Source organism: Neorhizobium tomejilense (genome assembly GCF_964254135.1).
Classification (GTDB): Bacteria; Pseudomonadota; Alphaproteobacteria; order Rhizobiales; family Rhizobiaceae; genus Neorhizobium; species Neorhizobium tomejilense.
Genome location: NZ_CAXUSO020000001.1, coordinates 110,126 through 224,185, shown reverse-complemented (window position 1 = coordinate 224,185; position 114,060 = coordinate 110,126). Strand labels below are relative to the sequence as shown.

The window sequence follows — 114,060 nt, the reverse complement described above, 5'->3', positions numbered from 1 at the left end:
GAAAACGAGAAACGGACCGGGCGGCAAGATCCTAGTCCGGACGCCCAATGGCACGCTGACTGCCGATCGGGTGCTGATCGCCACCAATGCCTATATCGGCGATCTCGAACCGGTTACATCAGCGCATATCATGCCGATCGGCTCCTTCATCGCCGCCACCGCGCCGCTCGACGATTTCCCCGGTATCCTCCCCGGTGGCGAGGCCGTTGCTGATTCGCGGTTCGTGGTGCGGTATTTCCGCAAGAGCCGGGACAACCGGCTGCTGTTCGGCGGCCGCGAGGTCTATACCTCAAGCAATCCCACGGACACGGCCAACGCCATCCGCAAGCAGATCGTCGACACCTATCCGGCGCTGAAAGACGTCGAAATCACCCATGCCTGGGGCGGAAATGTCGGGATCACCATGCCGCGCCAGCCTTTCGTGCGCGAAGTCATGCTGGGCGTCACGTCGATCGGCGGTTATTCCGGCCATGGCGTGATGCTGTCAAACTATTGTGGCAAACTTTATGCTGATATGGTCGGCGGCAAGGCAACGGATCTCGACCACCTTGCCGCACTCAAAATTCCTGCCTTCCCCGGCGGGCGTCACATGCGGACTCCGCTGCTTTTCCTTGCCCTCACGTGGTTTGCGCTGCGCGACAGGCTCTGACAAGCAGCCCGTAACACACTTCGGAAGCCAATTCGGGCTAGCGTTTTTAAATCGATTAGAATAAGTATGCACCCAACCATGCAGGACGAAAGAACAGCGATGAGCAGCCAGATCATCCCAGTTGAACCCTTTGATTGTATCGTGTTCGGCGGTACCGGCGACCTTGCGGAACGCAAGCTCCTTCCGGCCCTCTACCACCGGCAGATCGAGGGTCAGTTCACCGAGCCAACCCGCATCATCGGCGCCTCGCGCAGTACGCTTTCACATGAGGATTACCGCAAGTTCGCCCAGGATGCCCTGAAAGAGCATCTGAAGCAGGGCGAATACGACGAGGCGGAAGTCCAGAAGTTCCTCCAGCGGATCTATTACATTTCGGTCGACGCAAAGGCCGAGGGCGGCTGGGCCGAACTCAAGAAGTTGCTCGACGACGGCAAGGAGCGCATCCGCGTCTTCTATCTCGCCGTGGCGCCCGGCATTTTTGGCCCGATTTCCGAAAAGATCCGTGACCACAAGCTGATCACCCGGTCGACCCGCATCGTCGTTGAAAAGCCGATCGGCCGCGACCTCGCGTCGGCACTGCAGCTCAACGACATGATCGGCAAGGCCTTCCACGAAGACCAGATCTTCCGCATCGACCACTATCTCGGCAAGGAGACGGTGCAGAACCTGATGGCGCTGCGTTTCGCCAATGCGCTTTACGAGCCGCTGTGGAACGCCGATCATATCGACCACGTGCAGATCACGGTCGCCGAAGCCGTCGGCCTCGAAGGCCGCGCCGGTTATTACGATACGGCGGGTGCGCTCCGCGACATGGTGCAGAACCACATTCTGCAGCTCCTCTGCCTTGTCGCCATGGAAGTGCCCTCCTCCATGAATTCGGAATCGGTGCGCGACGAGAAGCTCAAGGTGCTGCGCGCCCTGAAGCCGATCACCGAAGCCAATGTCGAGCAGATGACGGTGCGCGGCCAGTACCGCGCCGGCGCATCCGCAGGCGGTCCGGTAAAAGGTTATCTCGACGAGCTCGAAGGCGGCGTTTCCAACACCGAGACCTTCGTCGCCATCAAGGCCGAGATCGGCAACTGGCGCTGGGCCGGCGTTCCCTTCTACATCCGCACCGGCAAGCGGCTTGCAGCCCGCATGTCCGAGATCGTCATCACCTTCAAGCCGATCCCGCACAACATCTTCGACGCGGCTGCCGGTCGCATTTCGGCCAACCAGCTGATCATCCGCCTGCAGCCGGACGAAGGCGTCAAGCAGTCGCTGATGATTAAGGACCCGGGCCCGGGCGGCATGCGGCTGCGCAACGTCTCGCTCGACATGAGCTTTGCGGAAGCCTTCTCGGTGCGCAATCCGGATGCCTACGAGCGCCTGCTCACCGACACGATCCGCTCCAACCAGACGCTGTTCATGCGCCGCGACGAAGTGGAAGCCGCATGGCGCTGGGTGGATCCGATCCTCAAAGGCTGGGAAGCGGCCGGCCAGCAGGTGCAGGGTTACACCGCCGGCACCTGGGGTCCGAGCCAGGCGATCGCCCTCATCGAGCGCGACGGCCGGACATGGCATGAGGGCTAAGGGTCATGACTGCGAACATGCTTGAATTTGCGGATGCCGCCGCCCTCGCCGCCAGCCTGGCGGACGAGGTCGCGGCACATCTTGAAACAGCGATCCGCGACCGGGGCACCGCCTCGATCGCGGTCTCGGGCGGCTCTACTCCGAAGAAGTTCTTCGAGGCGCTGGCGACCCGCGATATCGACTGGAGCAAGGTCACCGTGACGCTGGTCGACGAACGGTTCGTGCCGGCGGACAGCCCGCGTTCCAACCACCTTCTGGTGTCGGCACATCTGCTGAAAGACAAGGCGGCTGCCGCCAAGTTCATACCTCTCTACTACGAAGCGCCGTCGATCGATGAAGCGGCCGTGATCGCAACCGAAAAGACGTCCGGCATCGGCAATCCGTTCGACGTGGCGATCCTCGGTATGGGCGGCGACGGCCATACGGCTTCGTTCTTCCCGCATGGGAATAATCTTGCCCGAGCACTCGATCTTTCCGGCCCCCGCGGCGTTCTGACCATGCAGGCGGAAGGTGCCGGCGAAGAGCGGCTGACCTTCTCGTTCGCCAGCCTTTCGGATGCGCGTTTCCTGGTGCTGCACATCGAAGGCGAGGGCAAGAAGGACGTGCTCGAAGCGGCAAAGGCCGGCTCCGACGAAACGGACATGCCGATCCGCGCCGTGCTCAATCGAGCCGCTTCGCCGCTGCAGATTTTCTGGGCGCCCTAAAGCGCCGACTTTTCAACGCGAGCAATCCCGGTGGCTTAGGGCCCTCCCGAAGGTCCTGTCCCTCCCAAGCCGGGGTTGAGCACAAGAGGACAAGACCATGGCCGCTCATTCCAGCATCGAGGCAATCACCGCCCGTATCGTCGAACGCTCGAAACCCCACCGTGAAGCCTATCTCGACCGCGTGCGGCGGGCGGCCACGCGCGGCCCGCACAGGTCGACGCTTTCCTGCGGCAATCTCGCCCATGGCTTTGCGGTCTGTTCCCCCGCCGAGAAGGACGCGCTTGCAGGAGACGTCGTCCCGAACCTCGGCATCATCACCGCCTATAACGACATGCTCTCGGCGCATCAGCCCTATGAGACGTTCCCGCCGATCATTCGCGAGGCGGCACGGGAAGCCGGCGGCATAGCGCAGGTCGCCGGCGGCGTGCCGGCCATGTGCGACGGCGTCACCCAAGGCCAGCCTGGCATGGAGCTGTCGCTCTTCTCGCGCGATGCGATCGCCATGGCGGCCGGCATCGGGTTGTCGCACAACATGTTCGACGCGGCCGTCTTCCTCGGCATCTGCGACAAGATCGTGCCGGGCCTCGTCATCGCAGCGCTCAGCTTCGGCCACCTGCCCTCTGTCTTTATTCCCGCCGGCCCGATGACCACGGGACTTCCGAACGACGAGAAGTCGCGCATCCGCCAGCTCTATGCGGAGGGCAAGGTGGGCCGCGCCGAACTGCTAGAGGCGGAATCCAAGTCCTATCACGGCCCCGGCACCTGTACCTTCTACGGCACCGCAAACTCCAACCAGATGCTGATGGAGATCATGGGCTTCCACATGCCCGGCGCCTCCTTCGTCAATCCGGGCACGCCGCTGCGCGAAGCGCTGACCCGCGAGGCCGCCAAGCGGGCGCTGGCGATCACGGCTCTGGGCAACGAGTTCACGCCGGCCGGCGAGATGATCGACGAGCGCTCCGTGGTCAACGGCGTCGTCGGCCTGCATGCGACCGGCGGATCGACCAACCACACCCTCCACCTCGTCGCCATGGCGCGTGCGGCCGGCATCCTGCTCACCTGGCAGGATATTTCCGAGCTTTCCGACGTCGTGCCGCTGCTTGCCCGCGTCTATCCGAACGGGCTTGCCGACGTGAACCATTTCCATGCCGCCGGCGGGATGGGGTTCCTGATCAAGCAGCTCCTGAAGACCGGTATGGTGCATGACGACGTGCGCACCGTCTTCGGCCATGGATTGGAAGCGTATACGGTCGAGGCGAAGCTCGATGCCAACGGCGCCGTTGTTCGCGAGTCGACCCCGAATGAAAGCGGCGACCTCAAGGTGCTGGCGCCGATCGAGACCCCCTTCCAATCGAATGGCGGCCTCAAGATGCTCAAGGGCAATCTCGGCAAGGCGGTTATCAAGATTTCCGCCGTCAAGCCGGAACGCCACATCGTCGAAGCGCCGGCGATCGTCTTCCACGATCAGCAGGGTCTGCAGGAAGCATTCAAGCGTGGCGAACTCAACAGGGATTTCATCGCCGTGGTGCGCTTCCAGGGACCGAAGGCGAACGGCATGCCGGAACTGCACCGCCTCACTCCGCCGCTCGGCGTGCTCCAGGATCGCGGTTTCAAGGTGGCGCTGGTGACCGATGGCCGCATGTCCGGCGCCTCCGGCAAGGTACCGGCAGCGATCCACATCACCCCGGAGGCCAGCGACGGCGGGCCTATCGCCAAGATCAAGGACGGCGACATGATCCGCCTCGACGCTGTCGCCGGAACGCTGGAAGTGCTGGTGGACGCCGCGGAATTTGGGGCTCGCACACCCGTCGTCGTCGATCTTTCCGACAACGAGTTCGGCATGGGCCGCGAACTCTTCGCCCCCTTCCGCCGCCATGTCGGCACCGCGGACATGGGCGCCAGCGTGTTTGGGTAAACAGGCTGATTGCCGGCAGAAACGAAAACGGCGGCCGTGGAGCCGCCGTTTCCTTTTTCAGGTCATGAACCGGGTTACCAGGAGCGGATATCCAGCGTCCGGTCGCGATGGTTCGGATGGGTCGAGAATATGAAGATGCGGTCCAGTTCCTTCTGCTTGAGCAGCGAGAGGAAACGCACCTCGATCGTGTTGTTGGCGTTGGTGCGCATCAGCAGGCAACCGACCTTGGAAATGCGCGCGTCGGGAATATCGAGATAGAACTGCTTCGGCAGATTATACTGGGTCAGGATGCCGAGGACGGCGCCGCTCATCGAGATACGGATGACGTCACAGCGGCGCTGCGCCATGTTCATCACGCCGTTTTCCGTATATTCGATACGCGCCGCATTCATCGTGTCTTCCATCTTGAACCGGGCTTCCCGGTCATACATGAAAGACTCTTCCTTGTTCAAAAAGTGATTTTTGTTACTTGGAGTCGCACTCACGACATCCCTCCATTGCTTAATGGAAGGAAGCCTAGCCGGCGAAATTTAACAGAGTGTTTTGAAGTCCCAAATCAGAACAACTCCAATTGCATATCGCAAAATCACAGTAAACGGATAGTTACTCCTAGATGCGGTAGGCCTTACCTTCTGCGTCGAAAAGGTGCAGTTTCTTGAGGTCTGCTGAAAAGCGCATTTTCTCGCCCTTCTTCACCTGCAGAATGCCGGGGATCTTGGCGATGATCGGCTCTTGATCAGCCAAGCCTTCGATATAAAGCAGCGTCACCTCGCCAAGCGCCTCGATGATTCCGATCTGGCCTTCGAAGAGATAGTCCTCGCCTGAGGCGATCGACAAATCTTCCGGCCGCACCCCGAAACTGGCAGGCTTGCCCTTTTCCGAAGCCGCTGTCGGCACCGGCAGGTGCACCGATTTTCCGCCCTTCAGCGCAACCGTGGTCATCTCGCCGGTCTCCGTCACCGTAGCCGGGATGATGTTCATCGCCGGCGAGCCGATGAAGCGGGCGACAAAGAGGTTCTGGGGCCGCTCGTAGAGTTCGAGCGGGGCGCCGACCTGTTCGATACGGCCGGCCGATAGCACGACGATACGGTCGGCGAGCGTCATCGCCTCCACCTGGTCGTGGGTCACGTAGACCATCGTCGTGTCCGGCATCGAATCCTTCAGCTTGGCGATCTCGATGCGGGTGGCGACGCGCAGCGCCGCGTCGAGATTGGAAAGCGGTTCGTCGAACAGGAAGACCTTTGGATCGCGGCAGATGGCGCGGCCGATGGCGACACGCTGGCGCTGGCCGCCGGACAGCGCCTTCGGCAGACGGTCGAGATAGGGAGTGAGCTGGAGGATATCGGCCGCCGCACGCACCCGGCGGTCGATCTCGTCACGGCTTTCCTTGGCGATCCGCATGCCGAAGGCCATGTTGTCATAGACCGTCATATGCGGATAAAGCGCGTAGGACTGGAAAACCATGGCGATGCCGCGCCTCGATGGCGGCACGTCATTGACAAGCTGACCGTCGATGAACATCTCGCCGCCGGTGATGCTTTCCAGCCCGGAGATCATCCGCAGCAGCGTGGACTTGCCGCAGCCGGACGGCCCGACAAACACGACGAACTCGCCCTGGCTGATCTCCAGGTCGATGCCGTGCAGCACCTTCACCTGGCCGTAGGCCTTGCGGATATCCTTCAGAACGACACCAGCCATGTTTTCCTCCCCTTTGTTCTCGTTACGCGTGATGGGCGAAAAACGCGCCCCAAGCCGGTAGTTCGACACGCCTGCCTTCAAGCCCGCTTTCGAAGCCGTGGCCGGTCAGCACTTCCCAATCGCCGGCCGGCAGCTCGGTTGCCGCTTCCGCCGCGCTCATGTTGAACAGGCAGAGCAGCGTCTCGTTGCCGTATTGGCGCTTGTAGCCGAGCACCGTGACGTCCTCGGCCAGGAATTCGATATCGCCCTTGGCAAAGGCCGGGTGCTGCTTGCGGAAGGCGAGGAACCGTCGGTACTGTTCCAGAACCGATGCGGGATCGCCGTATTGAGCGCCGACGGCCCGAAGCTGATGTTCGACCGGGATCGGCAGCCAGGTTTTCTCAGCCGTGGAGAAGCCGGCCTGCAATGCCTGGCTGTCCCAGACCATCGGGGTGCGGCAACCGTCGCGGCCCTTGAATTCCGGCCAGAACTGGATGCCGTAGGGATCCTGCAGGTCGGCATAGGCAATATCGGCCTCGGTCAATCCGAGTTCCTCGCCCTGATAGATGCAGACCGAGCCGCGCTGGGACATCAGGATGGCGGATGCCATCTTGGCGTAACTGTCGCGGTCGAGAACGTCGTGGCCCCAGCGGCTCACATGGCGGACCACGTCATGGTTCGAGAAGGCCCAGCAGGCCCAGCCGTCCGGTGCGGCGACCGAGAATGCTTTCTGCACCTCGGAGACACGCGCCGGCGTCAGCGGATCGGGCGCCAGGAATTCGAACGCGTAGCACATCTGCATCTTGTCATCGCCGGACGTGTATTCCCCGACGATTTCCAGACCACGCTGGCTGTCGCCCACTTCGCCGACGGCGGCGATCGCCGGGAACTCGTCGAGCACGGCGCGGAAGCGCCTGAGGAATTCCAAGTTCTCCGGCCGGTTCTTGTCGTAGAGATGCTCCTGGAAGTTATAGGGGTTTACCGCAGGCGCGGTGGAAGCGTTCCGGCGCAACGGATCGAGTGCCGGGTTGTCGCGCAGTTCCTTGTCGTGGAAATAGAAGTTGATCGTGTCGAGGCGGAAACCGTCGACGCCGCGCTTCAGCCAGAAGCGGGTCATGTCGAGCAGCGCATCCTGGACTTCCGCGTTGTGCAGATTGAGATCCGGCTGCGACGTCAGGAAGTTGTGCATGTAATATTGCATGCGCGTCGGATCCCAATGCCAGGCCGATCCGCCGAAGATCGACAGCCAGTTGTTGGGCGGCGTGCCGTCCGGCTTGGCGTCGGACCAGACATACCAATCCGCCTTGGGATTGAAGCGGCTCGACCGGCTTTCGATGAACCAGGCGTGCTGGTCGGAACTGTGCGACATGACGAGGTCGATCATCACCTTGATGCCGAGCCGGTGCGCCTCGGCGATCAGACCGTCGAAATCCGACAGCGAGCCGAACATCGGATCGACATCCGTGTAGTTCGAGACGTCGTAGCCGAAATCCCGCATCGGCGACGGGAAGAAGGGCGAGATCCAGATCGCGTCCGCGCCGAGCGCTGCCACATGTGGCAGACGGGCGGTGATGCCCTTCAGATCACCGATGCCGTCACCGTTCGAGTCCTGATAGGAGCGCGGATAAATCTGATAAATAACGGCCCCACGCCACCAGTCCTTGTCCGGTGCTGCGGGGACTTCTGCTGAAACGCTCATTCAATATCCTGTTGTCGTTCGATGTTGATCAGCCGCCCTTGACGGAGCCGGCAAGCAGTCCGCGGACGAGATATCTCTGAAGGGCGAAAAAGACGATAATCGGCACGACGATCGTTATGAAGGCCGAAGCCGTCAGGATTTCCCACTTTCCACCCATTGAGCCCAGAAGTGCGTTCAGAGCGCCGGTGAGGACCAGCTGATCCTTGCCTGTGCCGAGGAAGACCATGGCGACGAGGAGGTCGTTCCACGTCCACAGGAACTGGAAGATCGAGAAGGATGCGAGCGCCGGAAATGACAGCGGCAGGATGATCTTGACGAAGATCTCGAAATCGCTGGCACCGTCGACGCGGGCGGATTCGATGATTTCCCGGGGCAGACCGGAGATGTAGTTGCGCAAAAGATAGATCGCGAGCGGCATGCCGAAGGCGGAGTGCGCAAGCCAGATGCCCGCATAACTGCGAGACGGCACGCCGAAGAAATTGCCGATCTCGTTATACATCTTCAGAAGCGGAATGAGCGACATCTGCAAAGGCACGACGATCAGCCCGACCACCAGGGCGATGATGAGGGCGCGCCCGGGAAATTCCATCCAGGACAGAGCGTAGGCCGCAAAGGCGGCGATCAGGATCGGAATGATCGTTGCGGGAACCGCGACCGTCAGCGAGTTGACGAAGGACTGCCCGATCCCTTGAGAGGTCAGCACCGTGCGGTAATTTTCGGTGGTGAAGGATGGCGGAGTGGCGACAGAGAGGTAAACGCGCTTGCCGCGGCCCTCGAAAGGCGCGTTCTTGGAATAGGTATAACTGCCGTCCTCGTTGACGGTCAGCGTCTCGCCATTGCCGATATCGGCGGGCTGCCCCGCTGTAAATTCCGTCGGAGCGGCAACGCGGGTACCGAAGGCGCGCACGGTGCCGCCCTTCCCTCCCTCGAAGACGGAGCCCGAAATGACATAGTTCGTACCATTCTGCTTGGCTGTCGAAGGCTCACCGAGCCGGGCGGCGCTCGTCTCGGCGGCGCCCGTAAAGGCGGTCCACCAGCCCGACGCGGTGATCTGGCCCGCTTCTCGAAAGGAGGTGACGAGGATGCCGAGCGTCGGGATGAGCCAGATGATGCAGATGACAAGGACGGAGACGTGGACGATAAGGCGCGGAAGGCCGATACGGCGGAGGCTTGCGGTTGCACTCATCTCAATGGCCTCCCATTTCCTTGTTCGCCTGGCGGATGTTCCAGATCATGATCGGCGTGACGGCGGCCATGATGATCAGCGCGATGACCGCGCTTCGGCCACTGTCTCCCCCGCCGCGGAACATCCAGTCGAACATCAGGTTTGCGAGAACCATGGTGTTCCACTGGCCGTTGGTCATGGTCAGCACGATATCGAAGACCTTCAGCACGAGAATGGTGATCGTCGTCCAGACGACGGCGATGGTGCCCCAGATCTGCGGCACCATGATCTTCCAGAAGATCTGCCAGCCGCTGGCGCCGTCGATCACCGCCGCCTCGATCGTCTCCTCGGGGATGCCGCGCAGGGCCGCCGACAGGATGACCATGGCAAAGCCCGTCTGGATCCAGATCAGGATCGCCATCAGGAAAAAATTGTTCCAGAACGGCAGCGAGATCCATACCTGCGGAGAGCCGCCAATGGCCTGCACGATGGCGTTGAGGAGGCCGATCTGCGTTTCGCTGCCGCCGCGATACTCGTAGATGAACTTCCAGATCACCGAAGCGCCGACGAAGGAGATCGCCATCGGCATGAAGATCAGGCTTTTGGCGAGGTTGCCCCACCAGATGCGGTCGGTCAGCACCGCGATGACGAGGCCGAAGAAGGTACACGCTGCCGGCACTACGGCGAGCCAGAGTATGTTGTTGAAGATCGACTGGCGGAACTGCGCGTCCTGGATAGCCCAGCGATAATTCGCAAGACCGACGAAATTGCCGCCCGACCGATCGTAGAAGGAAAGGAAGAAGGTCGCGACGACCGGATAGACGAGATAGACGACCAGCAGGAGCAGCGCCGGGCCGAGAAACAGCCAGGGACGCACCATGGCGCGGCGGTTGAGATTGACGGAGGCGGTGCGGACATTCTCGACCGGCACGGGAAAGACGATTTGAAGGATCTTGTCGGAGAGCCAGTAATATAAGGCACAGACGAAAACGCCGGCGATCACGACGCCGACGGCTGAAACGATCTGCGATATCATGGCTCTCCCCTTTTCACGGTTTTATGCGTAGCTTTTATTGGACCGCGCCGGCGTCCGGCGCGGTCGTATTCAAGAGCCCACTGGGGGAGGCTTATTTCAAACCGTCCCACGCCTTCTGGATATCGGTCCCCACGGTCTTGGCGTCCTTGCCGCCGACATAGTCGATCATGCCGGTCCAGAACGCGCCGGCGCCGATCTTGCCGGGCATCAGGTCGGAGGCATCGAAGCGGAATGTCGTGGCAGTGGTCAGAAGCTCGCCCTGCTTCTTCAGCACCTCATTGGCATAGGCATTCGAATTGGCGCCCTTGAACGGCGTCAGGAACGACGACTGCGCCATCCAGACCTCGTGGGCGATCGGCGTCTTCAGGAATTCGATGAACGCCTTGGCGGCGGGCGAATCCTTGGTGATGGCAAACATCGTGCCGGCGCCGAGAACCGGTGTTCCGAGGTCCGGCTTCGAAGCATAGGTGGGCAGGTAGAAGAAGTCGGCATCGGTGCCGAGCTTGGTCTCCGGAGGGAAGAAGGACGGAACGAAGGATGCCTGATGATGAAGGTAGCATTTCGGCGGAATGCCGAAGAGGCCCTTCGGGCTGTCGCGGAAGTCGGTGGAGGAAACGGCAGCGACGCCGCCGCTCACATATTTGGGGTTCTTGGCGAACTTGCCGAATTCATCGATCGCGCCAACAACAGCCGGATCATTGAACTTGACTTCATTGCTCACCCACTTGTCGTAGACATCCGGCTTCTGGGTGCGCAGCATCATGTCCTCGACCCAGTCCGTCGCCGGCCAGCCCGTCGCGCCACCGGAGCCGAGACCGATGCACCATGGAACACCGCCGTCCTCGACGATCTGGTCGCTGAGCTTGATCAGGTCCTCCATGGTCTTCGGAACCTCGTAACCCGCTTCCTCGAAGTTTTCGGGCACATACCAGACCATGGATTTGAAATCGGCCTTGAAGGGGAAGCCGAAATAGGCCTCCTTGCCGTCCTTGCCCTTGTAGGTGCCGTAACGGATCCAGTCCCCGCCCGAACCATAGTTGGTCTTGACCCAGTCGGAGTTCTCCTGGCCGAGCGAGGTCAGGAAGCCTTTGGCTGCGAGATCGGCCAGCAGGCCGGGCTGCGGAATGATGGCGATGTTCGGCGGAGAACCGGCCTGGGTGTCGATGACGATCTGCTGTTCGTAATTTTCCGAAGAGGAATAGCGGCCATTGATGCCGGTCGCGGCATTGAAATACGCGAGAACGCTGTTGAACAGCACCTCGTCCTCGCCGCGCCAGGGGCCAAAGAGCGTCAGGTTCTGCCCTTTGAGATTGGCGTGGGCAGCCTTGAAATCCTCATAGCTCTTCCAGTTAAATTTCGAATCCTGGCCGGGCGCGAATTTCAGCTCCTGGGCGACCGTGCCACCGGCAAGAAGCGCTGCCAGCGCCGTACCGATCCAAAATGATGCCTTCATTGAAATATCCTCCCGCTGTCCCGGCTTTTTCTACCCTGCCGGGAGTTCCAAAACATGGGGAGAGATTTAACGCTCTCGCGGAGGAGTCAACCCCCGCGCAGCCGGTGTGGAACAAATGAAAAAATCTGTCCCCGCAGGATCAGAATCTGGGTGCGGTTTTGCCGGCCGTGCGATAGGCCGCGATGACGGTGTTGGCCATCAGCATGGCAATGGTCATCGGGCCGACGCCGCCGGGGACCGGCGTGATGGCGCCAGCAACTTCAGCGGCTTCCGCATAGGCCACGTCACCGACCAGCCGGGTTTTGCCCTCGCCCTTGTCGGGCGCCGCTACACGGTTGATGCCGACATCGATGACGGTTGCCCCGGGCTTCACCCAGTCGGCCTTGACCATCTGCGGGCGGCCGACGGCGGCAACCAGGATATCGGCATTGCGGCATACGGACCCGAGGTCCTTCGTCTTTGAATGCGCCATGGTAACGGTCGCATTGGCGGCCAGGAGCAGCAGACCCATCGGCTTGCCGAACAGGTTGGAGCGGCCGATGACGACAGCGTTGAGACCCGAAAGGTCACGGCCATGTATACGGTTGACCAGCAACATCGCCCCGGCAGGGGTGCAGGAAATCAAGCCGCTTTCAAGGTCGCCGGTCGCAATCTTGCCGGCATTGACGACGTGCAGACCGTCAACGTCCTTCTTTGGCGAGATCGACAGGATGACCGGCTCGGCGTTCAGGTGCTTCGGCAACGGGAGCTGGACGAGAATGCCATGGATGGACGGGTCGGCATTGAGCTCGGCCACCAGCTTCTCAAGCGTTTCCTGAGTGGTGTCGTCGGGCAGACTGTGCTGGATCGATTTGAAGCCGCACTGCTTGGCCATCTTGCTCTTGGAATTGACATAGGCATGGCTGGCCGGATCGTCGCCGACGATGACGACTGCAAGGCCTGGCTTCACGCCGGTTTCCCTCTCGAGCGAACCCGAAGCCTCGGTCACCGCGGTGATTACCGATGCTGCCGCCTCTTTACCATCGATCACCACAGCCATGCGCACCTCCCGCTTGAAACCGCCGCCAATGTATACATTGAGCATGTTCTGAATTTGCCCACCAACGCCTATGCTGGTCGCAGACGGCAAATGCAAGCGGATTCGATGTCGCAGGCTTCTTATCCTCGGGAGGCGTTCCGGCGGTCGGAATAGACCTGAACCCGTTCGCGCAACTCCGCCATGTTCCGGCGAAGCTCGCGAAGTTCCTCCGCCTTTCGGACCTCCTCGGGCGAGGGAACCGGACGACGAGGTGCACCATAGGACGGTCCATCGGCAAGACGGCCCGCCATGACGGCCGCGACCAGGGAAGGAAGCTCCGCCTCCGGGGCCGGACGGCGATTGACCATCAGCATTTCGCGGATGTGATCGGCAAGCGGACTGTCATTGGCGGGCGCCGGATGGCGCGGGCGCCAGGACGGCTGCGGCTCATAGGTCGGCCGATCGTAAGTCGGATCATACTCGTCGTGGAGGAAATCCCGCTCGTCCAGATGCTCCGCCAGCAGGTCCCGGTCGACAATCAGCGCGGGCTCATCGGCCGGATCCGTTTCATCGGCGGAGGTCGCGGGACGCGGTGTTCCGCGCCTCAGAAAAACCAGGGCAACACCGAGGGAGAACCCGATCAGGGCACCGATGCCCGAAACTTCAGCGGATGAGGGACCCAGGACGGCCGCGGATGCCGCCACGGCCGGAACGACGACCGACACCTTGCCCGTGGATGCCTTGGCTTCGGAGCCGTGCAGCGCTTCGAGATAATTTCGCCGTGCCTCGTCCACGGCAGCTTCGAGAGCCGCAAGCCTTGCGGCGGAATCGGCTATTTCCTTGTCGTCGGGTTTCTTCGCCTGCTTCGCCTTGAGCTCAGCCAGATGTTTGGCTGCGGCAGTCTCCTGCTGACGAAGCGAGGTCCCGAGCTGCTTCAGCGCGTCCTGGATGTCGTCTTTGACATCCGCCAGCGCCGCCTGAGCCGCAGCAAGCCGTGGGTGACGCGGGCCGAGATCGCTCGAAAGCTGGTCGACGGCAAGCTTTGCCTCGACATGCCTCTGCCGCTGATAGTCGAGGCCAGTATATTCGAGACTGTCCGGCAGGGGCTTGTTCAGTACGTCCGAAAGCTTCATGGCGGACGCCTGTGCCGCCTTCTGCCTCAGCTCACCAAGCTGCGCCGTCGCCTCGTTTATTTCCGCGCTGAGCTGCTGTCCGTCGCCCTCGGTCCGGCGCAGCTCGGCAAGCTTCTGCGCGTCGGTCTCGGCGATGAAGCCGGAAAGAGCGGCCTGCCCATGCTCGAGTGTCTGGCGCAGCTTCTCCACCACCGGACCCGACGACCTTGTGCCGGAGAATGCGATCTCGTCGTGGAATGTGTCGCCGAGCATGTTGGCGATGCGGGCCGCCTCTTCCGGCTCACTCGCAGTGACTGAGATCGCAAATTGGCCGGCGCGGCGGTCGTAGCTCGTTACGATCGCCTGGGAAAGTCGCTCGCGCAGCCGGTTCTCGGCCTCGGACACGGTCATCGCCTCACCGGAGACGATATCCGACACGATCCTGACAACGCTCGGACGGTCGACCGAAAACTCGCTGTCGCGGCCGAGATTCAGGGCACGGATGACATTGTCGAGGCTGGTCCTGGAGCGCAGCGCGGCAGCAGCCGTGTTGATCGCGCCTTCGCTCGCCGCCTCGACCTTCAGCCGGGTCTCGGCGCTGAACTGATGCGGAACCGTCTCGACAAACAGCAGCGGCAAAAGAGCGCCGATCACCGTGAGGGCGCCAACCTTGAGGGCCGCGGATCGCAATCCGGCGAACACGGAACCGGTGCCGGCGAGCATTGCTGCCGGGTCAGGGTTTCGGTCGTCTTCGATTTTCACCGACTGATACATGGGAAGACCGCGCTAATCTGAGGCCGCCGGCATCCCGCGGGCAGCCCTCTGATTAAGGCAGTCTAAAATTTCATGGCAAAGAAAGGGTTAACTTGTCAGGCGAAAGACGGCTGCCGGGACGGGGCTGTCGCCTGGGGCACTGCGGGCGCCGATTTGCCTTCGATGAAGGTGGACAGCCCAGTCCCGGTCATCACCACCAATCCGGTGCGGACCGAAGCCAGCCGGCGCTCGATCCGCCGCTCCTGGCCAAGACCCGCTGCATCGACGAGGACAAGGTCGAAACGCTGCGGCATATCCTGGTCGAGGGTTACGACCGCCACGTCATGCCAGGGGGCATGGCGGGCGAAATGCTCGCGGAGGGCTTCGACCCGCGCGGTATCCTCGCCGGCTATGCCGATGCGATGCCCCTTTTCCAGGAAGCTCAACAGGGCCGGGACGAACATGCTGGCCGAAAAACGCACCGGTGTCGGTCTTTCATGCCACGCTTTGGCGAGAATGGCGAAGGCGCGGCCGCCACCCGGCAGAAGCGTCCTGCGGCCCAACTGACTGCGGTAGGCGGGATCAATCATCTGACGGAAAGCCGTCCGCTCGTCCAGGAAGCCGAGTGTCGTGCGGTTGCCGCGCAGCGCGATCAGGCTTTCCATGAGGCCGAGCGTTGCGTTCCATCCGAGATCGCAGACACGCAGGCCGAACAGGGTCCGGGGTGAAGCGGATGCCAGGAAGTCTCCGGATGCGTTCATCGATGCGCTCCCCATGGGGCAAGACCAATTCGTCCCCAAGGTCTAGCAGCGCGCTCTGAAATCGCCTTTAAATCGATTGGTAAAATGCGAACGATGCCCGTATTTCCGAGGCTCTCGCAACAAAAAGGCCGACCCTCAAGGCCGGCCTATATATTCGTTGTGTTATCGCCGTAGCGGTCGTCAGTGGCCGGCCGTGGGCGAAGCTTTCGGATCTTCGATCTTCACGCCCTCGACAATCTTCTTGCCCGGGTTCGGGTTCTTGTTGCCGCGCGAGGCGTTGTTGCGAATGTCTTCCTTGGAGAGGTAGTCGAGCTGTTCGACCAGAACCTCCGCCACCAGGCCCTCGCCGAGCTTCTTGTTGAAGTTGTCCTTGATGCTGGTGCGGAATTTTTCGAGGTTGAACGCGCCGGGCTTGCTGAGATCGACCATCTGGTTGCCGATCAGCAGCGTGAAAAGCTGGTCCGTCGTCAGTTCGGTAATCGGCAGCTTGGTATTCTTGATCTTTTCCTTGTCCATCATGAAGGAGACACGGCTCAAGAAATAACCGGTGATAGCACCGTCCGCGATCATCGGAATGGTGATCGATTCCCCGCGCACCAGTTGAAGAAGCTCCTTCCGCCTGGCCTCTTCGTCGACCGGCGCAGGTGCTGCGGACATCTGCACGGAGAAATACACCGCCCCAAGCGTGACGATGCAGACCCACAGACCAGTGAGAAGGAGCTTGACCATCAGGCCTGGCCGTAGGTGAACTGTTCTTGGGTGTAGGTGCCGTCGTCGTCCGCATCGCGGGCAGCGTTCTTCAAGAGATCGGCGACAGCGCGAACAGCGTGAAGATGCGCCTCGACCCGGCGGGCATTGAGCGCCAGCTTGCTCTTCAAACCATGCATCTGATCGATATGTCCGGTGGCAAGCTGCTTCGGATCGGTGCCGCGGAACAGCATGGTCAATTCGTAGAGGCAGCGGCTTTTGTGCGCGTTCGACACTTTCAGGTCGAATTCCGGATCTCGGCCGATGCGCTGATTTTCGTTGTCGATTATCATCTCCAACCGGCCAAGCACGGTCTTGATGCGATAATCATTCGAAATGACTTCCATATTTTCTGCCCCAGTCTGATGCATATCAGGCCTCACTCTTCTTATCGACGCCGAGAACCTGCCGCTCGAAATCGGTGATCATGCTCATTGCGCGGCTGCGATCAGTCTCATTGGTGGTCGGATTGACCGAGGCCTGACGCTCCGCACGGGCGAGCGCCTGCGAATACATCTGCTCGGCGATGCCGACACCGCCCTTTTTCGACATTTCGTCGGCGATCTTCTCGGCCATCATGCCCTTCCAGAACTCACCGGCGGAGCCCTTGCCGTAAACTTCCTCGGTCTCCTTCGGGAGCATGGAATTCACGAATGTCGAAAGAACCGATGCTTCGAACTTGCGGTATTCCTCCGGCATTTCGGCGACCTTCTTCGGTGCTTCCGGATTGCCGAGACCCGCCGTCGTGCCGGGCGTGTCGATGAATTTCATGGCTGCACCAAAACCCTTGCCAACTTCGGCAAGGCTGGTCGCGGCAAAGGCCGCCTTGTTCGCCTTCAGCTTGGCCTGCGCTTCCTGAACGGCAGTCGGGTCCGCAGCGCGGACGACGTCCATGACCAGATCGCTCGGAGGTGAAATCGCCACGTCAGCTCCTTTCATGACTGCCGCGAGCCGCATCCTAAAGGTGCAAGAGCGCAGCAACAGTTTGAAATGGCACATGATCCCGCCCGACTTCAATCGAACCGGTAATCAGTGCAATGACGAGACTATGAAGGTCGAAGCTTGCTGGAGGCTGGCCAGTCTATTTGACTTGCTCGAGGGCGAGCGTGATATCGATCAGCTCGTAGATCGCATCGTCGGCCACTTCGCGGTCTTCGTGATCACGGGCGTCCTTCATGTGTTCTTCCAGGCGGTCGGCCTTGGTCCTCTCCTTGAGCACCTTCATTTCCTGGATCTGCTGAACGCCGGCAAGCTGGCGCTCCTTCGTGGTCAGGCGGCCGAAGCGTTCCGAATAATGCTGAGAGAACTGCCGGTGTACCGGGTTCATCGAGCCGATCGCATCGATGACGTCTTCCATCGACTGATTGACCTCGGCGCGGTATCGGGTCGTCGCAGCAAGCTCGTGTTCAGCCATCGTTTCGAGATGCCGCTGGACCGCCACCAAGCGCTTGAGTTTGTCCGACCGCTTGACTGGACCTGCCATTGCGATCTCCTAGAAGGACCTGAAGATCGGCGCGAAACCATCCGCGTACTGGCGGATAAAGGCGGCGATCGACAGATAGAGAAGGAAAAGCCCTCCCATCAGCAGGAAGGGCGTCGAGATGAAGAAGATCGGGATCTGCGGCGCCATCTTGTTGATGAGGCCGATCGCCACGTTGAACATCAGGCCGAAGATCAGGAACGGGCTTGCCAGCCGCAACATGATGATGGTCGACGCGCGCAACGTATCCGTCAGCGTGATCAGTATCTTCTGCGGATCGATCAGCGCGCCGACCGGCGTCGCCGCATAGGAATCGACCAGCGCGCGGAACACGATGTGGTGGAAATCCATCAAGAACAGGAGCAGCAGGCCGCTCAGCGTCAGCAGAATGGTCAGCTGGTTTTCCTGCGAATCTTCGAAAATGTCATGGCCGCCCGGCGCCGTGAAGCCGATCGACATGGTAAGGATGGTGCCGGCAAATTGCATGCCGAGCGTATAGAGCCGGGCTATCAATCCATAAACCGCGCCGATCAGGGCCTCGGTGAAGATCAGGCCAAGATAGGTGGCCGTCGGCTCGGAGGCTCTTGGATAAATCTGATCCCAAAGAACCGGCAGCACGGCCATGGACAGGGCGACCGCCACGAACAATCGCACCTGAACCGGCACGCGGCCGCTTCCCAGTCCCGGGAGAACCATCACGCACGTACCCATGCGGCAAAACGCAAGGAAAAGTGCGAGAATGGTCCCCTGCGGGTCTGTAATCATGCGAGAATCGTCCTTTGCGGACAGTCTATCACGAAATGGCGCCCAGTATCTTGATTTCGAGGCCCTTGGCGAGTTCCACATGGGACAGAACCGGCAGGGTCGCGAACAGCCGCTCGATGATCATGCGGACGTAGGAACGCGTTTCCGGCGAGGTGACGAGCACGAAAGGCAGGCCCCGATCCATGAATTCGCGGATGACCTTCGTCGCCTGCTCGCTGAATTCTTCGAGCGTGCGCGGGTCGATGTCGAACTCGACCACTTCGCCCTTGCCGTCGCGCTTGAGCGCCTGATGGAACAGCATGTCCCATTTGTTGCCGAGGCGGAGTACGCGCAGCACGCCGTTGTCGGCGAGGTCGCCGCAGAGCTGCTGCGACATGCGAACGCGCACGTGCTCGACGATCTGCTCCGTCTTGCGCACATGCGGGGCGAGCTCGGCCACCGCTTCCAGGATGAGATGCAGGTTGCGGATCGAAACGCGCTCGGCGAGCAGGAGCTTCAACACCGCCTGAAGGCCGGAATAGGACATGTGCGACGAGCAGATCTCGTCGGCGAGCTTCTTGTATTCGGGATCGAGACGCTCGATCAGGATCTTCACGTCCTTGTAGGAGAGAAGCTGCGGCAGGTTGTTGCGGATGACTTCCGACAAGTGGGTCAGCACCACCGAGACGTTGTCGATCGGGTGGAAGCCTTCGCGCTTCAAGTCTTCGGCGAAGGTTTCGAGGATCGACACCGCCGGCATGCCGAAGGCGGGTTCGCGGATCTCGTCGCCCGGGATGCTCGGCTTGCGGCCGGATCCGGTGACCACGAGAACGTCGCCGACCCGTAGGGCGTTCGACGCGATCGTCGTGCCATGGATACGGATCTGATAGGACTTTTCCTGGATCGAGATGTCGTCGGTGACCTTGATTTCCGGCACCACGAAACCGTACTGCGTCGCGAACTTCTTGCGCATCTTGCCGACGCGGAAGGCGAGTTCCTGGTGGGCGCCAAGCAGCCGGGTGGAGACCTGCTTGCCGAGAGCGAGTTCGATTTCGGACGTCTTGAGAACCGACTTGACCGAATCCTTCTCCATTTCCTTGGTCTGGACGACCTTCTGTTCCTCGTCTTCGCGACGAGCCTTGTTCTCCGCCTCAATACGGCGCGGAACAAGCCAGGCGCCGAAGCCCATCAGGCCGCCGAGTGCCATGAAGGGCAGGAAGGGCAGGCCGGGGATGATCGCCAGAAGCGCCATTAGGCCGGCAGACATCGAAAGGGCGCGCGGATAGCCGCTCAGCTGATCGACGACGGCCTTGTCGGTGGAGCCGGCCGTGCCGCCGCGGGTGACCAGAAGGCCGGCGGCGAGCGAAACGATGAGAGCCGGGATCTGCGTGACGATACCGTCACCGACCGACAGCTTGACGAACACGTCGGCGGCTTCGCCGATCTGCATGTCGTGGCGGAAATAGCCGATGATGATGCCGCCGAAGATGTTGATGGCGGTGATGATGAGGCCGGCGATCGCATCGCCGCGAACGAATTTCGACGCACCGTCCATCGCCCCGAAGAAGGAGCTTTCCTCCTCCAGCTCGGAGCGGCGGCGCTGCGCTTCCTTCTCGTCGATGATGCCGGCCGAGAGGTCCGCGTCGATCGACATCTGCTTGCCGGGAATGGCGTCGAGGGTGAAGCGGGCGCCGACTTCCGCGATACGGGTGGCGCCCTTGGTGATGACGATGAAGTTCACGGTGACGAGGATCATGAAGACGATCACGCCGATCACGAAGTCGCCGGACATCACGAGGCCGGAGAAGCCCTGGATCACGTTGCCGGCCGCGCCATGGCCCTCATGGCCATGCGACAGGATCACGCGCGTCGTCGCGATGTTGAGCGACAATCGCACCATGGTGGCGATGAGCAGGATGGTCGGGAAGGACGAGAAGTCCAGCGGCCGCTGGATCCACAGCGCCACCATCAGGATCAGGACCGAGAAGGCAATCGAGAAGGCCAGGCCAAGGTCGATCAGGAATGCCGGGATCGGCAGGAAGAGGATGCAGAGGATGGCGACGATGCCGCCCGCAAATCCGAGATCGCGACCGTTCGGGGCTACTTTCGGAATGGATAGTGAAGGTGGTTGCGCCATGACTTTCCCGTCTCTTCATGAGATGGCGGCAGGAAGTACTCCTACCAGTTCATGTCCTGCCTAAAGGGCGAAGCTTGCGCGAAGGTGGGTAGATGAAAAAGGATAGGCGGGCGGCAACCGGGTCAGAACCCCGATTGCACCCGCGAAAATACCAGATTGGCGAAAAGATTGATCTGGCCGCCGATAAACGGCGCGGTAATGCCGATCGTGATCATGATGGCGACGATTTTCGGCACGAAAGTCAGCGTCATCTCCTGGATCTGCGTCAGAGCCTGGAGAAACGCGATCAGGACGCCCACGACCATCGCCACAAGGACCGCGGGACCGGAGGCGATCAAGATCGTCCAGATCGCCGCCTGCATGATATCAAGGGCATCGGCTTCATTCATTGCGCCGGCTCCGTCTGCTTAATGTTTCGGCATCATGCCGCGTCGTCTGGTCTCAGGTCGCCGGAGGCGTCGTTGGCGGCTGATTCGAAAGAATGATGCCGGGCTGTATGAGGACCTTATCACCCTTCTCGGTGATCGCCACCAGACCGTCGGAGTAGATTTCCACCTGTTTGATGATACCAGTCGTTTTGTCGTCGGCGCTGGTGACGTACTTGCCGATCATATCGGCTGCCTGCGAGAACGAATTCGCCTGGATGAGCGACTGCAGGTTCGAGTTCATCTTCACGGACTGCTCGACCTGCGAGAAGGTGGCGAGCTGGGCAATCTGCTCGCTCGCGTCCATCGGATCGGTCGGATCCTGATACTTCATCTGAGCGATGAGGAGCTGCAGGAAGTTGTCGTAGTTCAGGCCTGCCGCCGACTGGTCGGACGAGGGTGTCTTGTTATTGCCGGAGGCATAAGGGTTGTTGTTGTTGATCGGGTCTACCGCCACGGTGCTATCTCCTTGCGAATCCGCTCGACGGTTGCCGGCGCGAGTTCCCGATTGTTGAGGATACGGTCTTCGATGGGGTAGAGCGCGCGGATTGCCTTCAGAGCGTCGAAGGCCCGGCCAGATGCAACCATGCCGTCGATGCGCTTGAGTTCCGCCAGCATCTCATCGTCGGTAAAGCAGGTCAGCAGCATTGCTACCGACTTGCGGAACAATGTCGTCGACTGTTCCTTGCCGTCCGGGTTGATGAGCATCATCTGGGCGATAAAGTAGAGCTGCCGAAGCGGCGTCGTCGCATCTTCCGGCTGAAGAACATGGTTCTCCAGAAGGAACGTGACGTCATTGAGAAATTCCAGCGCGACCTTGCGATCAACGCGCAGAACCGCGCCGTTGATAAATATCCGCTCGCCGGATTTCAAAGAGATGCGAAGCGTACTTTTCATTTAAGTCCATCCCTGATGATGGTGGTCACATCGATAATGCCCTGGAAATTCGTCGATTCGCGGTTTCTGATCTTTTCGCATTCCTTCAGTATCCAGATTGCGATCGAGATCAGATCCGCACGAAGTTCATTGGCCAACTCGTTATCCGGATGCTTCAGATCCTCGACAAAACGGATCCAGACACGCCGGGTGTAGAACAAAGCCTCAACCGTGGTGCGCGTATAGTTCTTCTCATCGCGAGCCGCGATCAGAAGATCGATAGAACGATCCAGGGCCTGCCGCTCGCGATCCTTGGCGTTGGCAACGCCGTCCTCCATGATCTCGGCATATGAAAATTGGTACATTCATGTATCCTTCGTCACGAGCCTTCCTTTATTCATCAAAGGAAGTTGGCCAGGCTCAGCTGCTGTATCTTTGCCGTTACTGTATATGCAGTTTCGAGGAGCGTCTTCATCGTGTTGAGACGGGTTGCCGCCTCTTCCGGGTTGACGTTCTCCATGCTTCCAAGGCTGGTCGTCAGAATGTCTTTCTGCGCCTGCAACCTTTCCTCAGCCTTGGAGACACGTTCGGTATAGATCCCGATCGACGTGCGCTGCTGGTTGATGCTGCCCTCGCTGTTCATCGCCTTGTTGATGACGCTCGTGGTGCGATCGGTAACGGCCGCGCGGGCACCCTGGTCCATCCCGGCCTGCAGGTATTCCATCGAGATGATCGATGCGAAAGCGAAGTTGCGCATGCCCTGGCTGTTGGCATTGGTCGAGCTTTCGACCACTTCCGTCGGGCTGATGCGGCTCTTCATGTTCTCGTCGCTGGCATTCGAGAAGTAGGTCTTCCAGAAGTCCTGGCCAGCGACCGCCGCCGGATGCGGCGGGTTCGCCAGCGGCGAGGAACCGTTGAACTTGCTTTCCAGTCTATCCAGGAAGCCGTTCATCTGGGCCTGCGTCATCTGCTCCTTGCTCGGAATGGCATTGTCCGAAAGGTACTGAGTGAGTTCGGCGGCGACCGCAGCCTTGGCCGGCGATGCCGGCGCGAAATAATCCTCCATCGGCTTCACGTCTGAATTGATGCCGGAGAAGATATACTCGCCCTGGACGGCGGTGTTGGCGAAATTCGTGAATGCGTCCAGCGCGTCGGACATGGCCAGGCGCGCGGTCGAGAGGCTCGTTTCGTCGGCCGAGCCTCGGAGCGCCAGAATCGCGCCCTGAATCTTCAAGCCCTGCTCGTTCATGCTCTTGAGCGAAAGCTCAGCGGTTTCGAGACGCTGTGTCGCGAGCGCGGCCGTGGTCAGAAGCGAGTCGGTGCGGGTGATGTCGCGGGAAAGATCGAGAGCCCGCGAGGTGTTGGCGCCAAGCGCGACGCCAAGATCGGCGTGCTTCTGGCTCACGGCCTCCTGGTTCGCCTTCACCATCTCGCGCTGAACGTTCGAGATGGAGTTTCGCATCGTGGTCTGGATCGACAATGTGGAAATGAAAGAGGTCTTCATGATCAGCTCGCAATATCCAAAAGGGCCTTCATCATATCATCGACCGTCGACATGAGTTTGGCGCCGGCCTTGTAGGACTGCTCGATATCGAGAAGCAGGGACAGTTCCTCGTCGAGGCTGACGCCCGTGTTGCTGGAAAACGCCTCAAGACTGCGCGACAGCATGGCCGTCTTCGTCTCGTCTGCGGCGGTCGCTGTGCTGCGAAGCTGCTCGAGCCAGCCCATGGAATCGGCGGCAAAGGAGAGGACGTCCGGCGCATCGGCGATTTCCGTGTCCGTATCGAAAGCCATCGGGCCGGTCAGGTTCTGGTTGTACTTGTCGAGGAGGTCCGCATAGCTGCTGCCGCTCGTGTTGACGATGTAGGGCACGCCGTTGATGCCGCCGTCGCGCACCTTGTCAGGCGTGCCTGCCGGAGGAACGACCACCGGATTGACGAAGATCTTGGAGGCGAGGCCCGGAACGATCGTCCCGGCGGGGGGAATGGCCGTCTGCTGTACGCCTGCGGCATCCTTGTATGTAAAGAGGCCGGTCATCGGGAGCAGTGCGCCGGTCGGTCCGGTTTCCGCAAACGAGGTGATCAGACCGCGGGCGATTTCGTCGAGCTGGCTCTGGAAGGTCGGTGCGATCTTGTCGCGGATCTGCATATGCGCCTGGAGCGAGCCCTTGGCGGTGGTGTTGCCCGAATCCCCGGCCTTGAGCGCCACGCCGTCGATATAGACGCCGTTGCCGCTCGTCGATGCGTCGAAGGCTGCAGTCTGCTGGAATGTTACCTTGCGCGGTACCGCCTCGAACAGCGTCGTGCCGTCCGTGGTGTAGAGCACCATGTCGTTGCCGCCGCGGGTATAGGACGTGACCCCGACGATTTCTGAGATCTTCTTGACGAGGCCGTCGCGCTCATCGAGAGAGTCGTTCGGATCCGCGCCGCTGGAGACCGCGTTCTTGACCTGGTTGTTGACGGTCTCGAACTTCGCAAGCAGCGCATTCAGATCGGTGACGTTCTGCTTGATCTGATCGTCCGCATCCTTGCGGATCTGCTGAAGCTTGTCGGAGGCGATATTCAGGCCGGCCGCAACGTCCCGGGCGCTTGAGATGAAGGCGATGCCGATGCCGGTATCGTTCGCCTTTCCGGCGAAGGCATCGAGGCTGTTGCGGAAGGCGGCAATCAGCTTGGCGGGGGAGAGCTCGTTGTCGTTCCCCCCCATCAGGTTCTTGATTTCCTGCAGGCCGTCCAGCACCGTCCGCTGGCCGCTGGCGATCGACGAACTTGCGATCGTCTGGCGCAGCAGCGGCTCGCTGAAGGATCGTGTAATGTCGCCGATAATGGCCCCGTTGCCGCCGGTCACGACCATTGCGGATCGGCGGGTGTAATCGGGGTTCTGTGCATTAGCGATGTTCTTCGCCGATACAGCCGACTGCGTGCCGGAGTTGGTGAAGATCGACTGTGCCGTAGACAATGCTGATGCGAGCGACATTTTTTACTAACCTCTTGAGACTTATTCTCTCGATCGTCGGTCCGATTATCTCTTCAGATTGATCAGGACGTCCATCAGGTCGGAACCGGTCTGGAAGACCTTGGAGTTCGCGGTGTAGACACGCTGCGATTCGATCATTTCCGTCAGTTCGCTGGCGATATCGACGTTGGAGCTTTCAAGCGCGCCAGAGTAGATCTGGCCGAAGGCGCCAGCCTGCGGGAAGCCGATGGTGACGACGCCCGAGTCGTTGGTTGGCAGGTAGACGTTGCCGTTCTGCGGAAGCAGATTATCGATGCTCGGGACCGTTGCGAGGGCAACCTGGTAGATCGGACGACGACCGCCATCCTGATAGACTGCCGTGACCAGGCCGTCGCCACCGATTTCGACGTCGGTGATCGGGCTCGGCGCATTGCCGTCGATGATGCCCTTGCCCGGGGTAAAGGCGGTCGCGAACTGCGTCATATCCGAGAGGTCGATGGTAATGGTCTGCGCGGGTGTCGCGCCATCGGTGGGGTCGGTGACGGTAAGTTGCTTGTCCGAGCCCGTTATCGGAGGGCCTGCACTGTAGGGGCCGGCTGCCAGCTTATTGGTGTTGGGATCAAACCTCAGCGTTACTGTCGAGGTGATGGCGCTGGCCGGGGTGGCAAGAGCCCCGATGTAGGGGAAGCCGCCATTGGTGGCCTGATCCTGACGATAGACAGTGACTTCCCATTCGTTGGCGGCAGTCTTGGTGTAATAGAAGTCGTAAAGAACTTTCGCGCCGGCATGATCGTAAGCCGTCAGCGAGCTCTTGTTGGTGATGACGCTGCCGGCAACGTTGTCGCTTGGCTTGCTGCCAGCGGGAACGATAGCCGCTCCCTTGTCCAGGTTGGCCGGAAAGCTGCCCGCGGTCGACGGCGAGGACACCATGCCGAAGTCGTTGATGTTGATTTCTTCGAGACCGTTGAAGCCGTTGACGACCGCAGCCGGCGGGTTCGCGCCGTAGGGATAACCCATCAGGTTGAAACCGGCGGTGTTCTTGAGGAAGCCCGTTGCGTCTTTCACGAAGGCACCGGCGCGGGTCAGGTAAGGTGTACCGTTCGGATCGCTAACGATGAAGAAGCCTTCACCCTGGATGGCAAGGTCGGTCGACGACGTAGTGTACTGGATGCCGCCCTGGTCTGCGATGCTGTAGCGGACGTTGGTTTCGACACCGCCGGATGAATACGACCCTTGAGTCGAGGGCAGAACCAGCGTGGAGAACGCCGTGGAAGAACGCTTGTAACCGACGGTGCTCGAATTCGCGATGTTATCGCCGACGGTACCGAGACGGTTTGCCTGAGCGTTCATGCCCGAGACGGCCGTTTTCATCGTGCCGAAAATACTCATAGGAAAATCTCCTTTTTGTCTGATGGAGAGAGTAAGTGGCGGGCCTTGCGTGAAGCTGTCTGCTTACGGTTCCCGCCGAAAATTTGCGGCAAGGCCCTGTTAAGAAATCAGCTCCAGTCGATGCAATAACCAAGGAAACGCTTGGAATCGACCGGATCGAAGCCGAGCTTCTTGCGCAGCTTCTTGCGCAGCTTGCTGATATGGCTTTCGACGACGTTCTCTTCGACTTCCTCGTCGAAGATGCCGTAGATGGCGTTGAAGATCTGGGTCTTGGAAACGCGACGACCGCGATTGGAGACCAGGTATTCGAGGATGCGGCGCTCGCGGCGCGGCAACGCAAAGACGTCGCCGTCGATTTCCGGATCGCGACCGTCGGAGAATACCCGGATCGAACCGATATCGGTGAAATTCGAGATCGCCTTCAGCCGGCGACGGATCGCAGCGGCACGCGCCAGGATCTCGCGGGGATGGATGGGCTTGCGCACCACGTCGTCCACGCCGCTGTCGAAGAAGGCGAGGGTCGCCTCCAGGGATGGCTGATCGCTGACTGCGATCACCGGTGCCATGGACCGGTCCCGGATGGCCCGCGGCAGTTCGAGCGTACGCTCGCCCTGGCCGATCAGGAAGGCTTCAACCGCGGCAATATCCGAGTCAGCCGCCGTACTCACCCATTCGCCAAATTCTTTTGGATCGAACCCCTGGGAAGGAATTCCTTCACGTCCAAAAAGAGATGTGTAACCGTCTTTCACGAGCTCACGCTCATCAACCACTACGATCATTCGTCCGCCTCCGAATCACTTGTGGTGCTTCAATATGTCTATGGGTACGAATCGGCGGAATCCGAGACAAGCTGTGTGAAGTTAACCAAACAAATTAATAGTTGATTAATAACTGCACCGCGATTTGCACTAGATGTAGTGGGTGCACCAAATTCTGACACAAATTTCCGGTGGAAAAATTAACGCATCGTAAAAGAAGGCTTGCATGGCCATTTTTGCCATAAATGCAAGTCGCTGCAATTTTGCGATTCTTTATTTCAGCGATTCAACTAGTGATTGTCTAGCTGGCGCAGAACCGGGAAGCGTTGGAAGTCCACTCTCCGTAGCCTGTGGCGACGAGATTGCTGATCACCCGGCAGACATATTGCTTCTGGGCGGGATTGTTATTCGGTCCGGCATGGTATCGTGCCACGGCCATCGTCCAGGTCTCGTGTTTATCGTGCAGGTTCCGGAGGAACTTTGCGGCGTATTCCACATTGCGTTTCGGGTCGAACATCTCTTCCGGCGAGGAGAAATTTTCACCGTGGAAATGGTGATTGATCTGCATGCAGCCGATATCGATGAGCTTCCTGCCCTGCCGTTTGGCGTCGTAAAAGGTCGTCATCGCCGCCTGCTGCGAGGGAGGGAAATAAGCCTTTCCCTCGACATTCATGGCATAGGCGCTGAGGCTGCCCTTGCGGCCCGTCTCGGTGAGACCGACCGAATAAAGGATGCCTTCCGGTACGCCGTATCTCGCCGCAGCAGCCTGTATTTCCCGCTCGCAGACGCCGGAACTCAAAGGCGCACTGGCCTTCGGTGCGTTGTATGCGAGCGCTCTGACAGGCGTGCGCGGTGTCGCTGGAGCCCTGCTGGGAGGCGTGGCGGGCGCAGCAGTGCCCTGCTGCGCTCCCCAACCTCCGGAACTGAAGAGCGATCCGGCTTCGGCGTCAGAGGTAGAGCTGACCAGGACGAGCGCCACCAGGAGCGGTACCAGCCACATTGTCCGATGCCGCGTCATTTGCGTTCCTCGTTCCCTGATCTGCTCCCTGGCGCTCGCCATTCTGCTGCTGGCCGCGGCCGGCAGCCTGGCCCTGACGCCCGCCCTCGGCCATGGCTTGCTGGCCGCTCTGGCCGGGTTGCCCCTGCTGGTTGCCGGTACCGTCGGAATCCGCCGTCGGCGCGATGCTGATGGTCACCTGCTCGACTGCGAAGCCCTGGGCACGCAGCGCATCCAGGATGCCGCCGCTGTCTTCGCTGAGCTGGCGATAGGCCGCTCGGGTCTCGACGGTCAGATGAACATTGAGTTCTTCGCCGTGAAGCCGCAGCGTGGCCGTCACCGCACCGAGGTCGTGTGGGTTCAACTGCAGCTTCAGCGTATTCACCACCGTGCCGGTGCTGCTCTGGGCCGCTGCGTTCGAAAGCGCCGAACTCGGGCTCATGGCGCCTGCCCAATCGGCATCCCCCGACAGCATCGCCGTGAGATTGGCGCCGTTCGAATTCGGCGCGAGCCCGAGGAAGCGGCGTGCGTCGAGCACGGTGATGTTTTCGGCGGCGCCGCCCGACGGCGATCTGAATTCCGCCGTGCTGCGCTCGCCCCGGCCACCGACGGCCATATCGACATGCTGGTCGGTACGCGCGTTGCTGAAACGGAAGACACGCGTGCCAGGGGCACTCCGGTCCGCATCCACCGGCGTCGAAAGCGGGTCCGCTTCCGCGCCGCCGGCGCCTGCGTGCTTGGCATCCTTCAGGTCGAGGGCATCGACCTCGCGCCCTTCGTCATCCTCACCCTTGGTCCGCTTGTTCTGCTGCCCGGGTGCATTCTTCGATACCATCGCATTGATAGCGCCGGTCGCCTCACCGTTCGTCAAAAGCGACAGCATGTCTGTGATCTTGGCATCGTCTGCGACCAGCATGGAGACGTCGAGATCCTCGCCGCCCTCCGTCTCGGTCTCCGCGTCCTTCTCGGATCTGACGGCGCGCTTGCCCTGAACCTCGTCCGACTTCCGCGCGACGGCTTTCGCGGCCTCGAGGGCCTCGCGAAGCTTCCTTTCGGCGGGGGTCATCTGCTTTTCTTTGAACTCGTTCACCGACGCCTGCTTCACGGCGCCGGCGGAATCTTCCGTCTCCTCGACCGGGCGGCGGAGGGATTGCGGTTTGATGTCGATGATCGGCTTTGGCTTGCCCTGTTTCACGTCGCCAGCCATGCGTTCTTCCGCAGAAGACGCGCGGGCGTCCTCATCCGGCGCGTCGTCGGCATTAGCCGAAGCCGCATCGCGGTCAAAACCGGAAAGAGCGTCGGAGAAGCCGCCAGCTGAACCGTCGGCACCTTTGCGACCGGCAACGCCCTGCTTCGTGGCCGAAGCCGCGTCGGCTGCGCCAGTCTTACCACCACCAAGAATGTCAGTAATCATTTGGAAGCGTTCTCCTCCTTCAGCATTTCGTCGATAGCACTCAATTTCGAACGACCGCTATCGACGAATGTCTGGAAGGCCGGATCGAATTTGGCAGCGGTGCCGGCCATCGGACGTTCCGTGGCGGAGGCAGGCCCAGCGATCTCATTCCTGGGCAACGCGACTGGAGATTTCGCGTCTTCTGTATTGGTCACTTTGATAGCTTTATCTTGTGCGAGGCTGTCGACCGTAGGCCGGCTAACGACTTGCTCCGCCACCACTTTTGCGGCCTGCCGCAAAGCCCTGTCGCGCGGCGAAAGTGTTTCCTCGGGAACGTCGGTTATCGCCTGAATGGCCTGCCCGATGTCCTTCGTCGGGATATTGGCAAATCCGCCGTAAAGCTTCGCGAGCGCCTCGGGCGTCGGAGTTTTGGCAAGCGCTTCGGCCTTTGCGGAGGCGAGACGCGCGAGATCGTTCTTGCCGGCGATCGCAGCCGAACGCGCGATGCGCAGGAAAATCTCACGGCGCCGGTCGGCGTCCATGAATTCCAGCGCTCCGTCGATATCGTCCTCGGTGATCTCACCGAAATGGCCAACAGCCAACTGTACGAAGAAATCCGCAAACTGGCTGGCGTAGGGCGAATGGATGAAACGCCGCGCGTATTTCCGCGAATAGGAGAGCGCCGGCGCCACCATATTGGCATCGACGGTGATCGCCACCGATCGACGCAGCGCGGCTTCCTCGATGATCGTGCCAGGCGCCGTCAAGCGTGCCCAGTCATAAAAAACCAAGGCGCCCTTCGGATCCTTGGCGACCAAAACGTTTCCGCTGACGAGCGAAAGGTAGGGACCGATCTTCTCGTCCCGGTATTCCTTGGCCATTTCGCTGAGGCTTTTTTCGATCAAAGTTCCGCGGCCGCCGAGGTATTTTCTCAGCCCGTCGGCAACACGGTTATCGAAATTGCCGGCGACATCGCGCGAGGCGAGAAATTCGAGCGTTGCGGGATTGCCGCCGCTCATGGCGTAGATCAGCGCCGCGTCGACATTGCGCGGATCTTCGAAGATGGACGGGGGCGCCGTCCGCAGGCGCTGATCGATCGTCCCCAGCATGAAGCGCTGCATTTCCGCCGCCGAATGATCGCCGAGCACGACGGAATCCTGCACGAATTGCAGGGACCGAAGCATCGCATAGGGCGCAAGGTCCGTACGATCCTGAGCCGATGCCGCAGGCGCGAATGCGACCCCGAAAACGAGGCCGACCGCAACCAAGGACTTTATGCCCACAGCCATCACTATCCCTCGTCCGCCTCGAGCAGGATTTCGATACGCCGGTTTGCGGCTGCGAGAGGATCGTCCGCCACCTGGAGACGCCTGTCGGCAAAGCCGGAAACCTGCTTGATGCGATCTTCCGCCAGGCCGCCATGCACCAGCATGTAGTAGGCGCTGTGAGCACGGGACATGGAAAGGCGCCAGTTGTCGTTCTCGGTACCCTTGAACTGACGGCCGTCCGTATGTCCGCGCAGGACGATGCTGCCCTTTCGATCCTTGAGGATCTGGCCGATCTTCTCCATCGCCAGCACCATTTCGCGGCGCGGCACGGCCGAACCGATGTTGAACATCGGATCATCCGCCTGGTCGGAGATCGACACCAGCAGACCGCCTTCGGCAGGCGTCACGACGAGACCTTCCGCGAGCTTGCCGGCGATACCGGAAATCTGCTGCTGGATTTCCTTCTTCAGCTCTTCCGCAGCCTTCAGTTCGGCCTGCTCTTCCGCTTTCGCACCGTCTTCCGGCTTTTGTCCGTTGAGGTTGGCAGGCTTCGTCGCCTGCGCATCCGAGGCCGTCTGCGGTCTATCCATCTGCGTCGGGTCGGGACGCGGGATGGGGATGGGAATGGCAACAGCCATCTGGGTCTGCTGCAGTTGCGTGTTGGCTTCCGTGGATTGCGGCGCCTGCTGGTATTGCGGCGCCTGCCCCATCTGGGCGAGCGGATCGTCGCTCGCCGTGGTCCTCACAGCCTGCTCTGGCCCTTCGGCGCGCGACATTTGCATCTGCCTGGTCCAGAAGTCCGGATCGAAGGGGTCGCGGTAGGCCTGGCCGCCGTCGGCACCGGTCGCGGGGCCGGAATCGCTGGCACCGCCCTCGCCCTTGGCGCTGACATTCGCCTGCTGGCCCACTTGCTGAGCGATCTCGGCAAGAACGGAATAGGGGTTTTCGAAGAAATCCGCCTCGGAGTAATTGGGTTCGTCACCTGACGTCGAGGTCATGTCCTCGCCGGTCGCCGCCGCAGAGCCCTGAACGTTGCCCTCCGCCTTGACCTTCGACTTCTCGCCGTTTTCCTGGCCCTCGGCCGCATCAACCGGCTTTTCCAACCCCTTCGAGGCCGGGGTCTCGTCGGAAAGCTTGATCGGGTTGAAATAACTCGCCATCGAGGCTTTCGTCTCCTCGTTGGCGGCGTTGACCAGCCACATGACGAGGAAGAACGCCATCATCGCGGTCATGAAGTCGGCATAGGCGATCTTCCAGGCGCCGCCATGGACGCCGTCGTCGTGTGCGCCGCCATGTCGCTTGACGATGACGACCTCGTTCTTGCCGTGGTGATGGTTTTCGCCTTCGCTCATCCCAATACCTTCTTCAGACTCGCCAGCCATGCGGACATCCGGGTCACAAGGGCGCTCTCGCCGATGTCGACCGCAATATCCAGGTCAGGCGCTTCGATGTGGCGCAGGAGTGGGGTGGGCTCTCCAAGCGCAGTTTTCAGTTTTTCGAACAGATGCAGCGGGCCCCGGACGGTCAAGGTCCCAACGTCGCCCTCGAGTATTGCGCTGCGGATGATATCCGCCATGTCGGAAATCGCCTTGGCGACGAGCGCTTCGTCGAGAAGAGGCGACAGGATTCTTGCCGTCTGATCGCTGACCGCCTGGGCCGTCAATCCGGCAATGCCCTCAAGTCCGGTCGCGATCATCGCAGCCGCTTCGGTTTCATATTTTTCGCGCAGCGCCGCGATCTCTTCCGCATGCGCGGTCAGAAGCGCCTGCCGCTCGTCATCAAAACGCTGTTGAAGCTCCCCGGACGCCGCGTCATGGCCTTTCGCATAGGCTTCAGCGCGTTCGGCTTCGATATCGACAGGCTCCTCGACAACAGTGGGAAATGCCGGATCGTCTTCGAAGCCATCGCCGAAACCATCGGCCAGCAAGGGCAGTGGTGGGGCCTGCGGCTCGCTGAAATCCTTCAGGTAGCGGGCGAGCGAAGCAGTCATCGAGCGTCCCCCTGCCCTGCCGTCGCCTTTCGTTCGAGGCTCGTCATGAGCCTCCCGAAAGCGCAAATCGTCACCGCTGCAATCATCGTATCATCCCGACAAGGTTGCCATTCGTTTGTCCCGGCGACACAAGACACTTCGCCGGACTTTAGCGGAACGGTAGGAAGTTAAACTTGCGCGAGGATGAAGGGCGGCGGCCGAGTGACCGGCGCCGCGCAGTCTTAACCTTGCCGGAACAACTGCAGGATGTTTTCGGCGTTGGTGTTGGCGATCTGGAGCGACTGGATGCCGAGCTGCTGCTGAGTCTGCAACGCCTTCAATCGTGTCGATTCTTCGTTCATGTCCGCATCGACCAGTCGGCCGACACCCTTGTCGATCACGTCGGTCAGGGAAGCGACGAAGCTTTCCTGCAGATCGATGCGCTTCTGGATCGAGCCAAGGCTCGAAGCGGCGCTCGTCATCGCCAGAAGCTGTTTGTCGAGGAAACGCTCCATCATATCAAGCACTGCGTCGGTGTTCGGCGCTGAGCCCGGGACCATCGTGTTCATCTTTACGACGAGGTCGTTCAGCTTGTTGATGTCGACCGTGGTGACCGACATCCCAAGTTTTCGGTTATTGAGATTGTTCGCAGGGGCCACGACGAAATAATATTTTGTCGTGCCGTCGTCGTGAGCAGGGGTCGTTACCGCCGGTGCCGTAGCCGGATCGGTCGTCGTCACCTGAGCCCACTTGCCTTCCCCGACCTTCAGATAAAAATTGCCGCCGACTGCATAGATGCTCGTGTCGATTGTATTCGCATCCGCGCCCAACGCCATCAATTGGCTTTCGGCGAGAACCGAGACCGCGTAGGACGCGCTCGTTGAACCCATGGTGCCGTTGGAGGTGATCATGTCGACGGCGACTTCGCTCTCGGCGACGAACTTCACGGACGAGTCCAAGATGCCGAGGTTGCCGCCGTTGAGATCGAAAAGGACCGTTTTGGAATCAAGCGTATAATCGACGGTCTTGACCGCGACGTCACCGGAGGCGGTGCGGGTGAACGACGCAACCACCTGTTTGACGACCGGTCTTTCCTGAGCGTTGGTACCGCCGTCGCTGATATAGTCCTGGAGCCAGTTCTCGCCGGAGAAGGTCGCCGAGTCCGAGATGCTCTTCAGCTGTTCCTGAAGCTGGGCGATTTCTTCCTGGATCTTGCCGCGATTGGAGCCGACGCCGTAAGCCGCAACGATCTTGGATTTGATCTCGACAACGGTGTCGATCGCACTTTCCATCGCCGTGTAGGCGGTGTCTACCTTGGCGGCGCCGAGGCCGAGCGCGTCCTGGATGGTCGAGAGCGCATGATTGTCGGAACGCATCGTGGTTGCGATCGACCAGTAGGCGGCATTGTCCGCGGCTGTCTGGACACGCATGCCCGAGGAAACCCGCGCCTGAGTGATTTCCATGTTGCGATCGATCGAGCGCAACGTCTGCAGTGCAGCCATAGCGGCGGGATTGGTCAGGATGCTGGTCATCGGCCGTGCCTCGGTCAAATGGTCTGGAAATCCGGAGTACTTGACCGGAAACGACGAGAGGCATCATGCGTACCGCCACTCAGCATCACAGATGCGGGCGGTCTGTCGTTCTTAACAAATCGTTAAATCGACAGTTATCAAACCCGGTCGAGGATTGGCAAGAAGTTAATGAAGTCTTAACGGCCTATCCGACAACGGTGCAGGTTTCGCGCAAGCCACGCCCCAAAACGCGAAAAACCGCGCCTCTTTCGAGACGCGGTCTTCTTTCCAGAATATTTGCTATCACGTCAGCAGAGCAGGACGAAACCGCTCCTAGCCTAGAGCGCCGCTTACTGACGGAAGAGCGACAGAATATTCTCGGAACTGGTATTGGCGATCGAGAGCGACTGGATCGCAAGTTGCTGCTGGGTCTGCAGGGCCTTGAGCCTGGTCGACTCTTCGCTCATGTCCGCATCCACCAGTCGGCCGATGCCGCTGTCGATGGAGTCGGTCAGCTTGGAGACGAAAGCTTCCTGCATGTCGATGCGCTTGTTGATCGACCCGAGTTTTGCCGTTGCGCTGATGAGCTTTTCGAGCTGACCGTCGACGAACGAGTTGAGAGCGGCCATGAGATCGGCATCGTTGGCCTTGGTACCCATCCCGAGATAGCTGACACCGTTCGAGTTGCGATAGTCATCGAGCTTGGTGATGTCCAGTTCGGAGATGGAGATGTTGGAGGCGTACTTGATGCCTGCGGTTGCCGTTGCACCAGCCGAGAAATCGTATCCCTTGGTGGTGTAGACAGCGTCAATGTAGGCGCCGCCGACCTTGATGAGATAGGTGCCGCCGGTGCCGGACGTATAGATGCCGTTGGTGTCGCCCTTCATGTAGACGCCGCCGCCGACATCCTTCCAGAGCGCGTCCGTTGCGTAAAACGCGGCAGTGTTGATCTTGCCGAAGTAATCCTTGTCGTTGGTCGTGCCATCTTCAAAGTTGATCGCCCGGAAGCCGTTGAAGGAATTGCCGTCGAGCAGGCCGCCGTGACCGCCGCTCAAGTCGAACAGGACGTTCGTTTCGTTCAGAACGACATCCACCGATTTGACGGCGACGTTGCCGTCGGGATCACGGATGAACGAGCTCACAACCTGCTTGACGACCGGGCTGACCGCGTAGATCACGCCCGTGGTGGGGTTGGAGGCGCCGCCGACTTCGGCCTGCAGCCAGTTTTCACCGGAGAACGATGCAGAAGAAGTGATGCTCTTCAACTGGTCCTGCAGCTGCGAGATTTCTGCCTGGATCTTCGCCTTGTCGACGCCGGCTTCCGAGGCGGTAACGAGCTTGTTCTTGATTTCCTTTACGACGTCGACAACGCTTTCCATTGCGGAATAGGCGGTATCAACCTTGGCGGCGCCGAGACCGAGGGCGTCTTGAACCGCGGAGAGAGCGCCGTTGTCGGAACGCATGGTGGTCGCGATCGACCAGTAGGCGGCGTTGTCGGAAGCGGTGCCGACGCGCAGGCCGGTAGAAACCCGGTCCTGAGTGGTCTGCATCTGGCCGTCGATGTTACGGAGAGTCTGGAGAGCAGCCATAGCTGCGATATTGGTAAGAATGCTGGTCATTTTGGTTTGCCCCTTGAATGGCTAGATGGAAGGGACATTTCCGGGATTACACCGGTGAACGTTGGCTTGGCCTGATGCCTGTTAACCTTTTCTTCGTCTTGGTTAACCCATCGTTTCGATGAGCTCAGTTAAGGTGGAAATGGTTAACAAAGGTTAAATGGAATTTACGAAAGTTAACAAAAACTACCGGGACATAAAAAAAGCCGCGCCCCAAAAGGGCGCGGCTTCTTTGTGCCGAATGACGCGTCTTATTAGCGGAAGAGCGACAGGATGTTCTGCGAGTCGGAGTTGGCAATCGAGAGCGACTGGATCGCCAGCTGCTGCTGGGTCTGCAGTGCCTTGAGCCTGGTCGACTCTTCGTTCATGTCCGCATCCACCAGTCGGCCGACACCCTTGTCGATCGAGTCGGTGAGCTTGGAGACGAAGTCCGACTGCATCTCGAGCCGCTTCGCAACGGCGCCGAGCTTGGCCGCCCCGCTGTTCATCGCTTCCAGCTGACCGTCCACGAACGAGGTCAGTGCCGCCATGATATCTTCATCGGTGGCTTTGGTACCCAGACCGAGATAGCTGACACCGCTGGAGTCGCGATAGTCTTCGAGCTTGGTGATGTCGAGGTCGGAAACAGAGATGTCCGAAGCGTACTTGATGCCGCCCGTTGCAGTCGCACCAGCCGAGAAGTCGTAACCCTTGGTCGTGTAGACTGCGTCGATGTAGGCGCCGCCGACCTTGATCATGTAGGTGCCGTTGGAGCCCGAAGAATAGACGCCGTTGGTGTCGCCGCGCATGAAGACGCCGCCGCCGATGTCCTTCCAGACGGAGTTGGTCGCATAATACGACGACGTGTTGATCTTGCCGAAGTATTCCTTCTGGTTCGTCGTGCCGTCGTCGAACTTAATGGCGCGGAAACCGTTGAGGGCGTTGCTGTCGAGCAGACCGCCGTGGCCGCCGCTCAAGTCGAACAGGACGTTGGTTTCGTCGAGAACGACGTTGATGGACTTGACCGTGACATTGCCCTCGGCATCACGGATGAACGAACCGACGAGCTGCTTGGTGAGTTCGCTGGCGGCATAGATGATGCCGGTGGTCGCGCTCTGCGAGCCGCCGATTTCGGCCTGCAGCCAGTTTTCGCCGGAGAACGAAGCGGAGGAAGCGATGCTCTTCAGCTGGCTCTGCAGCTGGGTGATTTCTTCCTGGACCTTGGACTTGTCGACGCCCGGTTCGGAAGCGGCAACCAGCTTGTTCTTGATTTCGGTGACGACGTCGATCGCCGATTCCATGGCGGAATAGGCAGTGTCGACCTTGGCAGCGCCGAGGCCGAGAGCGTCCTGAACTGCGGAAAGAGCGCCGTTGTCGGAACGCATGGTGGTCGCGATCGACCAATAGGCAGCGTTGTCGGAAGCAGTGCCGACGCGCAGACCCGACGAAACGCGGCTCTGCGTGGATTCCATGTCGGTTGCGATACCGCGCAGCGTCTGCAGAGCAGACATAGCTGCAATGTTGGTAAGAATGCTTGTCATTTTAGGTGCCCCTTGAGTGGCTGATTACGAAAAGGGACATTCCGGATTTCACCGGGAACAGCGGTCAGCATCATGCTTGTTAACCATTTAATTTTCTTGGTTAACTCACTGTTTCGATGCTGTTAGGTAACCGCAATATGGTTAATGAATATTGAAGCCGATCGGGAAATTGAGAAAAGCGATTAGGAAATTAAAAAAAGCCGCGCCCGAATTCGGACGCGGCTCTTTTTTAAGTCCATGGCGTGGTCAGCCTCCGCGCCATTTTCCCTGTGTCGATTAACGGAACAGCGACAGGATGTTCTGCGAGTCGGAGTTGGCAATCGAGAGCGACTGGATCGCCAGCTGCTGCTGGGTCTGCAGGGCCTTGAGCCTGGTCGACTCTTCGTTCATGTCCGCATCCACCAGTCGGCCGACACCCTTGTCGAAGGAGTCCGTCAGCTTGGAGATGAAGTCCGTCTGCATGTCGAGGCGCTTCGATACGGCGCCGAGCTTGGAGGCAGCGCTGTTCATCGATTCCAGCTGACCGTCGACGAACGAGGTCAGTGCAGCCATGAGGTCTTCATCGCTGGCTCTGGTTCCGAGGCCGAGATAGCTGACACCGCTGGAGTCGCGATAGTCTTCGAGCTTGGTGATGTCGAGGTCGGAAACCGAGATGTCCGTCCCGTACTTGATGCCGGCCGTTGCAGTCGCACCAGCCGAGAAGTCGTAACCCTTGGTGGTGTAAACCGCGTCGATGTAAGCGCCGCCGATCTTGATCATGTAGGTACCGTTGGAGCCCGAAGAGTAGACGCCGTTGGTGTCGCCCTTCATGAACACGCCGCCGCCGATGTCCTTCCAGACAGCGTTGGTTGCATAATACGCCGACGTGTTGATCTTGCCGAAGTATTCCTTCTGGTTCGTCGTGCCGTCGTCGAACTTGATGGCGCGGAAACCGTTGAGGGCGTTGCTGTCGAGAAGACCGCCGTGGCCACCGCTCAAGTCGAACAGGACGTTCTGTTCGTCGAGGAGGACGTTGATGGTCTTGACCGCGACGTTGCCGTCGGCATCACGGATGAACGAACCGACGAGCTGCTTGGTGATTTCGCTGGAGGCGTAGATGATGCCGGTGGTCGCGCTCTGCGAGCCGCCGATTTCGGCCTGCAGCCAGTTTTCGCCGGAGAACGAAGCGGAGGAAGCGATGCTCTTCAGCTGGCTCTGCAGCTGGGTGATTTCTTCCTGGACCTTGGACTTGTCGACGCCCGGTTCGGAAGCGGCAACCAGCTTGTTCTTGATTTCGGTGACGACGTCGATCGCCGATTCCATGGCGGCATAGGCAGTGTCGACCTTGGCAGCGCCGAGGCCGAGAGCGTCCTGAACCGTCGAGAGCGAACCCTTGTCGGAACGCATGGTGGTCGCGATCGACCAATAGGCAGCGTTGTCGGAAGCAGAACCGACGCGCAGACCGGAAGAAACGCGGCTCTGCGTGGATTCCATGTCGTTGCTGATGCCGCGCAGCGTCTGCAGAGCAGACATGGCTGCAACGTTGGTGAGAATGCTAGTCATATTGATTGCCCCTTGAATGGCTAATTGTAGGAAGGGACATTCCGGACTTCACCGGGAACAGCGGTCAGCATCATGCTTGTTAACCATTTAATTTTCTTGGTTAACTCACCGTTTCGATGACCAAAGAATGAAGCAATATGATTAAGGAACATTGAAGTGATCCAGAGAATAAAAAGGGCCGCGTCCGAATTCGGACGCGGCCCTTTTTGAAGGTCGATGGCGCGGTCAACCGCCGCGCCATTTTCCCTGTGTCGATTAACGGAACAGCGACAGGATGTTCTGCGAGTCGGAGTTGGCAATCGAGAGCGACTGGATCGCCAGCTGCTGCTGGGTCTGCAGTGCCTTGAGCTTGGTCGACTCTTCGTTCATGTCGGCATCCACCAGTCGGCCGACGCCCTTGTCGATCGAGTCGGTGAGCTTGGAGACGAAGTCCGACTGCATGTCGATGCGCTTCGATACGGCACCGAGCTTGGCCGCAGCACTGCCCATCGCTTCCAGCTGGCCGTCGACGAACGAGGTCAATGCCTGCATGAGATCCTCATCGCTGGCTTTGGTACCCAGACCGAGGTAGCTGACACCGCTGGAGTCGCGATAGTCTTCGAGCTTGGTGATGTCGAGGTCGGAAACCGAGATGTCTGCTCCGTACTTGATGCCGGCAGTTGCAGTCGCGCCAGCCGAGAAGTCGTAGCCCTTGGTCGTGTAGACTGCGTCGATGTAAGCGCCGCCAACCTTGATCATGTAGGTACCGTTGGAGCCCGAAGAGTAGACGCCGTTGGTGTCGCCCTTCATGAACACGCCGCCGCCGATGTCCTTCCACTGGGCAGTGGTCGAGTAGATCGCCGACGTGTTGATCTTGCCGAAGTATTCCTTCTGGTTCGTCGTGCCGTCGTCGAACTCGATGGCGCGGAAACCGTTGAGGGCATTCTGGTCGAGAAGACCGCCGCGGCCGCCGCTCAAGTCGAACAGGACGTTCTGTTCGTCGAGGACGACGTTGATGGACTTGACCGCGACGTTGCCTTCGCTGTCACGAACGAACGAACCGATGAGCTGCTTGGTGATCTCGGTGCCGGCCTGAATGATGCCGGTGGTGGCGTTCTGAGTGCCGCCGATTTCGGCCTGGAGCCAGTTTTCACCGGAGAACGAAGCGGAGGAAGCGATGCTCTTCAGCTGGCTCTGCAGCTGGGTGATTTCTTCCTGGACCTTGGACTTGTCGACGCCCGGTTCGGAAGCGGCAACCAGCTTGTTCTTGATTTCGGTGACGACGTCGATCGCCGATTCCATGGCGGCATAGGCAGTGTCGACCTTGGCAGCGCCGAGGCCGAGAGCGTCCTGAACCGTCGAGAGCGAACCCTTGTCGGAACGCATGGTGGTCGCGATCGACCAATAGGCAGCGTTGTCGGAAGCAGAACCGACGCGCAGACCGGAAGAAACGCGGCTCTGCGTGGATTCCATGTCGTTGCTGATGCCGCGCAGCGTCTGGAGCGCGGCCATCGCCGACACGTTAGTGAGAATGCTAGCCATAGTTGATTGTCCCTTTGAACGAAATACATGGAGGGGGACATACCGGACTGTATATATTACCGGCACTTCGGTCCGGCATCATGCCAACTCGGTCTCTTCAATCTGAAGGAACACCAAACCCGTCGTGTGAGCCAAATCTCGCAGCAAATCCTTGCTAAGTTCTTTAAACAGCACGACGACCTGAAAACCGTTCGACCAGTATCATTAACAAACGGTGTACGAAGCGCCCTGACTCCGGGAGGTCGGCTTCATGCAAGCTTGGCTTGCCACGATGCGCGGTGAAGCCGATTTGCCGGGACGCCGGCACAACTTTACTGGAGCGGGAAGCCTTGAAACCCCTGAAGATACAACGGCAATACGTCGCAGCACAAAATCACTTCGACAAAAAAGAATATCACGATGTATTAGGCATCCTGAATAAGCTGCTTGATGTTCACAAGGATCCGAGGCACTACGCACTCCTGGGCGCAACTCTGTTGAAGCTCAAGATGAAGACCGAGGCCGCCCAGGCTTTCCAAATTGCCGGCGAGATGGAATCTCCGCATAAGCTCAAGTACACGCGCGAAGCCATGCGCCTTCATTTTTCCAATAACGACGATATCAACGTCCTGCGCCTCGGTGCGCGCATTCTCAAAGACGCGATTGCCGATCCGGACATGGCTGTCCTGATGTCCGGCGCTCTGATGCGCCAGGAACTGGAAGGCGCCGAAGCCTTCCGCAACACGCTTGCGAGAAGCGACGAACCAACACACCGCCAGCTCGCAGCCCGCTCGATCCGGCTCCAGGATCGGAGCGACGAAGAGAACAAGTGCATCCTCGAGATCTTCGAGAAAGATCCCGAGGATCGGATCGTGCGCAATTTCTATCTCTCAGCCATGAGAGACGCCCTCGATTACGATATCATCCGCAAATACGAGCCGATCCAATTCGAGGAAATCGCCAAAGGCGAATTCGAAGCGATCGCCGACGAGGTGTCGCTCTTCAATCTGCGCTGGTGCGACGATGAAAAAACGAACGCCATCGCGGGCTCCAGAATGGGCGAGAGAAAGCCCAAAAACGCCGCCTCGAAAAGGCACAACATGCCGCACCGCTGGGGCAGCAAGCTGCGCATAGGCTATCTTTCGGCCGACCTTTGGACGGAACACGCCGTCATGAAGGCGCTTCGCGGCATATTGGAATCGCACGACAAGAGCCGTTTCGACGTCACGCTCTTCTGCAACGCTCCTGCCGAACGGCTGCGCAACGACAACAACGCCATCCGCGAGGAATGGGGTAGAGTTGTCCGGATTCGGGGCATGACGGATGACGAGGCGGCCGAGGCAATCAAGGCCGAGAATATCGACATCCTGGTCGACCTGCAGGGGCATACCGCGGAAAACCGGGTATTCGTGATGAACCGCCAGACCGCACCGGTGCATGCGACCTGGCTCGGCTATCCGGGCACCGTGGTCAACGTCGACATCGACTACCTCATCGCGGACAAAACGGTGGTGCCGGAAAGCTCCTTCCAACACTACTACGAGAAGGTCTGCTGGATGCCCGAGACGTTCTTCCCGAACGAAGCGGTCCACCGCCCGATGCCGCAGCCGATCGATCGGGCGCTCTGCGACATGCCGCAGGACGCCTTCATCTTCTCGTGCTTCCACAGCCACTGGAAATTCACGCCCGCAACCATCGACCTCTGGGTCCGCGTCCTCAAGGAAACGCCGGAGAGCTATCTGTTCCTGATCTGCCGCGAACGGTTCGGTGCTCGAAAGAACCTGATCAAGGCCTTTGCGGAAGCTGGCATCCCGGAGAGCCGCCTGATGTTCGGCGATCGCGTCAACAACTATGCGGCCTATATCAACCGTATCGGCCTGACCGATCTCGGTCTCGACACCTATCCGTATAACGGCCATACCACGACCTCCGAAAAGCTCTGGGCCGGGCTGCCGATGCTGACCCACAAGGGTAAGAACTTCGCATCACGCGTCAGCGAAAGCCTGCTGAATGCACTCGGCCTGCCGGAAATGGTCGCCGATGATCGGGATGACTTCGTTCGCCGGGCGGTCCATTATTACAACAACCGCGAGGAGCTCGCCGAGGTGCGCAAGCGGCTTGAGGCAAACCGCTTTACGCATCCGCTTTTCGACGCCGAACGATATTGCCGGCATCTTGAAACCGCCTACACGATGATGGCCGAAAAGGCCAAGGCCAGGATCAAGCCCGACCACTTCAGCGTCCCGGCCCTTCCCCCGCGGGAAGGCCCGTTCAGCTTCCGCAAAAGCTGATATCCGAACCAAAAAGAAACGGCGGGAAATTTCCCGCCGTTTCCATTTCAGCAGGTCTGCGTTTAGTTGAAAGAACGAACCAGACTGCCGACCAGCAGGTTCCAGCCGTCGATCAGGACAAAGAAAAGGATCTTGAAGGGCAGCGAGATCGATGTCGGCGGCAGCATCATCATCCCCATTGCCATGGTGATTGCTGCGACGATCATGTCGATGACCAGGAACGGCAGGATGATCAGGAAGCCGATTTCGAAACCGCGCCGTATTTCCGAAAGCATGAAGGCAGGGACCAGGACGCGGTAGTCGACGGCCTGCGGTGTGCCGACAGACTGGTTTCGCTCCCGGGCGATTTCGACGAAGAGTTCCAGGTCCTTGTCGCGCGTATTGGCGGACATGAACACCCTGAACGGCTCCGCGATCCGCTGAACCGCCTCCGCCTCGGTGACCCGGTTCTGAAGAAGCGGCTGGACACCCTCGTTCCACGCCCTGTCGAAGGTGGGCGACATGACATAAAACGTCATGAACAGCGCCATCGAGACCAATATCATGTTCGACGGAGCGGTCGACAGGCCCATGCCCGAGCGCAGGATGGAGAAGGCGATCACGATCCGTGGAAAGCTCGTGACCATGATCAGGATGCCGGGGGCGACGGAGAGAACCGTCAACAGCCCGAAAGTCCGGATGATCCACGCGGCTGCGGAACCATCGACCGGCAGATTGAGAAGATCCGCCGGCGATTGCTGGGCGAGCGCGAGCCCGGGTGCCGCCATCAGAGCGACGAACAGGTAGATCAGCCGAATCATGCGATCACGAAGGTCCTTTGCGTCATCTTCGATAGTCACCCGGACCAATGCAGGTCAACACCTGCGGGCCGCGTGCGGGGACTCGTACACAGAAAGGAGACCGCGCTGGCCGAACCACGATGCCTGGGCTGCCGACGCGACCATCATTCAGCTTGGCGCAAGTCTGGTCGCATAGCCTCAATCCAGGAATAGCTAATGGACGTGCAGAGCCTGGAAAAGTCCCATTCCGGCTCTGACGTCGATCGGAAGCGCCTCGGAACCCTGCCGCTGAGCGTCCCTTGCTTGCGGCGGACCCGCTGCGTGTTCGAACAAATCAGGTCGAGGAAATTCGGTGTCTTCCATCAAACTCAGCATATGCATCCCCACCTACAACCGTGAGAAACACCTGCACGATTGTCTGGAACGGTGCCATCGCGATTTCCGCTTCGATTTCCCCTATGAAATCGTCATTTCCGACAACGCCTCGACGGACAATACCGGCGCGGTCGCCAAGGAATTCATCGAGCGGGGAATGCCGATCCGCTACGTCAGGGGCGCGGAGAATGTGGGGATGATCCCCAACATGAGCAGCTCCCTGCGGCTGGGACGCGGCGAATACCTCCTCTACCTCGCCGACGACGATCGCCTGATCCCACAGGAAGTCGCCAATATCGTCGCTTACCTCGACGAAAATCCGAACATCACCGTCTGCCATGCGCCGTGGGCGATGTATGACGGCATCAACGAGGTCGAGGGCGGACTGTTCTACACGGTCAACGAAGACAAGGTTTTTCCGCAGAAAAGCTTCGCCGAAGTTTTCAACTATATGTTCCGGGGCCACATCTTCCCTGAAATCGGCATCTACCGCGCCAGCGCTTTCCGGTCCTCATGGGTTCCCAGGGATATCTGCTTCTACCCCTTCCCCATGCTTGCCCACTTCCTGGACCAGGGCGACATCGCCTTCCGGAGAACGCCCTTCTATCGCCAGGTCATCGCATCCAACGTCGAACGCGATCGCGTCCAGGGGGGCGCTCAGATCGCGGCAACCGGATGGGACCAGTATCGTGGCGGCCTGGAATACTTCCTCTACTTCGCATCGAAACGCGGCAAGGTCGGCACTTCGCCCGACGAACGCGCGACCCAGGAGCATCTCTGCAGAAACTTCACGCTGCAGCGAATGGCCGTCTCGATGCGACTGCTCGTCGGCATGCGCGAATACGTGAAGGCGTACGAGGTCTATACGAGAATGGTCTTCGGAGGCTTCGACGAGCATCCGGAAGTCATGTCCTTCAAGGAAGGCGGATTGCTTGCAACGGCGCTGCAGACCCTTTCCTGGCAGTTGGGGGTAACTGCGGGCATCGAGAACCTCGTCATCTCCGGATATCCGGATATCGTAACCCTCAAGGAACGGCTCCAAAGGGTAAGGTTGCCTTCGCGACTGGAGATCATCGACGAGCCGGTGGAACCTACACCCGCGCAACTCGAGAACACAGCGATCCTGGTGCATCTGCCGGAAGAGCGGGCCCGTTTCGTCGAGATGGGTTATCTGCCCAACCTCGTGTTCGCCCAGGACGATCTGATCAGGACCATTTTGCTTTAGCGCACGAAGGCGTTTAGCCCGATCGCCGGAGAAGCCCCATTCGCATGGTTTGCTGACGGTCGTCGTTCAATGATAGGCCGTCAGTTACGGAGAGACGGAATTGAAAGCTGTAATTCTCGCCGGTGGGTTGGGAACCCGCATCTCTGAGGAGACGCATCTCAAGCCCAAGCCGATGATCGAAATCGGCGGACGGCCGATCCTCTGGCACATCATGAAGCTCTACTCCGCCCATGGCGTGAACGAGTTCATCATCTGCTGCGGATACAAGGGCTACGTCATCAAGGAGTATTTCGCGAACTACTTCCTGCACATGTCGGACGTCACCTTCGACATGGCCTATAACGAAAAGCAGGTCCATCGCCGCAGCGCCGAGCCCTGGAAAGTCACGCTGATCGATACCGGCGAAGCGACGATGACCGGCGGCCGCCTGAAGCGGGTTTCCGAATATCTGCGCAACGAGGAAAGCTTCTGCTTCACCTATGGCGACGGCTTGAGCGACGTGAACATCACCGAGCTCGTCAAGTTCCATCGGTCGCACGGCAGGAATGCGACGGTTACCGCAGTGCATCCGCCCGGCCGCTACGGTGCGCTCGAACGTTCCGGCAACCAGGTTACCGGCTTCGTGGAAAAACCGCGCGGCGACGGCGGGATGATCAATGGCGGTTTCTTCGTGCTTTCGCCGAAATGCATCGATCTTATCGAGGGCGACAACATTCCGTGGGAATCTGCGCCGATGGCGAACCTTGCCACGATGGGCGAATTGATGGCCTACGAGCACGAAGGTTTCTGGCAGCCGATGGACACGCTGCGGGAAAAGAACCTTCTCGAAGACCTCTGGGCCTCCGGAAAAGCGCCATGGAAAATCTGGCCGTGACCGGCGGGGCTCGTCCGGACCGCGGTTTCTGGGCGGGTAAACGCGTTGTTCTGACAGGGCATACCGGCTTCAAGGGAGCGTGGCTTTCGATCTGGCTCGGACGCCTCGGCGCCGAGGTCACAGGCATTGCCCTGCCGCCCGAAACCCAACCGAGCCTTTTTGCGCTCGCGCGGCCTGATCTCAAGGAAAGCCATTTCCAGGATATCCGCGACGCCGCCAGGCTTGCCGAACTGGTGCGCTCCGCATCGCCCGAGATCGTGATGCATCTCGGCGCCCAGGCCCTGGTGCGCCCGAGCTACCAGGATCCGCTCGGCACATTTGCGACCAATGTGCTCGGAACGGCCAACCTGCTCGAGGCGGTCCGTTCGGTTCCGTCGGCGCGCGTGATCGTCGCGATCACCACCGACAAGGTCTACCGCAACCTCGAACACGCCTTCCCTTACCGGGAGACGGACCATCTCGGTGGACATGATCCCTACAGCGCCAGCAAGGCTGCGTCCGAGATCGTCATTGCGAGCTATCGCGATTCGTTTCTGCGCGAAAAAGGCGTCGCGGTCGCCAGCGCCCGGGCCGGCAATGTGATCGGCGGCGGCGACTGGTCGGCCGACCGTCTGCTGCCGGATGCGGTCCGCGCCTGGCAGTCCGGTAATACCCTCAGCGTCCGGCGGCCGGAGGCAAAGCGCCCCTGGCAGCACGTGCTCGAACCGCTCTCTGCCTATCTCGTGCTTGCCGAACGGCTGTGGAGCGATCCCGCGATTGGGGACGCCTTCAATTTCGGCCCGATCAGCCATGAGGCCGCGCCAGTGCGCCAGGTGATCGACATCGCCCGCGCCTCCTTCGGCCGCGGCGAAGTGCAATATGGCGACGGCACCGAAGGACCGCACGAAGCGGGCTGGCTTGCCTTGGAAACGGCCAAGGCGCGGCATATGCTCGACATCGAACCGCGCTGGTCGCTGGCGGAGGCTGTCGACCGGACGATGAAATGGTATCGTGCGCAGAATGACGGCGCCGACGCACGCGCCCTTTGCGAAGCCGAGATCGCCGAATACGAGGCACGCCATTGAGCCGCTTCACCGTCACCGATCTGCCGCTTGCCGGCCTGAAGCTCGTCGAACGCCAGAACCTCGGTGATCCGCGCGGCTTCCTGTCGCGCATGTTCTGCGCCGACGAGCTGGCGCCGGCAGGCTGGGCAAAGCCGATCGCCCAGATCAACCTGACGATGACGGCGCGGCAAGGCACCGTGCGGGGCATGCATTTCCAGCATCCGCCGCATGCGGAGATGAAACTGGTCAATTGCCTGCGCGGCGCGGTCTTCGATGTCGCGGTGGATCTCAGATCCGGTTCCCCGACCTTCCTGAAATGGCATGCCCAGGAGCTTTCGGCCGAGAACCGCCGCTCGCTGTTGATCCCGGAAGGGTTCGCGCATGGCTTCCAGGCGCTCACCGACGATTGCGAACTCCTCTATTTCCATTCGATGCCCTACGCATCCGGTTCGGAAGGTGCGCTGAACGCGCAGGATCCGGTTCTCAACATAAGCTGGCCGCTGGAGATCACCGAAATGTCGGATCGGGATCGCGGTCATTCCTTCCTGACATCACAATTCACGGGACTGACGCCATGAACTGCCGCCACTGCGGTACCGCACTTCGCTGCGATTTCCTGGACCTCGGCTTCGCGCCGCCGTCCAATGCGTATCTGACGGCCGAGGACCTCTCCAGGCCGGAAGTCTATTTTCCCTTGAGGCTGCAGGTCTGCGAAGAATGCTGGCTGGTTCAGACCGAGGACTATGCCTCGGCCGAATCGCTCTTCAGTGCCGAATATGCGTATTTCTCCAGCGCATCGACGAGCTGGCTCGCCCATGCAGCCCGTTATGTCGAGATGATCACCTCCCGTCTCGGCCTCGGCCGGGACAGCATGGTCATCGAGGTCGCATCGAACGACGGTTATCTCCTGAAGAACTTCGTCAAGGCCGGCATACCCTGCCTTGGCGTCGAGCCGACGGCGAGCACCGCCGAAGCTGCCGAGGCGCTCGGCATTCCGGTCCGCCGGGAGTTCTTTGGGGAGGCGCTCGGCAAGCAATTGGCCGGCGAAGGTAAGGCTGCCGATCTCATCCTTGGCAACAACGTCTACGCGCATGTCCCCAATATCAACGATTTTACACGCGGCCTGAAGGCGGTGCTGAAAGCCGGCGGCACGGTGACGCTCGAATTTCCGCATGTGATGCGGCTCATCGAGCACAATCAGTTCGATACGGTCTATCACGAGCACTTCTCCTATCTTTCCCTCTTCACTGTCGGAAAGATCTTCAAAGCGGCGGGCCTGCGCGTCTTCGACGTAGAGGAATTGCCAACCCATGGCGGCAGTCTGCGCGTCTATGCCTGCCATCAGGGTGATTCGCGCCAGGCGACCGAAGCCGTCACCGCGTTGCTCGGCGAAGAACAGCGCCGCGGCCTTCAGACTTCGGCCACCTATGCCGACTTCCAGGCCAAGGCCGAAAAGGTCAAGAACGACGCGCTCGCCTTCCTGTTGGACGCCAAGCGCGAGGGCAAGACGGTCGCAGCCTATGGCGCCGCAGCCAAGGGCAACACGCTGCTCAATTTTGCCGGCGTCAAGCCGGACCTGCTGCCCTATGTCTGCGATGCCGCAGCGGCCAAGCAGAACAAGTTCATGCCGGGCAGCCATATCCCCATCCTGCATCCGGACGAGATCGTCGCGCGCCGGCCGGACTATGTGATGATCCTGCCCTGGAACATCGCGACCGAAGTCCGCCAGCAGCTGGCTTCGCTTGCCGATCAGGGCACCAGGTTCGTAACCGCCGTGCCGGAATTGAAGATCATATGACCCCACTCGTCCTGCTCACCGGGGGAACAGGTTTTGTCGGCCGGCAGGTGTTGCGGGCGCTGACCGAATCCGGTGCGCGCGTCCGGGTGGTTTTACGCGAAGGATCGGCGGAAAGCCGGCTTGGCGATCTCTCGGCTGTCGAGAGTATCGTGCGGACGCCGGACCTGTTCCGCGAATCAGTTGAGTGGTGGACCAATGCCCTCGAAGGCGTCGATACGGTCGCGCATGTCGCGTGGTATGCCGAACCCGGCAAATATCTGCAGTCGCCGGAAAACATCGTCTGCCTCGAAGGCACGTTGCGGATGGCGCAGGGTGCAGCGCTTGCCGGCGTCAAACGGTTCGTTGGCGTGGGCACATGTTTCGAATACGACCTCTCGGCGGGCATGCTCGCCACCGACACGCCGCTGCGTCCGATCAGCCCCTATGCCGGTGCCAAGGCCGCGGTGTTTCTGGCCCTGTCGCAATGGCTGCCGCTGCACCAGATCAGCTTTGCCTGGTGCCGGCTCTTTTATCTTTTCGGCGAGGGCGAGGACGAGCGGCGGCTGTTTCCCTATCTTCGGACGCAGCTTGCCGCCGGCAAACCGGTGGATTTGACCAGCGGCAACCAGATCCGCGACTTCCTGGACGTTCGGGAAGCAGGAAGGCAGATCGCCGATATCGGACTTGGCGACAAAACGGGAGCCACCAATATCTGTTCCGGAATTCCGGTCACGGTGCGGCAGATAGCCGAGCGGTTGGCCGACGAGTATGGTCGCCGCGATCTCCTGCGATTCGGCGTTCGTCCCGACAATCTGGTGGATCCTCCCTGCGTTGTGGGATTAACGAGGTGATGACATGACGACGAAAGATACCCTGCTGCTTTACGAACAGCCGCAGTTGCCGACCTTCCAGAACCGCGTTTATCCCACGGCAGCGGAAGCCAAAGGCTGTGCCAAGGGCGATATCCGCCTGGTGCAGGACATGAAGACGGGCCTCGTCTACAATGATGCGTTCGACCCCAAGCTCATGGACTACGACGGCAATTACAATAACGAACAGGGTGTCAGCCGGCACTTTCACCAGCATCTGGAAATGGTGGCTGGCATTGTCGAGCGGACGATGGGCCGTGAGAACCTGGTCGAAGTCGGCTGCGGCAAGGGCCTCTTCCTCGAGATGCTGCTTGAAAAGGGCTTCGACCTCACCGGGTTCGACCCCACCTACGAGGGCACGAACCCGCGCGTGAAGCGGCATTATTTCGAGGCCGGCGTCGATGTCCAAGGCGAGGGGCTGATCCTTCGCCACGTGCTGGAGCATATCCAGGACCCGTATGATTTCCTCGTCGAGCTCTGCAAGGCGAACGGCGGCAAGGGCCGCATCTATATCGAGGTGCCCTGCTTCGACTGGATCATGGAACATCGCGCCTGGTTCGACGTGTTCTACGAGCACGTCAATTATTTCCGCCTGTCCGATTTCCATCGGATCTTCGGCAATGTCATCGAAAGCGGTCGGGTTTTCGGCGGACAGTACCTCTATGTGGTGGCCGAGCTGGACTCGTTGCGGCCGCCGGTGCGTGAAGAAACCGATCGCGTCGCGTTTCCCGCCGACTTCACCCGCACGCTGGGCGACCGAATTGCCGCCGGCGACAGTTCGGCGATCTGGGGCGGCGCGTCGAAGGGCGTGACTTTCTCGCTGCTGAAATCACGCCAGGGGCAGCCGGTCGACATGGTCATCGACATCAATCCCGCCAAGCAGGGAAAATTCCTGCCGGCAACCGGCCTGATGGTGCAATCGCCGGAGCACGCATTGGCGAAACTTCCCCACGGCTCGACCATTTACGTCATGAACTCCAATTATCTCGAGGAAATTCGAATGCTGTCTCACAACGCTTACACCTATGTGGGGATCGACAATGAGTGATTTCACCAAGGAAGTTGAAGCCCGCGTCGCGGCCGTCCCGGGAAACAAGGAGCTGAACGACAGCGCCGCGCAGTTCATGCGCACGTCGATCGCCTCGCAATATTCCTACAACTATTTTTGGCTCGGCCGACCGATCATCCAGTATCCGCAGGATATGGTCGCCATGCAGGAGCTGATCTGGACGGTAAAGCCCGACCTGATCATCGAAACCGGCATCGCCCATGGCGGCTCCCTTATCCTCAGCGCCTCGATGCTGGCTTTGCTGGAACTGTCGGAAGCCGCGGAAAAGGGCGAGGTCGTCGATCCGGCCAAGCCGAAGCGCAAGGTTCTCGGCATCGACATCGACATCCGCCCCCATAACAAGCAGGCGATCGAGGCCCACCCGATGGCGTCGCGGATCGAAATGATCCAGGGCTCCAGCATCGCGCCCGAGATCATGGATCAGGTCCGCAAGGTCGCTGCCGGTTATTCGCGTATCCTGATCAGCCTCGACAGCAACCACACGCATGAGCACGTTCTCGAGGAACTCAAGCTCTATGCCCCGCTCACCAGCGTCGGCAGCTATTGCGTCGTCTTCGACACCGTCGTCGAGGATCTGCCGAAGGAACTGGCCGGCGATCGTCCCTGGGGACCGGGCGACAATCCGAAAACGGCCGTCTTCGAATATCTGAAGACCCATCCGGAATTCGAGATCGACAAATCGGTAGAGAACAAGCTGCTGATCACCGTCGCCCCGGACGGCTTCCTGAAGCGCCTGCGCTGAACGAACAGACCTCCTTCCGGCGAAACCGGAAGGAGGTCCCGACCGGACAGAGATCCGAGCAAACAAAAAAGCGGCCATTTGGGCCGCTTTTTTTCGTGCGTTGTCTTTGAAACCCGCCGCTATTCGATCACGAAAGAGCGGAACATCACCTTGGCGACCTTGCCCTGCGAGCGAAGATCGACACGTTCCTTGATATCGTCCTTGAGATACTGGAAGCCGCGCGGACCCTCGATCTGCTGCAGCGAAACGGTGCGCATGTAGGCGAGAATATCCTGGTGGATATTTTCCGCGAGTGCCAGTTCCGGCGGGCCCGAGAACGCAAGCGCGACTTCGAGCCGAATCCAGTTTTCGGACGGATAGGCGAGATTGGTGGTGATCGGCTCGAGGAGAACGACGCCGTTGGCCGCGGTGGAAATATGGGGAAGCCCCTCTTCCTTTTCGCCGGCCTTGCCGTGCTCGCCGCCGGCTGCCGCCGTCTCGTGCTTCTGCGCCGCGTTCGGATCCTTCGGCGCGATCATGCCACCGACGACCCAGCCGCCACCGGCGCCGATCACGGTCAGGATCGCGACGCCCGCGATGACCATGATGGTGCCGTTCTTCTTTTTCTTAGCGTCGGCCGCCTGTGCTTCATCCGCCATGGTCTTCAAACCTTCACATCAAGAGACCTTCGCCCAGGTCCGTCAGAAGGGCGAGAACATATCGACGACCTGCTGACCGACCGGCGGCTGCTGGACTTCCGTCAGGCGGCCACGGCCACCGTAGGAGATGCGGGCCTCGGCGATCTTGTCATAGGAGATCATGTTGGTGGAATCGACATCCTGCGGCCGGACGATACCGGCAACGTTCAGAATGCGGATTTCGTGGTTGACGCGTACTTCCTGCGAGCCGCTGATCAGGAGATTGCCGTTTTCGAGAATGCCGGTCACGACGGCAGCCACGAGCAGCTTCAGGCTTTCGGCACGCTTGGTCGTTCCCTTGCCCTGAGAATCCGTGCTCGAATCGGTACCGAGATCGCCGGTCGTGCCCGCCTTCGGAGTCCAACCGAACAGGTTGCTGAGGTTGGCACCCCAGGTCAGGCTGGTCGAATTCGTGCGGTTGCGTTCCGTCTCGTTGTCGAAGGATGCCTTGTCGTTGATCTTGATATCGACCGTCAGGATGTCGCCGACATTCAAAGCGCGCGAATCCTTGAAAAGCGCAGCCTGATTGTCGCTCCACAGCGAATAGCCGCTGGCCATCTGCCGCGGCTGTTTCGGATAGGACGACATCTGCGGCGCCTGCGCATATTGCAGGCCGCTGCCGATCGGGCTCATGGCCGGCGCATTGCCGATCTCCTTGATCGTCTGGCTCGAACAACCAGCCAGAAACAGAACGGCCATGATGGCGGGAATGCGTTTCGTCATGAGGGCACTTTCGGAACATTGGGAGCGCGTGCTTTCGACGTATTGGGGTCGGAAGCGCTTGAGATGATCGTGGAGATCATGCCGGCCTTCTGCGGGTCCATTTCCGCGAGGAAAAGGGCCGACTGGCGGGCCGGAAGCTGCATGATGATCGCGGCTGCGACCTCCATGTTCATTTCTCCGAGCTGCGGTGCTGCCGCATCCGGTTTCATCGTCTTGAAGATGTCGACCAGACCGGCTTGAGCGCGCGCCAGGAAGTCGTTGCGGCGCTTCAGCCAGTCCTGGTATTCGGCGGTACGATCCTGGAGAGCCTTGATGCGGTCGTCGACCTCGGCCTGCAGCTTCTCAAGCTCCTGCTTCTGCAGGAGATAACGCTGGTCCCGCGCGGCATCGGCGATATTGGTGCAGAATTTCTGGATCTCGTCGCTGGTCGACGCTTCGGTGACCGGCGCCGGCTGCTGCGCTCCGACCTGGGAAACCAGCATCAGGACAGCGGCAGCGGCGAGGACGCGACGAGCGAGCGTCTTGGATACGGAAATGGTGAATAGCGTCTCGGTCATTGCAGGACGAGCTCCGCTTGAAGGGCGCCGGCGGACTTGATGCCTTGCAGGATGGCTATGATGCCGTCCGGCTTGACGCCGATGCTGTTGAGACCGGCGACCAAGGTCCGCAGATCCGGACCGTTGAGGAGCGCGACCTGGCCGCCGTCCTTCATCGCCATGATATCCGTCTGGGGCTGAACCGCCGTCTCGCCACGCGAGAAAGGTTCCGGCTGGATCACCTGCGGGGTCTCCGTGACCTGCACCGTCAGCGTTCCGTAGCTCACTGCAACGCGCGAGATCTTCACATCCGCGCCGATGACGATCGTGCCGGTTCGTTCATTGACGACGACCTTGGCCGGCGTATCGGTTTCGACCACGAGGTTCTCGATCTCGGCCATCAGCCGCGTCAGATCGGCGGACTTCGGCTTTTGAACGATCACTTCCTGGCTGTCGCGGGGTTCTGCGATCGGGCCGCCGTACCGACGAGCCGCGAAGCTGTTGACGATGTCGGAGACGCGCACTGCGGTCGAGAAGTCCGGATTGCGGAGCTGCAGGACGAGGTTTACCGAGTCCTTGAACTTCGAGGGCAATTCACGCTCGACGATCGCGCCGTTCGGAACGCGGGCCGCCGTCGTCACACCTTCGGTCAATGTCGCCGCCTGGCCCTGGGCCGAGAAGCCGGACACGACAAGCGCCCCCTGGGCCACGGCGTAGATCTGGCCGTCGGCGCCGGAAAGCGAGGTCATGACCAGCGTGCCGCCGCGCAGAGAGGTCGCGTCGCCGAGCGAGCTAACCGTGACGTCGATGCGGCTGCCGGGGCTGGCGAAGGGAGGCAGGTTGGCCGTGACCATGACGGCCGCGACGTTCTTGGCGTTGGACTGGCTGCCCTGGGTCGAAATGCCGAGGTTCTGCAGCATCGCCTTCATCGACTGGTCGGTGAAGGGAGACGAGCGCAGGCTGTCGCCCGAGCCCTGAAGACCGACGACGAGGCCGTAGCCGATCAGCTGGTTGTCGCGGCCGGCCTGCAGGGACGCGATGTCCTTGATGCGGGCGGTGACGACATAGGGGCCGTCGGCGGACGCCGGCGCGCCGCCCAGGAGGGAGCCGATCACGGCAAGCGTGAGGAAGAGACGGGTTCTCATTTCGCCATCACCTGGATCGTCCCATCGGCCATGACGGTACCGCTGACCGTGACACCCGAATCGATGTTGCGCACACGAATGACATCCCCGACAGCCGCGTTCTCGAGCGGTGCGCCGGAGGCCGAAATCGTCATGGCGCCAATGGTGAAGGTCAGGCGGACCGACTTGCCGCGAGTGACCGCGAAGGCTTCGCGAAGCGCCGAAACCGGAACGGTGCGCCCGGCCAACAGCGTGCGCTTTGCCACCATGCCCACGACCTCCTCGGTCCTGCGGGCATAGTCGCCGCCCAGATTCGGATTGGTGACCTGCACCTCCTCGACCCTGCCCTCGGTGATCTCTTCGCCGGGATAAATGGTCTGGACCGGCACAACGGCCGTCCCCATACCGGCGAGGACCGGCGAGCCGGTTGCGGCAAGAAGAGCTGTCAGGAGCCGCAAGCCAAGCCTGGCGCCAATCGCATTTTTCCGGCGAAACTTCATGTCTGCCCGTCTCCTGGTTATTATTTCAGGTTCTTGCTGACGATCGTAGCCATCTCATCGGCGGTGGTGATGACCTTGGAGTTCATTTCGTAGGCGCGCTGCGCGGAGATCAGATCGGTGATCTCCCGGACGGCGTCGACGTTCGAACTCTCCAGATAACCCTGTTTCAGATAACCGAAACCAGGATCCTCGGGGGCTGCAACGATCGGTTCGCCGGATGCGGCGGTCTGCGCAAACAGGTTGTCGCCGAGCGGCTGAAGGCCGGCCTCGTTGACGAAGTTGGCGGTGGTGAGCTGGCCGATCTCGGTAAAGTCCGGGGAATTGCCGATGCGGACCATGACCTGACCCGTACGGGTGATCTTGGTTTCGCTGACGTCTGCCGGGAAAGTGATGTTCGGCACGACCGCATAACCGTCGATCGTGACCAGCTGGCCGTCGGCGTTCTTGTTGAAGGCGCCGGCACGGCTGTAGAGCGTCTGGCCGTCCGGGGTCTGGATCTGATACCAGCCGCGGCCGACGATCGCCACGTCGAGATCGTTCTCGGTGTGGGTCAACTCACCCTGCGTGTGGATGTTGCGGACAGCCGAGGTCTGCACGCCGAGACCGATGTTCGCGCCTTCCGGCACGATCGCCTGGTTGGCGCGGTTCGGCACGCCCTGGGCGCGCTCGCTTTGATAGAGAAGATCGGAAAACTCGGCGCGGGCGCGCTTGTAACCGGTCGTGTTGATGTTCGCGATATTGTTCGCGATGACTTCGAGATTGGTCTGCTGGGCATCCATGCCCGTTGCTGCGACGGAAAGCGCTCTCATGTCTTCGTCCTCAAACTCTAGATCTGCATTTTCGTGACTTCGAGATAGGCGGAGACGATCTTGTCGCGCAGCGCCATGGCGGTCTGGAGCGACTGCTGCGCTTCAAGAACCGCATCTACGACTTCACGGGTATTGGCCTTGCCCTGGATGGCCTTGAAGGACATCGATTCCGCGCCCTTCAGGCTGTTCATCGTGTCCGTCGCCATGTTGGCCATGATGCTGCCGAAATCCATGCCGGTGTTCTGGCCGGGCGTCGTCGCGATGCCGCCGGCGAGCGTGGAGCTGCTTGCGGAACCGACCTCGTCGAGGCCGTTGGTCAGCGAGAGGGAGCTGAGGTTTTGAATCTTGTCGATCATTGTCCGGCCTTCAGAAGGTCAATCGTCGCTGCGATCAGTTCGCGCGTCTGCTTGATGGTCTGGATGTTTGCGTCATAGGAACGATTGGCTTCGCGCATGTCGCCCATCTCGATCAGCATGTTGACGTTGGGCATCTTGACCATGCCCTTGGCATCGGCGGCCGGGTGATCCGGATCATATTCCTCGATGAACTTGGAGCTGTCGTTGCCGAGCTTCTTGATCTCGACCACGTCCACGCCGCTTGCCTTGTCCAACTCCGAGCCGAAGGTGATCGTCTTGCGGCGGTAGGGATCGGCACCGGGCGTGTCGCCGGTGGAGCGGGCGTTGGCGATGTTTTCGGAAACGATGCGCAGACGTGTCGACTGCGCCTCCATTCCCGATCCAGCGATCTTCAGGGAGGCTGAAAGCGGATCCATTTGCTTACCTCTTAACTAACGTCAGCATCATGCTGTGAAACGATTTCACTAGTCCTGTGCTCAATTCGTATTGGCGTTTGATTTCACCCGTCTTCGTCAGCTCATCGGCCAGCGAGACGGTATTTCCGGATTCCTGGACGCCGATTTCCTCGTTCAGTTCCGATGCCTTGATGTCGATCTCATCGCTGAGGTCGTTGCTGGCGAAATGGCCCGGATTGGTGCGGGCCATCGGAACATGCGTGCGGTCCAGCACCGAATCAAAAGGCGTGATGTCCTTCGCCTTGAACTTCGGCGTGTTGGCATTCGCGATGTTGCCCGCAACGACTTCCTGGCGCACCGAAAGCCAATCGGCCTGACGGGATGCCATTTCGAACAATTGAATCGGTTGCATAGGCTTGTCTCCATCTTCTGTCCGGAAACTATGCCAGTAACCTTGCGTCGGACTTACGGGCGAGCACTCCCGCCCGTGTCCTGATAAACTTCTCCGCTGGAAGTAATGATCACCCACTTGCCGCCACGTTGTTCAAGCGTGGCGAGCTTGCTGTTGTCGGGCAAAACCGAGCCGACCCGGACCATGTACATGCCGGAGCCGTCCTCGATGAGCGCGCGGCCGTTGGCGACGTGAAGCAGCCGGAAATTGCCGCGGCCCGGAAAGGGCTGCTCTTCCTGCAGATTGCCGTCCTTGCGCGTTTCGCCGAGGGACGACGTGGTGGCCGTGGTCAACGCGTCCATCGGCTCGACAGGCTTCGGCCAATCGTCCTTGGTACTGTCGGTCATGGCGAGAGGCGACACGGTAACGACCGAGCGGGCGGCGCCCGGTGGCAGATCGCGCGTGCGGCCGAGCGCTTCCGTCCGGATGCCGAACTTGTCGGCATTCAGGAAGACGTACCAGGGAAAGAAGGCAGAGGCTGCGGCGAGCGTGATGCCCGTCGCGACCAGGATCTTGTCGCCCAATCGCGAGCGAGCCTCTTCCGATTGAGCTGCCGCTTCCTGGTTGTTCTTTTCGCTCATCGAATAATCACCTTCTGGCTATGGCCGACTGCGGATTGCCCTGCCCTGCCGCCGCACGCAGCGCATTGGCCAGATCCGCATAAGCGTCGAGCGCCGGCTTTTCCCCCGGCGTCTGCTTCAAGACTTCATAGATGACCGGCACCTGCTTGATCGCCATGTCGAGATCCGGATCGCTGCCGGCGCGATAACCGCCGATCAGGCGCAGGTCGCGGGTTTCCTCATAGCGGTGCACCAGCGATTTCAGGCGCGACACCAGCTTTTCCTGATCCTCGGTCCAGGCCTTGCGGGCAAGACGCGAGATCGAGGAGAGCGGGTTGATCGGCGGATAGCGGCCTTCCTCGGCAAGCGAACGCTCGAGAACGATGTGACCGTCGAGAATCCCGCGGGTCGAGTCGGCGATCGGGTCGTTGTGGTTGTCGCCATCGACGAGGATCGAGATGATCGCGGTGATCGTACCCGTTCCTTCGACGCCCGGGCCGGCGCGTTCAAGCAGGCGCGGCAGCTCGGTGAAGACCGACGCCGGATAACCGCGGGCGATCGGCGGTTCGCCGGCCGCAACGGCGACTTCGCGGATCGCGTGGGCAAAACGGGTGACGCTGTCGGCGATGAACAGGACGTTGTCGCCCTGGTCGCGGAAATGTTCGGCGATGGTGATCGCCACCAGCGGCGCCATCTTGCGCAGCATCGGGCTTTCGTCGCTGGTCGCGACGACGGCGATCGATTTCGACATGTGCTCGCCGAGCGTATCCTCGATGAATTCGCGCACTTCGCGGCCGCGCTCGCCGACCAGCGCGATCACCACCTTGTCGAAGGAGTCGGCTCTGGCGAGCATCGAGAGAAGCGTCGACTTGCCGACACCCGAGCCGGCGAAAATGCCGAGACGCTGGCCGAGGCAGAGCGGCGAGAAGATATCGATCGCCCTGACCCCGGTCCTGAAACCCTTTTCGACGCGGCTGCGCGTCATCGAAGGCGGAGCGGTATTGGCGATCGAACGCGGATGAAGACCACGCCCGACCGGACCCTTGCCGTCGATCGGTTCCCCGAGCGAATTGATCGTGCGTCCACACCAGCTATTGTCCGGCGCGACACGGAAGGCGCCCTTGCGGATTACCGTGTCGCCGATACCGATCGGCTCGCCGGGTTCGATCGGGCAGACGTAGATGATGTCCGGCTCCACGCGGACCACTTCGCCGAGATGGATGCCGGTCGCGCTGCGATGGGCGACGAATTCGCCAAGCCGCACGTGTTTCGACAAGCCCGCGACGGTGTAATGTCCTGCAGCGATGGTCCTGACATGACCACCGTGGGCGACCGAGAAGGCCGGATCGGAATAACGTGCCGAAAGGCCGGCAAGCTGGGCCAGCTTGCCGCCGTTGACTGCATCGAGGATAGCCGCTTCCATCATGGTGGGCCCTCTTTCCTATCGTTTAAGCGTTGGAGCCGCCGAGTGTCTTGATCGCATCGTCCAGCGAGGTCTCGCTGTCGCGCATCAGCGACGAGATGCTTTCGAAAGCGCGATTGACCTGGATCAGCTGGGTCATTTCGCGGATGCCGTTGACGTTCGCCCCTTCGAGGTAACCCTGAACGACGGAGTTATCGATGCCCTCGAGCACCGGCTGCGGGGTATCGACGGTGATGACGCCGGAGTTGTCGTGGCGGACGAAGCCCTTCGTGACGTCAGCCGTGAACAGACCAAGGCTGGCGACCGGCTGTTCGTTCTGCCGGATGATGCCGTCGGAGCCGACGGTCGGAGGGCCGCCGTCACGGTTGAGCTGGATCGGGGCACCACCGGCATCGAGAACCGCATAACCGCGGATCGAACGGAGCTGGCCGAGCTCGTCCATCGTGAAACGGCCGTCGCGGGTCAGCACCTGGCCGCCCGGCGTATCGATCGCGAACCAGGCATTACCCTTGATCGCGAAATCGAGCGGGTTGCCGGTGCGCTGCATTTCGCCGGTCCGGGTCGACAGATAGTCGTTGCCCTGGGTGACGAACGCGACCTTTGCACCGATATCGTTCTGGGTCTTGCTCAAGACCTCGTCGAACTTGACCTCCGTGGAACGGAAGCCGACGGTGTTCATGTTGGCCATATTGTCGGCGATCGTGTTCAAGCGGCGCTCGAGCGCGATCTGGGAAGAGATGCCGACGTAAAGTCCGGACTGCATATCATTTGCCTCCGAGTTTCAGGTTATTGATCGAGATCAGAAGATCCGTGGAAATTCCGCTCGAGGATGGGGAATTGAAGACGGCGAGCGGATCGTAGCTCTCGGTGGGATTGCTGATCTCCCACATCGCCGTGAACCGCTCGAGAAATTTGTTGACCTTGGCCGGGTCCTGGAAATCCGCGATCTTGACCGTGTCTTCGATGTATTTGGCCTGGCGGTCGAGGTCGGCGCCGATCATCTCAGCCGACATGCCAAGCGCGGTGCGCATGACTTCCGAAAGCGCGTCGTCGGCAAGAACTTCCATGCCGGATTTGATCGTCGGGGCGGTGCGCTCGAAATAGAGCGCCAGCCGGACGCCCATGTTGTCGACGCCCGCATCCTCTTCCAGCGTCTGGCGCTGGAACTTGTCGACGACGCCCTTCTGGGCCCTGTCGAAGGAGGTGGCGGTGGTGCCGAAGGCGGCAAAATTCAGGGATTCGGCGAGCTGCGAATAGCGACTGTCGGAGAGCTGGTTGGCAAAATCCGCCTTGTTGTCGGTGCCCTCCGTCAGGACCTTGCGAATGAATGCCTTGGCATAAGCCATGTCCTCGAGACCGTGAGCCTTCAGCGCGTAATTGTAGATGCGCGTATCGGCCATGAAGTCGTCGATGGTTTTGATGCTGCCGATCTTGGAGAGGTAATATTCGCTCTCGCGCGCAACTTCCGGCTTTTCGGCGACGCGTTCCAGCGACTTCGACATGTCGCGGCTGATCATTGCGTAGCTGGTATAGGTCGTGATCACGATAGCTCTACCTAAGTCCGCGGAAGCGGCGGACGTCGCTGCGGAGCGGGCAATCCGGTCCGATCGTCGGCAGAACTAGGCTCGAAGACTTGTGCGAAGCTGTTCCGGACCTGCTTTCGTCGACGTCTCCACAGCCAGCCTCACGCAAGCCAGACGCCTTATCCCCAAGACAAACGAAAACGATCGGGCACAGGTACGCGATGAATATTATTATCGGCTTTGTCATCACCGTTGGCTGTATTCTCGGTGGCTTCATGGCCATGGGTGGCCACATCGACGTCCTCATCCAGCCCTATGAGCTTCTGATCATCGGCGGCGCCGGCCTCGGCGGCTTCATCATGGCCAACCCGATGAAGGTCGTGAAGGATAGCGGCAAGGCGCTCGGAGAGGCCTTCAAGAACACCGTACCGAAAGAGCGGAACTATCTGGACGTTCTCGGCGTGCTTTATTCGCTGATGCGCGACCTCAGAACCAAGTCGCGCAACGAAATCGAGGCGCATATCGACAATCCGGAGGAATCGCCAATCTTCCAGACCGCTCCAACGGTCCTGAAGAACAAGGAACTGACCGCCTTCATCTGCGACTACGTGCGCCTCATCATCATCGGCAATGCCCGCTCCCATGAGATCGAGGCGCTGATGGATGAAGAAATCAACACCATGTTCTCCGACAAGATGAAGCCCTATCACGCGATCACCGCGATGGGTGACTCGTTCCCGGCCATCGGTATCGTCGCCGCCGTTCTCGGGGTTATCAAGGCGATGAGCAAGATCAATGAATCGCCGGAAGTTCTCGGCGGTCTCATCGGTGCGGCTCTCGTCGGCACCATGCTCGGCATCTTCCTGTCCTATTCGGTCTGCAACCCGCTGACCTCCCAGATCAAGATCGTCCGCACCAAGCAGCATCGCCTGTACATCATCGTCAAGCAGACCCTGCTTGCCTACATGAACGGCTCCGTGCCGCAGGTCGCGCTCGAATACGGACGTAAGACGATTTCCAACAAAGAACGGCCCTCGATCGATTCGGTCGAGCAGGAAATGATGAATCCTGGTGGAGAAAAGGCGGCATGATGACGTCGAACCAAGCAAACCAATCACCGGCGTCGGGCATGGACCTGGCGCTCCTGGCAAAACTGACCGGAGGCCTCGGCGACAAGAAGACCGTCGAGAAGATCAGCAGCGAATTCGCGCAGCTCTATGCAGAATTCCTGCCGGACGTCTTTCACAGCGAAACCGGCATCCGGATCGGCGTCTCCTATGTGAGCTGCACGTCCGGCCTGATGACCGATCTCATCGCCGATCTTGGCGATGGGTTTGCCCTTTCCGACGGATCCCTGCGCAACTGGTCGCCGAACTTCGTGCTCGGCTGCGGCAACAGTTTCGTGATTGCGCTCATGGAACTGATGCTGGGCTCCGCGCTTGAGACGATCGTACAGCCGATCGAACGGCCCCTCTCCGATATCGAACTCGACCTCGCCGTGGTGGTCTTCGAGCGGATCGCCAATGTGCTGCGCTCCGGCGTCAACGCCCAGGGGAGCTTCGAAGCGGCCCTTGAACGGCCTCACAACGCCGAAGACCGTCCAAAGCCGGACGATCTGGCGCGCCCCGAATTCGGCGTCTCCATCCGCATGGCGTTCGAGCTCGGCTCGGTCACCTCCGAATTCGCTCTCGTCATCCCTCAGCGTGCCTTCCTGAAGACCAAGGTCACCGCGCCGAAGGCGAAGGCTCAGGCTTCCAAGGCCAAGCAGGAATGGACGGACCGCATGAACGACCAGGTCCGCCGCTCGCATGTCACTCTGGAAGCCCGTATCCGCCTGCAGAAGCTGACGCTCGGTACGATCTCGCGGCTCGCCGCCGGCGACGTGATCGCTTTCCAGGACAAGCGCGATGTCCAGGTTCAGGTCAGTGCAAACGGCCGGGATATGTATTCGTGCGAATTCGGGCGGTCCGGCGAGCGGTATACAGTCCGCGTAAAGGATAACATCAGCACGGACGACGAGATTCTCCAACACCTGATAGGCTAGACCCGCGGCCAGCCTGTTGCCGGCTTTTTCGCCAAGGCAGGCTGACGCAAGTTTCAACAGGAATAATCACCGCATGGCTACGAAGAAGACACCTCTCACTGACGACGACTCGCTGATGCCGCTCGGCAATGATGCCGATCTGGATCAGGCCATCGACGATTTGCGCGGCGTCTTGAAGACGGATGCCGATGGCGGCGCGCCTGATTTCGATGCCGATTTCGGCTCGTCAGCAACCTCCGATTTTTCGGCCGACGCCCCGTCCTTCGGCGGTGGCTTCGAAGCACAGGCTGATACATTCGGCAGCGGCTTCGGTGGCGGTGCCTCGGATTTTGGCGCCGCAAAAAGCTTCGGCGGCAACGATTTCGGCAGCTCGACATCCAGCAGCGCCGCCTACCAGGAACCGGGCAGCGCGCTCAACGCCAATCTCGACCTGATCATGGATATCCCGATCGACGTCGAGATCGTGCTCGGTACGAGCCGCATGCAGGTGTCGGGCCTGATGACCCTCGAAGAGGGTGCGACGATCGCACTCGACAAGAAGATCGGCGAGCCGGTTGAAATCGTGGTCAACGGACGCCGCATCGGCAAGGGTGAAATCACCGTGCTGGAAAATGACGACACGCGTTTCGGTGTGCGACTGACGGAAGTACTGAGCACGAGAAGAACCTGATCCCTGTTTGGGACAGAGAAGGAAGACCATGATGGACTTTGACGATTTCGGTGGCAGCGCCCTCTCGACGAAACCGTTATCCAAGGCCGAAAAGGCCGCGGCAGTGCTCTTGGCTATGGGCAAGGGCGTCGCTGGCAAACTTCTCAAGTATTTCACCCAGGCGGAGCTGCAGAATATCATTGCCTGTGCCCAGAGCCTGCGCGCCATCCCCCCGGACGAACTCCTCGAACTCGTCAACGAGTTTGAGGACCTGTTCACCGAGGGCACCGGTCTCATGGACAATGCCGCAGCGATCGAGGGCATTCTCGAAGCGGGCCTGACACCGGAAGAAGTCGACGGGCTGCTCGGCCGCCGCACCGCGTTCGACGACTACCAGGCCAATATCTGGGACCGCCTGCAGGATGCCGATCCGGCATTCGTGGGCAAATTCCTGTCGCGCGAACATCCTCAGACGGTCGCCTACATTCTTTCGCAGATGCCATCGATCTTTGGCGCCAAGGTCCTTCTCCAGCTTCCCGACAGCCGCCGCGCCGATATCATGAACCGCGCCGTCAACATGAAGGAAGTCAGCCCCAAGGCCGCGCAGATCATCGAGAACCGGGTGATGGAACTGATCGCTGCAATCGAAGCCGAACGCAACTCGAATGGCTCGAACAAGGTCGCAGAGCTGATGAACGAACTCGAAAAGAGCCAGGTCGATACCCTGCTCAACTCCCTCGAGACGATCAGCAAGGACTCCGTCAACAAGGTTCGCCCGAAGATCTTCCTCTTCGAAGATCTGCTCTACATGCCGCAGCGCAGCCGCGTCATGCTGCTCAACGACGTCGCAGGGGACATTCTTACGATGGCGCTGCGTGGGGCGACCAACGAGATCAAGGAATGTGTTCTCGCGGCCATCAGCCCGCGCCAGCGCCGCATGATCGAAAGCGATCTCGCGGTTCAGAACATGAACCTCAATCCGCGCGAAGTGGCGATCGCCCGTCGCGCGATCGCACAGGAAGCGATCCGGCTCGCCAATTCGGGCCAGATCATGCTCAAGGAAGAAAAGAAGGAAGGCGACAAGCCGGCCGAGGCCGCCTGACCTGCCGATTGAGGCGCTACGAAAGAAGCGGAGCGGGAAATTCCCCGCTCCGTTTTCGTTTCGGCAGCCTTTCGCGGATATTTTCCGGCCACCCACAGTCTTTTTCTTGACTCGATTAGCGGCTAGCAGGCGATGCGGTAACATCGCGGGCGGCGGCGGCCGATTCGTTTGAGCCACGTCCTCGCAACCGGAAGACCGATTGGTTCAAAACCGTGTCCGACGACGATAAAGACAGTAAAACAGAAAACCCGACCGCCAAACGAATGTCGGAAGCGGCAGACAAGGGTAACGTCCCGGTCTCCCGAGAGGTGCCGCTTTTCGCCTCCATGCTGGCATTCTATGTCTTTCTCGTCTTCTTCCTGCCCTCGAACATCGCAAAAATGGCCGAGACGCTGAAGGACCTTTTCGAACAGCCGGATCAGTGGCGGCTCGAAAATTCGACGGACGTCGTCTCGCTCAGCGTCCATCTCGGCTGGGCGATCGCGGCGTTCCTCACTCCGGTTATGCTGCTCTTCATCATTTTCGGGCTTGGCTCGTCGTTCGCACAGAACATGCCGTCGCTGGTCCTCGAGCGCGTGCGGCCGCAGATTTCCCGCGTTTCACCCACCAAGGGTTTCGGGCGGATTTACAGCGTTCCGGGTTTCGTCGAATTCGGAAAGTCGATCTTCAAGATCCTGATCGTGGCAGTGATCATGTATTTCGCATTGCGCGGCGAATATCTCTCCTCGCTGGACGCGATGTTCTCTGATCCGCAGGTCATCCTCGTAAAACTGGATTCAGTCATCCGCCAAATGGTGATCGTGGTCGTCCTGTCGGCTGGGATACTTGCCGTGGTCGACGTGCTGTGGACGCGCTATCACTGGTACAACGAACTCAAGATGACCAAGCAGGAGGTCAAGGACGAATACAAGCAGGCTCAGGGCGACCCGATCGTCAAGCAGCGCCAGAAATCGGTCGCACGAGACCGTGCCCGCCGGCGGATGATCAACAACGTACCGCGCGCCACCCTCGTGATCGCCAACCCGACTCACTTTGCGGTAGCGCTGCGTTACGTGCGCGAGGAGAACGATGCCCCGGTCGTCGTCGCCAAGGGCCAGGACCTGATTGCCCTCAAGATTCGCGAAATCGCCGAGCAAAACGATATCCCCATTTTCGAGGATCCGCCCCTGGCGCGCTCCATGTTTGCGCAAGTCTCGGCGGATAGTGTCATTCCGCCAGTCTTCTACAAGGCTGTGGCAGAACTCGTGCACCGGGTCTACGCTTCCCGGTCGCTCAAAAAACGGACACGCTGAGCGTCATGAAGAAATGCACCTACTCCACCGAACGGGAAGAAATCGTTGCACAAGCAATCAGCCCGGTGGCTTCGGAACTTCGCCTGCTCGATGCCGGCGATCTCATCTCACTTCTACGTCTAGAGTGCCACAGCAGCCTTGCCGATCTCGTGTCTTCAGCAGCCGAGCTCTATTTCCATCCCGGGACCGTCAGTTTCGGCGCCGGCGGTGACTACAAGCTCGAATGGAACGGCAAGCCGGAAGTCGTCCTCGACCTCGAAATCAAGCCGCGCGGCGTTTCAGTCTATGCGCGCCTGACGCTGGCTGACCAGCTGGCGGCCCTCGAGATCGACCACATTGCGTTCCAGGCCCCCTTCGAGGATCCGCACGACAACACAGCTTTCCTGGCAAAGAGCCTCCAGGACGCCAAATTCGTGAAGACCAGCAACTCGCAGATATGAGCCGCCCTACCCCAAAACGGAAAACCGGGCTCTTCTCCGAACGGATCAGTGGATGTAACCGAGCCTGATCGCCTTGGCGATCGCCTGGATGCGGTTGACCGAATCGAGCTTGATGGTGGCCGAGCCGAGATAGGCGTTGACGGTGTGGACGGAGAGGCCGAGCTTCTCGGCAATTTCTTCGCTGATACGGCCGTCGCCCGCCAACTGAAGGCAGGCAATCTCGCGTTCGCTCAGGGATTCCGCGGGAACGCTGCGGCGTTCGTCAAGCGCCAGGAGGTCCATGACCACCTGACAGCTCCTGACATGCTGGTCGATGATGACATCGCTCGCCAAATCCATCGATGTCCCGAAGAAAGCGACGTAGCCGTTGCCGAGGGCGCCGAGGCGCACGGGAAAGGCGATCCCCGAAAAAGGAACGACGCTGGAATCCAGGCGATGCGTCAATGGCGAAAATTCGCCCGCATCGGCAAAACTGGTATTTTCCGATCCGTTCCAGATCAGCGGCAGAAGCGAGGTTTCGATATGGTCCAGCAGCGCCTCGCCATAAACACCGATGAGCTGGTTGCTGCTTTCGAGCGCGCCGGCTCCCCAGTTTTCGAGCTCGCATACAAGCTTGCGCTTGTTGGGCAGCCCGGCGCCGGCAATCCGAAAAACCGCAAAATTCCGCGCCTTCAGGTTCTTCTGCATGGCGACGAGTTTCGGAAAGATGTCCGAGCGGCTCGATGCGCGCTGGAGGCGCAGATACTGGATGCTTCCAGGTCCGTCTGCCGTGCCGCTGCGCGAATAACCCATTGAAATTATTTTCCTAAACTAAGTTGTTGCGAACCGCGTAGGCAATCGCCTCGGAGCGAGTCTTGGTTGCCGTCTTGCGCATCACGCTGGTAATGTAGTTGTTGATCGTATTGCGGGATATGCCGAGGATCACGGCGATCTCGTCACTGGTCTTACCCTCCGCAATCCAGAAGAGGCATTCCAGCTCGCGTTCCGTCAGTTCGAAATCACGCTCCGTCCTGGCATCGGCGTTTTCTCCAAAACTGGCGCCGTAGGCGGCGAACAAGCCCACCTCCCTCAACCGTTCCTGCGAAAGGATGATGCCGTCCAGGAACAGCAGCATCAGCGAGAACCGCGTTCTGCCGACACAAAACGTCAGCGCGCAATACTGCCGGCTGATGTCATCCGGCGGCACGATGTCGTCAGGCAACAAGGCAAAGCTGGGGGTCAGCAGCGAGAGACATTTTTCCAGTTCGGTGGAACGCGCGTAACCGCTTGCGAGCTCCGAGCCCAGCCGCCGTACGAGATCGAAAGGCCAGTTGGAGGTAACAATGAAATCGAGGCCCTGTTCTTGGATGAGGTCGTAGCGGGCCAGCAGAAAATGAGACGCGCCGACGTAATCTGCGAGCAGGCGCATGACCGCCTGAATGTTGTTGGAGCCCGCCAAAACCGAAAGACGGCGAACCAATTGCTCACGCGAGAGTCCTCTGGAGCCGGCAGACTCCGCATAGGAGCGCCCCTCCGTCATCTTTTCTACCCCCGACAACTCCATTCGGTACCTGCTCCCCGCCACGTGGTGCATTCATCATGAATGCCCGCATCGCGGCATGTTGCGATTCCCATACAACCCCTCCAGCGCCGAAACGATCCCGGATTAAGCAAATACATCAAGAATAATTGCGGTAGCCGATTTCCCTCGTCGTGGACTTCGGGAATTTCAGCAGTTCCACCTCTTTGGGACCTCTGGAAGTGATTGTACGAATCAAGGCCATTGTAGGAGACGCGTTGCGAATTACCATCGCCTCGACACCGGATTTCCCCAGTTGCGCCATATTCATGCTGATTCGCCATATAGATGAATGCGCCAAGTGTGCGGCGGGGCTGAAAAGAAATGGGCCGGACAAGGTCCGGCCCATAGCGATCATATTTTCGTGATACCCCGTCAGGCTGCCTTTTCGAGTGCCCACTTGCGGAGAATCTTGGCGGCGCGCTCTTCGGAGATTTCGACCATCCGGGCCAGGCGCTTTTCGGGACCTTCCTTGACGCGGCGGTTGAAGCCCTCGTCGTCGCCACCGCCCAGCATGTCGTTCGAGCTGTCGAAGCCGAAGTCGGAGCCGAAACCGTCCATGAGTGCCGGGCTGCCGGTCGTCGGCGAGAAGTCCGGAAGTTCGAGACCTGCGCCGTCCGCTGCTTCGCCGGCGACGCTGTTGCCGCTGACGGTGCGGATGAGCGGGCGAAGACCGAGCCAGACCACCAGGAAAGCAACGAGGACGAAGGCGAGCGAGTTGATGATGCCGGCGACGTTCCGGCTCAGCATGTCCATCACGCCCGGCCCGCTGGAGGCTTCGCTGAGCAGCTGGTTTTCCAGGAAGTCCATGGCCGTCAACGTGACGATGTCGCCGCGGTTGGCATTGATGCCGGCTGCGGATGCCACGATCTTCTGCATCTCGGCGAGATAGGCATCGACCTTGGCCTGGTCAGCAGGCTCGCCGACCATTTTCGCGATCCGACCCTTGTTGACGACGACGGCAACCGAAACCTTCTCGATCTGGTAGCTGTTGCGCGTCGTGGCGACGGTCTTCTGGTTGATTTCGTAGTTGGTCTGCTCTTCCTTTTTATCGGACTGATCAGACGATTTCGGACCGTTCGCACCACCCGGAGGCGGAGCGGCCTGCGGCACGTTCTGCTCGACGGTCGTGGCGTTGTCGTCCTGGGTCTGCTGCGATTTCGACGCTTCCTTGGTGGTGCGGACCGAACGTTCGACGCGGGAGTTCGGATCGAACACCGTCTCGTTGATCTGCTGGCTGTCCGTGTTCAGGGCGGCCGTGACGCTGGAACGGAAGTTGTCCATGCCGAGGAAAGGCGCCAGCGCCTTGTCGATATTGTTTTCGATTTCCTGCTGAACGTTCTGGACGATGCTCAGCGACTTGTTCATCTCGCTGCCGCCGTATTCGTCGCCGGAGGCGAGCAGCTGACCGGCGGAATCCAGAATGGTCACGTCGTCGACGTCGAGCCCGGGGACTGCCGAAGCGACAAGGTGGCGAATGGACGAAGCGGCCTTGCGCCCCGTCGTCGAACTGGCCCGGATCATTACCGATGCCGTCGGTTTCTGCTCACCCCTGCGGAAATTGCCGACATCCGGCATGACGATATGAACGCGGGCGGCGTTGACGCCGTTGATCTGCTGGATCGACCGGCCGATCTCACCTTCAAGGGCGCGAACACGCGTGACTTCCTGCATGAAGGAGGTCAGCCCGAGCGAACCGACATTGTCGAAGAGTTCGTAACCGGCGTTGGTGCTGTTCGGCAGGCCCCGCTCAGCCAGCAGAAGCCGCGCCTTGCTCGTCGAGCCGGCAGGAACCTGAAGGCTCGTACCGTCCGTACCGACCTGGAAGGACATGTTGGCCTCGGCCAGCGCGATGCTTACCTGGTTGAGGTCGGCGGTATCAAGACCGACATAGAGCGTCTCGTAAGCCGGCTTGTTAACGAAGAGGGCCGCAGCAATGACGATCGCAATTGAAACGACGCCGACAGCGCCTAAAGCAATAAGTCGCGTCTGGCCTAAACCGGCCAGATTTTTAAAGACTTGTGATAATTGAGCCAACAGATTCATTCTGTTCCCACATCGCCAACTAGGTATTCGAGCCTATGCTCAATCGCACCCTAAGAAGCGAAGCTTGTGCGAGCGTTTCGCGGGCGCATGGTTTTGGCGATTGTGGATGGGATTGTGAGACGGGCGGGTGCCTGGGCCATCATGGCCGAAGCATGCATGTCAGGGCTGGCGATCAGAAAAAATCGAAATCGCCGGCTGCCTTGCTCAAAGGCTGGGAATGGCCGTGGCGCATGCCGTTGGTGAGCGCCTTCTGCATGTCGGCGAGTTTGACGAGATTGAGGGCGGTCGAGACATCGACCATCCAGTCGCTCGGAATGCCGCCGGTGATCGTGTCGACGAATTCTGCAAGGCCGCGCGTCTTCTGGACGGCAAGGTCGATGCCCTGCAGGACTTTCAGGCTGTCCGGCGACTGCAGGATCGTTTCGCCGCCGAGCTCCAGAAGCTGCGGCTCGACCCGTTCGATCAGGTATGCGACGTCATGAAGCTCCGAGACCAGACGCATCAGGACTTCTGGAAGAGATTCCTCAAAGGGAGCGATTGGCGTCTTGACGATGTCGTTCATGGCTTCTTTCGCCCCGAGAAATGACTTCTTTAAAAGAACTCGATTGAGCTCTCGACCGGCTTCGGCGGCGTGCGTACCGGACGCTCCTCCATAGCCACCGTCCGTTGCGTTTCGGCGCCGGTCAGGGGATACTGACGAGCCCGGCCGCTCACGGGCCAGAACTCCAGCTTGCGCCCATGTTCCCCGCCCGTTGAGGAACCGACCACCGGAATGCCTTCGTCCTTTAGAAATTGCATCGCGAATGCGGCATTCTGTTCGCCGACATTCGAAAAGCTGGCAATTGTCTTGGCGCCGCCGAAAATCTTCGCTTCCAACCGGTCTCGCCGGGCACCCTGCTTCAAAAGTCCGTTGATCAGCAACTCCATCAGATGCACGCCATAACGCGTTGCATCGCCGCCCGAGGTCATGGAGCCGCCGGATCCCGGAAGCAGGAAGTGGTTCATGCCGCCGATACCGGCGACAGGATCGCGAAGACAAGCAGCCACGCATGAGCCCAAGATCGTCGAGAGAACAGCATTCGGGTCGTTCAGGACCTTAAATTCCCCCTGGATGATATGGACACGCCTGACTGCAGCGGCGTCATTCATTTCAATGCTCCAAACACCGCTTCGATAGCGGCCTTCATCTTTTCGATCGTGAACGGCTTGGCGAGAACGTTGTTGGCGCCGAGCGATGCAGCCTTTTGAACCAGGGCGCGGTCGCCCTGCGCCGTCAGGATGATGAATGCGGCCTTCTTGGTGTTCGGATTGGCGCGAACGGCCTGAAGGAAACCGATACCGTCCATTTTCGGCATGTTGAAATCCGAAATGACGAGATGGTGCGGCTGTTCGGCCATGATCTTCATGCCCTGCTCGCCATCGCCGGCAGACGTGATCTGTTTGAAGCCGAGCTGTGTCAGGGCGTCGCTGAGCAGCAGGCGGCTGGTGACCTGATCATCAACGATCAGAACTTTGATTTTTTCAGCGATAGACATTTATTCGGTACCTTCTTTTCGGGCGGCAGTTAACTTCAACACTTCTTCACCAATGGCGCCCAGCGGCAGCTGCTGCTCGACGGCCCCCATTTCATGGGCAACCCTCGGCATGCCGTAGACCACACACGTCTTTTCGTTCTGCCCGATCGTGCGTGCGCCCGCGCTACGCATTCTGAGCAAACCTGCAGCTCCGTCGCGGCCCATGCCCGTCAGGATAACCCCGACCGCATTGCGACCCGCCAGATCGGCGACCGAGTCGAAAAGGACGTCCACCGAGGGCCTGTGACCGTTTACCGGCTCCCTTTCGATCAGCCGGCAACATGGCGCCGACGGATTGACCACCTGCAAGTGCCGTTCGCCACCTGGCGCGAGGTAGATCTTGCCGATCTCCAGCCGCGCGCCATCGGTGGCTTCCTGCACCACAGGAGCGCAGATACGATTAAGCCGTTCAGCAAAACTTTTGGTAAACGTGGAAGGCATATGTTGAGTAATTACGGTCGGCGGGCAGTTTTGCGGGAACTTTTGCAGTACCGCGATGAGAGCTTCAACGCCTCCGGTTGACGATCCTATAGCTACAACCTTCCTGCCGACACGGTATTCCGCTGCGGGAGAGGCTGCGATGACTGGCGCAGGTCCGTTCCGGCGTGGTCCTGACCGGGCTGCAGCCTTCACCTTTTCAGCAAGATCCATGAAAGGGCGAACGTCGCCGGGGGCCGGCTTGCCGACACAGTCAAAGGCGCCGATTTCGAGAGCGGCGAGCGTCGCGTTGGCACCCTGATGGGTCATGGCCGAAACCATGATGACCGGCATCGGACGCAGGCGCATGATCTTTTCGAGGAATTCCAGCCCGTTCATATTGGGCATCTCGATATCGAGGGTGACGACATCGGGATTGAGCTGCTTGATCGCGACGCGCGCTTCCAGCGCGTCGCCGGCCTGGCCGACGACGTTGACTTCCGGATCGGAATTCAGGATGGCCGTAATCAGGCCACGCATGGTCGGGGAATCGTCGACGACCAGGACCCGTGCCGGAGCGCTCATGCCTTCCTCCCTGCGCTCTTACCGGTATAGCGATAGGTCGTGATACCGATATTATCGAACAGGTTTTTCGCGTCGCCGGAGACGCGCTCGGAATGGCCGATATAAAGATGTCCGCCTTCAGGCAGGAGCGAGGCAAAGCGGGACCAGATTTTCATCTGCGTCGGCTCGTCGAAATAGATGACGACGTTGCGGCAGAAGATGACATCGAAATTGCCCTTGAAGGGCCATTGCGCCATCAGGTTCAGCTCGTTGAAGGTGATCAGCTTCTTGACGCGTTCATCGATCTGGAACCTGCGGCGTCCGCCGGCATCGACCTCCCGGAACCATTGCTTGCGCATGGCGGGCGTCATGGTCTCGAGCGCGTTCTCATCGTAGACACCGGCGCGGGCCGCGGCCAGGATCTTCGGATCGATATCGGTCGCCAGGATACGGAAGTCGAGATCGGCCGCATTGGGAAGCAGCGACAGTGCGGTCAGCGCAATCGAATAGGGCTCCTGCCCGTCCGAACAGGCAGCCGACCAGATGCGCACGCGACCGCCGCTCTTGGCGCGGTTGATCAAACCCGGCAGAACCTCGTCGCGAAGGTGCTCGAAGTGATGGTTCTCGCGGAAGAAACGGGTGAAGTTGGTTGTCAGATGCGACAGCATCTCTCGGCGGGCGGCGGCACCTTCAGGCGACGCCACCAAAACGCAATAGTCCTTGAACCCGCGCAGCCCCAAAGCCCGGATATGCTTGGAAAGGCGGGAATAGACGAGCGAGGCCTTGGAATCGTTGAGATAGATACCGGCATCCGAGTAGATCATCGCCGAGATGTCGGTGAGGTCACGACGCGTCAGCGGATATTCGCCGCTTGCGAGGACTTCATCCGGTGACTGTCGGCTTTCGATGGCGCCCAGGGGCTTCATGCAACTTCGCTTTCCATGTCGGGGAAGAGGGCGTCCAACTCGATCATGCAGATCATCCGCTTATCGATGGCGAGAATCCCCCGGGCGTATTGTCTCTCCAGATCGGAAGAGACTTCCGGTACTGGCTGGATATTCTCGTCGTTAATCGTAAGGATATCGGAAACGGCTTCGACGAGGAGACCAACAACTTTGGTCTTCATCTGCGCCACGATGATCACATGGCGTGCCGTCGGCTCGGCATCCTTCATGCCAAGCCGGGCCGAAAGGTCGACAATCGGCAGAACCGCGCCGCGCAGATTGATGACACCCATGACGTAGGCGGGCGCATGCGGCAGCGGTGTTGCCTGCGTCCATCCGCGAATTTCGCGGACGGACATGATGTTCACGCAAAATTCCTGATCGCTGATGCGAAAAGCGATCAGCTCCTTGCTTCCCTGGACCAGATTCTTCACGGCATACGACATGTGAACTCAACCCGTGGCGGCTAACGACATTTCAGGTTTCATGGACTGACCTCGCGACGCTGCGACCACCGCATCGACATCGAGGATGAGTGCGACGCGGCCATCACCGAGGATGGTGGCTGCGGCGATGCCGGGGACGTGTGTGTAGTTCGCCTCGAGCGACTTGATGACGACCTGGCGCTGGCCCTGGATGGCATCGACCATCAGTGCGCGCTGTCCGCCGCCTTCCGATTCCACCAGCAGCGCGACACCTTCGACCGGATTGGCCTGGGTGGCGCGGTAGTTGAGGACCCGACCGACATCGACCAGCGGGCAGAACGAGTTGCGGATCGAGATAAGCCGTTGATTGGCGCCGAAGGAATGGATGGCGGCAGCCTCCGGCTGCAGCGTCTCGACGATGGCGGTGAGCGGTACCACCAGCGTCTGGCCGGCGACCGTGACCACCATGCCGTCGAGGACGGCGAGCGTCAGCGGCAGACTCATGGTGAAGGTCGAGCCGAAGCCCGGCCGCGACGAGATCGAGATACGGCCGCCAAGCGCCTGGATCGACCGCTTGACCACGTCCATGCCGACGCCGCGGCCGGAAATGTCGGAGATCTTGTCGGCGGTGGAGAAGCCCGCCATGAAGATCAGGTTATCGATCTCGTCGTCCGACAGGTTGGCGTCGGCCGCGATGATGTCGTTGTCGATCGCCTTCTGGCGAACGCGCTCGCGGTTGATGCCGGCGCCGTCGTCGGCGAGCTCGATCAGGATGCGGCCCGAACGATGTTTCGCGGTCAGCTTGATCGTGCCTTCCGGGTCCTTGCCGGCGGCTTCGCGCTTTTCGGGCGACTCGATGCCGTGGTCGACGGCATTGCGGATCATGTGGGTCAGCGGTTCGGCGATCTTGTCGATGACCGTCTTGTCGACTTCGGTGTTTTCACCTTCGGTGACCAGGCGGATCGACTTGCCGACCATGTCGGCCACTTCGCGAACGATACGCGACATGCGCTGGAAAACCGGCTTCACCGGCTGCGCGCGGATCGCCATGACCGAGTCCTGGATCTCGCGGGTGAGCTGCTGCAGCTCTTCGAGGCCCATGTTGACGGCCGATGTACCGGTCGCGTCGTTCTCGACGACGCTCTGGGAGAGCATCGCCTGGTTGATGACGAGTTCGCCGACGAGGTTGATGAGGCGGTCGACGCGGTCGAGATCGACGCGGATCGTCTGGCCCGCGCCAGCAGCGGCGGCTGCGGCATTGTTCTGGGCGGCGGCACTGGCGGCGGCCGACTCCTTCTTCTCGGCGACACGAGCGGCCCTGGAGACGTTGCTCGCGGTCTCGGCGGCGGAGAGGGCCGCGGCGACCGTTTCTTCCGAAGCACCCCGTTGGCCTGCGTCTTCGCCGGCCGAAGAGTCATCGAGGATCGAGAGATCGAACGGAACCGGGACCATCGGCAGTTCCTCGTTGGAAGATGCCTCTTCGGCAAACTTCACTTCGAGGTCGCAATCCCATTCCGCGAATTCGAAGACGGCGCGGATGTCGTCTTCGCTCCGGGTGGTCCGGATCGAGATCTTCCAGCTGAAGTAGGACGCTTCCGGATCCATCTTGTCGAGGGTCGGCAGAGCATCCGTATCGCAATTGATGCTCATCTCTCCCAGACGAGACAGGTCGCGCAGCAGGAGCGCCGCCTCGTTGCCCTTGGAATAGAGTTCGCGGCGCGGCTTGAAGATCACCTCGTAGAGCGAACCTTCGACCGCCGGCTCATCGTCCTCGCCGAAACCGTCGAACGAGAAGGGGATCGGCTGGAAGCCGCTGTCGTCGCTCGGCTTGGGAAGCTCCGTTTTCGCCGCAGGAACAGCCTTTGCGGCCGGTTTCGGAGCGTCGTGGCCGGAGGAAGACGGCAACTCGCCATGGGCAAGCGCCTCGAGTTCCTTGACGAGACTGCGGCTTCTCGACTCATCGACGCCGCCGCCGTCACGCGACGCGGTGACGAGGTCGGCGAGCACGTCGGCCGATTTCAGCATGACCTTCAGGACGTCCTGCGTCGGCTCCAGCTTGTTGGAGCGCACGCAATCGAGCGTCGTCTCGAAGACGTGGGCGAAGGAGACCAGGTCGTCCAGACCGAAGGCACCGGCGCCCCCCTTGATGGAATGAACGGCACGGAAAACGGCGTTCACCGTTTCGGGGTCGCGATCCCCGTCGTTCAGCTTGAGAAGACCCGACTCCAGTTCAGCGAGCTGCTCTTCGCATTCCTGAAAGAAGATCTCTTTGATTTCGTTCATATCCATCGGGGGAATTCCTGGCTCAGGCGGTTACACGCTCGATCGCATCAATCAGTTTGGCAGGATCGAAAGGCTTGACGATCCAGCCCGTCGCGCCGGCCTGCCGGGCCCGGTTCTTCTTCTCGGCATCGCTTTCCGTCGTCAGGACGAGGATCGGGACGGCGCGAAATTTTTCGTTGCGGCGAACGCCTTCGATGAAACCGAAGCCGTCGAGGCGCGGCATGTTGATATCCGTGACGATGACGTCCGGATTGCAGCCCTCGAGGACTTCGAGGCCTTCAACGCCGTCTTCCGCCTGGATTGTTTCAAAACCTGCGTTATTCAGGGTCACCAGAAGCATGTTCCGGATCGTCCGTGAGTCATCCACGGTCAGTACTTTTTTCTTCATTGCTAGATCTCCTTAGCAACCAAATTCTGGTTATTGATGCCGATGAGTTGCATCGTCTTCTGAAATGCATCCGAAGCCTTCTCCACGAGGAGGGACTTCTTGTCTTCTTCCCAAGCCTTGACGCCGGCGAGCAGAACCTGGGCGCACTGGACACCGACGCGTTCGACGCCCGACGCATCGATCCTGAGATCGCTGCCGCGCATGGAGACCAGCTTGCCATGCAGGTTCGAGGCCTCGTTGAGGTCCAGCACCGCGGCCAGCTTCAAACTTGCAGGTCCAGCCTTCTTTGCTGCCATCAGCTTATTCCTTGTCGTTTCTGAAAGATGTATTCGCCGTCATCCGCACGCTCGGAGGCCATCGGCGCGATCGGGACGAGAGTGGGCGGGGTTCTCGGCGCTGCCGGCCGGCGCGCATCCGCATAGCGGTTCTGTCGTTCGATCCGGAACTCGCGGACCGTCCGTCCGAGTTCCAGGATGACTGTATGGAGTTCGTCGGCGCCTTCGCCAGCGCGGGACGCAAGGCTTGCATTCGAGGCGACGTGTTCGCTGACCGAACCGATCTCGATGGTCAATCGGTCGAGACCGACGGCCTGCTCGCCGGTATCGCGGGCGATGCCGGCGATCGCGTCATTGATGTCGGAAACCTGGCGGACGATGCCGCCGATCGCCTCCTGGGTGCGGTGAACCATCTGGACACCCGCATCCACCTGCGACTTGGTGCCGTTGACGAGCGTCTTGATCTCGCGGGCGGCATCAGCGGAGCGCTGTGCAAGCGCGCGCACTTCCTGGGCAACGACCGCAAACCCGCGGCCCGTCTCACCGGCGCGGGCCGCTTCGATGCCGGCGTTCAGCGCCAGCAGGTTGGTCTGAAACGCGATGTCGTCGATGACGCCGATGATCTCGCCGATTTTTTCGGCCGAGGATTCGATATCCGCCATGGCGTTGATCGCCCGGCCGACGACCTCGCCGCTTGCCTCGACCGAACGGCGCGTCTCGGCGGCGGCTTTTTCAGCGGCAGCCGTCTCGGCAGCACTTCCCTTGACCCTGGCCGTAACGTCGAGCAGCACGCGTGCCGCCTCCCTGAGGCGGGCCGACTGTTCTTCGGAAGCGGAGGCGAACGAGCGGGCGCCTTCGGCAAGCGATTGGGTGAGCGCACCAGCCTTCTGGCCATGTCCATCGGCGGTCTCGACCGAGGAGCGCATGCCGGCGACCGCCTGGTTGAGAAGATCGGCGAGCTCGCGATAGACATCCGGCACATCGGCCGGCAGAGAGGCCGTCAGATCGCGGTCTGCAAGCGCTGCGATGACGTCGGTGAATGTTTCGATCGCCTGCGCATGATCGGCTTCGCGCTGTTCGGCGAGCGCGCGCTGGTGCTTCTGGCGCTGTTCGTTGAAGCGGAGCGAGACGGCAATCTCGACATCGACCATCACCAGGCGGGTAATCGCGCCGACGAGGTCGAGCAGCTCCTGCTCACGCTTGCGGCCGCCCGGCAGCAGCGATTTCGGAGCGAGATCGACGATCGCGCCGGCGATCAGGTGTTCGAGCATCACGGCGTGACCGGCGACGTGCCAGCGCGGATCGAGGCCCATGCGGCTCTCGGCGTCGGAGAGAACCTTCACCCGCTCGGCGTAGAGCGCATCGAAGCGGGCATCGGTCAGCACGCCCCAATGGGAGGCCTGCAGGTCGTGCAGCCGTTCGATCTGCTGCTCGCTTTCGAAATTGCGAGCGGCTTCCGGAAAGGATTGAAAGCGGTGAAAAAGGTCGCGCAGACCGGTCTTCAGATGCCGGTCGAGCTGCGGGCGGCAGCGGCGCAGCAGATCGCGCAGTTCGCCGTCGAGGCCGGCAAATGCCAGTCTCTCGCCCAGGCTGCCTGCCTGGCCACGTCGCGCCTGATCCGATGGCATTTCCTGCACCAAAGCCGTCCCCAAATTAATCAAGCCAATCCTCGGAGAGGATCGGCGGCATGCGAGCTGCTGTCGCCAGCGCCTGATAAACGGGAATGCTCGCCAAACCGGATCAATATCCGTCGGGCATGGGCAACGCGGTCACCACGGCTTTGCTGGATTTTCATGAGCGGATACCGGATTGGACCGGTACGGCTTTGCGGCTTCATGCCTGGTGGGAGACCGCAGTCATCCCATTTCGCCGTGGTCTCTAATATGTATGGTTAATTCCTTGCCTGAAGGTTAATGGAAGGTGCAAGGATGCCTGATTTGCTTCAACCGGGCGCATATTACCCGCTATCAGGGCATTCGCTTCGGCACTACGCGGTGGTTACGGTTTTTCTCAAATCGCCGCTTGAATGTCGGCCAACCCGCCTTGTCTCCCATATCGGCGAGCGGCCGCAACGGATAAGCTTTTAACTCAAAGCGCCGTGCCACCCTTGCCGGAGAACTTCCTGCTGATATGCAGCGAGCCGGAAAGACCGAAACGCCATGGCAGGTCGACAGCCTGGGAGATGCCAATCCGCCGCCCGGTGACGATCAATGGCGGCGTTTGCGGCAAAGTGAGATCGAACGGAGGCGCGAACAGCGGCAGGCCGTTGTGCTCGATGGTGATGTCGAGCGCCTGGCAGAGTCGGCCCGGACCGGAACACAGGAGTAGCGGATCGGCAAGGCGGCGCCTCTTCTCCATCTCCTCAAGGCCTCTGACCGGCTGCAGCGCCCTGATCAGCACGGCGCTGCCGGGCCGGCAGACGAAATTCAGGCACCAGTGAATGCCGTAGGAACGATAGACATAGGCATGCCCGGGCGGGCCGAACATCACCGCGTTCCTCTGCGTGGGCCCGCGAAAACTGTGGGATGCCGGGTCGTCCGGCTCATAGGCTTCCGTCTCGACGATCACGCCGCCCGCACCGGAGACATCGAGCTCGACGCCGATCAGGTCACGCGCCACCTCCACGGAGCCTCTATCGAAAAACCGCTGGTCCATAAAAAACGCCCGTCTCGCTGCCGGTTGCATCCATAGACGGCGAAGCAGGGCTTGTCTTCCCCGCCGACGACGCGATTTCCTGTAAGACCCGAAGCGTTGAGCAGACGTTGTGGTGGGGATGCAACAGGCCCCGACTTGCTGTTTGCCAAGTCAGCACGGATTTGTGGACGCACATTTTTGTGCATTGCCATGAAAACGCTCCGGGTGTCGTATTAGGTTTAGAAACATCTTGATTCTCAATAGATTGCCGCAGCGTTTTCAATCTTTGCGGCAGTCGAGCAGTAGCGCAACCCTGACTGGAGTAGCCTATGCCGAGTGAATCCTTGTTCGATGCCTTCACCAGGAACTACGAAGCCCGGCGCGAGACAGACATGTCTGTCGCCGAGTATCTGGCGATTTGTAAAAAAGATCCGATGGCCTATGCCAACGCGGCCGAGCGGCTGCTGGCGGCGATCGGCGAGCCGCAGATGGTCGACACGGCCAAGGATGCCAGGCTCGGCCGGATCTTCATGAACCGCACCATCCGGGCCTATCCGGCTTTTTCCGGTTTCTTCGGCATGGAAGAGACGATCGAGCGGATCGTTTCCTTCTTCCGGCACGCGGCGCAGGGCCTCGAGGAGCGAAAGCAGATCCTCTACCTGCTCGGTCCGGTCGGTGGCGGCAAGTCGTCGCTCGCCGAGCGGCTGAAGCTGCTGATGGAGGCCAATCCGATCTACGTGCTGAAGGCCGGCGATGATATCAGCCCGGTCTTCGAAAGCCCGCTCAATCTCTTCGATCCGGTGGCGATGGGGCCGATGCTGCTCGAGCAGTACGGCGTTCCGACCCGGCGCCTCAGCGGGTTGATGAGCCCCTGGTGCCTGAAGCGACTCGATGAATTCGGAGGCGACATATCCCGTTTCCGGGTGGTGAGGCTGCAGCCCTCACGACTGCGCCAGATCGGCATCGCCAAGACCGAACCGGGCGACGAGAACAATCAGGACGTCTCGTCGCTGGTCGGCAAGGTCGACATCCGCAAGCTCGAAAACTATTCCCAGAACGACTCGGACGCCTACAGCTATTCCGGCGGGCTCAACCGGGCCAACCAGGGCGTGCTCGAATTTGTCGAGATGTTCAAGGCGCCGATCAAGATGCTGCATCCGCTGCTGACGGCGACGCAGGAAGGCAACTACATGGGCACCGAGAATATCGGGGCCATTCCCTTCTCCGGCGTCATCCTTGCCCATTCGAACGAGGCGGAATGGCAGAGCTTCAAGGCGAACAAGAACAACGAGGCCTTCATCGACCGCATCTGCGTCATCAAGGTTCCTTATTGCCTGCGGGTGACCGAAGAGCAGCATATCTATGAGAAGCTGATTGAAGGCTCGGAGCTTGCGGATGCCTCCTGCGCGCCCGCGACGCTTGAGATGCTGGCCCGGTTTTCCGTACTCTCGCGGCTGCGCAAGCACGAGAACTCGACCTTCTTCTCCAAGATGCGTGCCTATGACGGCGAAAGCCTCAAGGAAACCGATCCGCGCGCCCGCAGCGTGCAGGAATATCATGACGCGGCCGGCGTCGATGAAGGCATGGACGGAATATCGACACGTTTTGCCTTCAAGGTACTAGCCTCGACCTTCAACCACGACACGACGGATATCGGCGCCGATCCGGTCCACCTTATGTACGTGCTGGAACAGGCCATCCGCCGCGAACAGTTTCAGGAGGAAACCGAAAAGCGGTATATCGAGTTCATCAAGGCAGACCTTGCCCCGCGGTATGCAGAGTTCATCGGCAACGAGATCCAGAAGGCCTACCTGGAATCCTATTCCGATTACGGTCAGAATCTCTTCGATCGTTACGTCGACTACGCCGACGCCTGGATCGAGGACGTCGATTTCAAGGATCCGGACACCGGGCAGCTTCTCGATCGCGAACTCCTGAACCAGGAACTGACCAAGATCGAAAAACCGGCGGGCATCGCCAACCCCAAGGATTTCCGCAACGAGATCGTCAAGTTCTGCCTCCGCTCGCGCGCCAATAACGGCGGCAAGAACCCGTCCTGGGCGAGCTATGAGAAGATCCGGGAAGTGATCGAGAAAAGAATGTTCTCCCAGGTGGAGGATCTTCTGCCGGTCATCTCCTTCGGATCGAAGAAGGACGGCGAAACAGAAAAGAAACACAGCGAGTTCGTGTCGCGCATGACGGGGCGCGGCTACACCGAGAGACAGGTTCGCCGTCTGGTGGAGTGGTACATGCGGGTCAAACAGGCAGGTTAGCGTCTGTACTCAATTAGGATTTGGAACGCAGCATGCAGGAAAACCGTTCAGTTCCTTAGACACACAAAGGTGGATTCCATCTCCATCATTGTGTGTGACGACAGGACGTAGGATTGTGGCATACTGGGTTGTGCGGCGTCCGAAACCTAGTTGAGTACAGACCCTAATGCTCATGCAGGAGCCAACATGCACATCATCGACCGGCGGCTGAACCCGCGCGGTAAAAGTTTGGAAAATCGGCAGCGGTTTCTGCGGCGCGCGAAGGAGGCCGTGCAGCAAGCAGTCAGGCGATCCCTGCAAAGCCGCAGCATCCGTGATGTACTGGATGGCGGCGAAGTCAGCCTCCCGATCGGCGGCATGGGCGAGCCGAGCTTCCGCCGAGCCGAAGGCGGGATTACGGATCATGTCCTGCCCGGCAACCGGGCGTTCGTCGAAGGCGATATCATTCCTCGCCCGCCGGGTCAGGGTGCCGGCAGGCCCAAGGAGGCCGGCCAAGGCGACGGTGAAGACGGCTTCCGCTTCGTGCTGACGCGCGAGGAATTCCTCTCGGTGTTTCTGGATGACCTCGAACTGCCCGAACTCGCCAAGCGGCGGCTGAGCGAGACCGAGGAGATGAGCCCGGTTCGCGCCGGCTACTCCATTTCCGGCTCCCCTTCCAATCTCTCCATCGACCGGACGACGCGGCTCGCCATGATGCGGCGCATCGCTCTCAAACGCCCCAAGCCTGCCGAGATCGAGGCGCTGCAACGCCAGATCGAGGAAAGCGAGGATGATGAGACCCGCCTTGCGCTGGAGGCGGAACTCAAGTCGCTGACCGACAGGATCCGGCGCATTCCCTATGTCGATCCGCTCGACGTTCGCTACCGCCGTTTCGACAACGAACCGAAGCCGGTTGCGAAGGCGGTGATGTTCTGCCTGATGGACGTCTCTGGATCGATGTCGGAGCACATGAAGGATCTGGCCAAGCGTTTCTACCTGCTGCTCTATCTGTTTCTTTCGCAGCGCTACGAGAAGGTCGAAATCGTCTTCATCCGCCACACCGAGAAGGCCGAGGAGGTCGACGAGGAGACCTTCTTCTACGGCCAGGCCACCGGCGGCACGCTGGTATCGAGCGCGCTTGTGGCGATGCGTTCCATCATCGCCGCACGCTTCGATCCCACCGAATGGAACATCTACGCTGCGCAGGCTTCGGACGGCGACAACTCCTACCGGGACGAAGGTCCGGCCGGCCATCTGCTGAGACACGAGATCCTGCCGCTCTGCCAGTATTTCGCCTATATCGAAGTCGATGAGGAGGGCGGGGATTCCCTCGCCTCCAATTCGCCCCTCTGGCGCCTTTATGAAAGCATCCGATCGAACTCGGCAACTCTTGCGATGCGCAAGGTCTGCCGCAAGAACGAGATCTTTCCGGTCTTCCACGACCTCTTCCAGAAGCGTTCGACACCAACGAAGGCGGTGCCATGACCCAGGCGGCTATGCAGAAGAATCGACTGCTCTTCGACGGCGCCGACTGGGATTTCGCCACCCTGCAGCGCATCCACGATGCCTGCGAGGAGATCGCGATCGGCGAACTCGGGCTCGATGTCTACCCGAACCAGATCGAGGTGATCACCGCCGAGCAGATGCTGGACGCCTATTCATCGACCGGCATGCCGCTGTTTTACCGGCACTGGTCGTTCGGGAAACATTTCGCCCATCACGAGGCCTTCTACCGCCGCGGCATGCGGGATCTCGCCTATGAGATCGTCATCAACTCGTCGCCCTGCATCTCCTACCTGATGGAGGAGAACACCGCGACGATGCAGACCCTGGTGATCGCCCATGCGGCCTTCGGTCATAACCATTTCTTCAAGAACAACTATCTCTTCAAGCTCTGGACGGATGCCGAGGGCATTCTCGACTATCTCGATTTCGCCAAGAGCTACATCGCCCGCTGCGAAGAACGTTACGGCGAAACGGCGGTCGAACGGACCCTCGATGCCGCCCATGCGCTGATGTCGCATGGCGTGCACCGTTATGCGGGCAAGACGCGGCTCGACCTGCGTCAGGAGGAAAAACGCCAGCTGGAACGGCGCGCCCATGAAGAGCAGATGTTCAACGACCTCTGGCGCACGGTGCCAACGGGCCGCAAGCGCGATGCGGCCGACGTCGATTTCGAAAGACGGCGCGCGGCGCTCGGCCTGCCGCAGGACAATCTGCTCTATTTCCTCGAAAAGTCGTCGCCCCGGCTGCAGCCGTGGCAAAGGGAAATCCTCCGCATCGTCCGCCACGTAGCGCAATATTTCCACCCGCAGCGCCAGACCAAGGTGATGAACGAGGGGACTGCGACCTATGTCCATTACCAGATCATGGAAAGACTGCACGACCGTGGGCAGATCAGCGACGGGAACTATTTCGAGTTCCTGAAATCCCACACCAATGTCGTGTTCCAGCCGACCTATGACGACCGGCGTTTCTCCGGCTTCAACCCCTATGCCATCGGCTTTGCAATGATGCAGGATATCGAGCGGATCGTGACGAAGCCGACCGATGAGGACCGCGAATGGTTCCCGGATATCGCCGGCCGCGGAGATCCGATGCAGGTCCTGCGCGGCATCTGGGCGGACTACCGCGACGAGAGCTTCATCAGCCAGTTCCTGAGCCCGCACCTGATCCGCAAGTGGCGCCTTTTCCAGCTCTACGACGATCCGCAGATGAGCGAAGGGATACTGGTTTCGGCGATCCACGACGAGCGGGGCTACAAACGCGTTCGCCGCCAGCTGGCGCGCGAATACGATATCGGCTGGACCGATCCGAGGATCGACATCATCGATGTCGATCTCGCCGGGGACCGTCGCCTTCTCCTGCAACACCGGGCGCCGAACGACTGGGTTCTCGAAGACAGCGAAACCCGGCAGGTTCTGCAGCATCTGGCGGATCTGTGGGGCTACGACGTCATGCTGCAGGAAATCGACAGCAGCGAGACGGTGGTGAAGGAACATTCCGCCCATCCCCGCGAGATCCTTCAGAAGGGTGACCTTTTCGCCTGAGGACGGCGCCTGAGCAGGTCTCTGCCGATCCGGCAACTCCAGGCGCGGCGGGACGCAAAGGCGACGTTGATCCCCACTCATCAATTTTGATTACAGGAAAGACCGGAGCTCCTGCCGGTGGCCAATCGTGATTGGACATCAAAAGCGGTCTGGATCACATTACAGATCGGGCGACGGGCATCTATTTTGTTCAAATAGGAGGCCGTAATGGAGCAACGTGCAGTCGACCAGCTGAGGACTATCGCCAGGATAAATCGCAGCTATCCCGACTTCCAGATGTCCAGCAGCGAGCGGCTCGAGCGGTGGGCCGAGATTCTTGAGCTCAACCCCGATCGATCCCTTTCGACATTTCGGGAAACCGAATACCAGCCGGATGAAATAAGGGCCGCCATGCGTGGCGACGGGACGGCGATTGCCGTCGCCTTCGGCGATCCGGTCCTGCGCGCAGCGGGGATGCGGAACGACACCTATGGGGAAGCCAGACGGTTTTTTGAATTGTCCGACCGACAGCTCCACAAACTGGTCTGCTTCTGCCACTTCGGAGCCCATGTGAGCGCAAGTACAGTCGCCCATCAGGTGCGTTCGATAGCCACCCGCAGATCCAGTGGCACCCTTGCATACCTGGCTTCCTTCTTCAGAAGGTAGCCCGTATCGGCTTGTGGAACGCAACCGGCGTGTCCCCTGCCGGAGCAGTTGCCCGACGTCTCTGCGTTGCCGCTTGCCATCGCGGGAAGCGGCCGCGAACTGTGTCGTGCTCTCAAGGTCGAGGCGGAGCCAGGCACCTCCCCGGGCGGCGTGAGTGCGCCGTCGATTTCGGATGGCTCCGATCAAGCGTCTTTATGCACGGTCGCTGGACAGCATGTCTCGACGCCGGGGGTGACCTTGCGGGCACTATGGTATCTAGGCGAAAGAAACTCTATACGGAGTTCCGGGTTTTCCGGAGATATGCCGCGTGGCGAATTTTAGTGTGGATTTGTGTATCGTTGCCGGCAGAAGGCCGGGCTTGCTTGAGCAGACATTGGAAAGTTTCTCAAAGCGCTGCTTTGCTCATTTTTCCTTCTCGAATGTCCTCGTGAACATAGATCCGATCTTCGGCACGGAGGAAGATGAAGCCGAGTGCCTGCGCGTGGTCGGCAACTACCTGCCGTCGGCATCCTTCTTCAGACCGAGCGAGCCGGGTTTTGGCGCCGCGGTTCAGCGTCTGTGGACCAACACGCGTTCCGACTATGTCTTCCACATCGAGGATGACTGGGTCGCGCTGACCGACCTCGGCGAGGAGATTTTCGGCCCGTTTTCAGATCCGGGCGTGATGCAGGTTTCCTTTCACACGGCCGACCAGAACTGGAATATCGCCAAGGACGGTCATCTTCACGAGAGGAACGAATATGCGCGGTTCCTGGGTATAAAAATCCCGCTGTTCAGGACTTTTCCGAAATTCACCACCTCCCCCTCCATTCTTCGGGGCTCGTTCGCCCGACAGGCTTCAAGCCTGATGGACCCTTCTCGGGATCCGGAAAAACAATTCTATTCCGGCGTCAACGCAGAGCTTGAACGGTTGGCGGCGCCGCACAAGAACTACATATTCTCTCCCCAGCAGAAACCGGTCATCCGTGACACCGGACGAGAGTGGAGAGACAATCGCAAAATCAAGAAAGTCATCGAGAACACGACCTCCTATTGGGTCGAGGAATAGTTGCCCGACATCTCCGCAGCGGTCACCGGGCAACCTTGATAAGTGGCCGCATACCGTGATGCGGCCACGAAATTTCCGTCAGGGCGCGCTGAAGAAATGGCCCTCGCCGGCCTGCTGATAGAAGCGCCTTGCCGCGTAAGGCAGCAACGTCCGGTTTCAGCATTCGGTAACGCTCTGAATGTACATTAGGCATCGATCAATTTACGCGAGTAACTGGACGCCTGCCAATGAACCATTGCTCCGCCATCGAACCTGATCTGCAAACGCCTCACCGCGAACTTCTGGAAGACCTGTTCGAGGACGCTCCAGGACCTACGATCATCAAGGATGGAGAGTCGCGTTTCCTGTTCCTCAACAGCAAGGCATGCGAGATGTTCGGCGTGAACCTCGAAGACGTGCTTGGCCACACGGACCACGACTTCTTGCCTGCGGACGAAGCCGATCGAATCCAGAAGGTGGACGCGGGAGTGCTGGCCACCGGCGAGGAACGGCGGTTCGAGGAAGAGCTCACCGGGCCGGATGGTTCGACCCGGACGCTTTTCACGCACAAACGGCGGTCTTTCGTACCAGTGCCCGGCGGAAAGAAACCGGTTGTCGTTGTCGTCATTTCCGACATTACCAAACTCCGTCACGCCGAACAGGTCCTGCGGGCCAGTGAGGAACACTATCGCTCGCTCGTTGAACTGCATCCCCAAACACCGTGGTTGGCCGACGCAGAAGGAAACGTCATCGAAGTCGGTCCGGGTTGGCAGAATGCTTCCGGACGGGAGGTCGGCGAAGCGCTGGGACGCGGGTGGGAGAAGACCCTGCACCCGGCGGACCTGCCTGAAGTGATTGCCAAATGGGGATCCGCGGTCCACACCGGCGTGCCGTTCGACATGATCTACAGGATCGGGACAACGAAAGGGCGGTATCGGTGGTATCGGAACCGTGCTGCTCCCCGGCTCGACGGCGACGGCGAGGTCATCCGCTGGTATGGCCTCCTCGAGGACGTGCACGACCGCCAGCTTGCCCTCAAAGCCCTTCAGTCCAGCGAGCGCAGATTGCGCCAGCATCGGGACGAACTGGAAAAGATCGTTCTGGCGAGGACCGCGGAAGTGCAGGAGAAGAACGTCGAGCTGGATCGCCTTCTCCAGCATGAACGGGGCATCAATGCGCTGCAGCGCCGCTTCGTGGGGATGATCTCGCACGAGTTCAGGACGCCTCTGGCCGTGATCGACGGAGCAGCTCAGCGGCTGACGCGCACGAAAGCGGCTGCGACTCCCCAGTTCCTGGAAGGCAAGGCTCTGCAGATCAAGGGCGCCGTCGCCCGCATGGTCGAGCTGATGGAAAGCATCCTCGCCGCCGGGCGGCTGGAGACAGGGACCATTGCGATCAACAAGGAAGCCGGTTCGCTCAGTGCGATTCTGCGCCATTGCATCGCAAACCGGGCGGAGATCAGCAAGAGCCACACGATCAGCTACGATCTCGAAGCGCTTCCAGCCCTGCAGATGATCGACGGGGCCGCAATAGAGCGGGTCTTTTCCAATCTGTTGTCAAACGCGGTGAAATACTCGCCCGCCGGTTCCAGGATCCGTGTCAGCGGATGGAAAGACGGTCAGCGGGTTCTGGTCAGCGTCAGCGATTCCGGCATCGGCATGGATGCAGACGACCTGCCGAAGCTGTTCGAACCCTACTTTCGCGCCCGCAGCGCCACCGGTATCGCGGGAACGGGGATCGGTCTCAATATCGTCAAGGAAATTGTGGAATTGCATGGCGGCTCAATCTCGGTCCAGAGCCTTCTGGGCAAGGGCACGACCTTCACGGTGGAGCTACCGTTCGACGAGGTCAGACAACAGCATTTGGCTTAGGCCGGCACTGTCACAAGAAGAACACCCTCAAGCGGCGATCGATGATGCTAGCCAGGACGCAAGCTCGTCTCGCCCCATGGGTCTGCCCACCAGAAAACCTTGCAGCTGATCGCAACCGGCAATTCGCAAGACGTCCGCTTGATCGGCGGATTCAATGCCTTCGGCCGTGACTGGGATCCCGAGGGCCTGGGCCAAGGAGATCGTGGCCGTCAGGACGTTCCGGCCGGTGCTGCCGTCATCTATGGCTTGAACCAGGGAGCGATCGATCTTCATCCGGTCGAAGCCGAACTCACGAAGCGTGCCGATACTGGCATAACCGGCGCCAAAATCATCAAGAGCAAAACGGATGCCTGCCAATTTCAGGGCGGTGATGGAGCGTCTGGCCTGTTCAGGGTTGGACATCAACACCGCTTCGGTGATCTCGAGTGTCAGCCGCGATGGATCAAAACCTTCCTCTTTCAAGACAGCGAGCACATCCCCGGCGAAATTGGGGTTGCATAGCTGGATCGGAGAAACATTGACCGACAGGGAGAGCGGCGACCATGCCCGGGATGCCACGATGGACTTCCGAAGCATCTGGAGGCCGAGGATATCGATCAACCCGCATTTCTCCGCCAGAGGTATGAACGCGTCCGGGCCGATTGCTCCTTCGGCGCGTCTCCACCTTGCCAGCGCCTCCACGCCCGTGATCTCGCCCGAGGCCGCCGAAGCCAGCGGCTGGAAAACCGGCTGGATCTCGTCGTTCTGGAGGGCGCGCCGAAGGTCGCTTTCCAAACCCGCGATCTTCTCACGCTGGCGGTCAAGATCCGGATGATAGGTGACGGCGCATCCCCTGCCCATTTCCTTCGCTTCATAAAGGGCCATATCCGCCCGGCGAAGAAGTTCGTGCGCATTCCCTGCGTCGTCACGGCAGGCAACGCCGATGCTTGCGCCAATTTCGATCGTGCGGCCTTCGATGAGAAACGGCCTTTTGAGACGTTCGAGAACTTGATTGTCAAATTCGGCGAGGTTTGCGGAGCCGCGCTGAACCAGAGCGAATTCATCACCGCCCAACCGGGCGACACCGAATACGTCTCCGTGGATGTCGCGCAGGGCTTCCGCCACCAGCCTGATCAGCTGATCTCCAATCGCATGCCCCCAGGCATCGTTGACTGCCTTGAACCCGTCGAGATCGATAAGGTGCAAGACCAGTACCTGGCTCTTGTCGGCCTGCATCAACCGGTCCAGTCCTTCGATCAGGCCGAGCCTGTTCAAGAGACCGCTGAGGCTGTCATGCGTTGCTTCGTGCTGGGCGCGATCCGCCAGGCTCTTCAGCCGCCGCGTTTCTGACAAGCCTGCAAACAGGACGCCAACCAGATAAACGCCGAGGATTGCGACCGCCGCGGCGATAAAGGGGCGCGCCTCGTCAAAAATCGTGTTTCCCGGAGCGGCACTGGGCCAAGCCAAACGCGCGACTTCAATTCCATCCACATCCATGAGCGGGGAATTCAGAAGATCGCCCGCCGGACGGTCAGTTATGTGGAGCTCCGGGAGCTGATGTTCCTTGGCCATCTGGGCCACGACTTCAGACGTCAGGGTCTTGAAGAAGCTGAGAACATAGAAGGTTTGATCCTGTACCTGCGACCCGAACGGCTGGACCGCTTCCGAAGCCACCGCAATGATATCATCGCCGTTTCTGAAAAAATTGACGATGGGGTCGATGCCAGGCCGAGCGGCGGCTTCCGTCTGCCCCGTAAACTTGGAGCCGAGATATTCGGTCGGGTCTATTATATCGGCCTTGAGATAGGCGATGCTCTTGCCGCCTGCTGGCGCGGTCAGCACTATCCCGTCATAGAGCGCGTAGTCCTCGCTGGTCTTGCCCCAATTCTCATAGACCCAACCCTCGCGATCCCCTTGGGTTATCGCCTTGTAGGCGTCATCCCAGACGGCATTGTCTCGCACGGTCGCGGCAAGTTTTTCCTTGAACGAGGAGACCGCCGCCTCTGCCGCCAGAATGGCTCTGTTGTCGTCCAGCGCGTTGGCGGAACTGCGCATGCGATCGACCACGTGAGCACCTATCCCACCCAGGATCATGGCAACAAGAAGGAGCAGCGAGGTGGCGATGAAAACGGAGTAGCCTTCACGGCTCTCCTTCGGTCGGCGTGCGAGCATGGCGGATCCCTGCGTTATTGTTTTGCCCAAGGCTGCAGAAGACGTCATGTCCGCATTGCGCTGCTCGCATCCACTAGCATATGCGAATATTAAAAATCGCTAAAGCACGTAGTCAACGACTCGTTAATATGTCGGCAGGGACCTCCAAACCCAGAGCAGCAAAATGGAGCAGGGCCGCGCGGAGTGCTTTATTTCATGGCGTTAAACCGGGCTTTTAGCTCGGAAATCGGGCAGGCTGGTGCTTCCGCCGAGCGGGCGGGCTTTCTAGAGTTCTCGCAGGAATTCTTCGGTCGTCGCGAGGTGGAGCTGAACCGAGAAGCGGTCTCCCAAAAGTTCGAGCGACGCGTCATGTGTGTCATCCGCTCCGCTGCAGACGGCATCCCTCAGCACGATCACATGGTATCCGAGATCGATGGCGCCAAGCGCTGTGGAGAGGACGCAAACGTCGGTCTCACCGCCGGTCAGGACCACGGTTCCGATACCCTCCTTCAAGAGCATTCCATGCAGCCCTCCGCTCACCCAGGGAGAATACGTCATCTTGTCGAAGATGCGTGCAGGAGGGACAAGCGCTTTCAAGGACGGGATCAGATCGACGAGGCCTGGATCGAGATGCTCTCGCGTCATCATCCTCCACTTTTCATAATACACCCGCCACATGCCCTCCATCGCTTCGGGCCGCGACGGCGTGACGAACCTCGTAAAGATCGTCTTCTCCGGGTGGCGGCCGGAAATCTCCTCGATCGATGGCGATACCTGGCGCATCCAGGGGACGTGCCAAGGAGTGTCTTCAGCGAAGATCCGCTGCATGTCGATGCAAAGATGAATCCAGTTGCCAGCCATGTCATGCTCCGCGCTGCTCCTGAACGCCCCATCGGGAACGTGGTTCCAGGCGGGACCGGCAGAAGGCCGGTTGCAACTAACGGACACCCGATATGAGGACCCCCCTCGGTCGAACACGAGGGCGGCATCACGCTCTCACGATTGGTTGGACGCTTTGACGAAATCGATGAAGGCCCGCAGCGGCGCCGGTACGAGCCGTCGGCCGGGGTAATAGAGAAACGGGCCGGAAAATTGCGGCCACCACGGCTCGAGCACAGGTTCGAGAGAGCCGTTGGCAAGATGGGGCCGCAGCCAGTCCTCGAACAGCAACATGATGCCGGTGCCGGCAATCGCTGCATCGACGGCAAGGTCGGTTGCCGCACCTATCTGCACGATCAGCGGCCCCGTCGGATCGATCCGCACCACCTCGCCGTCCCGTTCGAATTCCCAGAGCATCATCGCGCCGCTTGTGAAACGCCCGCGAATGCAGGCATGGCCAAGCAGGTCGCGCGGATGATCGGGACGGCCATGGCGATCGAGGTATGCGGGGGATGCCGCGGCCGCGAAGCGCTGCAAGCGCGGACCGATCGGCACCGCGATCATGTCCTGCTCCAGCCGCTCGTCATAACGGATGCCGGCGTCGCATCCCGCAGCCAGCACGTCGACGAAGCTGTCATCGGCGGCGATTTCGAGCCTGATGTCGGGATAGGCCGCGAGGAACCGCGGGACGATCGCCGGGAGCACCAGCCGGGCGGCGCTGACCGGTACATTGAGGCGGAGAATACCCGCAGGTTTGTCGCGAAACCTGTTGACCACGTCGAGTGCCGCGTCCACCTCCGCGAGCGCTGGGGTCAACCGAGCCAGCAGACCGGCGCCTGCTTCCGTCGGCACCACGCTGCGTGTCGTCCGATTGAGAAGCCTGACCCCGAGTTGCGCCTCGACACGCCGTACCGCCTCGCTCAATCCTGATGCGCTGCCGCCTGTGGTCCGCGCACCCTCGCGGAACCCGCCGGCGCGCGCCACTGCCACAAAGGCATTCAGATCACTCAGATCGATCTTCATTGTTCGAAATTCCGCACAGCCTGTGCCGACTGTACCCAATTTTCGTGCGGTCTCTCAAGTTCTATATCCACGTCATCTTGAAAAGGAGATATCCCATGTCGAACATAGACCAAGCGGGTACATTTATTCTCGGCGACCGCAACGTGAGACGGCTCGGCTACGGCGCCATGCAGCTTGCGGGCAAGGGTGTGTTCGGCCCGCCGAAGGACCGCGATGCGGCAATCGCAGTCCTGCGCGAGGCGGTCGAGGCTGGCGTCAATCACATCGACACCAGCGACTTTTACGGTCCGCACGTAACCAACCAGATCATCCGCGAAGCGCTTCATCCGTACCCCGACGACCTGATGATCGTGACCAAGATCGGCGCCATGCGCGGGACCGACGGTTCATGGAACCCGGCGTTCTCTGGCGAACAGCTGACACAGGCCGTCCACGACAACCTGCGCAATCTTGGTCTCGACGCCATGGACGTCGTCAATTTGCGTATCATGTTCGATGTCCACGGCCCGGCCGAAGGCTCGATCGAAGAACCCCTGACGGTTCTGGCGGAGCTGCAGCGCAAGGGCCTGGTCCGCCACATCGGGCTCAGCAACGTCACGCCGGCACAGGTTGCCGAAGGTCAGGGCATCGCCAAGATCGTCTGCGTACAGAACCAGTATAATCTCGCTCATCGGCAAGACGATGCCATGATCGACGATCTCGCCCGTGATGGCATCGCCTATGTGCCGTTCTTCCCGCTCGGCGGCTTCAGCCCGCTGCAATCGTCGATCCTGTCGGACGTTGCCCAGCGCCTGGCCGCGACGCCGATGCAGGTCGCACTTGCCTGGCTGCTGCGTCGCGCACCGAACGTTCTCCTCATTCCGGGAACCTCGTCCGTCGGCCACCTGCGTGAAAACCTCGCCGCAGCGGAACTGCAGCTGTCGGACACCGTGATGGCCGAGCTGGAGGGTGTCGCCGACATCCGCTCCGCCTGAGCACTCCCAGCTCGGTCCCCACCGTGCGTCGAAAAATCGACGCACGGCATTTGCCTTTACGCGCGCTTTCGCTAAAAGTGAAAGAAAAGCGAACGGAGGGGTGAGGTGTTCATCACGGACCGCCAGACGAAGATCGTCGAACTTGCGAAGTCGGCGGGGCGAGTGCTCGTCGACGACCTGGCGACGACGTTCTCGGTAACCTCGCAAACGATCCGCAAGGATCTGAATGATCTGTGCGACAAGCAAATTCTCACGCGGATCCATGGCGGCGCCACTCTTCCCCGCAGCAACGAGAATGTCCGGTATGACGCACGCCGGCAGATCGCCGCTGCGGAAAAACAGGCGATCGGCGTCGCCGCCGCCAACCTCATTCCGGACAACGCCTCGCTTCTCATCAACATCGGCACCACCACCGAAGCAGTCAGCGAGGCACTGGTCAATCACCGGGAACTCATGGTGATTACCAATAATATAAACGTTGCCAATCGGTTACGACTTCTCGACGAAATCGAGGTGGTCATTGCCGGTGGCGTCGTTCGCCAATCGGACGGGGGTATTGTCGGTGAAGCCGCGGTCGATTTCATCCGCCAGTTCAAGGTCGACTACGCGATCATCGGCGTTTCGGCGATCGACCCGGATGGGGCTCTTCTCGATTATGACTTTCGCGAAGTGAAAGTTGCCCAGGCGATCATCGCCAATGCCAGGCACGTGATCCTAGTCGCCGACTCGACAAAATTCGAGCGCACCGCTCCCGTGCGTATCGGCCAAATCTCCCAGGTCCAGACCTTTATCACCGACCGCTGCGCGTCTCCTTCGATCCGGGAAATCTGTCTGCAGAACGGCGTTGCGCTGGTGGAGACTTCCGAGACGAACGCTGAAGTTCATTAGCCCTTCAGTTTCGTTTGACATTCGGAATATTTTCGATTTAATCCATTTTAAGTTCACAATGCCTAGGGGCTTGCTGCCGTTTCGGATCAGCGAGGGAAATAATGGGTCAAAAAATCCACGATATCTTCGTGATCGGCGGCGGCATCAACGGCTGCGGCATCGCACGCGATGCGGCCGGGCGGGGTTATTCGGTCGCACTCGCGGAGATGGACGATTTTGCCTCGGGCACCTCCTCCGGTGCCACCAAGCTCATCCACGGCGGCCTGCGTTATCTCGAGCATTACGAATTCAGGCTCGTGCGGGAATCGCTGATGGAGCGCGAAACCCTCTGGGCCATGGCGCCGCACATCATCTGGCCGATGCGTTTCGTCCTGCCCTACCACAAGGGAGGGGTTCGCCCCGCATGGCTGATCCGCCTCGGCCTGTTTCTCTACGATCATCTCGGCGGCCGAAAGCTGCTCCCGCCGACCGCGGTGCTCGACATGCGCAGCGACCCGGCAGGAAAGCCTCTGAAGCCGCTTTTTACCAAGGCATTCGAATATTCCGACGGCTGGGTCGACGACGCGCGGATGGTGGTGCTGAACGCTCGGGATGCCGCCGATCGCGGCGCCTTGATCCTGCCGCGTACCCGGGTGGTTGCCGCCCGCCGGGAGAACGGTGTTTGGACGATCGGCACGTGCGATACCCGCACCGGCAAGACCGAGACCTATCAGGCCCGCATGCTGGTGAATGCCGCCGGCCCCTGGGTGGACCAGGTGATCCGCGAGGCGCTCGGCAACAATGACGCCCGCCATGTGCGCCTTGTCCAGGGCAGCCATATTGTCGTGAAGAGGAAATTCGAAGGATCCCGCGCCTATTTCTTTCAGAACCGGGACAATCGCATCATTTTCGCAATTCCTTACGAGAACGACTTCACGCTCATCGGCACGACCGACCGGGACTATTCTGGCAATCCGAAGGATGTGAAAATCTCCGAAGAGGAGACGACCTATCTCTGCAATGCAGCGAGCGAGTATTTTCGGGAGCCGGTGCGACCGGCCGACATTGTCTGGACCTATTCGGCGGTTCGCCCGCTTTTTGACGACGGCGCTTCAAAGGCGCAGGAAGCAACGCGCGATTATGTGCTGAAGGTCGACGTCACTCAGGGCGCACCGCTGCTCAACGTCTTCGGCGGCAAGCTGACTACCTATCGCCGTCTTTCGGAACATGCGCTGGAGAAGATCGCCGAAGCGATCGGAGCAAAAGGCCATTCCTGGACGGCGAAGAGCCATCTGCCCGGCGGCGATTTTCCTGCGCAGGGTTACGAGGAAGAAGTGGTAAAGCTGAAAGCCCGCTATCCGTTTCTGGAAGAACGGCATGCGCGGCGCCTGGTGCGCCGGTACGGAACCCGCGCAGCGATGATCCTCGACGGCGCCACCAGGATGCAGGACCTCGGCCACCATTTCGGCGGCGATCTCTACGAGGCTGAAGTGAAATATCTTGTCGACCGTGAATGGGCCATGAGCGCGGAGGACGTGTTGTGGCGCAGAACCAAGGACGGTCTGCGGTTGAGTGAGACGGAAAGACAATATCTGGAGGAGTACATGGCCGCTATACCGGCAAAAATGGCCGGATAAGCGACATGTGTTCCCGATGTGAGGAGGCACGGGAACTCGAATGCTGGAAATGCGCAACGTCGCCAAGATGGTGGGGGGTGAGTATCATATTCATCCGACCAATCTTGCATTCGATCGCGGCTCGCTGAACGTATTGCTCGGCCCGACGCTCTCGGGCAAGACTTCGATCATGCGACTGATGGCCGGACTTGACCGTCCCACCAGCGGCTCCGTGTATTTCGACGGCGCCGACGTCACCGGCGTCGCGGTGCAAAAACGCAACGTCGCGATGGTCTACCAGCAGTTCATCAACTACCCGGCCCTGACCGTCTACGAAAACATCGCTTCGCCGATGCGGATTGCAGGCAAGGATGGGAAGACCATCGACCGGGAAGTCCGCCGTGCTGCGGACTTGCTGAGATTGATCCCCTATCTCGATCGGACCCCTCTCAACCTTTCCGGCGGGCAGCAGCAGCGTACGGCGCTCGCGCGCGCACTCGTCAAGAATGCGAGCCTGGTGCTGATGGACGAGCCGCTCGCCAATCTCGACTACAAGCTTCGCGAGGAACTGCGCGAGGAATTGCCGAAGATCTTTGCGCAATCCGGCGCCATCTTCGTTTATGCGACGACCGAACCATCCGAAGCCTTGTTGCTCGGCGGCAATACGGCAACGCTCTCCGAAGGACGGGTCACGCAATTCGGGCCGACGATCGAGGTCTACCGTCGTCCGGCTGACCTGGTGACGGCCAAGACATTTGCCGATCCCCCACTCAACTTCATCGACGTAGTGAAGTCCGGCGACTCGTTCCGATACCAGGAAGCAGACAGTCTTGCGGTGCCGCCGCATCTGTCCGGCGTGCCGGACGGTCCGGTGACCATTGCCTTCCACCCCCATCACCTGGGGCTCGCGGCACAGACCGGCAATGCTGCGAGGGTGAAGGCCCAGACGCAGATTTCGGAAATCACGGGCTCCGAAAGCTTCGTGCATATGCACTACAACGGTGTGCGCTGGGTCATGCTGGCACCCGGCATCCACGACATCGATCCGGATACCGAAATCGAGCTTTTCCTGGATACCCGCCATCTGATGGCTTTTGGAACAGACGGCCGCGCCATCGCGGCGGCGGCTTGAGGACGGCGAACATGGCACGCATCACGCTCGATCACATCCGCCACGCCTACGGTCCGAACCCGAAATCCGACGCCGCCTATGCGCTGCGTGAGGTGGACCACGAATGGGCCGATGGCGGCGCCTATGCCCTGCTCGGCCCTTCCGGCTGCGGCAAGACGACCTTGCTGAACATCATTTCCGGCCTGCTGCAGCCGTCCCACGGGCGTATCCTCTTCGATGGGAAAGACGTCACCAATCTTTCCACGCAGGAACGCAACATTGCCCAGGTTTTCCAGTTTCCGGTCATCTACGATACGATGACGGTCTACGACAATCTGGCATTTCCCTTGCGCAACAGAGGCATCGCGGAACCGGATGTCGATCGCCGCGTCCGCGAGATGCTTGAGATCATCGATCTCTCCGACTGGTCGAACCGCAAGGCCCAGCGGCTCACGGCCGATCAGAAGCAGAAGATCTCGCTCGGAAGAGGTCTCGTCCGCAACGACGTCAACGCGATCCTCTTCGATGAGCCCCTGACGGTCATCGATCCGCATATGAAATGGGTGCTCCGCTCCCAGCTCAAGCGCTTCCACAAGCAGTTCGGCTTCACCATGGTCTACGTGACCCATGACCAGACGGAGGCGCTCACCTTCGCCGACAAGGTGGTCGTGATGTACGATGGGGAGATCGTTCAGATCGGAACGCCGGCCGAACTCTTCGAGAGGCCCAGTCATACATTCGTCGGTTATTTCATCGGCTCCCCCGGCATGAACGTGATACCCGCCGAGATCCATGGGAGTACGATCAAGCTCGGAGCCGAGACGATCGCCCTCGATTATGCGCCGAAGATCGATGCGGGTGGCCGGATCGAACTGGGCATCCGGCCGGAATTCATCCGCCTCGGCCGGGAGGGCATGCCTGTCACGGTAACGCGCATCGAAGACATCGGCCGGCGCAGGATCGTTCGCGCAAGTCTTGGGGGGCAATCGATTGCGATCGTCGTTTCCGAGGATGCGGAGGTTCCGGCAGAGCCTCGCGTCACCTTCGACCCCGTTGCGCTGAATATCTATGCCAATTCGTGGCGCGTTGGCAGGGAGGCCTGAACCATGGAAAAGACGTGGAACAACAAAGCCTGGTTTCTGGTGCTTCCCGTGCTCCTGCTGGTTGCCTTCTCGGCGGCCATTCCGCTGATGACCGTGGTGAACTATTCGGTCCAGGATACGTTCGGCAACAACGCCTTCTTCTGGGCCGGCACCGACTGGTTCGACGATATCCTGCATTCGGCCCGCTTCTGGGAAGCCCTGCAGCGCAATCTGCTTTTCTCCTTTATCATCCTCGCGATTGAGATTCCGCTCGGCATCTTCATCGCGCTGAACATGCCGAAGAAGGGCATCGGCGTGCCGGTCTGCCTGGTGCTGATGGCCCTTCCGCTTCTTATCCCGTGGAATGTCGTCGGCACGATCTGGCAGGTCTTCGGGCGTGTCGATATCGGCCTGCTCGGCCACACGCTGGCGGCGCTCGGCATCGACTACAACTATGTGCGCGATCCTCTGGACGCGTGGATCACCGTCGTCGTCATGGATGTGTGGCACTGGACGAGCCTCGTCGTGCTGTTGTGCTACGCCGGCCTCGTCTCCATTCCGGACGCCTATTATCAGGCGGCGAAGATCGATGGGGCATCACGGTGGTCGGTGTTCCGCTACATCCAGCTGCCGAAGATGAAGCGGGTGCTGCTTATCGCCGTCCTGCTGCGCTTCATGGATAGTTTCATGATCTATACCGAGCCTTTCGTGGTCACCGGCGGCGGGCCTGGAAATTCCACGACCTTCCTGTCGATCGATCTCGTCAAGACGGCGGTCGGCCAGTTCGACCTCGGTCCGGCCGCCGCCATGTCGATCGTCTACTTCCTGATCATCCTGCTGCTGTCATGGATCTTCTACACCGTGATGACCAGCAGCGATGCAGACAATTGAAGGAGGGAGGAAAACCATGGCAAGGACAATCAAATACAAGCCTGCAGGCAATCTCTCCTGGCTGGTCTCGACGATCTACATCATCTTCCTGCTTCTGCCGATCTACTGGCTCGTCAACATGAGCTTCAAGGAGAATTCCGAGATCACCGGAGCCTTCTCGCTCTGGCCGCAGAACCCGACGCTCAGGAACTACATGGTCATCTTCACGGATCCTTCCTGGTACAACGGCTATATCAATTCGATCATCTATGTGGCGCTGAACACCACGATCTCGGTTCTGGCGGCATTGCCGGCTGCCTATGCCTTTTCGCGCTATCGGTTCCTCGGCGACAAACATCTGTTCTTCTGGCTGCTCACCAACCGCATGGCGCCGCCCGCCGTCTTCGCCCTGCCCTTCTTCCAGCTCTATTCCGCCTTCGGTCTCATCGACACACATATCGCGGTCGCCCTCGCCCATTGCCTCTTCAACGTGCCGCTTGCTGTCTGGATCCTGGAAGGCTTCATGTCGGGCGTACCGAAGGAAATCGACGAGACCGCTTATATCGACGGCTATTCCTTCCCGCGGTTCTTCGTGAAGATCTTCATGCCGCTGATCGCCTCCGGCATCGGTGTCGCGGCCTTCTTCTGCTTCATGTTTTCCTGGGTGGAACTGCTGCTTGCCCGGACGCTGACGACCACGGCCGCCAAGCCCATTTCCGCCATCATGACGCGCACCGTTTCGGCGTCGGGCATGGACTGGGGCGTGCTGGCAGCCGCCGGCGTGCTGACCATCGTTCCCGGCGCACTCGTCATCTATTTCGTTCGAAACTACATCGCCAAGGGCTTTGCCCTCGGCCGGGTCTGACAAGGAGGAACCACGCATGAGCTTTTCATGGATGGCCTGGACACTGCCGACGGCCCTGTTCTTTCTGACGATCCTCGCCCTGCTCATCGGCATGAGCATCTGGGAATATTTCGCGCCCGGCGGTGCACCGAGGGTCGGCATCCTGCGCTTCGAAACGACGCGCGGAGACCGGCTCTTCATCTCGCTGCTCGGCGCGGCATTCATTCATCTCGCATGGTTGGGGCTTATCGGTCCCAACCTGTGGTGGGCTCTTGCCCTGGCAGTGGTCTACGCAATCGGCGTCTTCCGCTTCGTCTGAAAGGCAAGCTGAAAAAGTGGCGGGAGAACCGCCACTCGGTACGAAATTGCAATCGCAAAACTCTGGGAGGATAAAATGCGACGGCATCTTATGACAACGACGGCAGCGGTGCTGCTGGCTCTGACCGGCTCCGCCTATGCCGGCACCGAGGAGGCAAAGCAGTTCCTCGACAAGGAAGTCGGCGAACTCTCGACGCTTTCCCGCGCCGAACAGGAAAAGGAGATGCAATGGTTCGTCGATGCGGCAAAACCGCTTGCCGGCCTGGACATCAAGGTCGTCTCCGAAACAATCACCACGCATGAATACGAATCGAAGGTGCTGGCTCCGGCCTTCACCGCAATCACCGGCATCAAGGTCACCCACGACCTGATCGGCGAAGGCGACGTGGTTGAAAAACTGCAGACCCAGATGCAATCCGGCGAGAACATCTATGACGGTTATGTCAACGATTCCGACCTGATCGGCACGCATTGGCGTTACCAGCAGGCCCGCTCGCTCACCGACTGGATGGCGGGTGAAGGCAAGGACGTCACCAACCCCGGCCTCGATCTTCAGGATTTCATCGGCCTGAAGTTCACGACGGCACCGGACAAGAAGCTCTACCAGCTGCCGGACCAGCAGTTCGCCAACCTCTACTGGTTCCGCTACGACTGGTTCAACGACGCCAAGAACAAGGCCGACTTCAAGGCAAAGTATGGCTACGAACTCGGCGTGCCGGTCAACTGGTCGGCCTATGAGGATATTGCCGAGTTCTTCACCGGCCGCGACGTGGGCGGCAAGAAGGTCTATGGTCACATGGACTACGGCAAGAAGGACCCATCGCTCGGCTGGCGCTTCACCGACGCTTGGCTCTCCATGGCCGGCAACGGCGACAAGGGCCTTCCGAACGGCCTGCCGGTCGACGAATGGGGCATCAAGGTCAACGAGAAGTCGCAGCCGGTCGGCTCCTGCGTCGCACGCGGCGGTGATACCAACGGCCCGGCCGCCGTCTACTCCATCCAGAAATATCTCGACTGGATGAAGGCCTATGCGCCGGCCGCCGCCCAGGGCATGACCTTCTCGGAGTCCGGACCCGTTCCGGCTCAGGGCGAAATCGCCCAGCAGATGTTCATGTACACGGCTTTCACCGCCGACATGGTGAAGGCAGGCCTGCCTGTGATGAACCAGGACGGCACGCCGAAATGGCGTTTCGCTCCGTCTCCGCACGGGGTCTATTGGAAGGACGGCATGAAGCTCGGCTATCAGGACGTCGGCTCCTGGACGCTGATGAAGTCCACGCCCACCAACCGCGCCAAGGCGGCCTGGCTCTATGCCCAGTTCGTCACCTCGAAGACGGTGGACGTCAAGAAGAGCCATGTCGGCCTCACCTTGATCCGCGAGAGCACCATCCGGCACAAGAGCTTCACGGATCGTGCGCCAAAACTCGGCGGCCTGATCGAGTTCTATCGTTCACCGGCCCGCGTCCAGTGGTCGCCAACCGGCACGAACGTGCCTGACTATCCGAAGCTCGCGCAGCTCTGGTGGCAGGCGATCGGCGATGCGTCCTCTGGTGCCAAGACGGCTCAGGCCGCCATGGACTCGCTTTGCGCCGAGCAGGAAAAGGTCCTGCAGCGCCTGGAACGCGCCAAGGTCCAGGGTGACATGGGTCCGAAGCTCGCAGAGGAACACGACCTCGCGTACTGGAACAAGGAGGCGGTCGCCAAGGGCAACCTCGCTCCCCAGCTCAAGGTCGCCAACGAGAAGGAAAAGCCCGTCACCGTCAACTACGACGAACTCGTAAAGAGCTGGGCTGACGCCAAGAAGTAAAGCCGGTTCGCCGGGCGCTCAACGCGCCCGGCGGCCACCGACCGCAAGGTCTCTGTCGCAGCTCATCAGCTGCCCAACCGTTCCTTCCGGAACGCAACCGACACCGCCTCAGCGGCCAGCATCGCCGTGCTCGCGTCGGTTCGGTAGTTGCTTACGGAAATCCGCATGACCTCGATCCCTCTCCACCTGGCTCCGGTCACGAAGATCGTTCCCTCGCGCTGCAACCGCGCAATGGTTCTTCTCGTCACCTCGTCGGCATCGGTGGTCGAGAGATCCGAGCCGAAGCGGCAGATCACCTGATTGAGGTCGACGTCGTTCAGGATCTCGATCCCCGGCTCGCACGACAGATGTTCGGCAATGATCCGCGCGGCGGAACAGCAACCTTCGACGAGACGGGCGATGCCGTTTCGGCCGAGGTGCTTCATCATTGCCCAGGTCGCGAAGCCGCGTGCTCGCCTCGAAAGCTCCGGCACGTAGTGCGACGGGTCCCGCTCCCCTTCCGCCGCGATGGGGAGGTAGCTGGCAGCGATCGTCATGGCCCGCCGGTGGGCGACTTCGTCCCTTACAATCGCATAGCCGCTGTCATAGGGGGTCTGAAGCCACTTGTGGCCGTCGGTGGCCCAGCTATCCGCCAACTCCACTCCAGGACAAAGATGCCGTGTCGACGGCGAAGCCTTGGCCCATAGACCAAATGCGCCGTCCACATGTACCCAAGCATCCCTGCTCCTCGCGACCGGGATAAGTTCCGCGAACGGATCGAAGGCTCCAGTATTGATCTGCCCGGCCTGAAGGATGGCGATCATTGGACCAGCCGCCTTGTTGACCACCTCCTCGAAATGCCCGGCAAGAATACGCCCCTGTCTGTCCGTGGCGACCCGGACGACGCGATCATGCCCAAGTCCCAGGAACTGCAAGGCTGAGAAAACGGTGGTGTGGGCATCGTCACCAACGACAACGGTGATCGGCGGCGCACCGAATAGCCCGTCTGCATCGACGTTCCAGCCAATGCGACGAAGCACCTCGCCTCTCGCGGCGGCCAGGCAGCTGAAATTAGCAACCGTCGCTCCCGTGACGAAACCCACGGAGCATTGAGCAGGCAAGCCCAGAACGTCCAAGAGCCAGGTCGCCGCCACCTTCTCGAAAGACGCGGCGGCAGGGGACGCGGTGTGATTACCCGCATTCTGTCCCCAGGCGCTTGTCAGGAAGTCTGCCGCCACGCCCATCGGATGTGAGCCGCCGATCACCCAGCCGAAAAAACGCGGGCCCGTCATGCGATGGAGACCCGGCTCAGCCTTTTCCACGAGATGCTGAAGGACGTCCTCCATCGCCAGCGTCTCCTCCTGGAGCTCTTCGACGAGCGTCGCCAGACATTCCTGGTATTGCAGTTGCGGCCGGTGGAGCTGAGGATCTGCCTGGCGGAACCCGGCGGCCAGATGCGCCGCCTGCGCGAAAAGTGCGTCTATGCCCTCAGCCATGGACCCTACCTCCGTGTCGTCGGGACTGGGCAGCTATCTGCGCCAAGCTACCACACGATGCGCAATTCCCCTAACCCTCGCAGTCCCATCATCGACTCATGGGGCGATAAATGGCCCTTTGGGCTGAAAGGCAGCGGGGGCGTGCGGCGGGAAAGTGGAGCGGGTGAAGGGAATCGAACCCTCGTATTCAGCTTGGGAAGCTGCTGCTCTACCATTGAGCTACACCCGCGTCGGTCTGCAGATTTCCAACAGACGGCATCGACTGTCAAGCCGGAGGTGGTGTCAGACGCGAAAATGCTTCGAGAGCTTCAGGCCCTGTGCCTGATAGTTCGAGCCGAGGCCTGCGCCGTACATGCCTTCGGGTTTTTCCAGCATGTGTTCGTAGACCAGGCGGCCGACGATCTGGCCGTCTTCGAGGATGAAGGGTACTTCGTGGCTGCGCACCTCGAGCACCGCCCGGCTGCCCCGTCCCCCTGCCGCCTCATGGCCGAAGCCGGGATCGAAGAAGCCGGCATAGTGGACGCGGAACTCGCCGACCAGCGGATCGAAGGGCGTCATCTCGGCCGCATAAAGCGGCGGCACGTGCACCGCCTCGCGCGAGACGAGGATATAGAACTCGTCGGGATCGAGAATAAGCTCGTTGCGGCCGCGGCTGTAAAGCGGCTCCCAGAAATCGAAGATGTCGTGCTGCGCCTTCTTGTCGACATCGACGACGGCCGTGTGGTGTTTGCCGCGATAACCGATCAGGCCGACGCTGTCGCCGGAAAGATCGATCGACAGGGCGATGCCGCCACCCGAGACATTCGGCTTGGCGGAGGCGACCAGGGTTTCGTCGTTATGGAGTTGCAGAAGGTCCGGCTCGCCGAGCAGCGCGTTGCCGACGCGGAAACGGATCTGCGACAGGCGCGAACCGCGGCGCACCACGATCGGGAACGTACGCGGCGAGATTTCCAGGTAGAGCGGGCCGGAGTAGCCGGCCGGGATCTTGTCGAATTCCTGCGCGTAATCGGTGATCACGCGGGTGAAAATATCGAGCCGGCCGGTGGAGCTTTTCGGATTGGCGGAGGCGGACATATTGGCCGGCAGGTCGAGCCGTTCCATCAGCGGCACGATATAGACGCAGCCGGTTTCCAGCACCGCGGCTTCCGAGAGGTCGATCACGTGCAGCTTCAGCCGATCGAGCTTGTCGGAGACCAGGCTCGTCGGACCGGGCATGAAGCTCGCGCGGACGCGGAATGCCTTGGCGCCTAGGCGCAGGTCGAGGCTGGCGGGCTGAACCTGATCCAGGTCGAGCTCCCGCTCGGAGATCAGCCGCCCACTGTCGAAAAGTGCCGCGATCGCGCGGTCCGCCAAGATTCCTGTTTCGCGAGCCATCATGTCTCTCTCAAGTTTTCGACGCGACAAAACCAAATGCGAGCCATTGACGCAAGCGGGGCGCGGCGCTATGCCAATCTTATCCCGTGGTGATTTGGCCGGTCGGCTTGCAGCCACGTTAAATAAGTGGCTAAAAAGACCGGGTGCGAAACCGGTCTGCTTATGCGACCGGTTTTTTTGTTCTGAAAGAGGACACGCATGACTAACAAATGGCGCCCGGCAACCCAGCTCGTACACGGCGGCACGTTGCGTTCGCAATATGGCGAAACCTCGGAAGCGATCTTCCTGACCCAGGGTTTTGTCTATGACACGTCGGAAGCGGCCGAAGCCCGCTTCAAGGGCGAGACAGACGGCTTCATCTACGCGCGTTACGGCAGCCCCACCAACGACATGTTCGAAAAGCGCATGTGCATGCTGGAAGGCGCCGAAGACGCACGCGCCACCGCCTCGGGCATGGCGGCCGTCACCGCCGCGATCCTCTGCCAGCTGAAGGCCGGCGACCATATCGTTGCGGCCCGCGCCTTGTTCGGCTCCTGCCGCTGGGTGGTCGAGACGCTCGCTCCGAAATACGGCATCGAATGCACCCTGGTCGATGGCCGCTTCCTGGAGAATTGGGAAAAGGCGATCACGCCGAAGACCAAGGTGTTCTTCCTGGAAAGCCCGACCAATCCGACGCTCGAAGTGGTCGATATTGCTGGCGTCGCCAGGCTCGCCAACCAGATCGGCGCCAAGGTCGTCGTCGACAACGTGTTTGCGACCCCGCTCTACCAGAAGCCGCTGGAACTCGGCGCGCATATCGTCGTCTATTCCGCGACCAAGCATATCGACGGCCAGGGCCGCTGCCTCGGCGGCGTCGTGCTTTCCGACAAGGAATGGATCGACGAGAACCTGCACGACTATTTCCGCCATACCGGCCCGGCGATGTCGCCGTTCAATGCCTGGACGCTGCTGAAGGGCATCGAGACCCTGCCGCTGCGCGTCAAGCAGCAGACGGAAAGCGCCTCGAAGATCGCCGATTTCCTCGCCGACCAGAAGCAGGTGGCCCGGGTCATCTATCCCGGCCGCAAGGACCATCCTCAGGCCGATATCATCGCCCGTCAGATGAAGGCAGGCTCGACACTCGTCTGCTTCGAATTGAAGGGCGGCAAGGAAGCTGCCTTCAAGCTGCAGAATGCGTTGGAAATCGTCAAGATTTCCAACAATCTCGGCGATTCCAAGAGCCTGATCACCCATCCGGCGACGACGACGCACAAGAACCTCACGGACGAGGCCCGTGCCGAACTCGGCATCTCGCCCGGCACCGTGCGCCTGTCGGCCGGTATCGAGGATACCGACGACCTGATCGAGGATTTCGCCCGGGCGCTTTCCAAGGCCGGCGTGTAAGCGTTCGCTTTTCAAGATAGTGGCCGGGGTGGTGGATCGACCAGAAATTCACCATCCCGGTTATCCTTAACTTCAACAAATGCTCACACTCGGTTGTTCAAACCGCGAGATTTCTTGACGTTGCGGCGCCTCTGTACAATATCGAACCAAGTTAGATTTGTTGAGGTGTCGCATGTATCGCGCCCGGACAAGAGATATCGATGTCGCCGTCGAACCCTACTATCTGGAGGAGCAATCCAATCCGGAAGAGAGCCGCTATGTCTGGGGCTATCGCATCGTCATCGAAAACCATTCGACGCTCACCGTGCAGCTGGTGCATCGCTACTGGCACATCACCGACCAGAACGGCATCGTCGACGAAGTGGACGGGCCGGGGGTCGTCGGCGAGCAGCCGCGGCTGAAGCCGGGCGACAGCTACGAATATTCCTCGGGCTGTCCTCTCGACACACCATCCGGCCTGATGTTCGGCCATTACGACATGCAGACCGACGAAGGCGAGACCTTCGAGGTGACGATCCCGGCTTTCTCCCTGGATTCACCGGGCCTGATGCGCGTCCTCAACTAAACCGCGCTACCGACGACAACCTGCAGGTTATGGGTGGCGTCGGTTTTTCTATTTGTTACCCCTTCCCTCCTGCGGCATCTTGACGTGGTCAACCGGTCTTTGGGAGGAGAACTTGATGACACGATCGCTTCAGCGGGCCTTTCTGCTGGCGCCCTGCGCCTTTCTGGCGGTTGCGGCCTTCACCCCGGCACTCGCACAAAACAAGAGCAGTTTCATCGATCAGAAGGACAGGCCGGATTTCGCTTCCGCCACCGTGTCGCCGCAGATCGCCTGCGGCATGCTGAACGGCCAATCCTTTGCCGAGGTCACGGCGCTGAAAGCCACGCATATGGCCGGCGTGGGAACGGTCCCCGGCCATTGCCAGGTGACCGGCTATATCCGGCCGCAGGTTCGCTTCGAGATCACCCTGCCGGACAACTGGAACCGGCGGCTCTATATGTTCGGCAATGGCGGCTACGCGGGCGAGGACCTTGCGGCACCTTCACGGGTCGCCACCCGCAATGCGGCGCTTTCGAAAGGCTTCCTCACCGTCCAGCAGAATACCGGCCACGATGCGGCCACCTACAAGCTCGGGGATTTTGCACAAGACCTTGACCTCTTGATCGACTACGGCTCACGCGCGGTGCATGTGACGGTCGACACCGCCAAGGCGATTGCCGCGCGTTATTACGACCGGCATCCCTCCTTCTCCTACTGGGATGGCTGCTCGACCGGCGGACGCCAGGGCCTGATGGCGGCGCAGCGCTATCCGGCCGATTTCGACGGCATCCTCGCCGGAGCTCCAGTTCTCGATCTCACCAATACGCAGATCTGGGGCGTCTGGAATGCGCGGGCTCTGCTCAAGGCGCCGATCAGCCGGGCTCAGCTTCCGGTGCTCGCCGAGGCGGTGATGGACAAATGCGATGCGATCGACGGTGCCAGGGACGGGCTGATCGCCGATCCCCGTCAATGCAATTTCGATCCGGCCAAGGATCTGAAGACATGTGAGGCAGGCGGTGCCGACTGCTTTACGTCGGCGCAGGTGGAAACGCTGAAGTCGCTCGCCGGCGGGGTGAAGATCAAGGGGGAGACGATTTTCCCCGGCGTACAGTTCGGCACCGAGGGTGTCGATCCGACCGGTGTGAGCGGCTGGGACATGTGGATGGTATCCGAGCAGGGACCGAGCCGGCAGCTGGCCTATGGCGAGACCTTCGTCAAGAACATGGCGATGCTGCCCGCCTCCGGAAAGGCGATCGACTGGAAGACGTTCGACTTCGATAGCGAATATCCGAAGATCGGCGCGATCCGCGAGATCGTCGACGCCACCAACCCGGATCTCAGCGAATTCCAAAAGCGTGGCGGGCGGATGATCACCTATTTCGGCTGGTCCGACCCGGCGCTCAACCCGATGATGGGCGTCAACTATTATGAAGCCGTCCGCAAACAGATGGGCGCCGAGCGGACGGCGGATTTCTACCGCCTGTTCATGGTGCCCGGCATGTTCCACTGCACCGCGGGTTACGGCACGGATGTCTTCGATGCCTTCACGCCGCTGATGGACTGGGTGGAGAACGGCAAGGCGCCGACGGTGATCCAGGCGAAGCAGATCAAGGAGGGTAAGCCGGTGATGACGCGTCCGCTCTGCCCCTATCCCCAATCAGCCAGATATTCCGGCAGCGGCGACCTGAAAGACGGCGCGAACTTCGAATGCAAGATGCCTTGACGTGAAAACGGCGGGAGGAAACTCCCGCCGTTCGATAATCAGGCTGCGGCGAATTCATCCGCCTTGTAGCGATAGGTGGTCGAGCAGAACTCGCAGGTGACGGCGATCTCGCCATCTTCCTCGCTCGCCTCGATCTCCTCGGCAGAGAACCCCGAGAGAACGCCCTTGATCTTGTCGCGCGAGCAGCTGCAGCGATCGAACACCGGGTGCGGCGCATAGACCCGCACGCCGCGCTCATGGAACAGGCGAAACAGCAGCCGTTCGATTGCGACCCGCGGGTCTGTCAGCTCGTCGGTGTCGATCGTTTCCACCAGCGTGCGGGCTTCGGCCCAGGAATCGTCCTCGGTGAACTCGAAATCGCGCTCGTCACCATCGCCGCCATGCAGGTCCGGCTGACGCATGCGCTCAGGCGCGTGCGGCAGGAACTGCGCGACAAGCCCGCCTGCCCGCCAGTTGTGACGCGGCTTGCCATCGGCATCGCGGTCGAAGAGTTCGGCAACGCCCAGGCGGACCCTGGTCGGGATCTGCTCCGACTGACGGAAATAGACGCCGGCAATCTCCTCGAGCGATGAGCCGTCCATCGGCACGATGCCTTGATACGGCTGCATGCCGCGGCCCTGGTCGATGGTGAACGCAAGCACTCCCTGCCCGAGAAGATCGGGCGGCGAAGTTTTGCCTTCCTCGACAGCAGCGGCCAGCGCCTCTTCATCATAACGGGCATAGGCACGAAGGCTGTCGGGCGTCGAGAAATCCGCGACCAGCAGATCGACCGGGCCGTCTCCCTTGGTCTGCACCGTGAACTTGCCATCGAATTTCAGCGAGGTGCCGAGCAGGGCCGTCAGCACGATCGCCTCGGCAAGCAGCCGCGCGACCGGGCCCGGATATTCGTGACGGCTGAGGATGGAGTTGAGCAGCGGCCCGAGCTGGACCGCACGGCCGCGCACGTCGAGACCTTCCACCTGGAAGGGAACGACCCGATCGTCTCCGGCAAAGTCGAGTTCGTTGAGTTCCACAGTCGCTTCCGCCATGACTTCACTCCTTCGCGCCGACCCAAACCTTTACACAAGCGCCAGCCCAAGCGGAACCGCTGGCCGGAGGAAAAGACGTCGACGATGTGTGTTGAAACGCCAGTCCAGAAGACGGCGTATTGTTGAAAGCCGACAAATGGGGGATTGCGGGGCGGAAATCAAGGTTGATTGCCGCCGCCGGCTCTCCGCGTCCTCCATCCGGGACGTTGAACTCAGACGGCGCCGAAGCACCAGGCGAGAATGGACTTCTGCGCGTGCAGGCGGTTTTCCGCCTCGTCGAAGACGACCGACTGCGGCCCGTCGATCACCTCGTCGGTGACTTCCTCGCCGCGATGGGCCGGCAGGCAGTGCATGAACAGCGCATCCTTGTCGGCACGCTTCATGAGGTCGGCATTGACCTGGAACGGCTGGAAGACGTTGTGGCCGCGTGCCTTGTGCTCCTGGTTCATCGACACCCACGTGTCGGTAACGATGCAATCGGCGCCGGCAACCGCCTTTTCGGCATCATGGCAAAGCATGATGTTGCCGCCGTTGTTGCGTGCCCAGTTGAGGAACTTGTCGGAGGGTTCCGAGCCCATCGGCACCGCCATGTTCATGCGATAGCCGAAACGGGCGGCACCTTCGACGAAGGAATGCAGCACGTTGTTGCCGTCGCCGGTCCAGGCGACCGTCTTGCCGGCGATCGGCCCGCGATGCTCCTCGAAGGTCATGATATCGGCCATGATCTGGCAGGGATGCGTGTCGTCGGTCAGGGCGTTGATGACCGGCACGGTCGCGTGTTCGGCAAGCTCCAGCATGCGCGCGTGATCCGTGGTGCGGATCATGATCGCATCGACGTAACGCGACAGGACCTTGGCCGTATCGCCGATCGTCTCGGCGCGACCGAGCTGCATTTCGGTACCCGACAGAAACAGCGTTTCGCCGCCGAGCTGGCGCATGCCGACATCGAAGGATACGCGGGTGCGCGTGGAGGGCTTTTCGAAGATCATCGCCAGCATCTTGCCGGCGAGCGGCTTTTCCGCGGTACCGGCCTTGGTCGCCTGCTTGCGGACCTTAGCGTCGTCGAGGATAGCCCTGAGATCGGCCGGAGAAACGGCGGAAAGATCGAGAAAATGCTTGGGAGATGCCATGTGATGTTCCCTGTGAAGCGGGAAACCAGCAACGGCGTCCCCCTTTTGCCCGCTCAGGCCGATTTTTTCATCTCGGAAGCGGAAAGCTTTTCCGCCGCCCTCTCGATGCGGGCAAGCCCCTCTCGGGCTTCCTCCGCTGTGACTGTGAGCGGTGGCAGGAGACGCACCACATTATCGCCGGCCGGAATGGTCAGCATGTATTCGCCGCGTATGGCGGCAACCAGATCACCCGCGGGCACCTTCGCCTTCACCCCGAGCAGCAGGCCTTCGCCACGGATGTCCTCGATGACGTCGGGGAAGCGGTCCTTGAGGCTCGCGAGCCCTTGGCGCAACACCAAGGCGACGTCGCGGACGTTTTCCAGGAAGCCGTCGCCCAGAATCACGTCGAGCACGGCATTGCCGACCGCCGTGGCGAGCGGATTGCCGCCGTAGGTCGTGCCATGGGTGCCAGCGGTCATACCGGACGCGGCGTCCGCCGTGGCAAGGCATGCGCCGAGCGGGAAGCCGCCGCCGATGCCCTTGGCAAGCGCCATGATGTCCGGCGCCACGCCCGCCCATTCATAGGCGAACAGCCTGCCGGAACGGCCGACGCCGGTCTGCACCTCGTCGAAGATCAGCAGCAGGCCGTTGTCGTCGCAGACCTGGCGCAACGCCTGGAGGAATTCCTTCGGAACCGGCCGGACACCGCCCTCGCCCTGGATCGGCTCGATCAGAATAGCCGCGGTCGCATCGGTGATCGCAGCCTTCAGAGCATCCATGTCGCCGAACGGCACCTGATCGAAGCCTTCGACCTTCGGGCCGAAACCTTCGAGATACTTCGCTTGGCCGCCGGCAGCGATGGTCGCCAGCGTACGGCCGTGGAAGGCGCCTTCAAAGGTAATGATATGGAAACGCTCCGGATGACCCTTCACGAACTGATAGCGGCGCGCGGTCTTGATGGCACATTCGAGCGCCTCGGCGCCGGAATTGGTGAAGAACACCTTATCCGCGAAAGAATTGTCGGCGAGACGACGCGACAGCGTCTCCTGGCCCGGCTGTTCGAAGATGTTGGACGTGTGCCAGACCTTGTCAGCCTGCGCCTTCAGCGCGCCGACGAGGTGCGGGTGGCCGTGACCAAGCGAATTGACGGCGACGCCGGAGCCGAAATCGAGATATCGCTCCCCACTTTCCGTCACAAGCCATACGCCCTCGCCGCGCTCGAAACGCAGCGGAGCCCGGGCAAAAGTGTCGAAAAGCGCGGCTTCAGCCATGGCGACATCACTCCTCTAGGCAATCCAGAAAGGCCCATGGAAGGGGCCGAAAAAATCAAAAATGCCGCCCACTGGGCGGCGGGGGCACTATCGGGGTTTAGGCCATCAATGTCAACAAAGCTCGGCGTTTTGGGCCGGCCCGGGCCGGAAAGCGGCAGGCGCCAGCCAATGTGACAAAAATGACTCTCCCGGACAGCAAGTTGGGGAAAACCACGAAATCGATTCCCGCAGATTCCCCCGACTCTTGCCACGGAGTCAGCCTCACACTAGGTTAAAGATCAATTACTAGACTGCATGCGGCGGAACTAGTCACCTCAAGCATAGATATAGTGGGTGCTGCGAAATGAATTTCGCAGCAAAGGTGGAAGGATTCTGCATGCCAGCAACGTTCAAAGGCGGAGAACGGGCATGAACTGGACAGACGAGCGTGTCGAGAAGCTCAAAAGATTATGGTCGGAGGGCCTCAGCGCCAGCCAGATCGCAGCGCAACTTGGAGGCGTAAGCCGAAATGCCGTTATCGGCAAGGTGCACCGTCTCAGCCTGCCGGGCCGGGCGAAAGCCGGCGGCACGGTAGCGACGGGCCGTTCAGCTGCGGCCAAGCGCACGACATCGGCGCCGCGGGCTCCGAATTATGCATCGCGCGTCACGACCCGGACCGTTACCCGCGCCGTCGGCGCGACGATGGTCAAGGAAGAGGTCGAAATCGAACCCTATCAGGAGATGGAATATCGTCCCGCCTCCAACGTGGTGGTGCCGATCTCCCGTCGCCTGGCATTGACCGAGCTTACCGAGCGCACCTGCAAGTGGCCGGTCGGGGATCCGCTCAAGGACGACTTCCACTTCTGCGGCTGTGAATCCCCGGATGCATCGCCCTATTGCGGCTATCATGCAAAGCTCGCCTACCAGCCGGTCAACGAGCGCCGCAAGGTTGCTGCTCGGGTCTGAGCGGCGGCGCGACACGAGGACAAGATCGAAGGCGGGCTCAGGCCCGCTTTTTTGTTGCGCATGGCAGATATGCCGGCCAAGCCTTGCTCCGGATCGGCATTCGACCTATCTGCAAGACGGCGAGGACGACCTCCCCCATTCGGGCAAAAACTCCGGGACGACCCGGAAAGCACCCAGGAGGTCATCATGCGCTCGACTCGCGACCGTATCCGCCATGCCATCAGCTTCGAACTGATCGGGCTCGCTCTCATCACACCGCTCGGCTCCTTCGCCTTCGGCATGCCGGCCGCCGATATCGGCGTGGTCGGCATCGGCAGTGCGACGATCGCCACCGGCTGGAACTATCTCTACAATCTCGGCTTCGACCACCTGATGCAGCGCTTTACCGGCGGCACGCAGAAAAACACCCCAATACGTGTGGCGCATGCGGTGCTGTTCGAACTTGGTCTGCTGATTGCGCTTCTGCCGCTGATCGCCTGGTATCTCGGCATCAGCCTCGTCCATGCGTTGACGATGGACGTGTCGTTCGCGGTCTTCTACGTGGTCTATGCCTTCGTTTTCAACTGGGCCTATGACCGCATCTTTCCGCTGCCGGAATGGCAACGGCAGACCGAAGCGGCCTGACGCCGCGTCCTCAAGATTCCATCGAATAATCCGCGCCGCGGACGGTGCGGATGACATCCTGCCTGCTGGAAAAGCGAGCACCTTCCGGGGCGCCAGACATGGGACGTCGATAGCACTCTCTTTTGTCAGAACCTGACGGTGAACTCGCTTCCCTTGCCGACTTCCGACTTCACGATCAGGCGGGCTCTGTGGCGGGTCAGGATGTGCTTGACGATTGCAAGGCCGAGGCCCGTGCCTTTCTTGGAACGGCTGTCGGCCACGCTGACCCTGTAGAAGCGCTCGGTCAGCCTCGGAACGTGCTCGGCCGGAATGCCCGGCCCCTGGTCAACAACGGTCACTTCCACCGGATCGGAAGCGCCGTTCCTGAGGTAAACGTCGACGAACTTGCCTTCCTGGCCGTATTTGCAGGCGTTCTCGATCAGGTTTTCGAAAACCTGGACGAGCTCGTCGCGGTCGCCCAGCACTTCCACCTTGCCTTCCGGCAGATGCGTGCGGATTTCCACCCCGAGGTCGTCGGCGAGCGGCACCAGCGCGTCCCGCACATGACCGATCAGCGGCTTCAGGTCGATCGTCTGGTCCGGTGCGATATGGGATTTGAGCTCCAGACGCGACAGCGACATGAGATCGTCGACAAGACGGCTCATGCGCGTCGCCTGGTCAAACATGATGGCGAGGAACCGCTCGTGCGCGGCAGGGTCGGAGCGCGCCGGCCCCTGCAGGGTCTCGATGAAGCCTCGCAGCGAGGCAAGTGGGGTGCGCAGCTCATGGCTGGCATTGGCGACGAAATCCGAACGCATCCGATCGATGCGGCGCAATTCCGAAATGTCCCTGAAGGAGAGGAGATATAGCTTCTGCGCCACCCCTTCAGGATTTTGCTGGATCGGCTGGCCGAGATCGATCGGCGCGATGCGCAGGGTATAGACGCGCTCGGAAGGCAACCGCTCGGAATGCTCGATCTGGTTGGGTTCGTCGGTCGCGATGGTTTCCCGCACCATGTCGAGAATGCCGGGGGACCGCAGCCGTGCCGAAAGGTGCGAACCTGGAGAAAGAATTCCAAAAGCCCTTTCGGCAGCCTTGTTCTGATAGAGGACGGTGACGTCCTCGCCGAGCACGAAAGCCGG

Annotated in this window: 109 protein-coding genes, 1 tRNA gene and 1 riboswitch (2 of these 111 only partly in view); of the genes, 39 read left to right on the top strand and 71 right to left on the bottom strand. The window is 60.5% G+C overall.

Features of this window, described 5'->3' with window-relative positions; all coding sequences use genetic code 11:
• The 4 genes from ACSQ3G_RS01110 to edd all read left to right on the top strand — a co-directional run.
• Positions 1–649: the final stretch of an NAD(P)/FAD-dependent oxidoreductase gene (locus ACSQ3G_RS01110; protein ID WP_436108735.1), read on the top strand. 653 nt of this gene lie to the left of the window's left edge; only the last 649 of its 1,302 coding nucleotides appear in the window; its start codon lies off the left edge, out of view; it ends in the stop codon at positions 647–649.
• Between the two features lie 99 nt (positions 650–748).
• Entirely contained in the window at positions 749–2,221 is a 1,473-nt protein-coding gene (gene zwf / locus ACSQ3G_RS01105) for a glucose-6-phosphate dehydrogenase (protein ID WP_105417586.1), read from the top strand.
• Positions 2,222–2,226: 5 nt separating this feature from the next.
• Positions 2,227–2,925 (top strand): 6-phosphogluconolactonase, encoded by a 699-nt coding sequence (gene pgl / locus ACSQ3G_RS01100; protein WP_436108734.1) that lies wholly within the window; start codon positions 2,227–2,229, stop codon positions 2,923–2,925.
• Positions 2,926–3,022: 97 nt separating this feature from the next.
• Positions 3,023–4,840: a phosphogluconate dehydratase gene (edd, locus tag ACSQ3G_RS01095; protein WP_436108733.1), complete on the top strand. Its 1,818-nt coding sequence runs from the start codon at positions 3,023–3,025 to the stop codon at positions 4,838–4,840.
• A gap of 74 nt (positions 4,841–4,914) precedes the next feature.
• Here edd and ACSQ3G_RS01090 read toward each other — a convergent pair whose 3' ends face one another.
• The 33 genes from ACSQ3G_RS01090 to ACSQ3G_RS00930 form a co-directional block, all read right to left on the bottom strand.
• Positions 4,915–5,271 carry a hypothetical protein gene (locus ACSQ3G_RS01090; RefSeq protein ID WP_046611702.1) on the bottom strand — a complete coding sequence of 119 codons (357 nt, stop codon included), beginning with the start codon at positions 5,269–5,271 and terminating at the stop codon, positions 4,915–4,917.
• Between the two features lie 178 nt (positions 5,272–5,449).
• A complete protein-coding gene (locus tag ACSQ3G_RS01085) occupies positions 5,450–6,538 on the bottom strand; it encodes an ABC transporter ATP-binding protein (RefSeq protein WP_436108732.1) in 1,089 nt (362 codons plus the stop codon).
• Between the two features lie 22 nt (positions 6,539–6,560).
• Positions 6,561–8,216 (bottom strand): beta-galactosidase BglA, encoded by a 1,656-nt coding sequence (bglA, locus tag ACSQ3G_RS01080; RefSeq protein WP_436108731.1) that lies wholly within the window; start codon positions 8,214–8,216, stop codon positions 6,561–6,563.
• A gap of 28 nt (positions 8,217–8,244) precedes the next feature.
• On the bottom strand, positions 8,245–9,402 hold the full coding sequence (locus tag ACSQ3G_RS01075) for a carbohydrate ABC transporter permease (protein WP_250809425.1): 1,158 nt from the start codon (positions 9,400–9,402) through the stop codon (positions 8,245–8,247).
• Between the two features lies 1 nt (position 9,403).
• A complete protein-coding gene (locus ACSQ3G_RS01070; RefSeq protein WP_436108730.1) occupies positions 9,404–10,417 on the bottom strand; it encodes a carbohydrate ABC transporter permease in 1,014 nt (337 codons plus the stop codon).
• A gap of 91 nt (positions 10,418–10,508) precedes the next feature.
• Positions 10,509–11,870, bottom strand: a complete 1,362-nt coding sequence (locus tag ACSQ3G_RS01065) for an ABC transporter substrate-binding protein (protein WP_436108729.1) — start codon at positions 11,868–11,870, stop codon at positions 10,509–10,511.
• 139 nt (positions 11,871–12,009) lie between these two features.
• Positions 12,010–12,909, bottom strand: coding sequence for a bifunctional methylenetetrahydrofolate dehydrogenase/methenyltetrahydrofolate cyclohydrolase FolD (folD, locus tag ACSQ3G_RS01060; RefSeq protein WP_436108728.1), 900 nt, complete (start codon positions 12,907–12,909; stop codon positions 12,010–12,012).
• A gap of 119 nt (positions 12,910–13,028) precedes the next feature.
• The gene (locus tag ACSQ3G_RS01055) at positions 13,029–14,762 is read right to left on the bottom strand and encodes a GumC domain-containing protein (RefSeq protein ID WP_436108727.1); all 1,734 of its coding nucleotides are present in this window, start codon (positions 14,760–14,762) and stop codon (positions 13,029–13,031) included.
• A 107-nt stretch (positions 14,763–14,869) separates the two neighbouring features.
• Entirely contained in the window at positions 14,870–15,514 is a 645-nt protein-coding gene (locus ACSQ3G_RS01050) for a hypothetical protein (protein WP_436108726.1), read from the bottom strand.
• 180 nt (positions 15,515–15,694) lie between these two features.
• On the bottom strand, positions 15,695–16,243 hold the full coding sequence (locus tag ACSQ3G_RS01045) for a hypothetical protein (protein ID WP_046664740.1): 549 nt from the start codon (positions 16,241–16,243) through the stop codon (positions 15,695–15,697).
• On the bottom strand, positions 16,243–16,608 hold the full coding sequence (locus tag ACSQ3G_RS01040) for a hypothetical protein (protein WP_105440957.1): 366 nt from the start codon (positions 16,606–16,608) through the stop codon (positions 16,243–16,245). Before ACSQ3G_RS01040 ends, ACSQ3G_RS01045 begins: the two co-directional genes overlap by 1 nt.
• Before the next feature lie 25 nt (positions 16,609–16,633).
• Positions 16,634–17,185, bottom strand: coding sequence for a rod-binding protein (locus ACSQ3G_RS01035; protein ID WP_105404129.1), 552 nt, complete (start codon positions 17,183–17,185; stop codon positions 16,634–16,636).
• Positions 17,186–17,342: 157 nt separating this feature from the next.
• On the bottom strand, positions 17,343–17,744 hold the full coding sequence (locus ACSQ3G_RS01030) for a hypothetical protein (protein ID WP_046630738.1): 402 nt from the start codon (positions 17,742–17,744) through the stop codon (positions 17,343–17,345).
• Positions 17,745–17,753: 9 nt separating this feature from the next.
• Positions 17,754–18,506 (bottom strand): flagellar biosynthetic protein FliR, encoded by a 753-nt coding sequence (gene fliR / locus ACSQ3G_RS01025; RefSeq protein WP_046630736.1) that lies wholly within the window; start codon positions 18,504–18,506, stop codon positions 17,754–17,756.
• Positions 18,507–18,534: 28 nt separating this feature from the next.
• Positions 18,535–20,622, bottom strand: coding sequence for a flagellar biosynthesis protein FlhA (gene flhA / locus ACSQ3G_RS01020; RefSeq protein WP_046664742.1), 2,088 nt, complete (start codon positions 20,620–20,622; stop codon positions 18,535–18,537).
• A 122-nt stretch (positions 20,623–20,744) separates the two neighbouring features.
• Entirely contained in the window at positions 20,745–21,011 is a 267-nt protein-coding gene (gene fliQ, locus ACSQ3G_RS01015) for a flagellar biosynthesis protein FliQ (RefSeq protein WP_037085216.1), read from the bottom strand.
• Positions 21,012–21,063: 52 nt separating this feature from the next.
• Positions 21,064–21,504 carry a flagellar hook assembly protein FlgD gene (gene flgD, locus ACSQ3G_RS01010; RefSeq protein WP_436108725.1) on the bottom strand — a complete coding sequence of 147 codons (441 nt, stop codon included), beginning with the start codon at positions 21,502–21,504 and terminating at the stop codon, positions 21,064–21,066.
• Positions 21,495–21,944 (bottom strand): flagellar biosynthesis repressor FlbT, encoded by a 450-nt coding sequence (flbT, locus tag ACSQ3G_RS01005; RefSeq protein WP_037085211.1) that lies wholly within the window; start codon positions 21,942–21,944, stop codon positions 21,495–21,497. Before flbT ends, flgD begins: the two co-directional genes overlap by 10 nt.
• Positions 21,941–22,288 (bottom strand): flagellar biosynthesis regulator FlaF, encoded by a 348-nt coding sequence (flaF, locus tag ACSQ3G_RS01000; protein WP_037085209.1) that lies wholly within the window; start codon positions 22,286–22,288, stop codon positions 21,941–21,943. The genes flbT and flaF overlap by 4 nt, the downstream gene beginning before the upstream one ends.
• A gap of 35 nt (positions 22,289–22,323) precedes the next feature.
• Positions 22,324–23,427, bottom strand: a complete 1,104-nt coding sequence (locus ACSQ3G_RS00995; RefSeq protein WP_436108724.1) for a flagellar hook-associated family protein — start codon at positions 23,425–23,427, stop codon at positions 22,324–22,326.
• Positions 23,428–23,429: 2 nt separating this feature from the next.
• The gene (flgK, locus tag ACSQ3G_RS00990) at positions 23,430–24,899 is read right to left on the bottom strand and encodes a flagellar hook-associated protein FlgK (protein WP_436108723.1); all 1,470 of its coding nucleotides are present in this window, start codon (positions 24,897–24,899) and stop codon (positions 23,430–23,432) included.
• A 45-nt stretch (positions 24,900–24,944) separates the two neighbouring features.
• On the bottom strand, positions 24,945–26,267 hold the full coding sequence (locus ACSQ3G_RS00985; protein WP_436108722.1) for a flagellar hook protein FlgE: 1,323 nt from the start codon (positions 26,265–26,267) through the stop codon (positions 24,945–24,947).
• A 107-nt stretch (positions 26,268–26,374) separates the two neighbouring features.
• The gene (gene rem, locus ACSQ3G_RS00980; RefSeq protein ID WP_038539784.1) at positions 26,375–27,046 is read right to left on the bottom strand and encodes a transcriptional activator Rem; all 672 of its coding nucleotides are present in this window, start codon (positions 27,044–27,046) and stop codon (positions 26,375–26,377) included.
• A gap of 280 nt (positions 27,047–27,326) precedes the next feature.
• Positions 27,327–27,824 carry a transglycosylase SLT domain-containing protein gene (locus tag ACSQ3G_RS00975; protein ID WP_105404099.1) on the bottom strand — a complete coding sequence of 166 codons (498 nt, stop codon included), beginning with the start codon at positions 27,822–27,824 and terminating at the stop codon, positions 27,327–27,329.
• Between the two features lie 148 nt (positions 27,825–27,972).
• Positions 27,973–29,436 carry a flagellar hook-length control protein FliK gene (fliK, locus tag ACSQ3G_RS00970; protein ID WP_436108721.1) on the bottom strand — a complete coding sequence of 488 codons (1,464 nt, stop codon included), beginning with the start codon at positions 29,434–29,436 and terminating at the stop codon, positions 27,973–27,975.
• Positions 29,433–30,704: a chemotaxis protein MotC gene (gene motC / locus ACSQ3G_RS00965; protein ID WP_436108720.1), complete on the bottom strand. Its 1,272-nt coding sequence runs from the start codon at positions 30,702–30,704 to the stop codon at positions 29,433–29,435. Before motC ends, fliK begins: the two co-directional genes overlap by 4 nt.
• Positions 30,705–30,706: 2 nt before the next feature.
• Complete coding sequence (locus ACSQ3G_RS00960; RefSeq protein WP_436108719.1) at positions 30,707–32,035, bottom strand: MotB family protein; 1,329 nt, start codon at positions 32,033–32,035, stop codon at positions 30,707–30,709.
• Positions 32,032–32,673 (bottom strand): hypothetical protein, encoded by a 642-nt coding sequence (locus ACSQ3G_RS00955; RefSeq protein ID WP_436108718.1) that lies wholly within the window; start codon positions 32,671–32,673, stop codon positions 32,032–32,034. The genes ACSQ3G_RS00960 and ACSQ3G_RS00955 overlap by 4 nt, the downstream gene beginning before the upstream one ends.
• A 221-nt stretch (positions 32,674–32,894) precedes the next feature.
• Positions 32,895–34,184 (bottom strand): flagellin N-terminal helical domain-containing protein, encoded by a 1,290-nt coding sequence (locus tag ACSQ3G_RS00950; RefSeq protein WP_436108717.1) that lies wholly within the window; start codon positions 34,182–34,184, stop codon positions 32,895–32,897.
• Positions 34,185–34,513: 329 nt separating this feature from the next.
• Complete coding sequence (locus ACSQ3G_RS00945) at positions 34,514–35,782, bottom strand: flagellin N-terminal helical domain-containing protein (protein WP_436108716.1); 1,269 nt, start codon at positions 35,780–35,782, stop codon at positions 34,514–34,516.
• A gap of 251 nt (positions 35,783–36,033) precedes the next feature.
• Positions 36,034–37,299, bottom strand: a complete 1,266-nt coding sequence (locus ACSQ3G_RS00940; protein WP_105417544.1) for a flagellin N-terminal helical domain-containing protein — start codon at positions 37,297–37,299, stop codon at positions 36,034–36,036.
• A 276-nt stretch (positions 37,300–37,575) separates the two neighbouring features.
• A complete protein-coding gene (locus ACSQ3G_RS00935) occupies positions 37,576–38,841 on the bottom strand; it encodes a flagellin N-terminal helical domain-containing protein (protein ID WP_105404091.1) in 1,266 nt (421 codons plus the stop codon).
• 255 nt (positions 38,842–39,096) lie between these two features.
• Entirely contained in the window at positions 39,097–40,362 is a 1,266-nt protein-coding gene (locus ACSQ3G_RS00930; RefSeq protein WP_436108715.1) for a flagellin N-terminal helical domain-containing protein, read from the bottom strand.
• A 488-nt stretch (positions 40,363–40,850) separates the two neighbouring features.
• Here ACSQ3G_RS00930 and ACSQ3G_RS00925 point away from each other — a divergent pair, with 488 nt between their 5' ends.
• Positions 40,851–42,632 (top strand): O-linked N-acetylglucosamine transferase, SPINDLY family protein, encoded by a 1,782-nt coding sequence (locus tag ACSQ3G_RS00925; protein WP_436108714.1) that lies wholly within the window; start codon positions 40,851–40,853, stop codon positions 42,630–42,632.
• A 62-nt stretch (positions 42,633–42,694) separates the two neighbouring features.
• On the opposite strand, the gene fliP is transcribed toward ACSQ3G_RS00925, so the two are convergent.
• Entirely contained in the window at positions 42,695–43,432 is a 738-nt protein-coding gene (gene fliP, locus ACSQ3G_RS00920; protein ID WP_046603247.1) for a flagellar type III secretion system pore protein FliP, read from the bottom strand.
• 331 nt (positions 43,433–43,763) lie between these two features.
• Here fliP and ACSQ3G_RS00915 point away from each other — a divergent pair, with 331 nt between their 5' ends.
• The 8 genes from ACSQ3G_RS00915 to ACSQ3G_RS00880 all read left to right on the top strand — a co-directional run bounded on the left by ACSQ3G_RS00915 (position 43,764) and on the right by ACSQ3G_RS00880 (position 51,385).
• A complete protein-coding gene (locus ACSQ3G_RS00915; protein WP_105404088.1) occupies positions 43,764–45,011 on the top strand; it encodes a glycosyltransferase family 2 protein in 1,248 nt (415 codons plus the stop codon).
• A 100-nt stretch (positions 45,012–45,111) separates the two neighbouring features.
• Positions 45,112–45,885 (top strand): glucose-1-phosphate cytidylyltransferase, encoded by a 774-nt coding sequence (gene rfbF / locus ACSQ3G_RS00910; RefSeq protein WP_037087070.1) that lies wholly within the window; start codon positions 45,112–45,114, stop codon positions 45,883–45,885.
• Positions 45,867–46,949: a CDP-glucose 4,6-dehydratase gene (gene rfbG / locus ACSQ3G_RS00905; RefSeq protein WP_436108713.1), complete on the top strand. Its 1,083-nt coding sequence runs from the start codon at positions 45,867–45,869 to the stop codon at positions 46,947–46,949. Before rfbF ends, rfbG begins: the two co-directional genes overlap by 19 nt.
• A complete protein-coding gene (locus ACSQ3G_RS00900; protein ID WP_436108712.1) occupies positions 46,946–47,506 on the top strand; it encodes a dTDP-4-dehydrorhamnose 3,5-epimerase family protein in 561 nt (186 codons plus the stop codon). Before rfbG ends, ACSQ3G_RS00900 begins: the two co-directional genes overlap by 4 nt.
• Positions 47,503–48,726, top strand: a complete 1,224-nt coding sequence (locus ACSQ3G_RS00895) for a class I SAM-dependent methyltransferase (protein WP_436108711.1) — start codon at positions 47,503–47,505, stop codon at positions 48,724–48,726. The genes ACSQ3G_RS00900 and ACSQ3G_RS00895 overlap by 4 nt, the downstream gene beginning before the upstream one ends.
• Positions 48,723–49,556 (top strand): NAD-dependent epimerase/dehydratase family protein, encoded by an 834-nt coding sequence (locus ACSQ3G_RS00890; RefSeq protein ID WP_436108710.1) that lies wholly within the window; start codon positions 48,723–48,725, stop codon positions 49,554–49,556. The genes ACSQ3G_RS00895 and ACSQ3G_RS00890 overlap by 4 nt, the downstream gene beginning before the upstream one ends.
• A gap of 4 nt (positions 49,557–49,560) precedes the next feature.
• Positions 49,561–50,622: a class I SAM-dependent methyltransferase gene (locus ACSQ3G_RS00885; protein ID WP_105426276.1), complete on the top strand. Its 1,062-nt coding sequence runs from the start codon at positions 49,561–49,563 to the stop codon at positions 50,620–50,622.
• Positions 50,615–51,385: a cephalosporin hydroxylase family protein gene (locus ACSQ3G_RS00880; protein ID WP_046611719.1), complete on the top strand. Its 771-nt coding sequence runs from the start codon at positions 50,615–50,617 to the stop codon at positions 51,383–51,385. The genes ACSQ3G_RS00885 and ACSQ3G_RS00880 overlap by 8 nt, the downstream gene beginning before the upstream one ends.
• Before the next feature lie 119 nt (positions 51,386–51,504).
• On the opposite strand, the gene ACSQ3G_RS00875 is transcribed toward ACSQ3G_RS00880, so the two are convergent.
• From ACSQ3G_RS00875 to ACSQ3G_RS00815, 13 genes are read right to left on the bottom strand one after another with little or no spacing between them, the layout of a single operon-like run.
• A complete protein-coding gene (locus ACSQ3G_RS00875; RefSeq protein WP_436108709.1) occupies positions 51,505–52,023 on the bottom strand; it encodes a flagellar basal body-associated FliL family protein in 519 nt (172 codons plus the stop codon).
• Between the two features lie 42 nt (positions 52,024–52,065).
• The gene (gene flgH / locus ACSQ3G_RS00870) at positions 52,066–52,785 is read right to left on the bottom strand and encodes a flagellar basal body L-ring protein FlgH (RefSeq protein WP_037087079.1); all 720 of its coding nucleotides are present in this window, start codon (positions 52,783–52,785) and stop codon (positions 52,066–52,068) included.
• Positions 52,782–53,342 (bottom strand): MotE family protein, encoded by a 561-nt coding sequence (locus ACSQ3G_RS00865; RefSeq protein WP_046664763.1) that lies wholly within the window; start codon positions 53,340–53,342, stop codon positions 52,782–52,784. The genes flgH and ACSQ3G_RS00865 overlap by 4 nt, the downstream gene beginning before the upstream one ends.
• Positions 53,339–54,466, bottom strand: a complete 1,128-nt coding sequence (locus ACSQ3G_RS00860) for a flagellar basal body P-ring protein FlgI (RefSeq protein ID WP_105404080.1) — start codon at positions 54,464–54,466, stop codon at positions 53,339–53,341. The genes ACSQ3G_RS00865 and ACSQ3G_RS00860 overlap by 4 nt, the downstream gene beginning before the upstream one ends.
• Positions 54,463–54,945 (bottom strand): flagellar basal body P-ring formation chaperone FlgA, encoded by a 483-nt coding sequence (gene flgA / locus ACSQ3G_RS00855; protein WP_052751612.1) that lies wholly within the window; start codon positions 54,943–54,945, stop codon positions 54,463–54,465. The genes ACSQ3G_RS00860 and flgA overlap by 4 nt, the downstream gene beginning before the upstream one ends.
• 20 nt (positions 54,946–54,965) lie before the next feature.
• A complete protein-coding gene (gene flgG, locus ACSQ3G_RS00850; protein ID WP_037087082.1) occupies positions 54,966–55,754 on the bottom strand; it encodes a flagellar basal-body rod protein FlgG in 789 nt (262 codons plus the stop codon).
• A 17-nt stretch (positions 55,755–55,771) separates the two neighbouring features.
• Positions 55,772–56,110 (bottom strand): flagellar hook-basal body complex protein FliE, encoded by a 339-nt coding sequence (gene fliE / locus ACSQ3G_RS00845; RefSeq protein ID WP_037087084.1) that lies wholly within the window; start codon positions 56,108–56,110, stop codon positions 55,772–55,774.
• Complete coding sequence (flgC, locus tag ACSQ3G_RS00840; RefSeq protein ID WP_046664764.1) at positions 56,107–56,526, bottom strand: flagellar basal body rod protein FlgC; 420 nt, start codon at positions 56,524–56,526, stop codon at positions 56,107–56,109. Before flgC ends, fliE begins: the two co-directional genes overlap by 4 nt.
• Before the next feature lie 4 nt (positions 56,527–56,530).
• On the bottom strand, positions 56,531–56,917 hold the full coding sequence (flgB, locus tag ACSQ3G_RS00835; protein WP_105404079.1) for a flagellar basal body rod protein FlgB: 387 nt from the start codon (positions 56,915–56,917) through the stop codon (positions 56,531–56,533).
• Positions 56,918–56,970: 53 nt separating this feature from the next.
• A complete protein-coding gene (locus ACSQ3G_RS00830) occupies positions 56,971–57,537 on the bottom strand; it encodes a flagellar protein (RefSeq protein ID WP_105438544.1) in 567 nt (188 codons plus the stop codon).
• Between the two features lie 7 nt (positions 57,538–57,544).
• Entirely contained in the window at positions 57,545–58,942 is a 1,398-nt protein-coding gene (gene fliI / locus ACSQ3G_RS00825) for a flagellar protein export ATPase FliI (protein WP_250809404.1), read from the bottom strand.
• Positions 58,943–58,964: 22 nt separating this feature from the next.
• The gene (flgF, locus tag ACSQ3G_RS00820; RefSeq protein WP_105404076.1) at positions 58,965–59,702 is read right to left on the bottom strand and encodes a flagellar basal-body rod protein FlgF; all 738 of its coding nucleotides are present in this window, start codon (positions 59,700–59,702) and stop codon (positions 58,965–58,967) included.
• A 1-nt stretch (position 59,703) separates the two neighbouring features.
• Positions 59,704–60,483, bottom strand: coding sequence for a DUF1217 domain-containing protein (locus ACSQ3G_RS00815; RefSeq protein WP_105404075.1), 780 nt, complete (start codon positions 60,481–60,483; stop codon positions 59,704–59,706).
• Between the two features lie 200 nt (positions 60,484–60,683).
• Between ACSQ3G_RS00815 and motA the strand changes: the two genes are divergently transcribed.
• From motA to ACSQ3G_RS00785, 6 genes are all read left to right on the top strand, one after another.
• Positions 60,684–61,553, top strand: a complete 870-nt coding sequence (gene motA / locus ACSQ3G_RS00810) for a flagellar motor stator protein MotA (protein ID WP_105404074.1) — start codon at positions 60,684–60,686, stop codon at positions 61,551–61,553.
• Positions 61,553–62,506: a FliM/FliN family flagellar motor switch protein gene (locus ACSQ3G_RS00805; protein ID WP_172724252.1), complete on the top strand. Its 954-nt coding sequence runs from the start codon at positions 61,553–61,555 to the stop codon at positions 62,504–62,506. The genes motA and ACSQ3G_RS00805 overlap by 1 nt, the downstream gene beginning before the upstream one ends.
• Before the next feature lie 73 nt (positions 62,507–62,579).
• Entirely contained in the window at positions 62,580–63,176 is a 597-nt protein-coding gene (gene fliN, locus ACSQ3G_RS00800; protein ID WP_436108708.1) for a flagellar motor switch protein FliN, read from the top strand.
• 28 nt (positions 63,177–63,204) lie between these two features.
• Positions 63,205–64,257 carry a flagellar motor switch protein FliG gene (gene fliG / locus ACSQ3G_RS00795; protein ID WP_105417518.1) on the top strand — a complete coding sequence of 351 codons (1,053 nt, stop codon included), beginning with the start codon at positions 63,205–63,207 and terminating at the stop codon, positions 64,255–64,257.
• A 212-nt stretch (positions 64,258–64,469) separates the two neighbouring features.
• A complete protein-coding gene (gene flhB, locus ACSQ3G_RS00790; RefSeq protein ID WP_105404070.1) occupies positions 64,470–65,549 on the top strand; it encodes a flagellar biosynthesis protein FlhB in 1,080 nt (359 codons plus the stop codon).
• 5 nt (positions 65,550–65,554) lie between these two features.
• Positions 65,555–65,989, top strand: a complete 435-nt coding sequence (locus tag ACSQ3G_RS00785; protein WP_046630669.1) for a BspJ family T4SS effector nucleomodulin — start codon at positions 65,555–65,557, stop codon at positions 65,987–65,989.
• 45 nt (positions 65,990–66,034) lie between these two features.
• On the opposite strand, the gene visR is transcribed toward ACSQ3G_RS00785, so the two are convergent.
• The 14 genes from visR to ACSQ3G_RS00715 all read right to left on the bottom strand — a co-directional run bounded on the left by visR (position 66,035) and on the right by ACSQ3G_RS00715 (position 79,118).
• Positions 66,035–66,781: a transcriptional regulator VisR gene (gene visR, locus ACSQ3G_RS00780; RefSeq protein ID WP_105426281.1), complete on the bottom strand. Its 747-nt coding sequence runs from the start codon at positions 66,779–66,781 to the stop codon at positions 66,035–66,037.
• Between the two features lie 13 nt (positions 66,782–66,794).
• Positions 66,795–67,508 carry a transcriptional regulator VisN gene (gene visN, locus ACSQ3G_RS00775; protein ID WP_245282687.1) on the bottom strand — a complete coding sequence of 238 codons (714 nt, stop codon included), beginning with the start codon at positions 67,506–67,508 and terminating at the stop codon, positions 66,795–66,797.
• Between the two features lie 414 nt (positions 67,509–67,922).
• The gene (fliF, locus tag ACSQ3G_RS00770; protein WP_105404067.1) at positions 67,923–69,593 is read right to left on the bottom strand and encodes a flagellar basal-body MS-ring/collar protein FliF; all 1,671 of its coding nucleotides are present in this window, start codon (positions 69,591–69,593) and stop codon (positions 67,923–67,925) included.
• A 172-nt stretch (positions 69,594–69,765) separates the two neighbouring features.
• The gene (cheT, locus tag ACSQ3G_RS00765) at positions 69,766–70,155 is read right to left on the bottom strand and encodes a chemotaxis protein CheT (protein ID WP_046664774.1); all 390 of its coding nucleotides are present in this window, start codon (positions 70,153–70,155) and stop codon (positions 69,766–69,768) included.
• Between the two features lie 29 nt (positions 70,156–70,184).
• Positions 70,185–70,742, bottom strand: a complete 558-nt coding sequence (gene cheD / locus ACSQ3G_RS00760) for a chemoreceptor glutamine deamidase CheD (protein ID WP_046603224.1) — start codon at positions 70,740–70,742, stop codon at positions 70,185–70,187.
• On the bottom strand, positions 70,739–71,128 hold the full coding sequence (locus ACSQ3G_RS00755) for a response regulator (RefSeq protein WP_007759259.1): 390 nt from the start codon (positions 71,126–71,128) through the stop codon (positions 70,739–70,741). Before ACSQ3G_RS00755 ends, cheD begins: the two co-directional genes overlap by 4 nt.
• Complete coding sequence (gene cheB, locus ACSQ3G_RS00750) at positions 71,129–72,169, bottom strand: protein-glutamate O-methylesterase CheB (RefSeq protein WP_046630655.1); 1,041 nt, start codon at positions 72,167–72,169, stop codon at positions 71,129–71,131. It lies immediately after the preceding gene.
• Positions 72,166–73,074 (bottom strand): protein-glutamate O-methyltransferase CheR, encoded by a 909-nt coding sequence (gene cheR, locus ACSQ3G_RS00745; RefSeq protein WP_436108707.1) that lies wholly within the window; start codon positions 73,072–73,074, stop codon positions 72,166–72,168. Before cheR ends, cheB begins: the two co-directional genes overlap by 4 nt.
• The gene (locus tag ACSQ3G_RS00740; RefSeq protein WP_105404065.1) at positions 73,071–73,538 is read right to left on the bottom strand and encodes a chemotaxis protein CheW; all 468 of its coding nucleotides are present in this window, start codon (positions 73,536–73,538) and stop codon (positions 73,071–73,073) included. Before ACSQ3G_RS00740 ends, cheR begins: the two co-directional genes overlap by 4 nt.
• Before the next feature lie 6 nt (positions 73,539–73,544).
• Positions 73,545–75,806, bottom strand: a complete 2,262-nt coding sequence (locus tag ACSQ3G_RS00735; RefSeq protein WP_436108706.1) for a chemotaxis protein CheA — start codon at positions 75,804–75,806, stop codon at positions 73,545–73,547.
• A gap of 16 nt (positions 75,807–75,822) precedes the next feature.
• The gene (gene cheY1, locus ACSQ3G_RS00730) at positions 75,823–76,188 is read right to left on the bottom strand and encodes a chemotaxis response regulator CheY1 (RefSeq protein ID WP_037087114.1); all 366 of its coding nucleotides are present in this window, start codon (positions 76,186–76,188) and stop codon (positions 75,823–75,825) included.
• A gap of 2 nt (positions 76,189–76,190) precedes the next feature.
• Positions 76,191–76,484: an STAS domain-containing protein gene (locus ACSQ3G_RS00725; RefSeq protein ID WP_037087115.1), complete on the bottom strand. Its 294-nt coding sequence runs from the start codon at positions 76,482–76,484 to the stop codon at positions 76,191–76,193.
• Entirely contained in the window at positions 76,484–78,091 is a 1,608-nt protein-coding gene (locus ACSQ3G_RS00720; protein WP_436108705.1) for a globin-coupled sensor protein, read from the bottom strand. Before ACSQ3G_RS00720 ends, ACSQ3G_RS00725 begins: the two co-directional genes overlap by 1 nt.
• Before the next feature lie 460 nt (positions 78,092–78,551).
• Positions 78,552–79,118 carry a DNA-3-methyladenine glycosylase gene (locus tag ACSQ3G_RS00715; RefSeq protein ID WP_436108704.1) on the bottom strand — a complete coding sequence of 189 codons (567 nt, stop codon included), beginning with the start codon at positions 79,116–79,118 and terminating at the stop codon, positions 78,552–78,554.
• Positions 79,119–79,426: 308 nt separating this feature from the next.
• On the opposite strand from ACSQ3G_RS00715, the gene ACSQ3G_RS00710 reads away from it, so the two are divergent.
• The 6 genes from ACSQ3G_RS00710 (at position 79,427) to ACSQ3G_RS00685 (ending at position 87,942) form a co-directional block, all read left to right on the top strand.
• Entirely contained in the window at positions 79,427–81,370 is a 1,944-nt protein-coding gene (locus ACSQ3G_RS00710) for a PrkA family serine protein kinase (protein WP_436108703.1), read from the top strand.
• Between the two features lie 186 nt (positions 81,371–81,556).
• Entirely contained in the window at positions 81,557–82,834 is a 1,278-nt protein-coding gene (locus ACSQ3G_RS00705; RefSeq protein ID WP_436108702.1) for a YeaH/YhbH family protein, read from the top strand.
• Positions 82,831–84,399: a SpoVR family protein gene (locus tag ACSQ3G_RS00700; RefSeq protein WP_105438552.1), complete on the top strand. Its 1,569-nt coding sequence runs from the start codon at positions 82,831–82,833 to the stop codon at positions 84,397–84,399. The genes ACSQ3G_RS00705 and ACSQ3G_RS00700 overlap by 4 nt, the downstream gene beginning before the upstream one ends.
• Positions 84,400–84,606: 207 nt before the next feature.
• On the top strand, positions 84,607–85,044 hold the full coding sequence (locus tag ACSQ3G_RS00695) for a hypothetical protein (protein WP_046664787.1): 438 nt from the start codon (positions 84,607–84,609) through the stop codon (positions 85,042–85,044).
• Between the two features lie 427 nt (positions 85,045–85,471).
• The gene (locus ACSQ3G_RS00690) at positions 85,472–86,092 is read left to right on the top strand and encodes a hypothetical protein (RefSeq protein ID WP_436108701.1); all 621 of its coding nucleotides are present in this window, start codon (positions 85,472–85,474) and stop codon (positions 86,090–86,092) included.
• Positions 86,093–86,319: 227 nt separating this feature from the next.
• A complete protein-coding gene (locus ACSQ3G_RS00685; protein WP_436108700.1) occupies positions 86,320–87,942 on the top strand; it encodes a sensor histidine kinase in 1,623 nt (540 codons plus the stop codon).
• Positions 87,943–87,969: 27 nt separating this feature from the next.
• Here the strand turns inward: ACSQ3G_RS00685 and ACSQ3G_RS00680 are convergent, their stop codons facing one another.
• The 3 genes from ACSQ3G_RS00680 to ACSQ3G_RS00670 all read right to left on the bottom strand — a co-directional run bounded on the left by ACSQ3G_RS00680 (position 87,970) and on the right by ACSQ3G_RS00670 (position 91,974).
• Complete coding sequence (locus ACSQ3G_RS00680) at positions 87,970–90,093, bottom strand: bifunctional diguanylate cyclase/phosphodiesterase (protein ID WP_436111647.1); 2,124 nt, start codon at positions 90,091–90,093, stop codon at positions 87,970–87,972.
• 264 nt (positions 90,094–90,357) lie between these two features.
• Positions 90,358–90,933: a cysteine hydrolase family protein gene (locus ACSQ3G_RS00675; protein ID WP_105426287.1), complete on the bottom strand. Its 576-nt coding sequence runs from the start codon at positions 90,931–90,933 to the stop codon at positions 90,358–90,360.
• 135 nt (positions 90,934–91,068) lie between these two features.
• Positions 91,069–91,974: a LysR family transcriptional regulator gene (locus tag ACSQ3G_RS00670; RefSeq protein WP_436108699.1), complete on the bottom strand. Its 906-nt coding sequence runs from the start codon at positions 91,972–91,974 to the stop codon at positions 91,069–91,071.
• A gap of 95 nt (positions 91,975–92,069) precedes the next feature.
• Here ACSQ3G_RS00670 and ACSQ3G_RS00665 point away from each other — a divergent pair, with 95 nt between their 5' ends.
• The 9 genes from ACSQ3G_RS00665 (at position 92,070) to ACSQ3G_RS00625 (ending at position 101,463) form a co-directional block, all read left to right on the top strand.
• Positions 92,070–92,948, top strand: a complete 879-nt coding sequence (locus ACSQ3G_RS00665) for an aldo/keto reductase family oxidoreductase (RefSeq protein ID WP_436108698.1) — start codon at positions 92,070–92,072, stop codon at positions 92,946–92,948.
• Between the two features lie 105 nt (positions 92,949–93,053).
• Positions 93,054–93,836 (top strand): DeoR/GlpR family DNA-binding transcription regulator, encoded by a 783-nt coding sequence (locus tag ACSQ3G_RS00660; protein ID WP_105404055.1) that lies wholly within the window; start codon positions 93,054–93,056, stop codon positions 93,834–93,836.
• Positions 93,837–93,937: 101 nt separating this feature from the next.
• Positions 93,938–95,452 carry a glycerol-3-phosphate dehydrogenase gene (glpD, locus tag ACSQ3G_RS00655; protein ID WP_436108697.1) on the top strand — a complete coding sequence of 505 codons (1,515 nt, stop codon included), beginning with the start codon at positions 93,938–93,940 and terminating at the stop codon, positions 95,450–95,452.
• Between the two features lie 40 nt (positions 95,453–95,492).
• The gene (locus ACSQ3G_RS00650; RefSeq protein WP_436108696.1) at positions 95,493–96,563 is read left to right on the top strand and encodes an ABC transporter ATP-binding protein; all 1,071 of its coding nucleotides are present in this window, start codon (positions 95,493–95,495) and stop codon (positions 96,561–96,563) included.
• Between the two features lie 11 nt (positions 96,564–96,574).
• Positions 96,575–97,645 carry an ABC transporter ATP-binding protein gene (locus ACSQ3G_RS00645; protein WP_436108695.1) on the top strand — a complete coding sequence of 357 codons (1,071 nt, stop codon included), beginning with the start codon at positions 96,575–96,577 and terminating at the stop codon, positions 97,643–97,645.
• 3 nt (positions 97,646–97,648) lie between these two features.
• Entirely contained in the window at positions 97,649–98,515 is an 867-nt protein-coding gene (locus ACSQ3G_RS00640; protein ID WP_046610946.1) for a carbohydrate ABC transporter permease, read from the top strand.
• A 16-nt stretch (positions 98,516–98,531) separates the two neighbouring features.
• Complete coding sequence (locus tag ACSQ3G_RS00635) at positions 98,532–99,359, top strand: carbohydrate ABC transporter permease (protein ID WP_046630625.1); 828 nt, start codon at positions 98,532–98,534, stop codon at positions 99,357–99,359.
• A 16-nt stretch (positions 99,360–99,375) separates the two neighbouring features.
• Positions 99,376–99,657, top strand: coding sequence for a DUF2160 domain-containing protein (locus ACSQ3G_RS00630; protein WP_105404052.1), 282 nt, complete (start codon positions 99,376–99,378; stop codon positions 99,655–99,657).
• A 75-nt stretch (positions 99,658–99,732) separates the two neighbouring features.
• Entirely contained in the window at positions 99,733–101,463 is a 1,731-nt protein-coding gene (locus ACSQ3G_RS00625; RefSeq protein ID WP_436108694.1) for an ABC transporter substrate-binding protein, read from the top strand.
• Between the two features lie 65 nt (positions 101,464–101,528).
• Here ACSQ3G_RS00625 and ACSQ3G_RS00620 read toward each other — a convergent pair whose 3' ends face one another.
• The 3 genes from ACSQ3G_RS00620 to ACSQ3G_RS00610 all read right to left on the bottom strand — a co-directional run bounded on the left by ACSQ3G_RS00620 (position 101,529) and on the right by ACSQ3G_RS00610 (position 104,315).
• Positions 101,529–102,938, bottom strand: coding sequence for a pyridoxal phosphate-dependent decarboxylase family protein (locus ACSQ3G_RS00620; protein WP_436108693.1), 1,410 nt, complete (start codon positions 102,936–102,938; stop codon positions 101,529–101,531).
• 155 nt (positions 102,939–103,093) lie between these two features.
• Positions 103,094–103,167 (bottom strand) — tRNA-Gly (locus ACSQ3G_RS00615).
• 53 nt (positions 103,168–103,220) lie between these two features.
• On the bottom strand, positions 103,221–104,315 hold the full coding sequence (locus ACSQ3G_RS00610) for a 2'-deoxycytidine 5'-triphosphate deaminase (protein ID WP_172717201.1): 1,095 nt from the start codon (positions 104,313–104,315) through the stop codon (positions 103,221–103,223).
• A gap of 73 nt (positions 104,316–104,388) precedes the next feature.
• A riboswitch (SAM riboswitch) is annotated at positions 104,389–104,467 on the top strand.
• A 43-nt stretch (positions 104,468–104,510) separates the two neighbouring features.
• Here ACSQ3G_RS00610 and ACSQ3G_RS00605 point away from each other — a divergent pair.
• From ACSQ3G_RS00605 to ACSQ3G_RS00595, 3 genes are all read left to right on the top strand, one after another.
• Positions 104,511–105,695 (top strand): O-succinylhomoserine sulfhydrylase, encoded by a 1,185-nt coding sequence (locus ACSQ3G_RS00605; RefSeq protein WP_436108692.1) that lies wholly within the window; start codon positions 104,511–104,513, stop codon positions 105,693–105,695.
• Positions 105,696–105,867: 172 nt separating this feature from the next.
• On the top strand, positions 105,868–106,260 hold the full coding sequence (gene apaG / locus ACSQ3G_RS00600) for a Co2+/Mg2+ efflux facilitator ApaG/CorD (RefSeq protein ID WP_046603197.1): 393 nt from the start codon (positions 105,868–105,870) through the stop codon (positions 106,258–106,260).
• A gap of 115 nt (positions 106,261–106,375) precedes the next feature.
• The gene (locus tag ACSQ3G_RS00595; protein WP_436108691.1) at positions 106,376–107,962 is read left to right on the top strand and encodes a tannase/feruloyl esterase family alpha/beta hydrolase; all 1,587 of its coding nucleotides are present in this window, start codon (positions 106,376–106,378) and stop codon (positions 107,960–107,962) included.
• Between the two features lie 38 nt (positions 107,963–108,000).
• Here ACSQ3G_RS00595 and ACSQ3G_RS00590 read toward each other — a convergent pair whose 3' ends face one another.
• The 3 genes from ACSQ3G_RS00590 to ACSQ3G_RS00580 all read right to left on the bottom strand — a co-directional run bounded on the left by ACSQ3G_RS00590 (position 108,001) and on the right by ACSQ3G_RS00580 (position 111,370).
• Entirely contained in the window at positions 108,001–108,990 is a 990-nt protein-coding gene (locus ACSQ3G_RS00590; RefSeq protein ID WP_105404047.1) for an Hsp33 family molecular chaperone, read from the bottom strand.
• 212 nt (positions 108,991–109,202) lie between these two features.
• Positions 109,203–110,120, bottom strand: a complete 918-nt coding sequence (gene argF / locus ACSQ3G_RS00585) for an ornithine carbamoyltransferase (RefSeq protein ID WP_105404046.1) — start codon at positions 110,118–110,120, stop codon at positions 109,203–109,205.
• A gap of 53 nt (positions 110,121–110,173) precedes the next feature.
• Positions 110,174–111,370, bottom strand: coding sequence for an aspartate aminotransferase family protein (locus ACSQ3G_RS00580; RefSeq protein WP_046603194.1), 1,197 nt, complete (start codon positions 111,368–111,370; stop codon positions 110,174–110,176).
• 408 nt (positions 111,371–111,778) lie between these two features.
• On the opposite strand from ACSQ3G_RS00580, the gene ACSQ3G_RS00575 reads away from it, so the two are divergent.
• Both ACSQ3G_RS00575 and ACSQ3G_RS00570 read left to right on the top strand, forming a co-directional pair.
• On the top strand, positions 111,779–112,315 hold the full coding sequence (locus ACSQ3G_RS00575; protein WP_046664813.1) for a GcrA family cell cycle regulator: 537 nt from the start codon (positions 111,779–111,781) through the stop codon (positions 112,313–112,315).
• A gap of 186 nt (positions 112,316–112,501) precedes the next feature.
• The gene (locus ACSQ3G_RS00570) at positions 112,502–112,939 is read left to right on the top strand and encodes a PACE efflux transporter (protein ID WP_436108690.1); all 438 of its coding nucleotides are present in this window, start codon (positions 112,502–112,504) and stop codon (positions 112,937–112,939) included.
• A gap of 125 nt (positions 112,940–113,064) precedes the next feature.
• Here the strand turns inward: ACSQ3G_RS00570 and phoR are convergent, their stop codons facing one another.
• On the bottom strand, positions 113,065–114,060 hold the 3' portion of the coding sequence (gene phoR, locus ACSQ3G_RS00565) for a phosphate regulon sensor histidine kinase PhoR (RefSeq protein WP_436111646.1). Its footprint extends 186 nt past the window's final position; the window shows 996 of its 1,182 coding nt (coding positions 187–1,182); its start codon lies off the right edge, out of view; it ends in the stop codon at positions 113,065–113,067.

Bases quoted from the DNA above. Each gene is read 5' to 3' on its own strand.
- flgF (WP_105404076.1), bottom strand. From the start codon at position 59,702: ATGCAGTCCGGACTTTACGTCGGCATCTCTTCCCAGATCGCGCTCGAG.
- ACSQ3G_RS01030 (WP_046630738.1), bottom strand. From the start codon at position 17,744: ATGGCAGGTCCAGTCAAGCGGTCGGACAAACTCAAGCGCTTGGTGGCG.
- flbT (WP_037085211.1), bottom strand. From the start codon at position 21,944: ATGAAAAGTACGCTTCGCATCTCTTTGAAATCCGGCGAGCGGATATTT.
- flgB (WP_105404079.1), bottom strand. From the start codon at position 56,917: ATGCAACCGATTCAATTGTTCGAAATGGCATCCCGTCAGGCCGATTGG.
- ACSQ3G_RS00940 (WP_105417544.1), bottom strand. From the start codon at position 37,299: ATGACAAGCATTCTTACCAACATTGCAGCTATGTCTGCTCTGCAGACG.
- ACSQ3G_RS00710 (WP_436108703.1), top strand. From the start codon at position 79,427: ATGCCGAGTGAATCCTTGTTCGATGCCTTCACCAGGAACTACGAAGCC.
- cheB (WP_046630655.1), bottom strand. From the start codon at position 72,169: ATGAGCGCTCCGGCACGGGTCCTGGTCGTCGACGATTCCCCGACCATG.
- bglA (WP_436108731.1), bottom strand. From the start codon at position 8,216: ATGAGCGTTTCAGCAGAAGTCCCCGCAGCACCGGACAAGGACTGGTGG.
- ACSQ3G_RS00755 (WP_007759259.1), bottom strand. From the start codon at position 71,128: ATGTCTATCGCTGAAAAAATCAAAGTTCTGATCGTTGATGATCAGGTC.
- ACSQ3G_RS00885 (WP_105426276.1), top strand. From the start codon at position 49,561: ATGACGACGAAAGATACCCTGCTGCTTTACGAACAGCCGCAGTTGCCG.
- ACSQ3G_RS00925 (WP_436108714.1), top strand. From the start codon at position 40,851: ATGAAGACCGAGGCCGCCCAGGCTTTCCAAATTGCCGGCGAGATGGAA.
- ACSQ3G_RS00575 (WP_046664813.1), top strand. From the start codon at position 111,779: ATGAACTGGACAGACGAGCGTGTCGAGAAGCTCAAAAGATTATGGTCG.
- ACSQ3G_RS00620 (WP_436108693.1), bottom strand. From the start codon at position 102,938: ATGGCTGAGGGCATAGACGCACTTTTCGCGCAGGCGGCGCATCTGGCC.
- ACSQ3G_RS00645 (WP_436108695.1), top strand. From the start codon at position 96,575: ATGGCACGCATCACGCTCGATCACATCCGCCACGCCTACGGTCCGAAC.
- ACSQ3G_RS00740 (WP_105404065.1), bottom strand. From the start codon at position 73,538: ATGTCGTATGCCGTGAAGAATCTGGTCCAGGGAAGCAAGGAGCTGATC.
- ACSQ3G_RS01065 (WP_436108729.1), bottom strand. From the start codon at position 11,870: ATGAAGGCATCATTTTGGATCGGTACGGCGCTGGCAGCGCTTCTTGCC.
- zwf (WP_105417586.1), top strand. From the start codon at position 749: ATGAGCAGCCAGATCATCCCAGTTGAACCCTTTGATTGTATCGTGTTC.
- ACSQ3G_RS00985 (WP_436108722.1), bottom strand. From the start codon at position 26,267: ATGAGTATTTTCGGCACGATGAAAACGGCCGTCTCGGGCATGAACGCT.
- folD (WP_436108728.1), bottom strand. From the start codon at position 12,909: ATGGCTGTGGTGATCGATGGTAAAGAGGCGGCAGCATCGGTAATCACC.
- ACSQ3G_RS00700 (WP_105438552.1), top strand. From the start codon at position 82,831: ATGACCCAGGCGGCTATGCAGAAGAATCGACTGCTCTTCGACGGCGCC.
- ACSQ3G_RS00950 (WP_436108717.1), bottom strand. From the start codon at position 34,184: ATGACCAGCATCCTGACCAATCCCGCCGCTATGGCTGCACTGCAGACG.
- ACSQ3G_RS00670 (WP_436108699.1), bottom strand. From the start codon at position 91,974: ATGAAGATCGATCTGAGTGATCTGAATGCCTTTGTGGCAGTGGCGCGC.
- ACSQ3G_RS00735 (WP_436108706.1), bottom strand. From the start codon at position 75,806: ATGGATATGAACGAAATCAAAGAGATCTTCTTTCAGGAATGCGAAGAG.
- ACSQ3G_RS01040 (WP_105440957.1), bottom strand. From the start codon at position 16,608: ATGGAAGTCATTTCGAATGATTATCGCATCAAGACCGTGCTTGGCCGG.
- fliK (WP_436108721.1), bottom strand. From the start codon at position 29,436: ATGATTACTGACATTCTTGGTGGTGGTAAGACTGGCGCAGCCGACGCG.
- ACSQ3G_RS00640 (WP_046610946.1), top strand. From the start codon at position 97,649: ATGGAAAAGACGTGGAACAACAAAGCCTGGTTTCTGGTGCTTCCCGTG.
- cheY1 (WP_037087114.1), bottom strand. From the start codon at position 76,188: ATGAAGAAAAAAGTACTGACCGTGGATGACTCACGGACGATCCGGAAC.
- rfbG (WP_436108713.1), top strand. From the start codon at position 45,867: ATGGAAAATCTGGCCGTGACCGGCGGGGCTCGTCCGGACCGCGGTTTC.
- ACSQ3G_RS00785 (WP_046630669.1), top strand. From the start codon at position 65,555: ATGAAGAAATGCACCTACTCCACCGAACGGGAAGAAATCGTTGCACAA.
- flhA (WP_046664742.1), bottom strand. From the start codon at position 20,622: ATGGCGCAACCACCTTCACTATCCATTCCGAAAGTAGCCCCGAACGGT.
- flgG (WP_037087082.1), bottom strand. From the start codon at position 55,754: ATGAGAGCGCTTTCCGTCGCAGCAACGGGCATGGATGCCCAGCAGACC.
- cheR (WP_436108707.1), bottom strand. From the start codon at position 73,074: ATGAAGCCCCTGGGCGCCATCGAAAGCCGACAGTCACCGGATGAAGTC.
- cheT (WP_046664774.1), bottom strand. From the start codon at position 70,155: ATGAACGACATCGTCAAGACGCCAATCGCTCCCTTTGAGGAATCTCTT.
- ACSQ3G_RS00705 (WP_436108702.1), top strand. From the start codon at position 81,557: ATGCACATCATCGACCGGCGGCTGAACCCGCGCGGTAAAAGTTTGGAA.
- ACSQ3G_RS00685 (WP_436108700.1), top strand. From the start codon at position 86,320: ATGAACCATTGCTCCGCCATCGAACCTGATCTGCAAACGCCTCACCGC.
- ACSQ3G_RS00635 (WP_046630625.1), top strand. From the start codon at position 98,532: ATGGCAAGGACAATCAAATACAAGCCTGCAGGCAATCTCTCCTGGCTG.
- fliQ (WP_037085216.1), bottom strand. From the start codon at position 21,011: ATGAATGAAGCCGATGCCCTTGATATCATGCAGGCGGCGATCTGGACG.
- ACSQ3G_RS00720 (WP_436108705.1), bottom strand. From the start codon at position 78,091: ATGCCATCGGATCAGGCGCGACGTGGCCAGGCAGGCAGCCTGGGCGAG.
- flgK (WP_436108723.1), bottom strand. From the start codon at position 24,899: ATGTCGCTCGCATCAGCATTGTCTACGGCACAGTCGATCTTCACCAAC.
- flgA (WP_052751612.1), bottom strand. From the start codon at position 54,945: ATGAAGTTTCGCCGGAAAAATGCGATTGGCGCCAGGCTTGGCTTGCGG.
- ACSQ3G_RS01070 (WP_436108730.1), bottom strand. From the start codon at position 10,417: ATGATATCGCAGATCGTTTCAGCCGTCGGCGTCGTGATCGCCGGCGTT.
- ACSQ3G_RS00860 (WP_105404080.1), bottom strand. From the start codon at position 54,466: ATGAGAACCCGTCTCTTCCTCACGCTTGCCGTGATCGGCTCCCTCCTG.
- ACSQ3G_RS00805 (WP_172724252.1), top strand. From the start codon at position 61,553: ATGACGTCGAACCAAGCAAACCAATCACCGGCGTCGGGCATGGACCTG.
- ACSQ3G_RS00650 (WP_436108696.1), top strand. From the start codon at position 95,493: ATGCTGGAAATGCGCAACGTCGCCAAGATGGTGGGGGGTGAGTATCAT.
- fliI (WP_250809404.1), bottom strand. From the start codon at position 58,942: ATGATGGAAGCGGCTATCCTCGATGCAGTCAACGGCGGCAAGCTGGCC.
- fliP (WP_046603247.1), bottom strand. From the start codon at position 43,432: ATGATTCGGCTGATCTACCTGTTCGTCGCTCTGATGGCGGCACCCGGG.
- ACSQ3G_RS00895 (WP_436108711.1), top strand. From the start codon at position 47,503: ATGAACTGCCGCCACTGCGGTACCGCACTTCGCTGCGATTTCCTGGAC.
- pgl (WP_436108734.1), top strand. From the start codon at position 2,227: ATGACTGCGAACATGCTTGAATTTGCGGATGCCGCCGCCCTCGCCGCC.
- ACSQ3G_RS00675 (WP_105426287.1), bottom strand. From the start codon at position 90,933: ATGGCTGGCAACTGGATTCATCTTTGCATCGACATGCAGCGGATCTTC.
- fliN (WP_436108708.1), top strand. From the start codon at position 62,580: ATGGCTACGAAGAAGACACCTCTCACTGACGACGACTCGCTGATGCCG.
- ACSQ3G_RS00960 (WP_436108719.1), bottom strand. From the start codon at position 32,035: ATGAGCGAAGGCGAAAACCATCACCACGGCAAGAACGAGGTCGTCATC.
- ACSQ3G_RS00725 (WP_037087115.1), bottom strand. From the start codon at position 76,484: ATGGCAGCAAAGAAGGCTGGACCTGCAAGTTTGAAGCTGGCCGCGGTG.
- argF (WP_105404046.1), bottom strand. From the start codon at position 110,120: ATGGCATCTCCCAAGCATTTTCTCGATCTTTCCGCCGTTTCTCCGGCC.
- fliE (WP_037087084.1), bottom strand. From the start codon at position 56,110: ATGATCGACAAGATTCAAAACCTCAGCTCCCTCTCGCTGACCAACGGC.
- flgC (WP_046664764.1), bottom strand. From the start codon at position 56,526: ATGGATCCGCTTTCAGCCTCCCTGAAGATCGCTGGATCGGGAATGGAG.
- glpD (WP_436108697.1), top strand. From the start codon at position 93,938: ATGGGTCAAAAAATCCACGATATCTTCGTGATCGGCGGCGGCATCAAC.
- ACSQ3G_RS00590 (WP_105404047.1), bottom strand. From the start codon at position 108,990: ATGGCGGAAGCGACTGTGGAACTCAACGAACTCGACTTTGCCGGAGAC.
- ACSQ3G_RS00955 (WP_436108718.1), bottom strand. From the start codon at position 32,673: ATGACTGCTTCGCTCGCCCGCTACCTGAAGGATTTCAGCGAGCCGCAG.
- edd (WP_436108733.1), top strand. From the start codon at position 3,023: ATGGCCGCTCATTCCAGCATCGAGGCAATCACCGCCCGTATCGTCGAA.
- ACSQ3G_RS00695 (WP_046664787.1), top strand. From the start codon at position 84,607: ATGGAGCAACGTGCAGTCGACCAGCTGAGGACTATCGCCAGGATAAAT.
- ACSQ3G_RS00830 (WP_105438544.1), bottom strand. From the start codon at position 57,537: ATGAGCGAAAAGAACAACCAGGAAGCGGCAGCTCAATCGGAAGAGGCT.
- ACSQ3G_RS01075 (WP_250809425.1), bottom strand. From the start codon at position 9,402: ATGAGTGCAACCGCAAGCCTCCGCCGTATCGGCCTTCCGCGCCTTATC.
- ACSQ3G_RS00630 (WP_105404052.1), top strand. From the start codon at position 99,376: ATGAGCTTTTCATGGATGGCCTGGACACTGCCGACGGCCCTGTTCTTT.
- ACSQ3G_RS00665 (WP_436108698.1), top strand. From the start codon at position 92,070: ATGTCGAACATAGACCAAGCGGGTACATTTATTCTCGGCGACCGCAAC.
- ACSQ3G_RS00995 (WP_436108724.1), bottom strand. From the start codon at position 23,427: ATGAAGACCTCTTTCATTTCCACATTGTCGATCCAGACCACGATGCGA.
- ACSQ3G_RS00610 (WP_172717201.1), bottom strand. From the start codon at position 104,315: ATGATGGCTCGCGAAACAGGAATCTTGGCGGACCGCGCGATCGCGGCA.
- ACSQ3G_RS00935 (WP_105404091.1), bottom strand. From the start codon at position 38,841: ATGACTAGCATTCTCACCAACGTTGCAGCCATGTCTGCTCTGCAGACG.
- ACSQ3G_RS00930 (WP_436108715.1), bottom strand. From the start codon at position 40,362: ATGGCTAGCATTCTCACTAACGTGTCGGCGATGGCCGCGCTCCAGACG.
- rem (WP_038539784.1), bottom strand. From the start codon at position 27,046: ATGATCGTAGTGGTTGATGAGCGTGAGCTCGTGAAAGACGGTTACACA.
- ACSQ3G_RS00570 (WP_436108690.1), top strand. From the start codon at position 112,502: ATGCGCTCGACTCGCGACCGTATCCGCCATGCCATCAGCTTCGAACTG.
- ACSQ3G_RS00715 (WP_436108704.1), bottom strand. From the start codon at position 79,118: ATGGACCAGCGGTTTTTCGATAGAGGCTCCGTGGAGGTGGCGCGTGAC.
- visN (WP_245282687.1), bottom strand. From the start codon at position 67,508: ATGACGGAGGGGCGCTCCTATGCGGAGTCTGCCGGCTCCAGAGGACTC.
- flaF (WP_037085209.1), bottom strand. From the start codon at position 22,288: ATGTACCAATTTTCATATGCCGAGATCATGGAGGACGGCGTTGCCAAC.
- ACSQ3G_RS00605 (WP_436108692.1), top strand. From the start codon at position 104,511: ATGACTAACAAATGGCGCCCGGCAACCCAGCTCGTACACGGCGGCACG.
- ACSQ3G_RS00880 (WP_046611719.1), top strand. From the start codon at position 50,615: ATGAGTGATTTCACCAAGGAAGTTGAAGCCCGCGTCGCGGCCGTCCCG.
- ACSQ3G_RS01045 (WP_046664740.1), bottom strand. From the start codon at position 16,243: ATGGTCAAGCTCCTTCTCACTGGTCTGTGGGTCTGCATCGTCACGCTT.
- motA (WP_105404074.1), top strand. From the start codon at position 60,684: ATGAATATTATTATCGGCTTTGTCATCACCGTTGGCTGTATTCTCGGT.
- fliR (WP_046630736.1), bottom strand. From the start codon at position 18,506: ATGATTACAGACCCGCAGGGGACCATTCTCGCACTTTTCCTTGCGTTT.
- apaG (WP_046603197.1), top strand. From the start codon at position 105,868: ATGTATCGCGCCCGGACAAGAGATATCGATGTCGCCGTCGAACCCTAC.
- ACSQ3G_RS00595 (WP_436108691.1), top strand. From the start codon at position 106,376: ATGACACGATCGCTTCAGCGGGCCTTTCTGCTGGCGCCCTGCGCCTTT.
- cheD (WP_046603224.1), bottom strand. From the start codon at position 70,742: ATGAATGACGCCGCTGCAGTCAGGCGTGTCCATATCATCCAGGGGGAA.
- ACSQ3G_RS00945 (WP_436108716.1), bottom strand. From the start codon at position 35,782: ATGACCAGCATTCTTACCAATATCGCAGCTATGGCTGCTCTCCAGACT.
- ACSQ3G_RS00580 (WP_046603194.1), bottom strand. From the start codon at position 111,370: ATGGCTGAAGCCGCGCTTTTCGACACTTTTGCCCGGGCTCCGCTGCGT.
- ACSQ3G_RS00625 (WP_436108694.1), top strand. From the start codon at position 99,733: ATGCGACGGCATCTTATGACAACGACGGCAGCGGTGCTGCTGGCTCTG.
- motC (WP_436108720.1), bottom strand. From the start codon at position 30,704: ATGGCTGTGGGCATAAAGTCCTTGGTTGCGGTCGGCCTCGTTTTCGGG.
- ACSQ3G_RS01090 (WP_046611702.1), bottom strand. From the start codon at position 5,271: ATGTATGACCGGGAAGCCCGGTTCAAGATGGAAGACACGATGAATGCG.
- ACSQ3G_RS01085 (WP_436108732.1), bottom strand. From the start codon at position 6,538: ATGGCTGGTGTCGTTCTGAAGGATATCCGCAAGGCCTACGGCCAGGTG.
- ACSQ3G_RS00680 (WP_436111647.1), bottom strand. From the start codon at position 90,093: ATGCTCGCACGCCGACCGAAGGAGAGCCGTGAAGGCTACTCCGTTTTC.
- ACSQ3G_RS01050 (WP_436108726.1), bottom strand. From the start codon at position 15,514: ATGAACGCATCCGGAGACTTCCTGGCATCCGCTTCACCCCGGACCCTG.
- visR (WP_105426281.1), bottom strand. From the start codon at position 66,781: ATGGGTTATTCGCGCAGCGGCACGGCAGACGGACCTGGAAGCATCCAG.
- ACSQ3G_RS00865 (WP_046664763.1), bottom strand. From the start codon at position 53,342: ATGACCGAGACGCTATTCACCATTTCCGTATCCAAGACGCTCGCTCGT.
- fliF (WP_105404067.1), bottom strand. From the start codon at position 69,593: ATGAATCTGTTGGCTCAATTATCACAAGTCTTTAAAAATCTGGCCGGT.
- ACSQ3G_RS00890 (WP_436108710.1), top strand. From the start codon at position 48,723: ATGACCCCACTCGTCCTGCTCACCGGGGGAACAGGTTTTGTCGGCCGG.
- flgH (WP_037087079.1), bottom strand. From the start codon at position 52,785: ATGACGAAACGCATTCCCGCCATCATGGCCGTTCTGTTTCTGGCTGGT.
- ACSQ3G_RS00875 (WP_436108709.1), bottom strand. From the start codon at position 52,023: ATGGCGGATGAAGCACAGGCGGCCGACGCTAAGAAAAAGAAGAACGGC.
- fliG (WP_105417518.1), top strand. From the start codon at position 63,205: ATGATGGACTTTGACGATTTCGGTGGCAGCGCCCTCTCGACGAAACCG.